Genomic DNA, 115,343 nt, shown 5'->3' with positions numbered 1-115,343 from the left:
CACGGTGACAAGCGAAGGCGATCTCACGACGACCGGCGATGCGGCGGTCGGCATTCTCGCCCAGAGCATGGGCGGCGGCGGCGGTGCTGGCGGCCTGACGGTCAATGGCGCGGCGTCGATGGCCTCGGTCAATGTCGCTGTCGGTTCGGACGGCGGCGATGGCGGCTTCGGCGGCACGGTCAATGTCACCAACAAGGGCGGCGTGTCCACCTCCGGCAATCTGGCTGCGGGTGTTCTCGCCATCAGCCAGGGCGGTAGCGGCGGCAAGGCCGGTGTGTTGGTCAATGGCTCGGCGAGCATGGGCGAGGTTTCCGGCGCGATCAATGTCACGCTCGGTGGTGACGGCGGCAAGGGCGGCAATGCTGAAAAGGTGACCGTGGCCAATTCGGGAACGGTCAGCACCACCGGGTTCGGCTCCGCCGGTCTTTCGGCCCTGAGCATCGGCGGTGATGGCGGCGCGGGCGGTGTCGTCTATGCCGGAACGCTCAACATCTCTGCCGAGGGAGGCGGCACGTTCGATCTGGCGATTGGCGGCGATGGCGGCGACAGCGGCGTCGGCGGCGCCGTGGAGATCAACAACGACGGCGCGATCACGACGAGCGGTCACTATGCCGATGCGATCTATGCCCAGTCGGTTGGCGGCAATGGCGGCAGCGGCGGCAGCAGCTATGCGGTGACCGCCTCGCTCAGCACCGGATCGAACCTGCAGAGCACCATCACCGTGGGCGGGGGCGGCGGCGGCGGTGCCGTTGGCGGCGATGTCAGTGTCACCAACACCAAGACGCTGACCACCACCGGCGGTTCGGCGGATGGCATCTACGCCCAGTCGATTGGCGGCAACGGTGGCGACGGCGGATCGGGCATCGCCTTCCTGGGCGACTTCGCCATCGACAAGGACAAGACCTTCAAGGTCAATGCCAATGTCCATGTGGGCGGCAGCGGCGGCCCGGGCAGCGATGCCGGCAAGGTGACGATCGACAACTCGGGCAATATCTCGACCAAATCCGGCTCATCGAATGGCATCTTCGCCCAGTCGGTCGGCGGTGGCGGCGGCGATGGCGGCAGTGCCGGGTCCTACTCCATCGGCGCCACCAAGAAGCCGGAGGATCTGGAAGGCTCGGGTTTCTCGCTGGCGGTCACCATGGGCGGCAGCGGCGGTGGCGGTGGCCATGGCGATGACGTCACAGTGTCCAACTCAGGCCAGATCCAGACCGCAGGCGATGTGTCCTATGGCATCTTCGCCCAGTCTGTCGGTGGCGGCGGCGGTACCGGCGGCAATGGCAGCCCGGGTCTTGAGGGCTGGGCGGCGGACATCTACGAGCTCTACGAGCAGATCAACCAGGCCTTGGAAGTCAAGGAACAGTATGAGGATTGGAAGAGCCTGTTCGAAGGCTTTTCCGTCGATATCGGCGGCTCGGCCGGCCAGGCGAGCGATGGCGGCGCGGTGCTGGTCACCAACGATGGCGGGATCATCACCACCGGCGCTGATGCAACGGCGATCTACGCCCAGTCGGTCGGTGGCGGCGGCGGTTCCGGCGGCGACGGCTCCCAGGGGCTTCTCAACTCCGCGACGGTGACCGGCTCGGGCAGCGATGGCGGCGACGGCGGCGACGTCACGGTCAAGAACAACAAGGGCATCAAGACCTCCGGCGATCGGGCGATGGGCATCTTTGCCCAGTCGGTCGGTGGTGGCGGCGGTGCCGCTGGCGATCTGGAATCGACCATCATCGCCAGCCTCGACAGCTTCGAGCAGACCCTGGGCGTGATGGCCATTGGCACGGCGGCGACCGGCGGCGGCGGCGATGGCGGGGATGTCTCGATTTCCTCGGACGGCAGCATCGTCACCAGTGGCGATACGGCACACGGCATCTTCGCCCAATCGGTCGGCGGCGGCGGCGGCGGTCGCGGGTCCTATTCCTCAGGCGTTGGCGGGACCGATCTCAAGTTCGAGGGTGAGGTCGGCAGCGAGGGCGCCAAGGGTGACAGTGGCGCGGTGTCGGTCGATGTGTCCGGCACGGTCTCCGTCAGCGGCGACAATGCGGCCGGCATCTTTGCCCAGAGCGCGGCCGGCGGCGACGATTCCATCTCTGGAGGGGTTTCCATCTCCGTCTCGGGCACGGTCACTGCGGGCGGCAAGCACGGCCGCGCGATCCTTGCCCAGACCGGCGAGAGCAGGACCGACGCGGCCGACTCGCAAACCCAGGGACAGGTGCATGTGACGATCGCCAAGGGCGCGACCGTTTCCACCACCAACGCGGATGCCTATGAGACCATCGCCATTCTTGGCGGCCGCAACGACAATGTGACCGGATCCGACAGCAACAACCCGGATATCAAGGGCAACTCGATCACCAACGTAGGTACCCTGACCAGCGCCAACTATTCGGCGGTGGTGATCGCCAATGACGATGCGGCGAGCCTGGCGATCTACAACGACGGTCTCATGTCCGGCTCGATCAAGCTCAACGACACCAAGGCGCATGTCTTGATCAACGACACGGCCGGTGTCCTTGCCATGGGCGACAGCATCGATCTCGGGTCGTCGACTTCGGTGAAGATGTACAATTACGGCACCATGTCAGCCCATGGGGTGGGCGAGATCGGCGCGACCACGCTGCGCACCAAGACCGGTTTCTCCCAGTCGTTCTACGGCACGCTGCTGGTCGACATGACCACCGACGGCGCCACGGTTGCGGCTCCCTCGGCGGATGTGCTGACGGTCGATTTCGCCGGCGGCACCGGCAAGGCCGATTTCGGCAGCGGTTCGATCACGCCCAACTGGATCGGCTCCAACACGCTGGTCAATGGCGACAAGGGCAGTGTGGCGATCCTGCACACCCAGAATGGCGGGTCCATCGATATCAGCAAGGTGGTGCTCGGCGGGAACGCGGCGGTCAAATACACGCTTGATCCGACCCAGGACAGCAACACCACGCTGCAACTGAGTTACGAGGTCGACTACTCCGGTCAGGCGACCGGTGCGACCCTTGGCAGCCGTTCGCTGCGTTTTGCCGAGTTCTTCGATGCGGCAATGACGGCGGTGCGCGATGCCTCGGCCCAGGACGACACCAGCAAGGCGCTGTCACAGGTCGGCAACCGCGTGCTCAATGCCGGTTCGGCGGCGGAACTGGAGAAGATCTACGGCGAGCATGTGCTGGATGAAAGTGCGGTGAGTGCCGCCGGGGCCATCTCCGCTTCGCGTGCCATGCACGGGTTGCTGCAAAGCTGTCCGGAACTGGACCCGAACGGAGCAATTCCGTTCTACCGGCAGCGTGAATGCATCTGGTCGCAGGCGCTCGGGTCGAAGCAGAACCAGGGAGCGACCAATGGCAATCCGGGCTTCGACGAGGTGATCACCGGCATCGCGCTCGGTGGCCAGCATGAGATCTTCGACGGAACCTTCGTCGAGCTCGCCGGACAGTACGAGAATGTGTCGGTCAAGGGCAGCAACTTCTCGCAGAACGGCTACCGGCTCAGCGCCGGCGTCGCCCTGAAACACGAGATCGACAACTACACCCTGTCGGGAACCGTCAGCGGTGGCACCTACAGCTACGATCACAAGCGCAACTATAATCTGGGTGGCAGCATCAACCAGGCGCTTGGCGATCTCGATGGCCGTTTCCTGTCGGCGGAGGCGCGGATCGCGGCGGTGTTCGAGCACAACTCCTTCTATGCCAAGCCAAGCGCGGCCATTTCGGCAACGCAGATCTGGCAGGATGCGATGACCGAAAACGGCGCCGGTGGCCTGAACTGGCAGGTGGATGCGCTGTCGCATACCTTCGTTGCCCTGCGGCCGTCGATCGAGGTCGGCAAGTCGTTCAAGTGGTCGGAGCAGTCTGCGGTGGTGTTCCTGCGGGCGGGGCTGACGGCTGCGCTCACCGATCCGGAGATCACCACCACCTCCCGGCTTGTCGGCAGTGGCAGCATGTTCAACGACCTGACGGTTGCCAGCACCAGCGATCGCCTGCTTGGAGAGTTTGAGGCAGGGCTCAATGCCGATCTCAGCGACCGGCTCTCCCTGTCGTTGCTCGGGCAGACGGCGTTTTCGGAGAATACCTCCCAGTTCGGCGGCTATGCCCGGATGAAGGTGCGGTTCTGAGCCGCGATAAGGCCGGGGCCACGGTGCTCCGGCCTTGTCCTCTCCTCCTTCGGAAACGAAAACAGCCTGCGTCCCGGTCGGAACGCAGGCTGTTTTCGTTCTTGCGTGTCTGCCCTTTGCCGCGTGAGGCGGTCAGTCCGTCTTGCGGGCGAACAGGGCGACGGCGATCAGGGAGACGCGGATCGCCGGCGGCCAGCTGACCGCCCCAGACGGCCACTTCGCCGTACCCTCAGTCAAGAGGCCATACCCGGAAATGAGGCTGGGCTTTAGTCAATTCGTGGCCTGTTGCGCCTCCACTCCTCCGGATTGAGCAGGATCGCCTTGGCGGCGGCGGCGGATTGTTCGTTTGGAAACAACTTGGGGATGAGGCCCGGGTTCGCGAGAACATCGCCGGCAATCAGATTCAACAGGGCCGTGCCTTTGTTCGCGCCTGTCTTGTCAGCGTCCTCCAAAGCGCCTGTCACATCATAGCCTGCTTCCTCCAAACGCTGGCGGAACTCCTCGGAAGATACCTCGGAATAAAAGGCCTTCACCCAATCCACGGCTTCGGTGGCGAGAAAGGCGTGTCCGCGAACGGTCTGAAGGTCGGCGATGATCTCCTCCAATCCGAGCACTCCGGTGTAGCCGCGTTTGCGCACGGCGGTTGGCAGGACATCGGGCAGATGTTCCATGAACTTCTTGGCGTAGAACTTTTTCCGGAAACCGCCTGCCAGGATCGTCTCGACGACGCGTGGAAGAGCTTGGGCATCGATGTTCAACGCCCTGGACACCATTTTAAGTGTCTCTGCCGTGTCCTCGAACGACGCACCGGAGAACCTGGAGGCTTTGATGGTCGGCCGCAGCCTCAGCCAGGCCTCGTCGTAATTTTTCACTCCGGCGTGCTGGATTGCGCGAAGTGCCTCAATGACGTGCTCTATGGTAATGCTTAACGCGTAGGCGATATCTGGGATTTTATCGCCGATTTCTTCTATTTCTCTGTCGGGCGCGTCGAGACGAATGCCTATCTTTCTAATCTACATGTTATAGTCTACATGTTTTTTTAAGCGATCATAGGCTTTTTCGCTGAGGAATATTATACCGCAACCAATGAGAAAGCCCACTAGGACGTTAGACGGCCACCCTGCGAGCTGAACGTCTTCTCTTCTCCGGAAGCGTTCCAGAATTCTGGTTTCGGGCGGCAACGACATCGCCCCCGGCATGTCGCCCTCGCCATCCTTGGCGAGCTGGACCAATTGGGCGGTCCGATGGGAGTCGCCCCAGGATGCCACAGTGACTTCCTGCGCCGTGCCAGCGGCGGTGAAGGCCAGCACCGTGCCGGCGGCGAGTTTGATGGGAAGGTGCATATGTCGGTTCTCCTCTCCCGACTTATGCACGTGGGTTGCAGCGGGCGGCAAGGGTATTTTCCCGCGTGCAATGGGCTCTTGCAAAACGTCGATGGGTTTGGGGGGCGACCTGCTGCGCCCATTGTAGCCGATAGCGGCGAACAACCCTTCCTCGGGTGCCGGCGATGCGTTCCGCTTCGAAGGCCCGTGCCCGCACCGCTTCGCCAACAACGGCACCACCGAGGCGCGTATCCTGTGGATGGTGACCGAGGCGTTCTCCTGAGCTTTGCCCCAGCCGCCGGGCGGGGCCGGTCGGGGATCTTGCTTGCGATCCGCTCCGCCTCGGCAAGGGCCGCCAGATCGACGCCGGTGGTGAAGCCAGGGGCGGTGATGCGCTCAAGTGCGCCGGCCTTGTCCTCTCTTCCTTTGGAGACGAAAACAGCCTGCGTCCCGGTCGGAACGCAGGCTGTTTTCGTTTCTGTGCGTCTGTCGTTTGCCGCGAGAGGCGGTCAGTCCGCCTTGCGGGCGAACAGGGCGACGGCGATCAGGGCAGCCAGGGTGATGACGATCAGCAGCGAGGAAATCGCGGCGATGGTCGGTTCGATCTGGTCGCGCAGCGACAGGAACATCCGCCGGGTCAGCACCGTGTTGTCGCCGCCGGCGACAAACAGGCCAATCACCACCTCGTCAAGTGAGGTGATGAAGGCGAAAAAGCCACCGGAGACCACCGACAGGCGGATCTGCGGCAGGGTCACCGTGAAGAAGGCCACCGGCCAGGAGGCGCCGAGGCTGCGGGCGACCTTTTCCTGCGTCATGTCGAAGCTTTGCAGGCCCGCCAGCACCGTGACGACGACGAAGGGGGTCGCCAGCAGGGTGTGGGCCAGGACAATGCCGAGCATCGAGTTCACCAGGCCGAGCTGGATGTAGACGTAGAACAGGCCGATGCCGATCAGGATCAACGGTACCATCTGCGGCAACAGCATCAACACATGCAGGGAGCGGACCCAGCGGCTTTGCGCCCGGTGGATGGCATAGGCGGCGGCGGTGCCCAGCGGGGTTGCGAACAGCACCGTCAAACTGGCGGCGATCAGGGAGACGCGGGTCGCTGCCATCCATTGCGGATCGTTGAAATAGGCGGCGTACCAGCGGAAGGAAAACCCGCGCGGCGGGAACTCCAGGAACTCCGAATCCGAGAAGGAGATCGGAATGACGATGAAGATCGGTGCGACCAGGAAGAACAGGACACCGGCGACAACCCCGTAGAGCCAGAGGCGGCGATAGGGGGCGATGGGAAGGGGGCCGACACTCATGGCTTACCTCGCGAAGATCCGGTCAAGGCCGGCCAGACGGTGAACAAGGTAGAAGATCGCAAAGACGATCAGCAGCAGGACGACGCCAAGGGCACTGCCGGCACCCCAGTCGAAATAGGTCTGCACGTTCTGCTGGATCTTCATGGAGACCATGATGACGCGGCCGCCGCCGAGGATCTGCGGCGTGACGTAAAAGCCCAGACACAGGATGAACACCAGCAGCGAGCCGGCGATCAGCCCGGGCATCGATAGGGGCAGGAACACATCGCGGAAGGCGCGGGCGGGCGAGGCGCCCATGTTGTTGGCCGCGCGCATCAGGTCGCCATCGATGTTGCGCACCGTGGCATAGAGCGGCAGCACCAGGAACGGCAGCATCACATGGGTCATGCCGATGATCGTGCCGGTCAGGTTGTGGGCAAGGCGCAAGGGCTCGTCGATCAGGCCGATGCCGATCAGCGCGTCGTTGACGATGCCCTGCCGCTGCAGGATCACCAGCCAGGCATAAGTGCGCACCAGGATGGACGTCCAGAACGGGACGATGACGAAGGCCAGGCCAATGGTCGCCAGCCGGGGCGGCAACTGGCCGAGCAGATAGGCGACCGGATAGCCCAGCACGATGCACAGCAGGGTGACGAACAGGCTGACGAGAATGGTGGTGGAGAAGATCGACAGATAGGCGCTGTACTCGACCATGCGGGCGTAGTTCGCCAGGCCGATCTCGCCGTTGGAAACGAAGGAGAGGGCGAACAGCCAGCCGACCGGGATCACCAGCAGGATGAGGATGATCGCCGCGGCGGGCAGGGAGAGGCCGAGAATCTGGCGCTTCTCGCGCCGCTCGTCCGCCGCCAGTTCCTGCCGGTTCAGCGTGTGGCCGCGTTGACAAGCTGTCATGTCATGCATGGGCGGCCTCATCGATCAGCACCGTGTCGTCCCGGTGCAGGCCCAGGCGGATCGGCTCGCCGACCTGCGGCATCTCGCTGAGGGCCTGCTGGCGGGTGCCTCGGCGCAGGGCAATGGTCTCGCCACCGGGGAGGGTGACGTAGATCAGCATGGTCTCGCCCTGGTAGACCAGCTCCTCCACCGTGCCGTCGATCGGATTGTGCTCGGGCGCGGGCGCGGCACTGAGAATGTCGAGCTTTTCCGGGCGCACCAGCAGCGCCTTGTTGCCGGAGCCGGCGGCCTGGCCTTCCGCAAGCTGCAGGGCGGTGCCGCCGAAGATGGCGGCGCCGTCGCGCATCTCCACGGGCAGGAAGTTGGATTCTCCAACGAAATCGGCGACGAACCGGTCACTGGGCCGCTCGTAGATCTGGCGGGGCGGGGCGACCTGCAGGATATGGCCGTGGTTCATCACCGCCACCCGGTCGGACATGGTCAGCGCCTCGCGCTGGTCATGGGTGACATAGACGGTGGTCATGCCGAGCCGGTCGTGCAGATGCTTCAGTTCGATCTGCATCTGTTCACGCAGCTTCTTGTCGAGCGCGGAGAGAGGTTCGTCCATCAACAGGATTTGCGGCTCGAAGACGATGGCCCGGGCAAGGGCGACACGCTGGCGCTGGCCGCCGGAAAGCTGGTTGATACGCCGGTCCATCAGGTGATCGAGCTGCACCAGCTTTAACGCCTCGCGCGCGCGCTCATACCGCTCGGCGGCGCCGACCTTGCGCAGCTTCAGCGGGTAGCCGACATTCTCGCCGACGGACATATGCGGAAACAGGGCGTAGTTCTGGAACACCATGCCGATGTTGCGCAGATGCGGCGGCTTGCGCAGGATCTCGTCGCCATCGACGGTGATGCTGCCGGCTTCGGGGCGAATGAGCCCGGCAAGGATCATCAGCAAGGTGGTCTTGCCCGATCCCGATGGACCGAGCAGGGTCAGGAACTCTCCCGGTGCGATGTCGAGGCTGACACTGTCCAGAGCCACGAACTGACCATAGGTCTTCCTGACATCGCGGATCGTGATGCTGCAGGCCATATATTTCTTTCCTGTGTTGCGGATCGGCGGCGGGGCCGGGCCGGCGGCCCGGTACGGGCGCGGCCGGGGCGCCTTGCGCCCGGACCCGGACGGAAGCCGGGCCGAAAAGGGGCCGACCGGCGGCGGTGAGATTGCCGCCGGTCGGGGAGCTTTCGCGTCAGCGCTGGATCATGCTGTCCCAGCGTTCGCGCATGCGGTTGCCGTTCTCGCCCCACCATTCGGCGTCAACGACGATCTGCTTTTCCAGATTGGCCGGGAAGGTGTTGATCTTGCTCTGGGCCTCTTCCGGGATCAGGCCGGTCTCGAAGGCGCGCACGTTCACCGGACCGTAGGAGATGTGCTGGGTGAGCATGGCCTGCTGCTCGGGCGACACGAACTTGGCGATGGCCTTCATGGCCAGTTCCTTGTTCGGCGCGCCCTTCGGCACCGCGAGGCAGTCGGCGTTCAGCAGACCCTCGTTGTAGGTGAAGTCGATGGCGGCCTTGTCGGCGATGGCGGCGGCAAGCCGTCCGTCCCAGGCGGCGATCATGTCGATCTCGCCATCCTTGGCAAGCTGGACCGACTGGGCGCCGGATTCCCACCAGGTGGCGATATTCGGCTTGAGTTCCTCGATCTTGGCGAAGGCGCGGTCGACGTCGAGCGGGTAAAGATCCTTCGGCGCGACGCCATCGGCGAGCAGCGCCATTTCGAGCATCACCTGCGGGCGGTTGCGCAAGGAGCGGTCGCCGGGGAAGTCCTTGACGTTCCAGAAATCGGCCCAGCTCTGCGGCCCGGCCTTGACCGTCTTGGTGTTCCAGGCCGGCACGGTCGAGTAATAGATGACGCCGATCCAGTGATCGTTGACCATCTTGTCATCGATGCCCTTGGCGTCGATCACCGAGTAATCGAGCTTTTCGAACAGCCCTTCGCGCGCGCCGATGGCGCAATCGGTGGCGCCGAGATCGACCACGTCCCATTCCACCGCACCGGAGCGCACCTGCAGGCGGATGTCGGCAAGGCCGCTCAAGGTCGCTTCCTTGACGGTGATGCCAAGCTCCTTGGCGGTCGGCTTGAACATCGCCTCGCTCTGGGCGGCCTGGTAGGACCCGCCCCAGGATGCCACGGTGACTTCCTGCGCCGTGGCGGCGGTGGTAAGGGCCAGCACCGCGCAGGCCGTGAGTTTGATGGGAAGGTGCATGTCGGTTCTCCTCTCCTGTCATATGCACGTGGGTCGCAAGGGCGGGCGGGAGTGTTTCCCGCACGCCATGGGCTCTTGCGAAAAGTCGATGGGTTCTTGGGGCGCTGCCTCAGGATCGGTCGACCTGGCGGGCCTCCCGGTCGTCGCGCCAGCGGTAGTAGCGGATCAGCGTTTCAAGAACTGGCCGATTGAAGCCATGGAAGCGCATGGGCTTGATGCCGGTGATCGGGAAGGCGGCGGCTTCTGCGGGGGCGCCGGCAGCCAGACGGGCCAGTTGCCGGCCCATCACCGTGCCGAGGGCAACGCCGCGCCCGTTGTAGCCGATGGCTGCGAACAGCCCTTCCTCCGGCACATGCAGATGCGGCAGGTGATCGGCGGTCATGCCCACCCGGCCGCTCCAGACGTAATCGATCTCGATGCCGGCAAGCTGCGGGTAGAGATCGGCGATGGCCGCTTCAAGCGGCGGAGCGTCGCCCATATCCGGCACTTCCTTGAAGGGGGCTCGCCCGCCCATCAACAGCCTGCCGGTGCTGTCGAAGCGGTAGTAGCGCAGCAGCCGGCGGGTGTCGGAGGCGACGTGGCCTTCCGGCAGGATCGAGGCGCGTTCTTCCGGCGTCAGCGGGCGGGTGGCGATCTGGTAGCTGTAGATCGGCACGATGGTCCGCTCCAGCCCCGGCACCAGCGTGCCGGTGGTGTAGGCATTGGTGGCCAGCACCACGGCACGGGCGGTGATGCGCCCGCGCGGGGTGTCGATGGTCCAGCGGCCATTGGCGCGCGACAGCCGGTCGGCGCGGGTGTTGTCGAACAACCGGACACCAAGGCCCGTCGCCGCATGGCCCAGGCCTCGGGCGTAGCTGAGCGGCTGCAGGCCGCCGCCGCGATGGTCGATCAGGCCGCCCATATAGGCGCGGGTTCCGGTCAGCCGCGCCACCTCGGCCGCGTCGATGGTATGGATGTTCGCCCCGCGCGCGGCCCATTGCCGGGCACGCCGGGTCACTGTCTCGACCGCCGAGGGGCAATGCGCCGGCTGGATCCAGCCGGTCCGGGTCGTCGGGCAATCCATCGCGTAGCGGTCGATCAGCGTAAAGGCCAGCTCCGGACCACCGCCGACCTCGCGGACAAGGCGCGGTCCGAGCTCGGGCCCCATCATCTCTTCCAGATCGTCCGGGTCGTATTTCAGGCCGGGAATAGCCTGACCGCCATTGCGGCCCGAGCCGCCATATCCCAGACTGCCCGCTTCGATGAGGACGGCGTCCACGCCGGTTTCACCTAGATGAACGGCGGCGGACAGCCCGGTGAAACCGCCACCGATAATGGCGACATCGGTGCTGATCTCCCCGGGCCATTCCGCCGAAAGCGGGGCAGGGGAGGCGGTTGCAGCCCAAAGCGACGCAGGGGGATACAATGTGGACATGGAAAAATGGGAGCCCATTTGCACTTCCATACTTGTGAAATTATATCTAAGGCAATTTCACGCTAATGAAATATGATGGACTGGTCAACCATGACGGATCAGAATGAAGGCGGCGGCGCCGCGACGGACGATACGGGCGGGAACTCCGACCGGGAGATGGGCGCGCGGCTGAGGGCCATGCGCAAGGCGCGCGGGCTCAGCCTGAAGGAGGTGTCGGAGGGCTCTGGCTCGTCGCTCGGCGCGCTCAGCCAGATCGAGCGCGGCGTCTCCTCCCCCTCGATCAAGGCGCTGCGGTCGATCTGCAATGTGCTGGATGTGCCGGTCAGTTCGCTGTTTTCCGGCGAGGAAGGGCCGGGCGAGGAGCATGGCATCATCGTGCGCAAGTGGGCGCGGCGGCGGCTCGACTTTAACCACAAGGGGATGGCCAAGGAGCTTCTGACCACCGGCGAGGACGGCGGCATCCAGTTGATGGAGGTCATTCTCGACGTGGGCGCCGGATCGGGCGATCAACCCTACAGCCATGCGGGCGAGGAGGCGGGCGTCGTGCTGGCCGGACAGATGAGCCTGTGGATCGATGGCCGGCGCTACGATCTGGGAACCGGCGATGCGTTCCGCTTCGAAAGCCCGCGCCCGCATCGCTTCGCCAACAACGGCACCACCGAGGCGCGCATCCTGTGGATGGTCACCGAGGCGTTCTACTGAGCTTTTGCCCAGGCGTAGGGCGGGCGGGATCCGGTCAGAGGATCTCGCTTGCGATCCGCTCCGCCTCGGCCAGCGCCGCCAGATCGACGCCAGTGTCAAAACCGAGGGCATGGATGCGCTCAAGTGCGGCGCGGGTGTCCACATTGCCGCTGGCACCGGGGGCATAGGGGCAGCCGCCAAGGCCGCCGACGGAGGCGTCGAACACCCGCAAGCCCCGGTGAAGCGCGGTTTCGATCATCGCCAGCGCGGTGCCGTGGGTGTCGTGGAAATGGCCGGCGAGCCGGTCCGCCGGCACATGGTCGAGCAGCACATCGAGCAGCGCCGCGAGGCGCGCCGGGTCGCCGGCGCCGATGGTGTCGCCGAGCGAGATTTCATAGCAGCCCATCTCCAGCATCCGCGCGGCGATGGTTGCGACCGTCGCCGGCGGTGTCGGTCCGTCGAACGGGCAGGCGATCACGGTGGAGAGATAGCCGCGCACCGGCAGGCCATCGGCGGCCGCCGCACGCATCAGCGGGGCGAAGCGGTCGAGGCTTTCCGCCACCGAGCAGTTCAGGTTGGCCCGGCTGAAGCCTTCCGAGGCGGAGGCGAAGACGGCCACCTCGTCGGCGCCCGCCGCCCGGGCCCGCTCCAGTCCGGTCAGGTTTGGCGTCAGCACCGCATAGCGCACGCCGGGCGCGCGGGTGATCCCGGCCATCACCTCGGCGGCATCGGCCAGTTGCGGCACCCATTTCGGGCTGACGAAGCTGGTGACCTCGATCTTGCCAAGGCCGGTGTTCGACAGGGCGTCGACCAGGGCGATCTTGGTCGCCGCCGGCACCTCGGTCTTGAGGCTTTGCAGGCCGTCGCGCGGACCGACCTCGAACAGGCTGACGCTATCGCCGGACATTGTGCGTTTCCTACTTCAGTTGGGCGGTTGCCATTTCCGGCAGCCAGGTGACGATGTCCGGGAAGACGGCGAACAGGACGAGCACGGCAAGCTGGATCAGGAAGAACGGGATCACACCGCGATAGACCTGGCCGATGCCGATCCCCTCGGGCAGAACCCCCTTCAGATAGAACAGGGTGTAGCCGAAGGGCGGGGTGATATAGGCCATCTGCGCGGTGATCATGAACAGGACGCCGAACCACAGCGGATCGAAGCCGAGGGTGTGGACGATCGGCAGGAACACCGGCACGCACAACAGGATGATGCCGATCTCATCGAGGAACAGGCCGAGCAGGATCAGCACCGCCAGCATGGCCAGCAGGACCACCCAGCGCGAGGCCTCCAGCCCCTCGACAAAGCCGAGCACGCTGTCGGCGCCGCCAGTGGCGATGAACACCGAGATGAAGGCACGCGCGCCGATGGTGATCCACAGGATCATGGCGGTGACGCGCAGGGTATCCGTCGCGGCGCTGGACAGGCTTTCAAACCTCAACCGGCCGGAGACGGCGGCCGACAGCAGGGCGCCGAGCACGCCGACGGCGGCCGCCTCGGTCGGGGTGGCCAGGCCGAGGTAGATCGTTCCAAGCACGCTGAAGATGACGAAGGCGGGCAGGATCAGTGTCTTCAGCGCGGCGAGCCGGACCGCCAACGGCACGGCGGCCAGGTTTTCCGGGCGGGGCGCCAGCTCCGGGTTCAGCCGGACGCGGATGAAGATATAGAGGCAATAGCCGGCGGCGAGGATGCCCCCCGGCACGATGCCGGCGATGAACATCTTGCCGATCGAGATCTGCGCGGTGATGGCATAGACGATGGTCACCACCGAGGGCGGGATGAGGATGCCGAGCGTGCCGCCGGCGCAGATCGCGCCAAGGGCGAGCGGCGCATTGTAGCGCCGGGCCAGCATCGACGGCAGGGCGAGAATGCCCATGGCCGCGACGGCGGCGCCGACCACGCCGGTCATCGCCGCCATGATGGTGCAGATGACGATGGTGCCGATCGCCAGCCCGCCATGAAGGCCCTGGAACCACTTTTCCATCGCGTCGTAGAGATCGTCGATGATCGCCGATTTCTGCAGGATCGAAGCCATCAGCACATAGAGCGGAATCGCCATCAGCGATTCGGAGGTCATGGTCTCGAAGGTGTTGAGGACGGCGACGATCAGCGCGCCCGGTCCCCACAGCACAACGGTGGCGAGAAAGGCGATGGCGCCAAGGACGAAGGCGAGGCCGGTGCCGGTGAGCATCAGCAGCACCAGCGCGGAGAACATGCCGACGAGGATGAGGGAGCTTTCCATCAGGCGGCATCCTTGGGGGAGAACACGAAGATCAGTTCGGCGAGTGCCTGCAGCATCAGGAGCAGGGCGGCAAGCGGCAGCACGGCCTTGGTCGGCCAGATCACCGGGTTCCAGGCCGAATAGCTGGTCTCGCCATATTCGAAGGACTGCATCGCCAGCGGCAGGGCGAACCAGAACAGGATGGCGCCGAACAGGAGCGCCATCAGTGCGGCCAGGGCGGCAAGGGCACGGGCGGTGCGGCCGGTGGCACGGGCAGACAGGATGTCGACGGCGACATGGCCGCCGGTGTGCAGCAGATACGGGCCGCCCAGCAGGAAGAACGGGCCGAACAGAAGCGTCGCCAGTTCCGGCCCCCAGGAGGTCGGGTTGGCGAGACTGTAACGGGAAACCACTTCGAACAGCATCAGCGCCGCGATCGCATAGACCAGCCATTTGGTCAGCGAAAACAGCGCCCGGTTCATGGCCGTGACCGCGCGTGCGAGTGCCTGCATCTCAATGCCTCTTGATGGAATGGGCCGCCCGGCGGCAGGCGCCGGGCGGCTGGTCGGAGTGCCCTTGGGTCAGAGCAACCGCAGCTCCTGCATCAACTGACGCTGGCTGTCCATCATTGCCTTGGCGAGCTCGTCGCCCTTGGTCGCCTTCTCCCAGGAGGCGACCGCCTTGGCGCGGGCCTCGGCGACATCCGCCGGATCGAGAGTGATGACCTCGACGCCGGCCTCCTCGAACTTGCCGATGTATTCGCCGTTGGAGACGATGATGTTCTGGCGCAGGGCGCCGGACACTTCGCGGGCGGCCACTTCCAGCGCGGCGCGCTGCTGGTCGTCGAGGCTCTGATAGGCCGCCGTGTTGGCCACATAGGAGGTGGCGGTGGACGGCTGGTGCACGCCCGGCAGGATCAGGTACTTGGAGACTTCCTGGATGCCTTCCTCATAGTTGGCCTTGATGTCGCCCCGGTCGGCGAAATCGATCAGCCCCTTGTCGAGGGCGGAATAGACCTCGGAGGTCGGTAGCGGCGAGACGGTGACGCCGAAGTCGGCCATGACGGCGGAGGCGAGGCCGACGAAGCGTCCCTTCAGCCCGTTCATGTCGGCGATCTTGCGGATTTCCACGTTGGAGTGGATCGGCTCCTCGCCATAGACCGTCGGCGCGATATAGGTCAGGCCGGCGGGGGCGTAGGACTTGCGGGAAAGCTCAAGGCCGCCGCGCTCGTAGAACCATGCCTCGTACTGGTCCGCCTCGGGAAAGCCGAAGGGAACGGTGGAGGAAAAGCCATGCGCCGGGATCTTGCCGGCGGTGTAGCCGTCGAAGGTCTTCATCAGCTGGAACGCGCCGCCGCGCACCGCGTCGAAGGACTGGGCGGAGGGGACGATCTGGCCGCCGGAGAACGGGGTGATCTCGAGGCTGCCGCCGGTCAGCTCCGCGACGCGCTTGCAGAAGCGCTCCTCGTAGAGCATCGGCGTGGTGCCGCCGCCCCAAAGCGCCTGCATGCGCCACTTGGTGGCCCCTTGGGCGCGCACCGACGTGGCGGCGACGATGGCCGGGGCGGCGAGCGTCACGGCACCGGCGGTGCGCAGGAAATCGCGTCTGCTTGATTTCGTCACTGGTGTTTCCTTCCCTTTTTTATGACGTTTTTTGTCCTGCCGGCTATTGGCTGCCAAGCAGTTCCTTCGCTTTGCCGACGCTGACATCGCCAGCCGCCGCAAGGGCCTTGGCGATCCGGTCGACCTCTTCGCCCTTCGCACCGGCCATGATGGCGATGTTGCGGGCATGAAGCGTCATGTGGCCCTTCTGGATGCCTTCGGTGGCCAGCGCCCTGAGCGCGGCCATGTTCTGGGCCAGACCGACGGCCACGGTGACCTCGGCCAGTTCCTGGGCGCTGGCGACGCCCAGCACCTTCAGCGCCGCCTGCGCCGCCGGATGGGTCCTGGTGGCGCCGCCGACGAGGCCGAGCGCCATCGGCATCTCGATGGTGCCGACCAGGTTGCCGTTGGCGGCGATCTCCCAGTTGGTCAGCGAGGTGTAGCGGCCATCGCGCGCCGCCCAGGCATGGGCACCGGCCTCGATCGCCCGCCAGTCGTTGCCGGTGGCGACCACCACCGGATCGATGCCGTTCATGATGCCCTTGTTGTGGGTCGCCGCCCGGTAGGGGTCGATCTTGGCAAGGGTGCAGGCCTCGACCATGCCGCGCGCCACGTCGGCGCCGGAAAGGCTCCTGGTGGTCAGCGCCTCGGGGGGGAGGGTGACGCTCGCCCGGGCCAGACGGCGGTCGGCGAGATTGGACAGGATCCGCAGGCGCACGTTGCCGCCGGTGATCTCGGCGACGCGCGGGGCGATCATCTCGGCCATGGTGTTGACCGTGTTGGCGCCCATGGCATCGCGCACGTCGACCAGAAGGTGCAGCACCACCATCGGCCCGACCGGCGAGGTCTCGAACACCTCGATCTCGATCTGCTTGCAGCCGCCACCAAGGCCGATCAGCACCGTGTCGCGGGAATTGGCCATGGCGATCAGGTCATCGGTCGCCGCCAACAGGCGCTGGCGCGCGCCGTGGGGATCGGTCAGACCAAGGGCCTGGATCTGTGCCCGCATGATCGGCTGATCGCTGGAGGTGGTGAACCCGCCGCAGCCACGGGCGATCTTGGCCATGTAGGAGGCGGCGGCGACGACGGAAGGCTCCTCGACCGCCATCGGCACCAGATAGTCGCGGCCATTGACGGTGAAATTGGCGGCAAGGCCGAGCGGCAGCTCGAAGGTGCCGATGACGTTCTCGATCATGCCGTTGGCGCGGTCGAGCGGCAGCGCGCCCTTGCCGGCGAGGGCGGCCCTGGCATCGGCGTCGAGCCCGGTGGTCTCCGCCAGAAGGTCGAGGCGGCCGGCCGGCTCCAGCGCGCGCAGGCCTTCCAGGCGCGAATTGATCTGGCGGGCGGGCGAAAGAGTGTCCGTCATGGAGGGGCTCCGGGTCGCGGCAGGGAGAACAGGATCCGGACGGATCCGATTTTGGGTTCCTCACCTAGGCGGAGGGACGGCTGGAGAAAAGGTACAGTTCATGGCATTCTGAGAAAATCATACTCGTACGAATATTGGTACAGTTTGTCGGGAGGGGGCGGCAATGACCAAAACCGAGCGGATCGTCGCGGATCTGCGGCGGCAGATCGAGGAGGGCGCCTTGCCGGTCGGGGCGCGGTTGCCGTCGATCCGCCGCGCGGCGGAGGAGTTCGGCGTGTCCAAGAACACTGCCGTGGAAGCTTATGACCGGCTGGTGTCGCTCGGTCTGGTGACCGCCCGCCAGGGGGCCGGGTTCACGGTGGCGGCGGCGGGGCGGGAGGCGCGCGGCGAGGCGGCGCCCCGGCATCTGGTGGACGCGGTGGATAGCGTGTCGCTGCTGCGTGCCCAGCTCGATCAGAACTACGAAATGCGGGTTGGCGACGGGCGTCCGCCGGCTTCGTGGATGCAAGGGGTGGTGCCCAAGCGCACTTTCGGCGCCTCCACCGAGGCGATCGCCGACAGTTCCGGCTATGGCTCGCCCAAGGGGTACAGTGGCCTGCGCGATATGATCGCCGCGCGCCACAGGGCGCAAGATATCGCGCTCGATCCGGAACAGATCGTCACCACCTTCGGGGCGAATCACGCGCTCGACCTGATCGTCCGGCGCTATCTGGCGCCCGGCGACACGGTGCTGGTGGATGACCCGGGCTACTATCCGCTGTTCGCCAAGCTGAAGGTCGCGCAGGTGCGCTATGTGGGGGTGCGGCGGCTGGCCAATGGGCCGGATCTGGAGGATCTGCGCGCCAAGGCCGCCAGCGAGCGGCCGGCGCTGTTCTTCACCCAGTCGCTGGCGCAGAATCCGACCGGCAGCTCGATGGATCTGGCCTGCGCCCATAGTGTGCTGCAGGCCGCCGAGACCTTCGGGTTTCGCGTGGTCGATGATGACCCGTTCGTCGACCTGCCGGGCGCGCGCGGGGTGCGGCTGGCCGCGCTCGACCAGTTTCGCAACGTGATCTTCGTTGGCACCTTCTCCAAGACACTGTCGGCGAGTTTTCGCTCCGGTTACATTGCGGCGGCGCCGGAGATCGTCGACAAGCTGGCCGAGCTGAAGATGATCACCGTGGTCAACAGTTCGCGTTTTTCCGAGCTGCTGATCGCCGACATGATCCACAACCGGCGCTACCAGAAGCACCTCAAGCGGGTGGCGGGGCGGATCGAGGACGCGGCGCGGCAGCTTGCCGCGGGCCTTGCCGGGCTGGGCCTCACCACCCTCGCTCCGCCGGGCCATGGCTATTACACCTATCTGCAATTGCCCGAGGGCTGGAGCGACCTGGAGTTCGCGCAAGCCGCCGCTCGTGACAGCATTTTCCTGGCGCCGGGCACGGTCTTTGCCGTCGATGAGGTGGGGCACCGGCCGGGCCTGCGGATCAACATCGCCCGGGCGGGCGATCCCCGGTTTCTGCGCTTTCTGCGCAAGACCTTGTCGGGTGTGGGGCGGTCAGGGTAGATGGGCGCGAATGGACGTCAGATCCGGTCCATGGCCGGGGTCCGCTCGCCGGCCCAGGTGAAACACCAGGTCGCGCCCTGGCGAATGTTCTGAACGAGATTGGGGCGGAAGGCGGCAAGGCACAGGCCCTGGTTGCCCCGTGCGGAGGGGTAGAGCACCCCGGCCGAACCGGTCTGGCGCAGGCCCTGGGCCAGCGTCTGGCCGGCGGGATAGGCGGTTTCCGGGTCGGGGTCGAGGAAGGGCGCGCCGGCAAACCCCCTGAGATCATGCATCCGGGTGGTGAAGCCGGCATGGAGCTCCCGGTAACAGGTGACATTGTCGTAGATCCCGGTCGCGTCGAGCTCCCGGGTCAGGTGCCAGGCCACCTCGGCCCGGGCGGTGGGCCCCGCGTTCGGGCCAAAGGTGGCGTACCAGGCGCCGCGCTCCGGGCCGTTGAAACGGTTGCCGGTGGTGCGGGTGTAGCAGAAGGCGGCGTTGATGTAGCTCCAGCCATAGCCATGCGCCTCGGTCAGAAGCTCCTCAGGCAGCAGGCCGGCGGGCAGCGGCATGGCCAGGGCACGGCGGCGCGAGGTCAGTCCTTCCAGTGCCTCCAGCACGGCCAGGTCCTCGGCCGTGTCGGCGAGCGGGGCCATGGCCGGTTCATCGATATGGGCGGTGGCGATCAGGCGGATGGTGTCGGGATCGGTGAAGTCGGTTTGAGGAATGTCCTGCCGGTCGGTCAATTGCCACCTCGCAGGGCATCGATATGCTGGCGAACCTGCATCATCGCCGGAATGCCGCCGCGCATCATGATCTCGGCCGGGCTGCGGCCGCCGAACAGCGGGCCGGCATTGTCGGTGCGCACCCAGCCGAAGGTCAGCGGCCCGTTGAAGAGCAGGCGCAGCCCCTTGTAGATGCCGATCAGCAGGCTCGCCCGGGTTACCTTGTCCTGATCGAGGCTGCCGTTGAAGCTCTCCGCCTTCATCCGGTTCCAGGTGGCGACGGGCACATCGAACAGTGCCGCGCCCTCCGCGTTGGTCAGACCCCATGCCTCGGTCGCGCGCACCACCGCCCTGACGATGGCGGCGACCTGGTCTCGGTCCCGGATCGGCGCCATGCGCTCCGGCTGTGGCAAAGGGGCGGATGCGGGCATCACAAGCCTCGTTCATGGATCATATGAGATATATTATATGATCATATGATTGAAATTCAAGGAGTGTGACTGCAGCGGCCGGCGCCGTGCGGAGCCGGTGGCTGGCGCCGCGTGAGGATGGTGAATGTAACCCAAGGATGTTTTGGTGAAAAAATACCTCTTGCGGTTTCAATTCTGGCTTGTAAGCTGAATAGGATAATTCCTCAAAATCATCACTCAATGAAATCATGTTTTCATTCGGGGGGCGATATGGAAATTCTGAGAGGCCAGCCTGTTCATGATCTTGTTGGCATCGGATTCGGCCCTTCAAATCTCGCAATTGCCGTAGCGGCGCGGGAAATGAATTCAGGGGAAGGGTACGAGAAAAGCGAGCCGTTCTTCCTCGAAAAACGCGAAGAGGTCGTCTGGCACCCAGAGATGCTTCTGCCGGATTCGAAGCTTCAGGTCAATTTCCTGAAGGATCTGGCGTTGATGCGAAATCCTCAGAGTAAATATACCTTCCTGAATTACCTGTATTGCCAGAACAGACTTCATGAATTCATAAATTTGCGGACGTTCTTCCCGTCGAGGCAGGAGTACAGTGACTATTATCTTTGGGTCGCGAAATTCTTCGAAGACCGGGTGGCCTATCGCTCCGAGGTGACCTCAATTCTGCCGGTTGAGAGCGAAGATGGCACCGTGCGCTGTTTGCGGATCGACGGGGTGGACCGGGGGGCCGGCCGGCCGTTCGTGCACTACGCCCGCAACCTGTCGCTGGCGGTTGGCGGTCAGCCGAAGTTCCCGGCCAATGTCCGGGCCAGTACCGGCGGGCACATCTGCCATTCGAACGACACCCGCAAGACCGTGGAGCGTATCTGTGCCGACCCCTTGGGCCGCCATGACATCCTGATCATCGGCGCGGGGCAGACGGCGGGGGATGTGTTCCAATACGCGATCAACGGCTTTCCGAATGCCAACATCACCGTCCTGCATCGCGGTTTTGCCTTCAAGCCGCAGGACGATACCCATTTCGTCAACGAGATCTTCTTTCCCGAGGCGGTGGAGATGTTCTACCAGGCGCCGGAGGAAATGCGGCGGGAGCTGTTGGCCCGCCATGGCGACGTGACCCATTCGGCGGTGGATTTCGACCTCCTGCCGGTGCTCTACGACGCGCTTTACCAGGACCGGGCGACCGGGCGGAACCGGTTGAAGATCCGCCGGTTTTCCGAAGTCACCGAGGCGCGCGAGGTTGGCGGGCGGGCCGAGGTGCGGGTGCGCGACCTGATGAGCGGCGAGGCCGATTGCCTGAGCGCCGATGTCGCGATCTTCGCCACCGGTTATGAATACCCCATGCCCGAGCCGCTGCTGCGGAACCTGGAAGCGTATCTCGTGAAGGATGAGGCGGGGCGCTACGTGTTCGAGCGGGCCTATCACATCCGCCGGGCGGAAAACTTCGCCCCGAAGATCTACGCGCAAGGTTATTGCGAGCACACCCATGGGCTCAGCGAAATTCTCCTGTCGCTGATGCCGATCCGCGCGGAGGAGATTCTCAAGGATATCGGTCCGCGCCAGGGCAATGGCCGTGCGGAGCCGGTGCTGCCGGGCGAGGCGGCGGGCGCAGAAACAGCGCGGATCCAGTCGGTTTCCTGATGCATTCCAGTGTCTTCTCAAAAAAACGGGGAGTTGGATATGGCTGAAGCACAGAAGAAGAAAGCGGCGGAGCCGGGCGGGCAGGAGGGTGCGGCGGTCGCCGCATCCGCACCCTTTGATTGCGCGCAGGTTCAGGTGGAGTTGCACCGAGCCAGTTCGGAGATGATGCGCGGGGCGCATGAGCTTTGCGCCAAGGCCAATGATGCGCTGGCGGCGGCTCATGCGCAGATGAACGCCGCCATTGCCGAGCGCTCCAACGCTTTGCAGCGCGAGATGCTCGAGGCGTTTCAGCGGGCGCAGGCCAGCCGGATGGCGGCGAGCCACAGCGGCGAGGCGATGCCGTCGCCGGAACTGGTGGCGGCGGAGGCGGCCTATTGGAAGCTGCAGACCACCTTGTGCAATCTGACCGTGCTCGATCCGGCCGCCAGCGAGGCCTATGCGGCGTATCTCGCCAGCGAAGCGGAGATCCGCGCCGGCTACAGCCGGGACATGGCCAGCCTGCAGGAGGGCCACGACGGGCGGATGCAGGAGATCTTCGATGCGGTGGAAGCGGCGGATCTGACTGCGCAGGACCGGGCGCAGGTGGCCGGCTTGCGAGCCTGGTACGCCAGCGGATCCATGGCGGGTCCCATGGGGGGCGGCATGGCTGGCGGGATGGCCGGCATGACTGGCGGCATGTGCTGAGCGCCGCCGATATCACCACCTGCGGGCAATCAGGATTGGAACGCCGATGAGCGAGGGCGCCGTCACCCAAGGGGAGGGGCCGGAGAGGCCAGAGCCGTCAGGGCAGGCAGCGGGAGCGCATCCCTCCGGAGGGAAAGGCCGCGCCGAAGGGAGCGGGCTGACGGACGGGGCGGCGGCGCGGGGGCTGCAGCCCCTGTCCTTCGCCCAGGAGCGGCTGTGGTTTCTCGACCGCTACAATCCGAACTCGCCGCTCTACAATCTTCCCGCCTATCTGCCGATCCCCGATGCGGCGCCGGAGGATCTGGTGCGCGCGGCCATCGAGATCATCGCCGGGCGGCACGAGACGATCCGCACCCGCTTCGTGGCGGTGAACGGCAAGCCCTATCAGGAGGTGGTCGCCGATGCGCCGATCGAGCTCGACACCCGAACCTTTGCCGAGACCCTGTCCGACGAGGCCTTCAACGGCGAATTGTTCCAGGCGCTGAAGGCCATCGGCGACCGGCCGTTCGATCTTTCCGAGGCGCCCCTGATGCGGGCGGCGCTGCTGCGGCGCGGGGGGCGAGACGCCTATCTCGTCTATTGCATTCACCACATCGTCTCCGACGGCTGGTCGATCGGCGTGTTCCAGCGCGAGTTCACGGCGGCCTATCAGGCGCTGAAGAGCGGGGCGAGGCCGGCCCTGCCGGATCTGCCGATCAGCTACGCGGCCTATGCGGCGCGGCAGCGGGCGGAATTGTCCGGCGAGCGGGTCCAGCAGCGGCTGGCGGTCTGGAAAGAGCGGCTGGCCGGGCTCGATCTGGTGTTGCCGCTGCCGGCGGATCGGCCGCGCCCGGCCCATCTCACCTTCGCCGGGGCGACCCAGAGCTTCGCGCTCGACCCGGAGGCCAGCGGGCGGCTGGCCGACCATGCCAGGCGGTGGGGCGTCACCCCCTTCATGCTGTTTCTCGCCGCCTTCAAGGTGCTGCTGTTCCGCTACACCCACAAGCGGGAGGTGATCGTCGGCTGTCCGACGGCGGCGCGCACCACCACCGACATCGAGCCGCTGATCGGTTTCTTCGTCAACAGCATGATTCTGAAGACGGATCTCGGCTCCGAAATGACATTCCGCGAGGCGGTGCAGGCGGTGCGCGAGACCACGTTGACCGCGCTCACCGACGAGGATCTGCCGTTCGAGAAGATCGTCGAGGTGGTGCAGCCGGTGCGCAGCGCCAACATCAACCCGATCTTCCAGGCGATGTTCGATTTCCAGGGCACGACCATCGCCAGGGATGCCCCGCGCTACGAGGCGCCGGCGCGGGCGGTCAACACCAGTATGTCGAAATTCGACCTGACCCTGCAGATGCAGACGCTTGGCGATCGGTTCGCCGGCACCTTCGAATACAGCACCGAGCTGTTCGAGCATGACACGATCACCCGGCTGTTCGAAGGGTTCTGCGCGATGCTTGAGGCCGCCGCCGAGGATCCTGATCGGCCCATCGGCCATCTGCCGGTGATGAGCGCGGCGGCGCTGGAGGAGGTGATCTGCGGCTTCAACCAGACACAGGCGCCGGCGCCGGTCAGCACGCTGCAGGCCCTGTTCGAGGAGGTGGCGGCGCGCTGGCCGGAGGCGGAGGCGGTGCGCTGCGGCGAGCGGCACCTGAGCTATCGCGAGCTGAACGCCCACGCCAACCGGTTCGCACGGGCCTTGCGGGCGCGCAATCTTCCTGAAGGCGCGATCATCGCCATCTGCATGGACGGATCGCTGGAGCTGCCGGTGGTGGTGTTCGGTATTCTCAAGGCCGGCTATGCCTATCTGGCGCTGGACCCGCGCTATCCGGACGGGCGGATCGCCTTCATGCTGGAGGATTGTTCGGCGGCGCTGGTGGTGACCCAGTCGGAGCTGGCCGCTCGGTTCACCGAGGGACCGCCGGTCCTGTGCGTCGATCCGGGGGAGGCGTTTGGCGGAGATCCAGAGGCGGCGGAGCAGCATGCGGAAAATCTCGCCCTTTCCCGGCATCCGCGCAGCCTGGCCTATGTGATCTACACCTCCGGCTCGACCGGCCGGCCCAAGGGGGTGATGATCGAGCATCAAAGCGTTGCCAATCTGATCACCCAGACCATTGGCATCTTCGGCCTCGGCCCCGGCGACCGGGTGCTGCAATTCTCCTCCTTCGGCTTCGATGTCTCGGTGCGGGAGATCTTCGAGGCGCTGTTGTCCGGCGCCGCGCTGGTGCTGGCGCCGCGCGCGCAGCTTCCGGCGGGCGAAGAGCTTCTCGATCTGTTCGAGAGGGAGCGGATCACCGCCGTCACCCTGCCGCCCTCGCTGTGGAGCAGCCTGCGCCACCGGCCCTTGCCGCATTTGCGCTGTGCCGTCTCCGGCGGGGCGGCGCTGCCGGAAAGCGTGGTGGAGAAGTGGGGTGCGGACCGGGTGTTCTACAATGCCTATGGCCCGACCGAGACCACCGTCGGCACCACCATGCATGTGTGCACGCCCGGCGCCGGGCGGCCGACCATTGGCCGGCCGCTGCCCAATTACCGGCACTATGTGGTGGATGCGAACGGGGAGCCCTGCCCGATCGGGGTGCTGGGCGAATTGCTGATCGGCGGCGCCGGCGTTGGGCGCGGCTACATGGGCCGGCCGGATCTGACGGCGGAGCGGTTCCTGCCCGATTTCCTCAGCGGCCACAGCGGGGCGCGGCTTTATCGCACCGGCGATCTGGCCCGGGTGCTGGCCAATGGCGAGGTGGATTATCTCGGCCGGGTGGACGATCAGATCGAGTTGCGCGGCTTCCGCATCGAGCCCTCGGAAGTGGAGGAGGTGATCAAGGAGGACAGCCGAATTCGCGATGCGGCGGTGCTGTGCATCACCGGACGCAATGGCGAGAAGCGCATCGTCTGCTACGCGGTTGCCGCCGAGCCGGTGGCGGAAGACAGCATCCTCACCCGTGCACGCCAGTTGCTGCCCGACTACATGATCCCGGCGCAACTGATCCTGATCCCGGACATGCCGCTGACGCCCGCCGGCAAGGTCGACCGCAAGCGCCTGCCCGATGCGGAGGAGATGCTGGAGGCGGCCATTGCCCGCTCGCGCAGCGTTCCGGCAGAAACCCGGCTGGAGGCGCTGACGCACTGGATCTGGAGCATGGTTCTGGGCACGGATACCTTCGGTGTCACCGATAATTTCTTCGAACTGGGCGGCCATTCGCTGCTTGTCACCCAGGTGACGTCCCGTATCAGCGAGCAGCTTGAGGCGGATGTGCCGATCCGGCTGATGTTCGATGCACCGACGATCCGCGCCTTCTGCCAGGCGCTGGAGGAGACGGTGGAGGGCGTGGACGAAAAGCTGGCAGCGCTGGGCGTCGAGCCCGGCGGCGGTCCGGCGTCCGAGATGAGACCGGATGCGCCGGCGGAGGGGATCGCAGCGCCGGACGCTTCGCCCGTCGCCGCGCCTGCGGCCGAGCGCCAGGCCAGCGCGTTCGAGCGGATCGGCAAGCGGCCCGCCGGCGTGCCGGTTCCCCTGTCATTTGCTCAGGAGCGGCTGTGGTTCCTCGACCGGTTTTCGCCCAGCAGCGATGCCTATAACGGGCTCGTGGGGCTGCCGGTGGCGGCGCCGGTCGATGTGCGCCTGCTGGAGCGTGCCGTCAACGGGGTGATTGCCCGGCATGAGATCCTGCGCACTGTATTTCGCCTTGAAGCCGGCGCGCCGGTGCAGAAGATCCGCGATCGGCTGCGCCTCACCCTCGATGTGTTTGAGCTGCCGGAGGCTCAGGCGGGGGCGTCTCCGCAGCAAGGGCCGGTGGCCGAGCTGATCGCGCGGGTGGCGAAACAGCCGTTCGATCTGGAGACGGGGCCGTTGATCCGCGCCGCGCTGGCGGTGTTCGCGGATGGTTCCGGCTTTCTCATCCTGCCGATCCATCATGCGATCTGCGATGCCTGGTCGACCGGCGTGCTGCAGCGGGAGGTTCATCATTCCTATCTGGCGCTGCTTGAACGGCGCAAACCGGACCTGCCGGCGCTCGATATCCAGTATGGCGATTTCGCCGTCTGGCAGCGTGAGCGCCTCAGCGGCGACCGGTTGTCGGCGCTGGTCGCCTTCTGGCGCGGCACGCTGGAGAGCGCCCCCAGCCTGATCGACCTGCCGCTCGACCGGCCGCGCTCGGCCCGGCGGGATGCGGAAGGCAAGGTGGTCGGGTTCCGGATCGATCCGGAGCTGCATGCGGGGCTGGCGGAGATCGGCACGGAGCTGGGAGCCACCACCTTCATGGTGTATCTCGCCGCCTTTGCCGCGCTCCTCAGCCGATTGGCCCATCAGGACAAGGTGGTGATCGGCACGCCGGTGTCCCATCGGGACCGGTCGGAGGTGGAGCCGTTGATCGGCCTTTTCACCAACACCTTGCCGTTGACCATCGATTGCGCCGGCGCACCGACCTTCCTGGAGCTGATCGAGCGGGTGAAGGGCACGGCGCTCGATGGCTTCCAGCACAAGGATCTGCCGTTCGAGAAGCTGGTGGAGGTGATCAACCCGCCGCGCCAGCTCAGTGCGCCGCCGATCTTTCAGGTGATGTTCTCGCATCAGAAGGGGTTGCAGGAGGTCACCGTCGATGAGGCAGGCGGGCCGAATGTGGCGGTGACCACGGCGAAATTCGACCTGACCCTGTTCATCAACGAAATGCCCGACGGGGCGACGGCGGTGTTCGAATACGCCTCGGACCTGTTCGACCGGGAGACGGTGTCGGGCTTTGCCGATCAGTTCCACACGCTGCTGGAGGAACTGGCCTTCGATCCGGAGGAGATTGCCGGCCGGGCGCGCCTGTCGAGCGATGCGGAGCTGGCTCGGCTGGCTTCGGCCGGGCGCGGGGAGGCGGCGGGCAAGGCCACCGTGCTGGCGTTGCTGGCACAGGCCGCGGCGCGCTTCCCCGACCAGTTGGCGCTGGTCGAGGGCGAGCGGGGCCTCAGCCAGTCCGCGTTTCAGGCGCTGACCGATGGCATGGCGCGGGCGCTGGTCGCGGCGGGCGTCATGCTTGGCGATGTGGTGGCGGTGCATCTGCCGCGCGGCTGGTCGCAGGCCCTGGCCTTCGCCGCCATCCTCAAGGCGGGCGGCACCTATCTGCACATCCTGCCGGACCTGCCGCAGGCCCGGCGCGCGTTTCTCATGGCCGACGCCCGGCCGAAGGTGATCATCGCGGAGACAGAGGAACTGGATCTAACGCCGGAGGGCGCGCGGGTGGTGTCCGCCGGCGTGTTGGAGGAAGCCGGGGAAAGCGGCGCCTCAGATGCTGCGCCGTTGCAGACGCCGCCAGCCGGGGCGCATGGCTATCTGGTCTACACCTCCGGCTCGACCGGCACGCCCAAGGGGGTATTGGTGCCGCGCCGGGTGCTTGATGGGTTGATCAGTTGGCAGATCGGCCAGGAGGGTTTTGCCCCGGGATTGCGCAGTCTTCAGTTTTCCGCGCCCGGCTTCGATGTCGCCTTGCAGGAGATGCTGAGCGTCTGGTGTTCCGGCGGAACGCTGGTCGTCGCGGCGCCGGGACAGCTTGAGAATATCGGCCTGTGGCACGATGTGCTTGCCGGCGAAGGCATCGAGCGTCTGTTCCTGCCCTACGTGGCGCTACAGCAGCTCGCCCGGGTCTCGGCGGAGCGGGGCCATGCGGGGCTGGCCCTGCGGGAGGTGGTGACCGCCGGCGAGCGGCTGGTGATAACGCCGGAGATCCGGGCGTTGTTCCAGACGCTGGGGCACGCGCGGCTGGTCAATCAATATGGGCCGTCGGAAACCCATGTGGTCACCGCCTTCGAGCTCACGGGCGATCCGCAGCTCTGGCCCGAGGTGCCGCCGATCGGCCGTCCGGTGGCGGGCGCGGAACTGCACGTTCTGGATGATCGTCTGGAGCGGGTGCCGGCGGGGTGTGACGGCGAATTGTTCGTGGGCGGCGACACGCTGGCGCTTGGCTATCTCAATGATCCGGAGCGCACGGCGGAGGTGTTCCTGCCCGATCCGTTCGGCGAGCGGCCGGGCGGACGGCTTTACGCCACCGGCGATACGGTGCGCCTGCGCCATGACGGGATGTTCCATTTCGTCGGGCGCCGCGACGGGCAATTGAAGATCCGGGGCTACCGGATCGAGCCCGGCGAGGTCGAGCAGGCATTGACGCAGCATCCGGCGGTGCTGCAGGCGGTCGTGGTGCCTCATGCCTTCAACGAGGGGATGCCCGAGCTTGCCGCCTATGTGCAGCCGGTGGCGGGAGCGGAGCCGCAGGCGCAGGACCTGGCCGCGCATCTGCGCGGGCTCCTGCCCGATTTCATGATCCCGCGTGCGTTCATTCCGATAGACGAAATCCCCCGCACGGCAACGGGCAAGATCGACCGGATGGGGCTGCCCGAACCGAGGCGGCAGGCGCTTGCGCCCCGGGATGTCACCTTGCCGCGCAGCGAGGCGGAACGGGAGGTCGCGGCGATCTGGCAGGAGGTATTGGACCTGGAAGGGCTTGGCGTTCACGACAACTTCTTCGAGCTTGGCGGGCAGTCGCTGCTCGCCGCCCAGGTCATCACCCGGCTGAACGACCGGCTTGGCGGCGGCATTGCGCTGCGACAGATCTTCGAGACGCCGACCATCGCCGGGCTCGCAGCCGCCCTGTCGGTGGATGCGCGTGAGGCCGAGCCGGCATCGACCTCGCCCGGGAGCGCGGCGGCGCGATGAACAAAGGGGCTGTGCATACGCTCGTCTGCCTGCCGCCGGCGGGGGCGAGCAGCGCCTATTTTCGAGGGTGGCAGGCGGCGGCGGGCGAGCGGCTGCGCATCATGACCCCGGAACTTCCCGGCCGGCAGGGGCGCTTTTCCGAGCCGCCGCTCCACTCAATCTCCGCGATGGCGGAGGAAGTGAGAGCGGCGCTGGCTGTCCTGCCTTCGGAGGCCGCGTTTTCGCTGTTCGGCCACAGCATGGGGGCGCTGGTTGCCTATGAGGTGACCCGGCTCCTGGAAGGAGCGGGCGGGCGCAGGCCGCGCGCCCTGCTTGTTTCCGCCCATCGTCCGCCGGGATGGCCGCGCCGGCCGCAGCCACGGTTCCGGCGGCCGGCGGATGTGGCGCGGTATTTCGCTTCCGTGAATGGCCGGCCGGCGCCGCCGGAGCTGATCGAGCTGATGCTGCCGACCATAAGGGCGGATCTGGAGGCCTGCGCCAATTACACCCATCGGCACCAGCGGCCGCTGAAGACGCCAATCACCGTTTATGGCGCCATGGGAGACATGGGCGTGCCGGCGATCATGCTGGGCGGTTGGCGGTCTGTCACGGCCGGCGGGTTTCGGCAGCGGCTGTTTCCCGGTGACCATGGCTATCTCGCCAGACACGCCGGGGCGGTGATCGACGATATCGTCGCTTGCGGGGAAGACAACAGGGGGGAGCAGACATGTTCGACGACGTGACCCAGTTCAAGGTGGTGCGCAATGACAGCGGTCAGTATTCGCTCTGGCCGGCAAACCGGGTCTGCCCACAAGGGTGGAGCGAAGAAGGGACGCGAGGACCGCGCGAGACCTGCCTTGCGGCCATCGGCAAGATCTGGACCGACATGCGGCCGGCCGAGGTGCGGGGGGAGACGGTCATCGCTGAGGCTTGATCAGGAGCAATCCGCGTCAAACCATTTCGATCTCATTTATGGGCCTGCCCCTACTGCGACTGATTGTGCTCGTGCCGGTCGATGGCGTCTTCCACATTCTCGAAGTAGCTCAACTCGCCCTTGTCCAAAAGGCAAGCGCTCTCGCAGAATTTGCGGATGGTCGGGATGCTGTGCGAGATCATGATGATGTTCGCTTTTTCCAGCTTGGTCTCGAACACCGCATCGCATTTTTTCTTGAAGCGGGTATCGCCGACGGCGGTGATCTCGTCGATCAGGTAGTAATCGAAGTCGATGGCCATGCTGACACCGAAGGCCAGACGCGCGCGCATACCGCTGGAGTAGGTGCGAATTGGCAGGCGCATGGACGGGCCAAGCTCGGAAAACTCCTCGACGAAGGCGACCACCGCTTCGGAATCCTCGCCGTACATGCGGGCGACGAAGCGGGCGTTTTCCAGTCCGGTCATGTCGCCGCCGAAGCCGCCGGTGAACCCCAGAGGCCATGACACCCGCGCCTTGCGATGGATCCGGCCCCGATCGGGCAGTTCCGCACCGGCGATCAGCCGCATGATGGTGGACTTGCCGGCGCCGTTGTGGCCGAGAATGGCGACATTCGTCTTTGCCGGGAACGCGAAGGACAAGTCGTTGAGAATGACCTTCTCAACGCCGCTGAGGCGGTAGGTCTTGCGTACGTTCTCGAATTCGATCATGGGCGACAGACAGTGTTTGGGCTGCACCAGCCGGGCGGTCTACTTCTGGTACTTGCGATAAACGCGCTCGCTGCCGAAGGCGATGAGCAGCAGCACCAGGGTGTACATCAACAGGTAGCCGATATCGAGGGTCGGGCTGTCATAGCTGTGATAGTAGCCGCTGCGGAACCAGTCGATGCAGTGCATCAGCGGGTTCCAGGACAGGATGTAGCGGATATTCGGCGGAAAGGCCGAGGGGATGAAAAACACCCCGGAGATGAAGAACAGCGGCCGGCTGATGATGCCGTGAAGATGTTTCCAGGTCGGCCAGAGCAGCATGATCACCGCATTGATCAGGCCGGCGCCAAGGCCGATGAGCGCGGTGGCCAGCAGCGCCAGCAAAACCTGGTCGAGACGGGCGGGATAGTCGGCAAGATCGAACATGATCAGCCCGCCGAAGAACACCACGAAAACGAACAGATAGGTGGCGACGATCAAAAGGAAGCGGGCGAAGACGACATCGAGTTCCTTGACCAGGGGATAGGCCATCAGCCCGCGGTTCGCCTCGAACACGGCCATCAGCGAGGTGCTCAGTCTCTGGTAGATCTGGAAGGTCAGGACGCCGGTGGCGAAGAACAGGGCGAAACTGGTGCCGAGCGGCGGGTGCCGCGTGACGATGGAAAAGATCGCCGTCAGCGCGGCGGTGCCGAGTACCGGTTCGAACACCGCCCACAGATAGCCCATCTGCGCCTTGCCGAAGGTGACGCGGGTTTCGCGAAGAATCAGCGCACCGATCACCCGAGCCTGCATCCGCAGCAGGTTGTCGGATTTTCGCGTGGAGGTTATCGACCACATGGGACCGTTCCTAACGCATGTGGTCGCGAACCGAATAGACGATCAGCGTGCCGATGCTCCACAGGAGCAGCGCGACGACGAAGATCAGCACCGTGTTGAGGATCCGCTCGGGGTAAAGCGAGTCTTGCGGCAGGCTGGGGGCGCGGAACACGGCGAGGAAGCGCTGCTGGCGGTCGGCCTCGGCCCGGGCGCGTTCAAGCGAGGCAAGGGTTGCGGCATAGGCTTGCTGCGCGAATTCCTGATCGACCTTGAGTTTCTCGTAATCGGCCAGCAGGGCGGACAGGTTCGGATTGGAGGTGTTGGCATCGGCGGGGGCGCCGCCGACTTCCTGCTGCTTGCGCTGCAGCTGGTTTTCCAGGGCCGCGATCTGCCGGCTGAGTTGCTGCACCGAGGGGGAGGTCTCATCGAGTGAGGTGCGCAAGCTGATCATCCGTGCCCTGAGCTCGATCAACTGGCGCTCGATGCCGGTAACCAACTCCACCTGGGCCGCGGCGGTGGCGGTCGGGTCGACCGCATGGGAGGAGGATCGGAAGCGCTGCATCTCGTCGCGCAGGATCTTCAACCGCAATTCGGCGGAGGCCACCTCACGCTTGGCGAACTGGACCGCGTCCTTGCGGGCCTGTTCCGACAGCTTGTTGATCAGGTTCTGGCTGTGCTTGACGATCAACGCGGCGATCTTCTGCGCGTCCTCCGGCGTGAAGGCCTGCACCTCGAAGGTCATGATCGAGGAGGCGTTGTCGTAGGAGGTGGTAATCATCCAGTCCCAGTAATCGACCAGGTCCTCGATCGGCAGGGTGGGATCCAGCCGGTACAGGAAATCGATCCTGTCGCTGCCATAGGCCGCCTGAAAATCGACATCCTTGCGCAGTGCTTCCAACAGCTCCCGGCTCTTCAGGTACTCCAGCAGGATGTAGGAATCGGTGGTTGTGGAACCGACACTGGACAGGCCGGTCAGCGCGCCGAGGACATCGCCGCCGACGGCGGAACTGTCCATGCTGCGAACGGAAAAGCCGGCGCTGGCCGCATAGCGATCGGAGGCGATGAAGGCGAAATAGATGCCGCCGAACAGGGTGGGCAGGATCACGCAAAGGACGAAAGACAGCTTCAGCAGCAGGCGCCGCACTTCACGCGGGCGAAGGCCCGTTTCCGTCGTCTTGACGAGAGCCGCAGCCGCACGCTCGATCCGCAGCGGAATGACAGGAGCCTTCTTGGGCTTCTGGGGCAGGCTCTCGGCGGTCGCATTGGCAACCGGGAGCGATGCGTCGGCTTTGTCAGACATGGTGGCCCGTTCTTGCGCGAGGAACCAATATACTCATCGTGGCAGCTTACCTGGTCACGGATAGCCATTGGTTAACAAACCGGCAAACCCGACGGTCAGCGTTCCCTGGCCTGTTTCCGCTGCAACCTCAAGCATAGCACGATCCTATACGTATCAGATGACATCGTGCATACAACCGCGTCTTTGCGGCGAAATAGGGCCCGAGGTCGCTGGCGGCGAGGGGCAAGGTTACAGCCCGCCGGGCATTCTGACAGAGAGTGTAACCCTGTCGGCGGAAAAGCGGCTGCGGCTGTACTGGACCGGCCCTCCGCCAACCTCGCCGTTGACCGAAAGGGTCAGCAGAACGACCGCGCCGGGTTGCAGGTCGAGGTCCTGCCGGTCGGCGGCGCTGGCCGGAGCCGCGGTGATGTCGGTGAACAGCCGCACGTAATCCTCGACCCCGCAGGCCGCCAGTGCCCGGGTGATCGAGCCAAACGCCCGGTAGTGGTCGGGCAGGTGCGCGAAGCGGGACGCCTCGAACCAGTGGGTTGCCCGGGAGAGCGGGGTGTCATCGGCCTCGCCGAGCATGTCCAGCCGCAGGACCGGGGCTTCCGGCGCAAGGTGGAGAGCCTCGGCAACCGGCGCGGATGCCGGTTCGATCCGGCTTTCCAGCGCCCGAGAGCGGGTGCGCGCGACCTGTCCCTCCAGCCCGGCGGAAAACCGGGTGCGCGGCCCGATGGGATAGCTCAGGCGCTTGCGGGCGACGACGAAGCTGCCGCGCCCTTGCGTCGTGTCGATCATGCCGTCACGGGCAAGGGCGGCAAGGGCGGCACGCACCGTGTGCCGGTTGACGCCGAACTGGGTGGCCAGGGCCGCTTCCGTCGGCAATTTCCCGGTGTCCTCATAGGCACCGTTGCCAATCGCCGCGCGAATGTCGTCGGCGATCTGGCGCCAGAGCGCGATGCCGGTGCGTCGTTCAAGGCTGCTCATGAAGGCTGCTCATGGATGGGTCTTCTCTCCACTGGCGATCAGATCGCCGATCGGCGACCGTCATGTCACGAAAGGTCATGACAGTGTCACATGGAGAGACTACATTATCGCAATGTTGGTTGTCTATAGAACTAGACAAATAAGAGGTGAGCGCAGCGCTGAAGGGGTTGGCTTCAAGGAGCGAAGCGCCATCGGTGCTGATCCGGATGATGGGGTGCGCGCGATGCGGGGATTTTCAAGATGACGGAGCGGATGGACGCGGCCGCGCCGGCGGATGCGCCGGGTGGTGACTTGAAACTGTTGATGGATGTGCTTGCCGCGGCGCCGCGCGCCGATATCGAGGCCTGTGTCGAGGTGCTCGGGGACTTGCCCGAGGCGGTGCCGGTGCGCGGGCCCGAGACAGGGCTTGTCATGGTGCGCGGGCGCATCGGCGGTGACGGTGCCCCCTTCAATCTTGGCGAGGCGGCGGTGACCCGCGCCAGCGTTCGGCTGGCGGACGGATCGGTCGGTCATGCCTATGCGCTCGGTCAGGACCGGGCGAAGGCCAGCCTGTCGGCGCGGCTGGCGGCGGCCTGGGTGCAAGGAGACTTGCGGTCCGAGATCGAGACGCTGGTGCGCGATCCGCTGATGGCGGCGCGGGCCGCCGAGGTGTCGCAGGTCAAGCGCGAGGCGGCCGCGACCAAGGTCGAGTTCTTCACGATGGTGCGGGGAGATGACTGATGACCCACGCTGCTCAATCCGCTGCAAGCATGTCCGCTGTCTGTGTCGAGGGCGGGTTCGCCGATCCGGTGATCGAGGCGCAGGTTGCGTTTCGTGCGCTGATGGATGCCATGGCGCGTCCCGGCAGCCTGTGCGATCTGCCCGGCTCGCTGGCTCCGCCTGCACCCTTGCCGGAGGGGCTTGCGGCGATCGCCCTGACCCTGTGCGATCCGGATACGCCGGTGTGGCTCGCGTCGGTCTATGACACGCCGGAGGTGCGCGGCTGGCTGGCGTTCCATTGCGCCTGTCCGCTGGTGGTGGAACCCGCGCAAAGCGCTTTTGCCTTTGCCCCGGCCGGCGCCGAGTGTCCGCCGCTGACGGCCTTCAATTCCGGCACCCAGGAATATCCAGACCGCTCCACCACGCTGCTGCTGGCGGTCGAGGCGCTGACGGGCGGCGCGCCGCTTCATCTTGAGGGGCCGGGCATCCGCTCCCGCGAAACGCTGGCGGCCGTCGGCCTGCCGGAGGGCTTTGTCGCCGAGCGGGCGGAAAACCGCGCGCTGTTCCCGCGCGGCGGCGATCTTCTGCTGGTGGCAGGCTTGAAGGTCTGCGCCCTGCCGCGCACCACCCGTGTCACCGCCGCATCGGCCGGCATGTCAACCGATGAGGGGGCTGAATAATGTATGTGGCAGTCAAGGGCGGCGAGGCCGCCATCGCCAATGCGCACAGGCTTCTGGGCGATCGCCGGCGCGGCAATCGCGACCTGCCGTCGATCACGCTGGATCAGTTGGTCGGGCAGTTGTCGCTGGCCGTCGACCGGGTGATGGCCGAAGCCTCGCTCTACGCGCCGCATCTGGCCGCGTTGGCGGTCAAGCAGGCGCGCGGCGACATGATCGAGGCGATCTTCCTGCTTCGCGCCTACCGCACCACGCTGCCGCGTTTCGGTGCCTCCCTGCCGGTGGAAACCGGTGAGATGGTGGCCGAGCGGCGGGTGTCGGCGACTTTCAAGGACCTGCCCGGCGGCCAGGTGCTCGGCCCGACCTTCGACTACACCCATCGGCTGCTCGATCCGGAGCTTGCCGGCGACGGTGAGGTTGATGCGGCGCTGGTCAGTGAGACCGACGGCGATCCCCTGATGCGGGTCACCGATATTCTCGCCCATGAGGACATCATCGAAAGCTCCCGGGGTGCGGCCGGGGACACGCCCCTGCCGGAAGAGCCGAGTGGCGATCTGACGCGCGAGCCGCTGGAGTTTCCGATGCAGCGGGATCAACGCCTGCAGGCGCTGGCGCGCGGCGACGAGGGCTTCCTGCTGTCGCTTGGCTATTCCACCCAGCGCGGCTATGGCCGCACTCATCCCTTCGTCGGCGAGATCCGCATGGGCGAGGTCGAGGTGGAGCTGGATGTGCCGGAGCTGGGCTTTGCCGTCTCGCTTGGCACCATCAAGGTGACCGAATGCCAGATGGTCACCCAGTTCGCCGGATCGGCCAAGGCGCCGCCGCAGTTCACCCGGGGCTACGGGCTTGTCTTCGGTCAGTCCGAGCGCAAGGCCATGTCGATGGCGCTGGTGGACCGCGCCCTGCGGGCGGATGAGTTCGGCGAGGACCGGTTGGCGCCGGCGCAGGACGAGGAGTTCGTCATCTCCCATTCGGACAATGTGCAGGCCACCGGCTTCGTGGAGCATCTGAAACTGCCGCATTACGTCGATTTCCAGGCGGAACTGGATCTGGTCCGGCGGATGCGCGGTGAGTTCGAGGCGCGCGAGGCGGCAGACCTTGAGACAGACAACGCAAGCCGGGAGGCGGCGGAATGACCGGACAGGCACAGGACATCGCCGGCGGCATGGCCGCCTACAACTTCGCCTATCTCGATGAGCAGACCAAGCGGATGATCCGCCGGGCGATCCTCAAGGGCATCGCCATTCCCGGCTATCAGGTGCCTTTCGCCAGCCGCGAGATGCCGATGCCCTATGGCTGGGGCACGGGCGGGGTGCAGGTGACCGCTTCGATCATCGGTCGTGACGACACGCTGAAGGTGATCGACCAGGGCGCCGACGACACCACCAACGCGGTGTCGATCCGCGCCTTCTTCCAGAAGGTCGCCGACGTGGCAGTGACGACGCGCACCCGTGAGGCGAGCGTGATCCAGACCCGCCATCGTATTCCCGAGGAGCCGCTGACCGCTTCCCAGGTGCTGGTCTATCAGGTGCCGATCCCCGAGCCCCTGCGCTTTCTGGAGCCGCGCGAGACCGAGACCCGCAAGATGCATGCGCTGGAGGAATACGGCCTCATGCATGTGAAGCTTTACGAGGATATCGCCCGGCACGGCCATATCGCCACCACCTATGCCTATCCGGTGCTGGTCGATGATCGCTATGTGATGGATCCCTCGCCGACGCCGAAATTCGACAATCCGAAGATGGATATGTGCGAGGCGTTGCAGCTCTTCGGTGCCGGTCGGGAAAAGCGGATCTACGCGATCCCGCCCTACACGCGGGTCGTCAGCCTCGATTTCGAGGATCATCCCTTCGAGGTGCAGCGGTTCGAGGAGCCTTGCGCGCTCTGTGCGGCGCGGGATGTCTATCTCGATGAGGTGATCCTCGATGACAAGGGCGGGCGCATGTTCGTCTGTTCCGACACCGATCACTGCGAAGAGCGGCGGGCCGCCGGTCACCGTGGCCACCTGGCCGCCGAGGAAGCCTATGCAACGACGGAGGCGGCGCAATGAGCGGACCGCGTGAGGATGATCAGCCGCTTCTGTCCGTGCGCGGGCTGGGCAAGCGCTATGGCGACCGGGTTGGTTGCCGCGATGTGAGTTTCGATGTGTGGCCGGGCGAGGTTCTGGCAATCGTCGGCGAATCCGGATCGGGCAAGACCACCTTGCTCAACTGCATCTCCACCCGGTTGGAGCCGACAACGGGCGCGGTGCGCTATCGTCTGCGCGACGGGCAGGAGCGCGATCTCTACGAGATGAGCGAGGCAGAACGGCGTCTGCTGATGCGCACCGACTGGGGCTTCGTGCATCAGAACCCGGCCGATGGCCTGCGCATGAGCGTTTCGGCCGGCGCCAATGTGGGCGAACGGTTGATGGCGGTCGGCCAGCGCCACTACGGCAACATTCGCGGTACGGCGGCGAATTGGCTGGAGCGGGTGGAAATCGCCGAGGACCGGATCGACGACCGGCCGCGCGATTTCTCCGGCGGCATGCGCCAGCGGCTGCAGATCGCCCGGAACCTCGTCACCGGTCCGCGCCTTGTCTTCATGGACGAGCCGACCGGCGGCCTCGATGTGTCGGTACAGGCGCGGCTGCTCGATCTCGTGCGCGGTCTCGTTGCCGATCTGGGGCTGGCGGCGATTGTCGTGACCCATGATCTGGCGGTGGCCCGGCTGTTGTCGCACCGGATGATCGTGATGAAGGACGGGGCCGTCATCGAGGCCGGGTTGACCGACCGGGTGCTCGACGATCCGCAGGCGCCCTACACCCAGCTTCTCGTTTCCTCGATCCTTCAGGTGTGATCATGACCGCACAGGCACAACAGGCGGCGCCCGTCGCCGTTTCCGTCGAGGCGCTGGCAAAGCGCTTCACCATGCATCTTCAGGGCGGGATCGAACTGCCGGTGGTGGAGAACGTCACCTTCAGCGTTGCCAAGGGCGAATGCGTCGTTCTCGGCGGACCGTCCGGCGCGGGCAAAAGCTCCGTGATGAAAATGCTTTACGGCAATTATGCCGCCGGCGGCGGGGCGATTTGGGTCCGCCATCATGGCGAGATGGTCGATCTCGTCAGCGCCGATCCGCGCCAGGTGATCGCCATGCGGCGGGACACCATCGGCTATGTCAGCCAGTTCCTGAGAACGGTGCCCCGGGTCAGTGCGCTCGATCTGGTGGCTGAGCCGTTGATCGCGCGCGGGACGGATTCGGAGGAAGCGCGGGAGCGGGCACGTGTGCTGATGGCGCGGCTCAATGTGCCGGAGCGGCTGTGGTCGTTGCCGCCGGCAACCTTTTCCGGTGGCGAGCAGCAGCGGATCAACATCGCGCGCGGGTTTATCACCGATCATCCGGTGTTGTTGCTCGATGAGCCGACCGCTTCGCTCGATGCCCTCAACCGGGAAATCGTCATGGCGATGATCGCGGAGAAGAAGGCCGCCGGCGTTGCCCAGATCGGCATTTTCCACGATGAGGATGTGCGCGATGCGGTCGCCGACCGGATCATCGACATGCGCCAGTTCGCCGCCGCTGCGGCCTAGGGACAGGGGGATATCGTGACGGGCATGACCACAGCCGCTCCGGCGACGACGCGCCTTTCCGCCGAGCCGCTGGTACATGAAACGGCCGAGGTCCGGGACAGCCGCCTTGGCCGCTACACCGAGATCGCCGAGCGCGCGCGCATCAGCGAGACCGAGTTCGGCGATTACTCCTACGCGATGTGGGACACCACCATCTGGTGCGCGACGATCGGCAAATTCGTCAATATCGCTGCAAGCGTGCGCATTAATGCACCAAATCACCCGCTGGAACGTGCAACCTTGCATCATTTCACCTATCGGGCGAATGACTACTGGCCGGGTGCGGATCAGGACGCGACGGTCTTCGCTTGGCGGCGGGAAAACCGGGTGGTGATCGGCAATGATGTGTGGATCGGTCACGGTGCCACCGTTCTGCCGGGCGTCACCATTGGCGATGGCGCGGCAATCGGCGCCGGCGCGGTCGTCAGCCGCGATGTCGCCCCCTACACCATCGTCGGCGGGGTGCCGGCCAAGGTGATCCGCGAGCGCTTTCCCGCCGAGATCGCCCGGCGGATGGCCCGGCTCGCCTGGTGGGACTGGGACCATGACCGGTTGGGCGCGGCGCTGGAGGATTTCCGCACATGCGACGCGGAAACCTTCCTTGCTCGCCATGAAGGCGCTGTGCCGGCCTGACGTCCGGCACAGCGGACGGGCTGTCGGAAAACGGTCATGAAACCGAATTCCGGCTGTCATGAAAGGGCTCTACGGTAGCGGGATCTTGCCCCGCCTCCGGTTTGCCTAGCGCCTTGAGCGAAACGGCCTGTTCCCCGCCGCCCTCGTGGTGGGTGGGGGCGGGAACGAGAAACGAACCGATACGGATAATCATGCGCTACGCCCTCTATTTCACCCCGCCCGCCGAGCATCCGCTGGTCCTGCGCGCCGAGGAGTGGCTCGGCCGCAGTGCCTTTGGCCGGAACGTGACGCCGCTGGAGATCGGTGGTCTGACGCCGGCGGCACGGACCGAGCGGGTGACTGAACCGGCGCGCTACGGATTTCACGGCACGCTGAAGGCGCCGTTCCGCCTGGCGGAGGGCACTAGCGAAGCGGACCTGATTGCCGCGCTCGACGATTTCGCGGCCAAGACGCCCCGGTTGCCGCTCTCCTTGCGGCTTTCCGCGCTCGATGGGTTTCTGGCGCTGACGCCGGCGGGCGATGCCGCCGCGCTCAATGGCTTCGCCGGCGCGGTGGTGCGCGGTTTCGACCGGTTCCGCGCAAGGATGACCCCGGCGGAGCGGGCGCGACGCCGGCCGGAGCGGCTGGATGCGGTGCAACTGCGCCACCTCGACGACTGGGGCTACCCTTATGTCTTCGAGGCCTTCCGCTTCCACATGACCTTGACCGGGCGGCTCGATGCGCCGGCGACCGAAGAAACCCTGGCTGCGCTCCGCATGCATTTTGCCCAGGCGCTCGCGGCCGATCTTGTCATCGATCATCTGGCGCTGTTTCGGGAGTCTGAGCCCGGTGCGCCCTTCACCTGTCTTCACCTTGCTCCCCTGACGGGCGCTGTTCGTCCGATACCTGCCTGAAAGACCGATTATGGAAACGATCTTCACCAATGCCCGCATTGTCCTTGGCGATCAGGTGATCGATGGATCGCTGCATCTCAAGGATGGCCGGATCGCCGGGATCGACACGGGAGCCTCGTCCTGCGCCTCGGCGCGGGACATGGAGGGCGACTACCTGATCCCCGGTCTGGTGGAGCTGCACACCGACCATCTGGAAACCCACTACACGCCGCGGCCGAAGGTGTTCTGGAACCCGATCGCCGCTGTCTGTGCCCATGATGCGCAGATCGCCACCAGCGGCATCACCACCGTGTTCGACGCGCTGAGGGTCGGGCTCGACGACGAGGCGGGGGTGACCAGCACCGACATGCGCCGTCTGGCCGATGCCATCGAAAACGGGGTGGAGCGTGGCCGGTTGCGGGCGGATCATTTCATTCACCTGCGCTGCGAGGTGTCCGCGCCCAATTGCATCGAGGGGTTCGAGGCCTTTGCCGGAGACCGCCGGGTGAAGCTGGCCTCGCTGATGGATCATTCCCCGGGACAGCGCCAGTTCGTCAGCCTGGAGGCCTATGCCATCTACTACAAGGGCAAGAACAAGATGTCCGACGCGGAGTTCAACGACTTCTGCGAGCGGCGCATGGCGCAGGCGGCGCGCTACTCCGAGGCCAACCGGATGGCGGTGGCCGAAAGCGCGCGGGCGCAAGGCATCATGCTGGCCAGCCACGACGATGCCACCATCGCGCATGTGGAGGAGGCGGCGGAGTTGGGAACCCGGGTGGCGGAGTTCCCGACCACGATGGAGGCGGCCCGCGCCTCGCACGAGAAGGGCATGGCGGTGCTGATGGGCGCGCCGAACGTGGTTCGCGGCGGGTCGCATTCGGGCAATATCTCGGCACGGGATCTGGCGAGCGCCGGCGTGCTCGACATTCTCTCCTCCGACTATATTCCCTTCAGCCTGATCCAGGCGGCGTTCTTTCTCGGCGATGTGGTGGAGGAAGTCAGCCTGCCGCAGGCGGTCGCCATGGTGACGCGCAACCCGGCCGCCGCTGCCGGTCTCGATGACCGGGGCGAGATCGCCATCGGCAAGAACGCCGATCTGGTGCGGGTGCGGGTGGAAGAGCACATTCCGATCGTGCGCCGGGTCTGGCGCCAGGGCGAGCGGGTGGCGTGAGCGGAGCGGGGCAGATGGTAACCCTTGACGCCCGCGCGCCGGGACCGCTGATCGTCGTCGTCGGTCCGAGCGGCGTCGGCAAGGACAGCCTGCTGGCAGCGGCCCGGGCGGCCTATGCCGGCCGGCCGGAGATGCTGTTCGTCCGCCGGGCGATCACCCGCCCGGCCTCGGGAGATGCGGAAGATCATCTGCCGATGAGCGCCGCCGAGTTCGAGGCAACACTGGCGGGCGGCGGCTTTTGTCTGGCCTGGCGGGCTCATGGGCTGGCCTATGGCCTGCCGGCCGCCTTGCGGGCGCATCTCGATGCCGGGCGGCCTGCGGTGGTCAATGGCTCGCGCCGGGCCCTGCCGGAGATGGCGGAGTGCTTTGAAAACCTGGCCATCCTGTCGGTGACGGCGACGCCGGAGGTGCTGGGCGCCCGGTTGGCCGGGCGAGGTCGGGAAAGCGCTGAGGAGATCGCCGCGCGGGTGGCCCGGGCAGCTCCGGTGCCGCCCGTCGCACCGATCCGCGAGATCGACAACAGCGGCAGCCTTGACGCTGCGGTGCCTCGTTTCTTGGGCGCAATTGCCGCGTTCTCCGGTCTGGAGCCTCTGCCGCGAACGGCGTAATTCGCCGGGGCACCGACGCAGGCCAAGGCGTCTTCCCGGAGGGAGCGAAGCGGAGATTCGGGGCCGGCGTGGCCCGAGGTCTCGAGTCCAATAGATTGGAAACGCTTGTCTTTCGGCTCTCCGATCCCGGCTCGGGGGCCGGGATGACGCCGAGAAATGGCGCAAGGGCTGCGCTGCTCCGGCCATCGCCCCACTCTCCGCGTCTTCCCGGGTGAGCGTGAGCGCGACCCGGGATCGGGAAGGCACGGCCTGTCGGTTTCGCTCCCATCGAAACGCGCGTTTCTTTTCGCGCCCCGACTGCACGCCAGGCGATAGGGGGCCGTTCGGAAAATGTTGTGATTGCATCTTGCGTGGCATGTTGGCTATCACCCATGGGCAGGGTGCGGCGTTCCCCGACCGGCCGGCGGGAGGCATCCTATGCATTCACGGGAGGTTCGGTCATGTCGCATGAGATGATCAAGCATGGCACTTGCGATCTCTACCTGAGCGTCGATCAGGTTGTCGCCAATGACCGGATCGTCTCGGAAATCGAGAAAGGTCGTTACGAGACCAGCGAGCTGAATGTGGCGACCCGGTTCGTCAAACCGACCGACAGGGTGCTGGAACTTGGCGCCGGTGTCGGCTTCATCTCCGCCGGCGTGATGCGGGCGGTGCGTCCGGCATTCTACGCGGCGGTGGAGGCCGATGCCCGGCTGATCCCGCATATTCGCCGGACCCATCAGCACAATGGGGTCGAGGGGGTCGAGGTCATCAACGGCGTCTGTGTCGCCAATCCGGCGGCCCTGAGCGAGGGCCGGGTGGAATTCGTGGTGCACCGGGAGTTCTGGCAGTCCGGGATCGACCGCCGCCGCCGCGCTGAGGATACCGTCGTGTCGGTGGAGACCCTCGACGCCTCACACTTCATTGAGGACAACGGGATCAATGTGCTGATTGCCGATATCGAGGGAGCGGAGCTCGATCTGCTGCGCCATCTGCGGTTTGGCGGGTTGCGCAAGATCGTGGTGGAGCTGCATCCGCAGACCATCGGCCAGGAGGGGGTACTGGAGATCTTCTCGATCCTCTGTGCCGAAGGATTTGCCTATAGCACGGCCTTGTCCGCCGCAACGGTGGTGTGTTTCGAGAAGGTGCGAAGCCGGTCCGATACCGGCGCCTGAAACCATCGCCAACCTTGCCATTGTGTTGCGGATGTGCCGATAGGGAAGTTTCCGCCGCGCGCGCCCGATTTTTTCGGCGGGCTGCGCAGAATCTTCAAGGTTTCTCGACATTCTTCGGTAAAACAGGGCCCATTGCACACTGGTATCGGAAGGGGGAGCTGTCGATGAGGCCAGGGGACCGGGCGAAAGCCGTGGCCGGAAATTGCTCGCGTGCACTTGCGGCGGTGGCGGTGTTGCTGTGTCTGGCAAGTGCGTCCGGTGTTGCCGCTGGACAAAGAGCCGACGGCGTGGTTCTGACCATCGACGGGAAGATCGCCGGAGAGGACCCCCGGCAGCTTACGCTGGATGATCTGGAAGCCATGGAGCGGGAGAGCTTCACCACCTGGACCCCGTGGCACGATGCGCCGGTCACCTTCGAGGGTGTACCGCTGGCGGTGCTGATGGAACACGTCGGCGCGCGCGGCCATTTGGTGAGCGCCAAGGCTCTCAACAATTACTATGTGGAATATCGAGACTTTGACTTTGCGCGTTATAAACCAATCGTCGCTTACAAGGCCGATGGCGCGTATATGGAGATCAGCGACAAGGGGCCGTTGTTTGTGATTTTCCCGTTCGATTCCGATCCGGAGCTGAGGAGCGCGACCTATTTCGCTCTCTCGATCTGGCAACTCAGATGGATGACCGTGCAATGAGCGCGTCGGTCCGCGCAGGTCTCCCATGTCGCGCACGGGCATGATCGACTGGTTCCGCCATATCGCGATCGGTGTCATCTGCCTGCTCGGCATCGCCATTGTCGTGCATTCGGACACGGTCTCGACGTCGAGCGAGACCGTTGATCGGTCCATGCGCTACGATATCGCCGTGACCGCCTTCACGGGCCGGATCGACGTGCTGCAGGCCCGGGAGCGGCTGGCGCGCTTCATCGTCACCCGTTCGCCCGCCGATGCGCAAGGGGCGACGCTCAGCTACCAGATCCTGCTCGGCCGGCTGGAGACCTGGACCTCCGGCGGGTTCGGCGAATTCGTCAATGAAGCCAAAGACCGGCGCGCCGTGCTGATCCGGCTGAAGGACGAAATCTACGAACTCGACGACGAATACGAGACCCTGTCCGATCCCGAGGCCGTGGCGGAAATCCAGGAAACGCTGGATGAGGCCGTGGCCATCATGGACCGGATCGGCGGTCAGGCGCATATGGCCAATCTCGCCGAGGCGGAAGAGATCCGCGAGACCCTGCGCGAAAAGCAGCACCTGCAGAACACGCTGGTCGAGGCGCTGATCGGCGTCGGCGCGGCGCTGCTGGTGTTCACGACGTTCCAGTCACGCTCGCTCCGCCGCGCCCATGAGGAGGCGCAGAACAACGCCCGCAAGTTCGAGTTCCTGGCTCAACACGATTCGCTGACCGGCTTGCCGAACCGGCTGGCCTTCACCCAGGCGCTTACCCGGACCGACTGCCAGCCGCAGGACGGGCGGCAGATCGCCGTGCTCGCCATCGATCTCGATGGCTTCAAGGCCGTCAACGACATGCTCGGCCATGCGGCCGGCGACGACCTTTTGGTGTCGGTGGCGCGGCGGCTGCAGCGGATCGTCGATGACTGGGGCGAGGGCAATCTGGTCTCGCGGGTGGGCGGCGACGAGTTCATCGCGCTGCTGACCGTCGAGGGCGGACAGGCCGAAGCAATGGAGAAGGCGCAGCATATGGTTACGGTGCTGCGCAGGCCGCATGAGGTCGTTGGCGGCAACGTCGTCGTGAATGCGACCATCGGTCTTGCGCTTGGCGAGGAATGTGGGCCGGATGCGCGCGAAGCGCTGCTGCGGGATGCGGATCTCGCTCTTGGACATGCCAAGGCCCGAGGCAAGGGCCGAGTGCACACCTACGATCCGTCCATGCGCGCGGCCATCATGCGCCGCAGGCAGATCGAGGCGGATTTTCCCGCCGCGCTCGCGCGTGGGGAGATCCGGCCCTACTACCAGCCGCAAATCGAGATGCAGACCGGCCGGACCACCGGCATCGAGGCGCTGGCGCGCTGGCATCATGCGGATCTGGGCTGGATCTCGCCGGCCGAGTTCATTCCCATCGCCGAGGCGTCTGGCCGGATCATCGAAGTGGGGCGGACCGTGCTGGAATCGGCCTGCCGCGACGCGGTGCGGCTCGGCGATGGCCTGGCGGTGTCCGTCAATCTGTCGGTCGCCCAGCTCGTGCGCGAGGATATGGTGGAGACCGTGCGCGCGGTTCTGTCCGAGACCGGCCTCGCCGCCACGCGGCTCAAGCTGGAAGTGACCGAAAGCGTCGTCATGAGCGACACGGAGCGGGCGGTTTCGGCGCTGCGCCGGCTGCGCGAGATCGGCGTCTCGATTGCCCTTGACGATTTCGGCACCGGCTATTCGGCCCTTTCCTACCTGCGCAAGTTCGAGTGGGACGAGCTGAAGATCGACCGCAGTTTCGTCAAGTCGCTCGACACCGACCTGCACAGCCTGTCGATCATCGAGGCGATCGTGTCGCTGGCGCGTCAGCTTCGGATTGCTGTGCTGGTGGAAGGGGTGGAAACCCAGGAACAGTTCACCCTGCTCAGCAAGGCCGGATGCCGCACCGCGCAAGGGTTCCTGTTCAGCCGGGCGGTGTCCGTGGAGGAGTTGCCCGAGCTGATGAAACGGTGCCTGGAGGACGCGCCCACCTGGCGGCGCGGCGAGGCGTTGCCGGCGGAAACGGTCTGATCCGGAGGCGCGCAAGCTGGACCGTGTGCGGTCGGGTTTGAGTTTTTCTGACGTTACGTTATTTGCGATTTCCTTCAGGTAACTGTCTGATATTGTGATGAATACCCCATTGCATGCAGACGTCGGAATTGCCGTGGCCAAGTGAAGCTGATAGAGATTTGGCGTGCATCGTGGGGAGGGGCCGTTGCCGATCAGGCGGCCGCTTCGCGCCTGCTGTCGTTTCGGGGCGTCTCGCCCTTGAGGGATCTTTGAAGAAAAGAGGCCGGCGGACATGTCCGAACCCTGTATCATCTGCGTTGCCATCACCGGATCCGTTCCGCAGAAATCCGACAATCCGGCGGTGCCGATCACCGTTTCCGAGCAGATCGAGAGCACCCAGGCGGCCTTCGAGGCCGGCGCCAGCATCGCCCATTGCCACGTGCGGGAGGAGGATGGCACGCCGACCTCCGATCCGGAGCGCTTCGCGCGGCTGGTGGAGGGGCTGAAGACCCATTGCCCCGGCATGATCATCCAGCTGTCCACCGGCGGGCGTTCGGGCGCGGGCAAGACGCGCGGCGGCATGCTGTCGCTGGCGCCGGACATGGCGTCCCTGTCGGTCGGGTCCAACAACTTCCCCACCCGCGTCTATGAGAATCCGCCTGATCTGGTCGACTGGCTGGCCGGCGAGATGCGGAGCTACGACGTCAAGCCCGAGATCGAGGCTTTCGATCTGTCGCATATCTTCCAGGCGGTGGCGCTGAACCGGGACGGACGCATTCCCGGCAAGCTCTACGTGCAGTTCGTGATGGGCGTGAAGAACGCGATGCCGGCGGACCGGGAGGTGTTCGATTTCTACATTCGCACCCTCAAGCGGCTGGCGCCGGAGGCGAGCTGGTGCGCGGCCGGTGTCGGGCGGCATCAGCTTGAGGTCAATGAATGGTGCATTGCCGCTGGCGGTCACACCCGCACCGGCCTTGAGGACAACGTGCGTCTCGACAAGAACACGCTGGCCCCGTCGAACGCGGCGCTGGTGCAGCGCGCGGTGGCGCTTTGCGAGAAGTACGAGCGGCCCGTCGCCACGCCGGCACAGGCACGTGAAATCCTCAACCTGCGACCGGCGGCGGCTTAAAGCCCCCGCCCTCGCGGCCCGTTCGTATCGGAAGTGCTGTCGGGGAGGTGCACCATCCGCACTGAGCATGCGGGCGCGCGCGCCGTGCCGCGCCCCAGTTTCATCACCCAGGCGTCGCGGCCCAGCCCCGGCCTCAGCCGCTATGAGGCATCCTGCGCGCTGTTTGGCGCGGGGCTTCTGGTGCTGGGGCGCAGCGAGCCGGTCCAAGGGCAGATCCAGCGGCTGATGCGCCTGCGGGACCATCTGGTCACGCGCGGCGCCGACGAGATCGTGCTGTTCACCGATGCCGCCAATGTGGTGTTGCTGCGCGATCCCGACGGGCTGACCGACTGTTTCGAACGGTTCGGCGCGCCGATCGTCTTTGCCTGCGAGCCGGGGTTCACCTATCGGTTGCCGGGCGGCTGGGGCGTTTCCCGGCGCTATCCGCCGGCCGGCGGCAAGAGCGGCATGTATCGGTTTCTCAATGCCGGGGCGATGATCGGCCGGGTTGGCGCGCTGCGCCGGATGCTGGGCGAACTCGACACGGACATTCCCGTCGATTGCGCCCATACCGTGCTGCACGCCTGGTTCCTGGCGCATCCGGGCCGGGCGGCGCTCGATTACGATCAGGAGATTTTCGCGACCTCCGCCTGTCAGGCGGGGCTGGAAACCCGGCTCTTTGCGGTCCGCGAGGGATTGCTTTGCCACCGCCGGACGGGCGCGGCGCCCTATTTCATGCATTTTCCCGCCGAGAACCGGATCTGCTCGAACCGGCTGCTCGACATGATGCCGTGGATGCGCAACCTGCCGCGCCTGCCGGTGCGCGGCCGCGACCGCAGCGGTTATCTGGTCAACTGCATCGAGAACGGCCTGTCCTGGCTGCTCGACCGGCCGGCCTATCCGCTGAACGACTGGGTCCGGGTGGTGCTGTTTTACCTGTTGCCGGGATTGGTCGCGGCGGGGCTTGCGTGGCTGTGTCTGCTGTAACCCGCCGGGCCACCGGGGGGCGGGGGCTTAAGCCGTCGCCCTGACGCTGCGGTCAGGCCTCACCCGGCGCAAGGCGGACGGGGTTTCTCCGAATTCGGCGGTGAAGGCACGGGTCATGGCGCTTGGGTCGGCATAGCCGCTGCGCAAGGCGATTTCAGCGATCGACAGCCGGGTGTCGGTGGCAAGGTTGCGGGCGGTGAGAAGGCGGATGCGCCGGTAGACCCGGGCTGGCGAGGTGCCCAGTTCCTCGTTGAACAGATCCTGAAGCCGGCGCCGGGTCAGGCCGACCCTTTCGGCGATCTCCTCCACCGATACCGGCGCTTCCAGTGCGCCGCGCATGATCTCCACCGCCTGGCGGACGGCCTCGCTGCGGCCGACGCTGCCGATGGTTTCATCGCGCAAGGGCACGGTTTCGTGCATCAACAGCCAGGCGACCTCCAGCCGCAAGGCCTCCCCGTGCTGGTCGCCGATCAGCCGGGCCATCAGGTCGAAGGCGGTCATCGCCCCGCCGCAGCTCAGCCGGTCGCCGTCCATCACATAGCGCCGACGGCGCACCCGCACCTCGGTGAAGCGCTCGGCAAAGCTCTGCAGCTCCTGCCAGTGGACCGTCGCACTGCGCCCTTCCAGGAGACCGGCCTCGGCCAGCAGCCAGCTTCCGGTGTCGAAGCCGGCAAGCTTGTCGAAGCGATGGGCGGCGGCGCGCAAGGCATCGCAGCAGGCGGGTGTGGCGTGGGTCTGATGATCGTAGCCGCAGATCACCATCAGAAGGTCGCCGCCGATGTCGTCGGAGAGCAGGCCAGAGGGCGAAACCGGCAACCCGCTGGAGGAGGTGGCGGGGGCGCCGTTAAGGGTCAGGAACCGCCATTCGTAAAGCGGCGTGCCGGCCAATCCGTTGGCCGCGCGCAAGGGTTCGACGGCGTTGGCAAGGCAATGGTTCGAGAAGCCGTCGAACAGCAGAACGCCGACGGAGCGAGGGCGCGAGCGGGGCTTCAGCCAATTCGGCATGAATGGGTTCCGAAACTGCAGGATCACGATTGCCCGCATGGGTATCATCCGGGCACCGTCACGAGCAACCTGGAGTACGCGATGCCGCTGAACATGAATCGGGAGGTCTTCATCACCTGTGCCGTGACCGGCTCGGGAAGCACGCAAGACCGCAGCCCGCATGTTCCGCGCAGCCCCCGGGAAATCGCCGACAGCGCCATTGTCGCGGCGCGGGCGGGCGCCGCCGTGGTGCATTGCCATGTGCGCGATCCTGAGACCGGCGCACCGTCGCGGAAACCTGAGCTTTACCGGGAGGTGACCGAGCGCATTCGCGCGTCGGAGACGGATGTTGTGCTCAATCTCACCGCCGGCATGGGCGGTGATCTGGTCTTCGGCACGCCCGAGGAGCCGCTGCCCCTGCGCGCGGGCACGGACATGATCGGTGCCAGCGCGCGCCTCGCCCATGTGGCGGACTGCCTGCCGGAGATCTGCACGCTCGATTGCGGCACGATGAATTTCGCCGAAGCCGATTACGTCATGACCAACACGCCCGGCATGTTGCGGGCGATGGGGCGGATGATCACCGAACTGGGGGTGCGCCCGGAAATCGAGGCCTTCGACACCGGCCATCTGTGGCTGGCACGCAAGCTGGTCGAGGAGGGCGTGCTGGAAAGCCCGGCGCTGGTGCAGCTGTGCATGGGCATTCCCTGGGGCGCGCCGGATGACCTCAACACCTTCATGGCGATGGTCAACAATGTTCCGCCCGACTGGCACTGGTCGGCGTTTTCCATCGGCCGTAATGAGATGCCCTTTGTGGCCGCCTCGGTACTCGCCGGCGGCAATGTGCGGGTCGGGCTGGAGGACAATCTCTGGCTTTCGCGCGGCGAGCTCGCCAGCAACGAGGCGCTGGTGGCGCGGGCGGTGACCATCGTCGAGGCGCTGGGCGCGCGGGTGATCGGGCCGCAGGAAGTGCGTGAGCGCCTGTCGCTGACCAAGCGGGCGCCGCGATGACCGGCACGGCGGCAATCATTGGCGGCGGCGTCATCGGCGGCGGCTGGGCTGCGCGCTTCCTGCTCCATGGCTGGGATGTCAATCTGGTCGATCCGGACCCGGAGGCCATGCGCAAGGTCGCCGATGTGCTGGCCAATGCCCGCCGCGCCTATCCGCGCCTGCATGAGGAGGCACTGCCTGACGAAGGGCGGCTGACCCATTGCGCGACCATCGCCGAAGCCGTGGCGGCGGCCGACTGGGTGCAGGAATCGGTGCCGGAGCGGATCGAGCTTAAACACCGGGTGATCGCCGAGATCCAGGCACATGCGCCGGCCTCAGCGATCCTCGGCTCCTCCACTTCCGGCTTCACGCCGACGGCGCTGCAGCAGGGCGCGCCGCGTCCGGAGGCGGTGCTGGTCGCCCATCCGTTCAACCCGGTGTACCTGCTGCCGCTGGTCGAAGTCGTCGCCTCGGAAAAGACCGGCGCGGATCTGCTCGACCGGGCCCATCGGATCTTGACCGGGCTCGGCATGTACCCGTTGCAGCTGCGCAAGGAAATCGACGCGCATATCGCGGACCGGCTGCTGGAGGCGGTCTGGCGCGAGGCGCTCTGGCTGGTGCGCGACGGGGTCGCCACCACCGGCGAGATCGATGACGCGATCCGCTACGGCTTCGGCCTGCGCTGGGCGCAGATGGGCCTGTTCGAAACCTACCGGATCGCCGGCGGCGAAGCGGGCATGCGTCATTTCCTCGCCCAGTTCGGGCCATGCCTCTCCTGGCCGTGGAGCCGGCTGACCGATGTGCCGGAGCTGACGGAGGAGCTGGTGGAAACGATCGCCAGCCAGTCGGATGCGCAGGCGGCGGGCGTTTCGATCCGTGAGCTGGAACGCAGCCGGGACGACAATCTGGTTGCCATGCTGCGGGCGCTGAAGGGGCGGGACGCGGCTGCCGGTGCCCTGCTCAACCGGCATGACCGGTTGCTCGCCCGGCGCCGGACCGGTGCGGAACCCTAGATTTGGCGCCACAGCCGGATGGCGCTAGGTTTGCAGGTACCCAACCAGGGCGTGAACCGGCTCGTGATCTGTGGGGGATCTCCCCCCACGTGATGCGGCCGAACGGCCGGTCGGCGCTTTTCCGCGCCGGCGAACAAACAGAACAACAAAAGGGGAAAGACATGACACAGACACCGACGACGAAGGATGGTTTCCTGCAGCTCTCGCGGCGCGGGATGCTGCAGGGGGCAGGGGCCCTTGGCGGCGCCGCCCTGATGGGATCGCTCGGCCTTGGCAGCGCCCGCGCGGCGCCGAAAAAGGGCGGAACCATGCGGCTCGCCATGGGCCATGGCAGCACCTCCGACAGCTATGATCCTGCCACCTGGGATCAGGCGTTCGTTCAGGTCTTCGCCACGGCGCGAAACGGATATCTCACGGAAATCGCCGCTGACGGCTCGCTGATCGGCGAGGTCGCGGAAAGCTGGGATGTGTCGCCCGACGCCAAGGTCTGGACGTTCAAGCTGCGCAAGGGGGTGACGTTCCACAGCGGCAAGTCGGTGATGGCGGAAGACGTGATCGCCTCGCTGAACCATCACCGCGGCGAGGACACCAAGTCGGCGGCCAAGCCGATTGTCGCGGCGATCAAGGAGATGCGTTCGGACGGCGACGACACGGTGGTGATCACCCTCGACGCCGGCAACTCGGACTTTCCCTTCATCCTGTCCGACTATCACCTGGCGATCCTGCCCTCGTCCGGCGGCAAGATCGACACCACGTCCGGCGACGGCTGCGGCGCCTATGCGGTGCAGTCCTACGAGCCGGGCGTGCGCGCCAGCATGACCCGCAATCCGAACTACTGGAAAAGCGACCGGGCGCATTTCGACGGGGTGGAGATGCTGACGGTGATCGACCCGGCGGCGCGGCAGAACGCGCTGGTCACCGGGGAGGTCGATGTGATCGACCGGGTCGACACCAACACCGCGCATCTGTTGAAGCGGGCACCGGGCATCAAGATCCTGGCGACCACCGGCACCCAGCATTACACCTTCGCGATGGACACCCGCGTTGCTCCGTTCAAGGACAACAACGTGCGCATGGCGCTGAAATACGCCATCGACCGGCAGGAACTGGTCGACAAGGTGCTGAACGGCTACGGCGAGATCGGCAACGATCACCCGATCAGCCGGTCCAACCGCTACCATGCGGCCGATCTGGAGCAGCATGTCTATGATCCGGACAAAGCGAAGCACTACCTGAACCAGGCCGGGCTCGACAGCCTGGAGGTCTCGCTTTCGGCGGCGGATGCGGCCTATTCCGGCGCGGTCGATGCAGCGGTGCTCTACGCGGAGCGGGCGGCGAAGGCCGGCATTACCATCAACGTGGTGCGCGAGCCGAACGACGGCTACTGGTCGAATGTCTGGATGAAGAAGCCCTGGAGCGCGGTCTACTGGGGTGGCCGGCCGACCGAGGACTGGATGTTCACCACCGCCTATGCCTCGGGCGTCGCCTGGAACGACACCTTCTGGGAGAACGAGCGCTTCAACAAGCTGCTGGTCGAGGCCCGTTCGGAGCTCGACGACACCAAGCGCCGGGCCATCTACGAGGAAATGCAGGGGCTGGTCTCCAACGATGGCGGCGCGGTGATCCCGATGTTCGCCAGCTACGTCATGGCGCACACCGACAAGATCATGACGCCGGAGACGGTGGGGCCCCAGTGGACGCTGGACGGCTTCCGCGCCATCGAACGCTGGTGGTTCGCCTGAGTTTCACCGGCCCCGGCATCCTGCCGGGGCCGGGCTTTCGCGATCCGTCATCCAGCGCCGGGAACAGCTCCGGTTTCCGGCGAAAACACAGAAGAACGGGGCTGGGGGACATATCTTGTCCGACATATGGAAAATGGTCGCCAGGCGTCTTGGCCTTGGCGTCCTGACCCTTTTTGTCATTTCGTTGCTGATCTTCGGGGCCGTGGAACTCTTGCCCGGCGATCTGGCCCAGGAAATCCTCGGTCAGTCGGCGACGGAAGAGACGGTCGCCGCGTTCCGCCGGGAACTCGGGCTCGATCTGCCGGCCTATCAGCGCTACCTCGCCTGGTTGGGCGGGGTGGTGCAGGGCGATTTCGGCACCTCGCTGGCCAATGGCCGGCCCATCGCCGATCTGATCGGTGTCCGGCTCGGCAACACCTTGTTCCTGGCGCTTTATGCTGCGGTGATCGCCGTGCCGCTGGCATTGATGCTCGGGATTCTGGCCGCGCTCTACCGCAATTCGCTGTTCGACCGGGCCATCAACGTGGTCACCCTGACGTCGATCTCCTTTCCGGAATTCTTCGTCGCCTATATCCTGATCGTCTATCTGTCCCAGACCGGTTTCTTTCCGTCGATTGCCCGCATCGACCCGGACGCCGGTCTCGGAGAGAAGCTCTATCGCACCTTCCTTCCGGCATTGACGCTGACCCTCGTGGTCACCGCGCACATGATGCGCATGACCCGCGCGGCGATCATCAACCTTCTGGCCTCGCCCTATATCGAAATGGCGCGGCTGAAGGGGCTCTCGCCCGCCCGGGTGATCCTGAAACACGCACTGCCCAACGCGCTGGCCCCGATCATCAACGTGGTGGCGCTCAATCTGGCCTATCTGATCACCGGCGTGGTCGTGGTGGAGGTGGTGTTCGTCTATCCGGGCCTCGGCCAGCTGATGGTCGATTCCGTGTCCAAGCGCGATATCACCGTGGTGCAGGCGGCGGCGCTGATCTTCGCCTGCGCCTATGTGCTGCTCAACCTTCTGGCGGACGTGCTTTCGACCCTGTCGAACCCGCGTCTCGTGCACAAGCGCTAGGGAGGGGCGATCATGAACGGACCGACCCCCTTCTGGCTTTCCGCAGTTTATGTCGCGCTGGTGTTCGCCTGTGCGGTGGGGCTTGCCGCCGGGTTCCGGGCGCTGCTGGCGCTGGCCGCGCCGGCGGGGCTTGCCCGGACCTTGCGCACCGCGCCGCTGACGGCAAGCTTCGGCCTGCTCGTCATCCTCGTCTATGTGATCGCCGCGCTGTTCGCGCCGCTGATCGCGCCGTTCGGCGAACGGGAGGTGGTGGGCGGCCAGTTCCTGCCCTGGGACAGCGTGCATCTGCTCGGCACCGACAATCTCGGCCGAGACATGTTCACCCGGCTTCTTTACGGCGCGCGCAACACGGTCGGCGTTGCCTTCATCACCACCGGCCTCGCCTTTTCCGCCGGGGCCGTTCTCGGTCTTCTGGCGGCGGTGGTCGGCGGCTGGCTCGACCAGCTGCTGAGCCGGACGGTCGATGTCTTGATGGCGATCCCGGCGCTGATCTTCGCCCTTCTGCTGCTGACCATTCTCGGCACCTCGGTGGTCAACATGATCCTGGTGATCGCGCTGATCGACTCCACCCGGGTGTTCCGGCTGGCCCGGGCGGTGGCGATGAACATCGTGGTGATGGACTACATCGAGGCGGCGCGGCTGCGCGGCGAGGGGCTCTATCACCTGATCCTGCGCGAGATCCTGCCCAATGCGGCCGCCCCGCTGGTGGCGGAATTCGGCCTGCGGTTCTGCTTCGTCTTCCTGTCGATCTCGGCGCTGTCCTTTCTCGGCCTTGGCATGCAGCCGCCGACGGCGGACTGGGGCTCGATGGTGCGGGAGAACGCAACGCTGATCACCTTCGGCGACGTGACCCCGTTGCTGCCGGCCGGGGCGATCGCGCTGTTGACGGTGGCGGTGAATTTCGTCGTCGACTGGATGCTGCACCGCGCCAGCGGACTGAAGGAGTAGGCCGATGACAACGGCAGAACAGACACCGCTCCTGGAAATCCGCGGGTTGCGGATCGAAGGCCGGTCGGAAGGCAGGTGGAGCGAGATCGTCAAGGGCATCGACCTGACACTGCACCGGGGCGAGGTGCTGGGGCTGATCGGCGAATCCGGCGCCGGCAAGTCCACCGTCGGTCTGGCGGCGATGGGCTTTACCCGGGATGGCTGCCGCATCAGCGGCGGCTCGATCCGCTTCGATGGCACGGATCTGCGTAGCGCTCCCATCCGCGAACGCCGGCGGCTGCGCGGCAACCGCATCGCTTATGTGGCGCAATCGGCGGCGGCCAGCTTCAACCCGGCGCACCGCTTGATCGATCAGTACTGCGAAGCGCCGGTACAGCATGGGGTGATGGGCCGGGCCGCGGCCATGGCCGATGCGGTCGATCTTTATCGGCGGATGCGCCTGCCGGACCCCGAAGACATCGGCTTTCGCTATCCGCATCAGGTCTCGGGCGGCCAGTTGCAGCGGGCGATGACGGCGATGGCCATGTCGAGCCGGCCGGATCTGATCATCTTCGACGAGCCGACCACCGCGCTCGACGTGACGACCCAGATCGAGGTGCTGGCCGCCATTCGCGACATTGTCGAACAGTTCGACACCGCCGCCATCTACATCACCCATGACCTCGCGGTCGTCGCGCAGATGGCGGACCGGATCAAGGTGCTGTTGCAGGGCGAGGAGGTGGAGGAGGCCGACACCGAGACCATGCTGGCGAGCCCGCGCCAGGCCTATACCAAATCGTTGTGGGCGGTGCGCAGTCATGCCCGCCCCGAACGCCCGCCGGCGGGGCCGGAGGAAACGCCGGTGGTGTCGGTGCGCGGTGTCACCGCCGGCTATGGCGAGATCCCGGTGCTGCATGACGTCAGCTTCGACATTCACGCCCGTCGGACCGTGGCGGTGGTCGGGGAATCGGGCAGCGGCAAGTCCACCACCGCCCGGGTCATCACCGGTCTTCTGCCGCCGAGCGCGGGGGAGGTGCTGTTCAACGGCACCGCCCTGCCGCCGAGCTACCGGTCCCGCGACAAGGATCAACTGCGCCAGGCGCAGATGATCTACCAGATGGCCGATACGGCGCTCAATCCGAAGCACCGGATCCGCGAGATCATCGGCCGGCCGGTGGCGTTCTATCTCGGCCTGTCGGGCAAGCGGCTGACGGAACGGGTGCGCGAACTGCTGAGCCTGATCGAGCTGGAGCCGGACGAGTTCATCGACCGGCTGCCGTCGGAGCTTTCCGGCGGGCAGAAGCAGCGCATCGGTATCGCCCGTGCCCTGGCCGCCGAACCGCAGTTCATCATCTGCGACGAGGTGACCTCGGCGCTCGACCAGCTCGTCGCCGAAGGGATACTGACCCTGCTCGACCGGCTGCAGGGCGAATTGGATCTGGCCTATATGTTCATCACCCATGATCTGGCCACCGTCCGGGCGATCGCCGACGAGGTGGTGGTGATGAAGGAAGGAAAGGTGGTTGAGCAGGGCGGCAAGACGGAGATGTTCCGGCCGCCGCACGATCCTTACACCGAATTGCTGCTATCCTCGGTGCCGGAGATGGATGCCCACTGGCTGGACCGCTTGCTGGCGGAGCGCGGTGAGGTGCCGGCAGGGGAATGACTGACAACAGCGGGGTGGCGACATCGGTCTGGTGACGGGGTAAGACGGAACGCGGGGCATTGACGTGCCGCGCGCCGTCGAGCGTCGCCGGGTGGGCGATCCCGTGAGCCGTGGGGGCTGGAATGAGCACCGGATTGTTGCTGTTGGCGCTGTTCGCCATGGTCTACACCGTGTTTGCCAAATGGCTGTCATCGACTGTACTGACGGCGCCGATGCTGTTCCTCGGTTTCGGCTATGCGCTGTCCGGCACCGGCCTGATGCCGGTCGGCGAAACCGAGGTTCTGCTGCATGTGGTGGCGGAACTGGCGCTGATCCTGCTTCTGTTCCTCGACGCGGCGCAAACGGATGTGACCGCCCTGCGCCGGCATCACGTCTGGCCCTCGCGGATGCTGGTGATCGGTCTGCCGCTGGCGGTGATCTTCGGCACGCTCGCCGCCTGGCCGGTTCTTCCCGGCCTGCCGCTGGCCGCCGTGGCGCTGGTGGCTGCTATCCTGGCGCCGACCGATGCGGCTCTCGGCCTCGCGGTGATCAGCAATCCGGTGGTGCCAAAGCGAGAACGGCGGGCCCTGACCGTGGAAAGCGGCCTGAACGACGGGCTCGCCCTGCCGCTGGTGCTGTTGTTCGCCAGCCTGTCGGCCGAGGCAATGGACGGGGCGGCGACCGACTGGGTCGCCTTCGGCTTGAAGCAGATCCTGCTCGGTCCGCTGGTCGGCGCGTCCGCCGGCTGGATCGGCGCCTGGGCTTTCCTCGCGGCGAAGGAGCGGGGCATGACCACCGAGACCATGGAGGGCATCGGTGCGATTTCGCTCGCCGGCGCGTCGTATCTGGCCGCCGGCGAGATCGGCGGCAACGGGTTCATCGCCGCCTTTGTCGCCGGGCTCGCCTTCGGCAATGTGGTGCGCACCCGCTGCCGCTTCATCTACGAGTTCACCGAGAACGAAGGCCAGATGCTGGCCTGGGGCGCATTCTTTCTGATCGGGCTGGCCCTGGTGCCGCAGGCACTGGCGCATCTGGAGCTCTGGATGCTGGCAATCATCCTGCCGAGCCTGTTCGTCGTGCGCCCGCTCGCCATCTGGCTGTCGCTGATCGGCACGGACGCCGCGCCACGCACACGACTGTTCTTCGGCTGGTTCGGGCCGCGCGGCCTCGCCACTGCCCTGTTCGCGCTTCTGGTGGTGCCGCAGATCGATCCGAAGTTGGGCGAGCCGCTGTTGATGCTGGCGGTCAATGCAGTGTGGATCTCGGCGCTGCTGCACGGGGTCAGCGCGGTGCCGGGCGCCCGCTGGTACGGGGCATGGAGGCACCACGGCAAGGCGAACAAGAGCGGCGGTGCGCCGGCGCGCGGCATCCGGGATTGATGCGCCCCGTCAGGGTGTGGTTCTTGTCGAGATCTCCACCTGTGCGTGCTTGATATGCAATAGAAAATTGCGAATGGTCCAAAGACTGCCGGGCGAAATGGGGCGAATCGGATCTGGGGGGATCGGATGAACACAGGCGGACAGACGGCGCGGGTGCCGCACAGTTGTTTCTCGCTGGAGGGGGTTCCACCGCAGCAGCGGTTTGCCCTCTGGCGCGAGAGCATCAGCTGCATCTTCTCGGTCGAGGCGCCCCGCGAGATCCGTGCCCATGATTTCCGGGCATCGATCGACGCGCATGTGGTGGGCGATACGGGAGTGGTGCGCACGCAGACGCAGGCGCAGGACTGGGCGCGCGGCGCTGGCCTGATTGCCCGGGATGGCATGGACCACATGATGATCCAGCTCTACGAAGCTGGACAAATGGAGGTGAGCCATCGCGGTGGAACCGAGTGTTTTGCCCAGGGTGGGTTGATCGTCTTCGATCTGGCTCAGGAAATGGCCTCCCGGACCACGGATCTGGTCAATCTGTCGCTGCTCCTGCCGCGGAATGTGCTGGAGCCGCATCTGAAGGAGGTGGGCGACCATCATATGCAGGTGTTGCCGGGCAACAATCCGATGACCCGCCTGCTGCAACAGCACATGCGTTCGCTCAAGGCGCTGGCCGGGGAGATGACCGTGAACCAGGCGACGGAGGCAAGCGCGGCGACGATTGCGTTGGTCGCCGCCTGTCTCAATGCGGTCGGCCCGTCCGGCCCCGGGGCGGAGCCTGGCATCGATTATGCTTTCCTGACCCGGGCGCGGCAGGTGATCGAGGATCGACTGGCGGAGCCGGGGCTGACACCGGCCCAGGTGGCCCGCTTGGCCGGCGTCTCGCGCACCCGGCTTTATGAGATGTTCGAACCCTTTGGCGGGGTGCGCAGCTACATCCGCGAACGGCGCCTGGGCCGGGCGTTGCGGATGCTGCTGGACCAGCGGTGCCGGCACCAGCCGATCAGCGCGATTGCCCTTGCTTGCGGCTTTCTCAACGACAGTGCCTTCAGCCGCGCCTTCAAGCAGCGTTACGGCATGGCGCCGCGGGAGACGCGCTCCGAAGGTTCGCGAGAGGGCGGCGGCGGTCTGCCGGTCCCTGCCGATACGGGGCACGGCCTGGTGGTCGACCGCCGCTACGAAACCTGGATCCGCATGCTGACGGCCTGACGATCGGCTCTCCGGGCGCAGTCAGCGCCAGGCGGTGATTCTCGTCCCTCCGGCGGTCGTGCCGTCCAGGCGGTTGTGAGCTGTGCGATGCAGCGTTGCCTGGCGCTTGTCGAAGGTGCCGGTCAGCACCACTTCATAGCCGCGCAGCGACCAGCCGGTGACCTGCCCCAGGTCCGAGCCGAAGCACCCGAAGGAGGAGGCGTAGCCTGTGGGGCGCCCCACGGGGCGGTTAAGCGTCAGTTTGCACTGCTTCCCGTCGATATCGAGCTGCCAGGAGCCGGCGAGATCGGATGAGCTCGGTGTTGGCCTGTATCCACCATCGCCGCTGCCGGCGGCGGCCGCGCCGATCATCGCGGCCATGGTGGCGCCAAGGGCGTCCGGGTTGACCGAGACGGAGGCGCTGGTGCTGAAACTCTTGGTGTGGCGGGTCCCATCCGCGCCGACCCAGGACTTTGTCTTGGAGCTGAGGGTAGCCTTGCGCGTCATGTTGTGGGTGCGCCAGGTGGTGGAATTGTAGGGCATCGAACTGGGCCGGTAATAGGTGCCGGTCGCATAAGGGCTCGGTCCCGGCCCGGTCGATTGGCAAGCGGTGACAAGAAGGCCGGAGACGAGGACGGCGAGCTTCTTCACGTTTCGGATGTCCCTGTTGCTGTGGCGAAGCCGCCTTGACGCGGGTCCCACCATTGCGGAGATGAGTATTCTTTTCTGGCTGTTCTGGGGGTGTTTCTACAAGGAGTTTTTATGTGATCTGGACATTTGGAAAAGAATTCCGGATGCCTTGCAAGGAATTCCTCCGCCTGGGAGATGGTTTCCCGGACTGAGATTTGTTATTAATATTATGTTAACCTTGAAGCGGGAGGAGCCTTTCCAGGAAGGTTTGGGCGATGTCGGTCGAGGCATCCTGACGTGGGTGCAATTCGTCGGTCCAGCGTCCGGCGACGATGCCTCTCAGGTCCATGACTTCCGCATTCGGGTGGTTCTTCGTGACCTTGTCGAGCAGGGCGTAGAAATGGTCGACCAGAAAGGCGATGATTTCGGCGATCAGGCGGGCGTCGGCCTCAAGGTCGTAGCCCTTGGCGGCAAAGGGCTGACCGAGCCAGGGTTCGCCGGCCAGCGGCACCGGGCGGTCGTAGCCATGGAGCAACAGCACCGTGCCGGGGGCGAGCGCGGCCACGTCGGCGGCCAGGGTGTTGTAGCCTTCGGCAAGTCGGCTGAGGGCAGCGTCGAGCCGTCCCCCGATCAGATATGCGCGCGGATCGCCGCTGCCGCCTCCGGCCTCCTTCGGTTTCAGCAAGGTGGCAAGGGCGCTGCCGCCGAGAATGTCGTTGCCGCCGCCGGAGAAGATGAAGAAGTCGTAGATGCCGGAGGCGAGTGGCTGGCGGTAGTCCCGCGCGGCGAGGATTTCGGCGAAGGTGTCGCCCGGCCAGGCGATGCCGCGGGTGTAGAGATCCGGCCGTTGCTCGATCACATCGAAGAAGGTCATGTCATAGCCGAGGGCGGCGGAGAACGGCCAGAGGATGTTGATCCAGGAATCCCCTTCGGCGCAGATCTTGAGCGTGCCGGGTGCTGCCGGGATGGTCTGGCGGACCGCATCCCGGCGGTAGGCGGAGCGCAATTCGCCAGACAGGTCGCGCCCGGTGGCATCGAGAAGCCGGTAGACCAGGGCGGTCTCGGCGTTTTTCTCGATCCGGTCAATGCGGTCGGCCCAATGCCCGGTCAGCTCATCCGTCATCGATTGCCCCTGCCTGCGGTCGCGGTGCCGGCATGAAATCGCGTTTGCCGGGTTTGCGCAAGATCGCCGCGCCGTCAACGGTTAGGGGCCCGGGACTATTTGATCCCGGCGCGCATGAAGCTCTGCACGAACTGGCGCTGGAACAGCAGGAAGGCGATCAGGAGCGGGGCGGTGGTCATCAGCGTCGCGGCGTTGATCACCGACCATTCGATGCCGGAATCGATGGCGGAAAAGATGCTGAGACCAACAGTGACCGGCCGGGTTTCTTCCGAGTTGGTGACAATCAACGGCCAGAGGAAGTTGTTCCAGTGATGGCTGACCGAAACCAGCCCGTAGGCAAGGTAGGTCGGCTTGGCGAGCGGAATGTAGACGCGCCAGAGGATGCCGAGCACGGAGGCGCCCTCGATGCGGGCGGCCTCGTCCAGCTCGCGCGGGATGGTCAGGAAGGTCTGGCGCAGAAGGAAGATGCCGAAGCCGGAGGCGATATAGGGCAGGGCGATCGCCGGGATCGTATCCACCAGATCGAGCAGCCGCATGGTCTTGTAGTTCTCGACGATCAGGATATCCGGCATCACCAGCAACTGCAGCAGCACCAGGGTGAAGAGGATCGAGCGTCCGGGAAAGGTGAACCGTGCGAAAGCATAGGCGGCCAGGGTGCACAAGAGGAACTGGCCGGCGAGGATCAGCGTCACCAAAAGGAAGGTGTTGAGGAAATAGCGGGCGAAGGGCGCCGCGTTCCAGGCGGCGATGAAGTTGTCGGCGGTGAGCGGCGCGGTCAGCACGAAGCGCGCCTCGTAGGCACCCGGGTGGATCGCCGTCCAGACCGCATAGACCAAGGGCAGGATCCACATCAGCGCGAGCAGCCAGGCGGCGAGGGTGTTCAGCGTCTGGTCGAGGGAGAAGGGGCGTCCGGTCATTTGTAATGCACCCGCCGGTCGAAGAGGAAGAACTGGCCGATGGCCATGAGCGAGAGCAGGAGCAGCAGCACCACCGTCAGCGTGGCGCCATAGCCGGTCTCCCAGAAGCGGAACGCGGTCTCGTAGATGTAGAACAGCAGCAGCGAGGAGGCGTTGTCCGGCCCGCCGTCGGTCAGGATGAAGATGTGATCGACCAGGCGGAAGGAGTTGATCACCGCGTTGATCGACACAAACAGGGTGGTCGGCATCATCAGCGGGAAGGTGATGCGCCAGAAGATGGTCCAGCGGCTCGCGCCCTCGATCCGCGCCGCCTCGGTCAGGGTCACCGGAATGGCCTGAAGCGCGGCAAGATAGAAGATCATGAAGAAGCCGGCTTCCTTCCACACGGTGACGACGATCACGGCGTTGAGGGCGGTGGCCGGATCGCCGAGCCAGTTGACGCTGCTCCAGCCGAACAGGGAGCTGGTGAGCTGGTCGATCAGGCCGAAACCGGGGGTGTAGAAGAACAGCCAGATATTGGCGACCGCGATCAGCGGCAGGACGGTGGGGGTGAAGAACGCCATGCGCAGGAAGCCGCGCCCCGCCATCTTGTCGTTGACCCAGAGCGCCATGACGATCGCCAGTGCCACCGACATGGGGATGGTGCCGAGCGCGAACCACAGATTGTTGCCCAGCACCTTCCAGAACACCGCGTCATCCAGCAGGCGCTCGTAATTCGTCAGCCCCAGGAACTTCGCCTCGCGCCGGCCGCGCGGGGTCGAATAGAAGCTGTTGATGATGGTGGTGATCGCCGGGATGTGGGTGAAGGCGAACAGAAACACCATGGCCGGCAGCAACAGCAGCCAGCCATGGATCCAGTCCCTGCGAAAACGGACGGAGCGATGTGACGTCATGGCGATGGGCGGGCCCTGCGCGCGGGAGAGGAAGGGAAAAGGGACCGGCGGGCGCGATGGCCCGCCGGTCCGGCGTGTCGGGTCTTGGCTTAGCGGTACTCGGCGAGGATCGCGTCGGCCTTGCTCTGGGCGTCCTTCAGCGCCGCTTCCGGATCCTTCTGACCGGTGATGGCGGCGGCCAGTGCGTCGTTGAAGATGCTGGTGACGCGCTGGTTCTGGTAGGTGGAGAGCTCGGCAACCGCGTGCTCAAGCTGGTCGCGGGCGACGAGGACCGGCGGGAAATCGGCGGCATAGGCCTTCATCGTGTCTGTCTCCCAGGTCTCGGCGCGCGGAGCGACGTAACCGGTGGCCATGGTCCACTTGGCCGACTGCTGCGGCGCGGTGATCCACTTGACGAAATCGACGGCCGCCTGGGCCTGCTCGTCCGTGGCGCCCTTCAGCAGGTAGAAGTTGCCGCCGCCGGTCGGCGCGCCGCGCCGCTTGTTGGCCGGCAGCATGGCCACGCCGAACTCGAACGGCGCGTTGGTGCGCACGTTGGTGAGGTTGCCGGTGGAGGTCCACATCATCGCGGTCTGGCCCTCGAAGAAGGCCTTGGGGGTTGCGCCCCATTCGATGATGCCCGGGGCCATCACGCCGTATTTGCCGCTGAGGTCGACCATGTACTGCAGCGCCTCGACCACCTTCGGATCGTCGAAGTTGGTCTTGTTGCCGTCGGCATTGGCCAGGATCACGTCATTTTCCGTGGTCAGGCCCTGGAACAGCCAGTAGGGGAAGCCGGAGGAGGGAATGCGCACGCCCCAGCGGGTGACGTTGCCGCTGGCGTCCTTCTTCACCAGCTTCTGGCCGTATTCGACCATCTCGTCCCAGGTGGCCGGCGGCGTTTCCGGATCGAGGCCGGCGTCCTTGAAGGCTTCCTTGTTCCAGTAAAGCACCGGCGTGGAGCGCTGGAACGGAATGCCGTAGGTCTTGCCGCCGGTCTGGCTGTTTTCCATGAAGGCCGGGTAGAAGCCGTCGAGCCAGGCCTTGCCTTCCTCACCGGGGAGGTAGTCGTCGAACGGCATGATCAGGTCTTCGTCGATCAGCGTGAACATGTCGACCGAAAGGATCACCGAGAGCTGCGGCGGGTTGCCGCCACGGGCGGCGGTGATCACCTTGGCGACCGTATCCTGATAGGAGCCGGTGTAGACCGCGTCGATGGTCACGTCCGGGTTGGCGGCGACATATTCGTCGGTGAGGCTCTGGATGGTCTCGGCCGCCGCGCCGCCGACGGCGACGGGGAAGTAGAATTGCAGGTCGACCGCATGGGCGGAGGCCCAGGTGCCGAAGGTCAGGGCCGTCGTGGCGACGGCTTTCAGCAAGGTGTGTTTCATCTCGTTCAACTTTCCCTTGTCAATGCCGTCCGCGGTGATCGGCGGCTGGTCGCCCCCGGGGAGCCGGGGGCAAGGCGTCAGGACCGCATCAGCGGCCCGAGTGTCTCTTTCAGATCGTCCCGGCGGGGCCCGGTCTCGCCTGCGAACACGTGCAGATCATCAATGGCGAAGGCGAGCCGGAGCTCCTGGCCAACCTCGATCTCGCGCTGGCCGTGAACGCGCACCACCAGCGGTGCGCCGTTCAGGCTGCAGTCGATCAGAAGGTCCGCGCCGAGGTACTCCACGCCGGTGACGGTGGTCGTCAGCGGCCCGTCCGCATCGGGCACGAGCGCTTCCGGGCGCAGGCCGAGCAGGCAACCGGGGCAGGCGGCCTCGACGGCTGGCAGGGCCGCGCCGGCGAAGACGTTCATGGGCGGGCCGCCGATGAAGCGGGCGACGAAGGGGGTGGCCGGGCGGGTGTAGAGCTCGCGCGGCGGGGCGGCCTGCTCTACCTTGCCGCCGTTCAGGAGCACCACCTGATCGGCCATGGTGATCGCCTCGACCTGATCGTGGGTCACGTAGATCATGGTGAAGCCGAGCTGGCGCTGCAGGGCGCGGATTTCCAGCCGCATTTCGTGGCGCAGCTTGGCGTCGAGATTGGACAGCGGCTCGTCCATCAGGCACACGGGCCGTTCGGCGATGATCGCGCGGCCGAGGGCGACGCGCTGCTGCTGGCCGCCGGAGAGCTGCGCGGGCTTGCGATGGAGCAGGGCGCTGAGGCCAAGCAGCTCGGCGACCTTCTCCAGCCGGTCCTGGCGCTCGGCCTGGGGGGTGCGCCGCACCTTGAGGCCGAAGATGATGTTTTCCGCGACGGTGAGATGGGGAAACAGCGCATAGGACTGGAACACCATCGCCAGATCGCGCTCGGCGCTGGGCAGGCGGGTGACGTCGCGGCCGCCGATCTCGATGCGCCCGCCATCGGCCTCTTCCAGCCCGGCGATCATGCGCAAGGTGGTCGACTTGCCGCAGCCGGACGGGCCGAGCAGCACGGTGAAGGAACCGGCCGGAACGCTGATCGACAGTTCATCGACGGCGGGTTTGCCATCCCAGACGCGCGAGATGCCGCGCAGCTCGATGGCCTTGCCGCTGATGTGCAGGGGGGCGGAGGTACTCATGACGGATTTTCCTCGCCGGAACAGAGTATGAAACGGCCACCGGCGGCGGCAACGCGCTCGGAAAGCGGGCCGGGAAGGGGCTGATCGCAGAAGATGTGGTCCACGTCGGCGATATGGCCGCCGCGTACATGGGCGCGCCGGCCGAACTTGCTGGCATCGAGCACGAGAAAGGCATTGCGGCAATTGGCGAGGATCGCCTGCCGCGCGGCGACCTCCTCCTCGTGGAAGTCGAGCAGGGTGCCATCCTCATCGACCCCGGCGACGCCAAAGACGCCGATATCCACCTTGTAGGCGGAAAAGAACGCCTGGGTGTCGGGGCCGAGAATGTCCCGGTCGCCATGGCGCAGCCGGCCCCCGGCGATGGACACCTCGAAATCATCGTTCTGGGAGGCGGTGAAGGCCACGTGCAGATTGTTGGTCAGGACGCGCAGGCCGTGGTGATGGGCGAGCGCCTGCATGACGATTTCCGGGGTGGTGCCGATGGAAAACGCCAGCGAGGCGCCATTGGGTACATGCCGGGCCACCTCGGCGGCAATGGCGTCCTTGGCCGGAAGGTTGAGGATGCGGCGACGGCTGTAGTGAAGGTTGCCGGTTTCCGCCGGCGGCTCGACGCCGCCATGGGTGCGGCGCAGAACGCCGAGGGAGCAGAGCCGGCCAAGGTCGCGGCGGATGGTCTGGGTGGTGACATCGAAGCGGGCGGACAGCGCCTCGACCGAGGCAAATCCGTGCGACTGCACCAGATCGGCAATTTCCCGCTGCCGGGCGGTGATGGCGAAATGTGCGTTCATGTGACCTGCTTCCGGCGCCATCGGCGCGTTTCGGATGCTCGATTAAATCGTTCATATGAACGGCATGCAACGTTCATATGAACATAAAATGACAGGAGGCGATGTGCGGAGGCGGTGAGCAAGAGGTGGGATGGACGCAGCGGCCATCGGGCCGCGCGGCAGGACGTCCCCACCAACGAAGCGCGCGGACGCGTGATGGGAAGTGTAATTGCGGAACGTTGCACCCTTAAATGCGAATAATTCGCAATTGCATTGACAGATGCAACTCGTTCTCATAATCATTCTGAACAGGTTGAATGCGAACCGGGGATACGGATAGGTCATGCAGATAACGAAACGTGGGGTTCTGTCGCTGATTGCCGGCGCGGCAATGATGATTGTCGGCGCTGGCGGGGCGCAGGTTCAGGCCCAGTCCCCAGCCCCTTTGACCGTGGTTGCGACCACCGGGATGATTGCCGACGCGGCGCGTCAGGTCGGCGGCGACCAGGTCACGGTGCAGGCGCTGATGGGACCGGGGGTGGACCCGCATGCCTATCGCCAGACCCGGACCGACATCGTGGCGATGATCGATGCCGATCTGGTTCTGTGGCATGGCCTGTTCCTGGAGGCGCAGATGCAGTCCTTCATGCATGAACTCGGCGAGCAGAAGCCGGTGGTGGCGGTCGCCGAGGCGATGCCGAAGGACCTGCTGATCGCCCATGACGACTATGCCGACAAGTACGATCCGCATGTGTGGATGGACCCGGAGCGCTGGACCCATGTGGTCGCGGCGGTGCGCGATGCGCTGATTGCGGCGCGCCCGGAGGCGCAGGCGGTGTTCACCGCCAATGCCGAAAAACACCTGGCGGATGTCAAGGCGCTGGCGGAATATGCCCGCAAGGCGACCGCCTCGGTTCCGCTGGAGGCGCGGGTGCTTCTGACCGCCCATGATGCGTTCAACTATTTCGGCCTGGCCCATGGGTTCGAGGTGCTGGGCATTCAGGGTATCTCCACGGAAAGCGAGGCTGGGCTCAACCGCGTGGCCGAACTGGTCGATTTGCTGGTGGAGCGCAAGATCGGCGCGGTGTTCGTGGAATCCTCCGTTTCCGACCGCAACATCCGTGCCCTGATCGAAGGGGCGGCAGCCAGGGGGCACAAGGTGGTGATCGGCGGCGAGCTGTTTTCCGACGCGATGGGCGCGGATGGCACCTATGAGGGCACCTATCTGGGCATGATCGACCACAATGTCACGGTGATTTCCGGCGCGTTGGGTGGCAAGGTTCCGCAGGGTGGAATGCGCGGCAAGCTGGCGGGAAGCTGACACTCATGAAGGACCAACAGGTGATCGAGCAGACGGTGGTGGAACTGGCGGCGGGCGGCGAAAGGCCGTCCGCCGCGGAGGCAGGCGGTGTGGCGGCGTTGCAGCTTGCCGAGATGACCGTGTCCTATGGCGAGAAGCCGGCGATCTTTTCGGTCGATGCCCGGATCCCGGCGCGCAGCATGGCGGCGATCATCGGGCCGAACGGGGCGGGCAAGTCGACCCTTTTGAAAGCGGCGCTCGGGATCGTCCCGCGTCTTTCGGGCAAGGTGACGGTGTTCGGCGAGCCGTTTCAACAGGCAAGGCACCGCATTGCGTATGTGCCGCAGCGGGCCTCCGTCGACTGGGACTTCCCGACCCGGGTGATCGATGTGGTTCTGATGGGGCTCTACCGGGAACTGGGGCTGTTGCGCCTGGTACGCCGGCGCCACCGGGAGATGGCGCTTGCCTGCTTGGACCGGGTCGGCATGGCCGATTTCGCCGAGCGGCAGATCGGTCAACTCTCCGGGGGGCAGCAGCAGCGGGTGTTCCTGGCCCGCGCGCTGGCGCAAGGGGCCGATCTCTACCTGCTGGACGAGCCTTTCGCCGGCGTCGATGCGGCGACGGAAAAGGCGATCATCGCCGTCTTGAAGTCGCTGAAGGAGGCGCAAAAGACGGTGCTCTGCGTTCATCACGATCTGGCGACGGTGATCGACTATTTTGATCACGTGCTGCTCGTCAATGTGCGCAAGATCGCCGAGGGACCGGCGGCGACCACCTTCACAGCCGACAATCTGCAGGCCACCTATGGCGGCCGGCTCGCCTCCGCGCATATCGACCAGCTCAAGCTGCCGGCATGACCATGTTGGACACGCTTCTCACAGCCTTGATGCTGCAGGCTGGTTACAACGCGGCGCTGGTCGCGCTCGGGGCCGGGCTGCTTGGCATCGCCGCCGGTGCCGGCGGCACCTTCCTGTTTCTGCGTAAGCGGGCGCTGGTCAGCGACGCGGTGGCCCATGCAACGCTTCCCGGTGTCGGGATCGCCTTCATCGTCATGGTTCTTCTGGGCGGTGACGGGCGCAGCCTGCCGGGCCTGTTGCTCGGCTCGGCGATTTCCGCAGCCATCGGCCTGTTGCTGGTGGAATGGATCGCCCGGCGCACAAGGCTGGCCGAAGATGCGGCGATTGGCGCCGTGCTGTCGGTGTTCTTCGGCATCGGCATCGTTCTGCTGACGGTGATTCAGACCATGTCCCGGGGCAAGCAGGCGGGGCTGGAAAGCTTCCTGCTCGGCTCGACGGCGGGCATGCTCTATCAGGACGCGGTGGTGATCGCCATCGGCGGCGGGCTCGCGCTCCTGGCGGTGCTGCTTTTGCGCCGGCCGATGACGCTGGTCGCCTTCGATCCCGAATATGCGGCGGCGCGCGGGCTGGAGGTTCGGCTCGTCGATCTGGCGATGATGGGGCTTGTGCTGGGCGTCACTGTGATCGGGTTGAAGATCGTCGGCCTGATCCTGATTGTCGCCATGCTGATCATCCCCGCCGTGACCGCGCGGTTCTGGACTGACCGGACCGAGCATGTGGTGCTGGTTGCCGGGGCGCTGGGCGGGGTATCCGGCTATCTCGGTGCGGCACTGTCCGCATCGGCGCCGGGCATTCCCACCGGGCCGATCATCGTGCTGGTCGCCTTCGGTCTGTTCTTCCTGTCGCTGCTTCTGGCCCCGAAGCGGGGCGTGCTTGCGGCGCTGCTGCGGCACCGCCGGTTCCAGTTGCGGGTGCATCGGCGGCAAGGGCTCCTGGCGCTGGCCCATGGCGAGCCGGTGCTCGACCCGCTGACGATCCGGGTGCTCAGGCGCGACGGAATGATCCGCGGTGACATGGTGCCGACCGACGCGGGGCGCGCGCGAGCGGCCAAGGCGCTGCGCGATGAGCGGCGCTGGGAGATCGCCCGGCAGATTCACCAGGATGAGGCGATCCACGGCCGCTATGACGGGCTGACGCCAATCGAGAACGTTTTGACGCGCGATGAGATCGCTGACATCGACCGCCGGATCGGCGGGCCGGTGGTCGCCGGTGGCGCGGCCTGAAGGGACACATGATGGGAAGCGCTTTCGTTCAACTGTCACTGACGCCGATCCTGATCGGCGTGTTGTCGGCCATTGCCTGTGCCTTGCCGGGCAACTTCCTGATCCTGCGCCGGCAGGCGCTGATCGGCGATGCGATCAGCCATGTGGTGCTGCCGGGCATCGTCGTTGCCTTTCTGATCACCGGTGCCACCGCCAGCATGGCGATGTTGCTCGGTGCCGCCGGGGCGGCGGTCGTGGCGGTGCTCCTGATCGAGGCGATCAAGCGGCTCGGGCGGATCGAGCCGGGGGCGGCGATGGGGGTCACCTTTACCTCCATGTTCGCTGGCGGCGTGCTGCTTCTGGAACAGAGCGACACCAGCACGGTGCATCTGGATGTCGAGCACGCGCTGATGGGCAATCTGGAGAGCCTGATCTGGTTCAGGGCGCGCGGCTGGGAGTCTCTTTTCGACCCGGTGGCGCTTGCCCACCTGCCGCCGGAGCTGCCGCGCATCGCCGTGGTCGCCCTGCTGATGGTGCTGTTGATGGTGGTGTTCTGGCGGCCGCTCAAACTGTCGACCTTCGATGAGGGGTTTGCCGGAACGGTCGGCGTGCCGACCGGGCTCATGGGCTTTGCCCTGGTCGTTGCCGCTGCGGTGGCGGCGGTGGCCGCCTTCGATGCGGTCGGCTCGATCATCGTCATCGCCATGTTCATCTGTCCGCCGGCGGCGGCCCGGCTGATGACCAACCGGCTGGAAATCCAGATCCTGTGGAGCGTGGTGTTCGCAACCCTGTCCGCAGTGCTTGGCTATGTGCTGGCCGGATACGGGCCGTTGTGGTTTGGCGCCGATCACGCGGTCAGCGCGGCCGGCATGATCGCCGCCGTGTCCGGGGCAATCCTGGCACTGGCCAGCGTGGCGGCGCCGCATCGCACCCGCCTCGGTGCGCCGAAAGACGCTGGATAGAATGCGTCCTCGTGCGCGCGCAGGGGAAGGTTCATCAAAATAAAAATACTTTATATTTTCTATTTAGAGATTCTGTTTCTGAATTGTAATTCCCTTAAGGCAGAGCCACTAAAAGAGGTGGGATATCTGTGCAATTCTGACAATTGTTGACGGGCTGACGTAGTGTCAGAATTCTCGCATTGGTTGCGTTTCGCGACCATTCTAGCATTACGCGATGCGAGGATCAGATGTTCGATATCACCACTGTGCGAGAGATCGACTACGGCTCCGACAAGGTCGTCTATGTCTATCAGGATCATGACGACCCGAAGCTCTGGTACATGGTGCCAGTCCCGACCTTGCGCAGGGTCAATGGGGCGCCGGCCTTTTCGCTGACCTCCTACACGAAGAACGGCGGCGGTATCGCCGGGTTGTGCACCTTCGAGATGGAGTTGATCCAGCCGGCGGAAGCGCGCCGCGCGGCGGAGGAGGTGCTCGGCGACGACATCAGCTGGGGCGGCTTCACCTGGGTCGGCGGCACGGCTTTTTTCCACTATGACATCGAGGGCGAGGCGGAGGTGCTGGCGGTCGAGCCGACGCTCTACGGCACCAATGTCGCCGCCTTCCAGATCCCGCTGAAAACGGCCGAAGCGGTGAACACCTTCAAGAATGCCTATTCGCAGGGCGGCGGTGCCTCGCCGTTCCGGGTCGAATACGACATGCAGGTGCTGACCATGCTGCTCGGTGCCAAGGCGACGGTCAAATACGTGGCCGAAGCGGCGATCGAGTATCAGAAAACCTACAAGACCGTGCGCGACACCTGGGGCAGGCAGAAACAGGTGCTGCAGGAGGTCAAGCAGGTGATGCAACAGTCCGGCGCCGGCGAGGTGAAGGTGACGCTGGGCGCGGGCAGCACTCCGGAGCTGGAGCAGCGGGTGCGCGACTGGGGCTGGACCACCCTGGAGAACCAGGTGGCAAGCACGATCACGGCGGCGGCGACCATGGCCACCGGGCCGGATCCGGTCTCCGCCACCACCTCGTTCGAGCAGACCTATGAGGAAGACACGGTGGTCGACTGGTCGACGCCGGTCAGCACCTTCATGCGCAAGTTCAGCGCCGAGGAATGGAACAATCTGTTCGTTGAGGTGGACAATCGCAAGCTGTCGGTGGTCTTCAACCTGATCGGCCAGTTGTCGCGCACCTCGGACGGGGTTGCGGTTGCCCAGTCGGTCACGGTTACCGTCGACTACCCGACGCGGACCACGGAGAATACCTTCACGCTGATCGTCACCGATGGCGATCAGTCTTCGCTGATCTACGAGGCGCCGGGGGATTTTTCGGGCGGTGCGTACAATCCTCAGTTCACCTATTCCTTCGTGATCCTGTTCGAGGACGGCACGACCTATAACAGCGAGCCGGTGACCACCAGCGATACGCTGGTCAACATCACGCCGAACAATTTCGGTGTACGTCAGGTGGCGTTCATCGGTCAGGGGGTTCCGTTCACCGCGGTGACCGGGGTCAAGAGCGTCGACATCGATTTCTTCTTCGCGCCGCCCGTCGGCAATCCGGCGCTGGTGCAAACCAAGACCATGACCGCCAATGGCGAGGCCAATGCGATCACCTTCGACAGCTTTTACAATCTGCCGATCGGCCAGGCCTATACCTATCGCTTGCGCTATGTGATGGCGGACGGGACGGTGATTGTCTCGCAGCCGCCCGCGGCCCTGAGCAGCGCGCCGGACAACACCAATTCCGGCAACGCGGACATCGTTTTCGTCCGCGACCCCAAGGGGTTGTTCACCCAGTTCACCGTGCGGGCGTTCAACTTCGCGGACCAGCCGGCCGATCTGCTGCTGGTCGATGTGACGGCACAGTACTTCGATCCGGCCAACAATGGCGACAGCGCGCTGTTCCAGAACACCTGGTCGAACTGGCAGCCCACCGGGCTCCTGAGCTTTGCCGAGCCGCGCTGGAACTTCCAGGCTGTCGACAACACGAATACCGCCTTTTTCAATATCAGTGGGACGATTTTCTATTCCGATGGAAAGAGTTTCATACTCGACAATTACAGGCAGTCGAGCGAATACAGGACGCTGACGATTTCAAACACCATCGAGAATTACAGCGTCAAGGTCGATACCGGCCAGATCGACTGGGACAAGGTGGCGAATGTCAACCTGACCATGTTCCAACTGTCGGGTGAGGCCCGCAAGCGATTCGGCAACACCCTGCCGCGCTTCCTGACCAAGCCGCGCGAGGAGATGACCCGCGAGGAGCGGATGGTGGCCGAAGGTGCCCAGGAGAATCTGATCCTGTTCAGTGTCATGGGGCCTGGTCAGGCCACGCCGGCCGAACAGCTGGAACGCTTCTACGGGATCCAGCGTGAGCGCAGCGAACCGACCGTCGAGTTCTTCTACACCGCGATCTATGTGATGAGGGATGGGAGCGCCCCGCGCGAACTGGTCGACCAGAAGGTCGAGGGGCGCCTGTCGGTGGAGCTCCCGGCGCTGCCACCGGAAGGTGTCGCCGGCGGGATCGTGCGACATGTGGTCGATCCGCAGGTCCTGACCGGTCGCCTGCGCGCCGCGGAGTGAGGGCATGTCCGTCCTGTCCGGGGGCGCCGGGCAGCCGATCCCGCAGATGGCCTGGAATCACATCCCGGCCGCCTCGCTGGATCGGCTCCGCTGTCCCGGCTCACGGGAGCTGCAGCTGTTGCGGCAGGTCGTGGGCGAATGCCTGGGGCGGGATGGGGGCGATGCTCCCAGCGATCTGACGCCGGCCGGCGCGCCGCTGGAAGTCGCTTTCGTCTGGCCGTCCGGAGAGCTGCGGGTCAGCGCCGACCCCTGTCCTGGCGCGGGGGCCCGGGCACGGCTTCTGTCGTGCCTGTCCGGGCTGACCGCAGCGCTGTCGCCGCACCAGGCACGCCATGTGGAACGGGTCGCCGCCTGGCAGAGGGAGCATGGTAGTCGGTTCGGTGGCTGGCTCGGCTATCGTGTCATCGGCGGGATCCTGCGCAGCAAGCTCTATCTCGATGTGCCGCGCGGCGCGCCCTGGCAAGCCTGGGAGGCGGAGGTCTGCGACGCGGCGCCGGTGCTGCCCTCGCGCAGCCTGCGGCTCGCCATGATCGGGCTGGATACCCGCAGCGGCGGGCTGGAACTCTACTACCGCTGCGACCGGTTGTTCCCGAAGGAGCTGGACACGCTGCTGAAACGGCTCCGTCTGCCGGAGCGCGGCGGCGAAGTGGTGGCGCTGGTGGCGGCGCTGACCCGGCGCAGCATCCGCTTCGAGCTGCCCTCCTACGACATGGGCTTCAGCTATGCCTTCGACGGGCAGGGGCGGCCGCAGGTCTTCACCTGGTACTCGGTTGCCGAGGCGCTGCTCGGACCGCCGGGCAAGGTGCGCGAGGCGATCCTGCGGGTTGGCCGGGCGGCCGGCTGGGATCTGGATGCCTATGCAAGGCTCACCGACGCGCGCGCGGTTCCCGGACATGGGCTGGTCGGCGCGGTGCTGGCCCCCGAACTGCCGATGCAGGTCACCGCAACGGTTGCCGCCAGCCGGCCACAAGGGGAGGCGGGCGATGCCGGACCGGTTGGGTGAGATGGCGCCGCATGGCGGCGCCTGGAAAGACCGGAGGCCGCATGGGGCGGGGGCGGATGGCGCGCTTTCCGCCCCCGTGGCCGCCTTGCTGGCGGAGCAGGCCGAGAGCGGGGCGTTCCCGTCCCATGTGGCGGCCGGGGATCGGATCATCTCCGATGAAACCTGTTTCGTGACCGCGCAGGTGGCGCTGCTTCTGACCGATCTGATCGACAACGGCGAGGGGCGAGGGCTGCTGACCGGGCCCGATTGCATGGCACTCAGGCAGGCACGGGCGCGGGCGCTCGATTTCATCGAGGCCTGTGCCGCGCCCGATCTTGCCGGGGCGTTCCATTTCTACCCGCCGGAGGACCTGAGCGGGGACGAAGGCAGGCGGGCGAGCGCGCGGTTGCCAATTCGGTTGGCCGCCGATGGCGATGACACGGCGCTGGCCTGGCTGGCGCTGATGGCCGGTGGCCGGCGCACGCGGCAAGCGGCGCGGGAGCGACTGCCGGCGCTTTTCGAGCGGTTGCGGGCGGGACCGCGCCGGCGCGGCGACCCGCCGTTCCTGCGGCCCGCGCTCTATCGCACCTGGTTCGTCGCCCCCGGCGAGGACAACCCGGTGGACCTGATCGTCAACGTCAATATCCTCGCCTGCCTCGTCGCCGCCGGCTGCAGCCCGGCAAAGAGCGATCCTGCGGCAAGGGCGGTGGTCGCCGCCTGCCGGGAGTGCGATCTGTCGCGCTCCGCACTGCGCGCCTTCGCGCCCTATTACGCCGACCCCTGCGAATTGGAAATCGCGCTGGCCCGGGCGCTGGACCTTGGCGCCGAGGCGCTCCGTCCGGCCCATGCGCGGGTGGCCGCGCATGGGGACGACGCACGCGACCGGAATGCCGGCCGGCCGCGGCAGCGCGCGCTCTACTGCAATGCGCATGGCCGGCCGATCTGGCGTGCCCCGGCCCTGCAGGCGGCCCGGCATTGCCGCGACCGGTTGCTGGCGCTGACCGAGATACCCGTTTTCCCATCCTCAAGTCCGGGAGGCTCCCATGACGATGATGCCAAGGTCTGTTCTCGCTGAAACCCCCACCGGCGAACGCCCGGCGGCGCGGGCCAGCACCAAGTACATGGAGACCTTCCAGCTGTTCCGTCCGGCCTTGGGCGGAACGGATATCAGCACCTTCGCCAACAAGGCGGGCAATCTCGACCTTTACACCATCGGCACCAACGATGAGGTGTTCCGCTTGCGCCGGGGGGAGGGGGCTGAGGCACCCTATCATGAGCTGGACCTGAACATCACCGGCCGGCAGCTTTATCTCTACACCTCGTCGAACGAGGGCAGCGACACGCCGAACATCCTGACCCTTGGTGGCAATGGCCGGTTGCGGCTGGCGGAGTACAAGCCGGGCACCGGCAGCTACTTCCAGCAGGAGACCTCGCCGGAGAAAGCGACGGAGGCGATCCGCCAGTTCAAGGGCGCGCGCGGGGCCACCGGCAATATCTACGTCAATGTGATGCTGGACGTGCCGGGAACGGACTATGGCCTCCTGGCCAACAACTTCTTCAAGCCCGGCAGCAATGATTGGGCCGGCCCGGTCTGGGCGCCGGTGATGGGGCCGGGCGGGACCCAGGCGGAGGTGAAGGCCATCGCCGTGGTGGAGAACAGCACGGTGCAATCGGCCATCTTCGCCATCGGCCGGGACAACGAGGTTCTGTTTTCCGAAACCAGCGACCGGACGTCGAGCCTCAGGGTGCTGGGGCCGAAGAAGGCGACCGCGCTTTCGGTGGTGGTCGATCAGGACGATCGGCTGGCGATCTTTGCCGTGGAGAAGGACAGCGGCAAGCTGCTCCTGAAGCGGGAGAAGAAATACCAGGCCGGGACGATCAAGCAGTTCGACGACTGGATCTATGTGGACCCGGGGCAGACGGTGGCGTTGACCAGCGTCTACGCCTCGCAGTGCTTCAACGACCTCTTGCAGGTGTTCGGCATCGGCACCGATGGGCGGCTTTGGCGGGCCGCCGAGGTGCCCGGCAGCGGCCGCCGCGCCGACCCGGTCTGGAACACGCTGTTTCCGCTCGGCAACGAGATCCCGACCGATCCGGGCTCCGAGGCGACGATCTTCACGCTCGGCCGCGATCTGGCCGGCTATGCCGAGGCCTATACGGTATCCGCCGGTGGCGACCTGACCCGCTTCTGGCAGTCGTCGACCACGCAGCAATGGTTCGAGGAAAGCATCGAGCTGTTTCGCGGCGACAACGAGATGGTCCCGGTGCAGACCCATGCGCTGGAACTGGTGGTGCTCGACGACGGGGGCATGCCGGCGAGCTTCGTGCCCGTGTCGATCCAGGCATCCAGCCTCGTCACTCTGTTCGTCGACGGACGGTCCTATCGGTGCAGCCAGCTCAACCGGGTGATGGTGGAGACCGGCCCGAACGGCAAGGTGGTGATCTATCAGAAGGCCAATGCGCTGGCCGCGGCAACGCTTTATGTGGAGACCCCCTCGACCCTGGCCGGGTCGCCGCTGGTGGTGGAGCCCAATCGGCAGCTGCAGGCCAAGCTGGGCGCGCTGACGGTGGACGAGATCAAGAATGCCAAGGACGCTTCCGGCGCCTATCTGCTGCCGGCGGAATACCGGTCAAGCGATGAATATGCGCAAAGCCTGCAGAAGATCACCGAGGCGTCGATGCAGATCGCCGCGCAGGATGAAGCCGGCGGCGGCGACAAGATCAGCTTCCTCTTCGTCTCGCGGCGCAATGCGGCGCGCGGCTTCAACCCCCGGCTCAATCTGGCGGCGCTGGAAGGCACCTCCTGGGCCATCGATTTTACCTCCGGCTTTCCCCAATACGTGCCGATGACCAGTGCAGAGGTCGCGGAGTGGAAATCCTCGCGGCTGAAGGCGATGGGGGCGGATGTCGGCGGTTTCCTTGGCATCGGCTGGGGCGATGTGTGGAACGGCATCAAGAATTTCGTCGGCGATGTGGTCGACAAGCTGACCCGCATCGTCGTGGAGGTGGTGGAAGGCATCGGCCGGGTGCTGTTCGAGATCGGTGGGAAGGTGTTCGAGGCGATCATCGAATTTGCCCAGCAGGCCTTCGACTTCGTGCAAGGGGTGTGGAACTGGCTGAAGGTGAAGCTGGAGCAGTTGTTCGAGTGGCTCGCCTTCCTGTTCAACATCGGCGATTTCGTCCGCACGGCGGAGGCGGTGCGCCACAGTGTGGATGTGCTGCTGGACTTTACCGTCGACGGGGTGGAAACGGTGAAACAGACCATCCTGTCGGGCATCGACACCATGAAGGACAATCTGCAGGCGACGGTGGATGACTTCCTGAAGGAGCTGAACAAGCAGGACAACCCGACCTTCGACCAGTTCTCCTCGCAGCAGCCGATGACCGAGGAGCAATCCTACCAGATGGAACACAACCTGTTCGCCAATGCCTATGAGCAAAACGGCGGGCAGGCGGGGGAGCGCGGGGCCACCACGGTCAGCCTGATGACCAGCTCCGCCCTGTCGAGTTCGCTCGAAGGGCTCCTGAAGATGCTTGAGGACCTGGCCAACGACTTTCAGTATGGCGAGGGCAAGGAGGCGTTCAACGAGGCGATCGAGTATTTCACCGCCATCGGCGACGATCCGAACAACGCGCTCAATCTCCTGATGAGCGGCATCGTCAAGGTGATGGAGAGCGTTGCGCTCTATGCGCTCGATGCGGCGAAAACGGTGATCGCCACCTTGATGGATCTGATCAAGGAGGTGGTGGAATCCTTCCGCGACCTGTTGTTCGCCGAATGGGAAATTCCGGTTCTCTCCCAGCTCTACAAGTTCTTCACCGGCAAGAGCCTGTCGATCCGGGTGATCGACATTGCCGCCTATCTGGTCGCCATTCCCGGCACCCTGATCTACAAGCTGGCGACCGGCAAGGCGCCGTTCCCCGATCAGGCGGCGCTCGATGCCTACAAGGACTATGTCACCGTCGACTGGATCAAGTCGAAATTCGGCATCCCGACCAGTCGCAAGGTGGTCTACAACAGCACGCTGGAGACGGTCGTCGCCTGCGTCTCGCTCGGGGTCTATTCGGGCGCGATGTTTGTGCGGATCTTCACCGACACGCTGACCGGCGTCTTCAGCGCCACGGCTCTGGTGAAGCCGGACACTCCGACGAAAATCCCTGACGGGATGAAGAATTACGTGGGCAAATGGACACCGGGTGGCAAGCTGCTCGCCGGTGGCGTCTCCGTTCTGATGCGCTACGTCACCACCATCTTCACCATGCCCTGGCTGATCCGTCCTGGTGCGCCGGCGCCGAGCTGTCCGGCGGGGGATCCGGGCTTTGCCGGAACCATCTGGATCTGCCAGGTGATCGCCGGACCGACCCGGGGGCTTCTGGTGTTGAAACTGCCGGCCGGGCGCGCGCGGGTCTACACCGGCGAATTGACCATCACCCTGTGGGGCTGGGCCAATTTCGGCATGGTGGTCTGGAACTACTGCGCCTCGCCGAAAAAGGACACGGTGGCGACACTCGGTCTGGCCCGGGCGCTGTGCAATATCATTCCCGGGCAGGGGACGCGGGCGCTGTTCGTGCCCGACATCCAGGAGGAGACGTATTTCGTGCCGGCGATCATCGGCGAGGTGCTGCTTGTCGTCGGCTATCTCGGGTCGATCGGCGTGGCCGTGGCCGAACTCGTCGAGATCGCCGAGGGCGGCTTACAGACCGCTGACGGCGGGAGTGGCCGGATCAGCATCGAGAAGGCGGCGCATCCGCTCTAGCATGTGCCGGGTATCCGGTTCCATCTCGTCCGGATCGCCGACGACATACTCGACCATGCCGAGCGCCTTTTGCCGGTCGGCACGGTCGGTCAGCAGCAGCGGCAGGGTGTTGAGGGCGCGTTCGGGCTCGAAATGGGCGATCAGCGTCTGCTCGTGGATCATCCGCGCCCGGGCGGCGGCCTCCATGGTGTCGAAGGGCGGGCGGGTCGACAGCACTTCGGCCGAGCGCTGCAGCCGGTCGCGCCGCACGTCGCCGCGGGTGTCGGCCATCAGCACCAGCATCCGCACCACCGCCTCGGACAGCTCGCCCGTACCGGCGCGGTCGAGGGCGGAGAGCACCTCCGGCAGCGCGCGCAGGTCCTGCATCGGGGTCTGCGCCCGAGAGGCGGCGCGGGGGGCGCCATACCAGAAGCCCAGCGGGCTGGCATAGGTGGCAAGGAAGGCGGTTTCGAACAGCATCGCCCGCGTATCGCGGAACACGTTCCAGCCGGTTTCCACCATATCCGCCCACAACCGTTCAGCGGCCAGGAACGGATTGTCCGGCGAGGCCTTCTTGCGCTCGGTCCGTGCCCGCTCGACGGCCGGGGCCAGGACCCCGGTGACCGGATTGTCGGAGGCGAAGATGCGCCGCTGCAGCCGCAAGGGGTGCAAGGACCGGCGGACGTCGGCGACCTCCTTGGTCACCGATGCCTGAACCAGCGGGCGCAGGGTGGTCTCATAGCCTTCCACCAGGGCTTCCGACATGCGGGCAACGGCGGCGAAGGCCGGCTCCTCGGCCCGGCCACTGTCGCTGTAGGCCTCGATGTCGGTGAGCTTGCGCTTGTGGAAGCTGACGGTGAAGCGTTTTTCATCGCCGACGCCGGCCACATCCTCGATCATCATTTCGTAAAGACCGGGGGGCAGCGCCTCGATGGTCTTCAGGGTCGAGGTCATCTGCGTGTGTTCGCGCCGGGCGATGGAGGAGGACACGAAGATGCCGAGATGGCCGACCTGCTCATGCACCATGTAGAGGATGCGCTGGCCGCGGATCTCGATCTCCCGTTCGTCGGCGTAGCTGTCGGGGATCCAGTTCAGCGCCTGTTGCGGCGGGGTGATGTTGTCGCCGCGCGAGGCGAAGACGATGATCGGCGCGCGAATGGCCTTGAGGTCGATCGGGCAGCCGGTTTCCAGTCGGGCCTCGTTGCGCGCCAGCCGGTTGCCGACGAACAGGTTCTCGACGATCCAGCGGATCTCCGGGCCGTTCATCAGGAAGAAGCCGCCCCACCACTTCTCGAAGTCGAGGAAGCGCTGGTCGCCATCGTCGATGCCGGAGAACAGGTCGTAATACTTGCGGAACCAGGTGCGGCCGGGATTGAGCAGTTCGAAGTTCATCACCAGATTGGCGCCGTCGAAGATGCCGCCGCCAAGGTCGGAGACGAGAATGGCCGGCAGCGCCCCGCCGACGATCCCGCCGGTGTAGCGCATCGGGTCCTGACCGAGCTGGCCGGACCAGTAGGACATGGGTGCGCCGTTCAGCACGATCGGGCCGGCCAGATCCGGGTTGGTGGCGGCGAGAATGGCGGCGGCCCAGCCGCCCTGGCAATTGCCGATGACGATGGGGCGCGGCGCATCCGGGTGCAGCCGGTGCACCTCGCGCAGGAACGCCGCTTCCGCCTGGGTGACGTCGGCGAGGGTCTGCCCCTCCTCCGGGGTGGGGCGGAAGGCGACGAAATAGACCGGGTGGCCATCCTTCAGGGCGACGCCCACCTGGCTGTCGGGCTTGAAGCCGCCAATGCCCGGGCCGTGGCCGGCGCGCGGATCGATGATCACGTAAGGCCGCTTCCAGTCGAACACCTCGATGCCGTCCGGCGGCAGGATCCGCAACAGCATGTAGTTGCAGGGGCGTGGCAGGTCGGCGCCGTCCAGCACGATGTCATAATCGTAGATCAGCACCGGTGGGGTGCCCGCCGCCTCATGGGTGGTGAAGATGTCGCCGCGCTTGCGCAAGCTGTCGAGCGTCAGCACCGTGCGCTGGCCGGCATCGACGAGATAGGCGGTCCAGGCGTCGATGAGGCTGGCCGGCGTGGGCTGCGCGGTGACCCGGTTGAAGATGTTCTGGGACTGGATGGTGACGGAGCCGCTGCGTTCGGTCAGCGTTTCCTGAAGACGGCGCATGTGCCGGTCGAAGGCGGTCTGAAACAGGCGATGTTGCAGGGCGGAGGCCTCGTCGAACCGTTCGGCGGTCCGGATCCTGTCTTCAAGCAGTTGGGTGTGCATCTGCGTGGATCCTTGCAAGGGAGGGGCGATCAGCCGATCACGTGATAGCCGCCGTCGATCGGGTGAATGACGCCGGTGACATTGGCGGCCTCGCTGGAGGCGAGGAAGGCGGCATAGGCGCCGATATCGTCAAGGCTGGCCAACCGGTGGGTCGGAGTACGGGCGGCATTGTCGGCCAGCAGCGCATCGAAATGGGCGATGCCGCTGGCCGCGCGGGTTGCCAGCGGACCGGGCGACAGGGCGTGCACGGAAATGCCCTTCGGCCCCAGCTCGGCGGCGGCATAGCGGGTGACGCCTTCCAGCGCCGCCTTGACCGGCCCCATGATGTTGTAGTGGTCGACCACCTTTTCCGAGCCATGGAAGGTGACGGTCATGCAGGTTCCGCCGCGCGGCATCAGCGGTTCCGCCCGCTGGATCAGCCGCAGGAAGGAATGGACGGAAATGTCCATCGCTTCAAGGAAGCCGGCGCGGGAGCAGTCGATCGCCCGGCCATGCAGATCGTCCTTCGGGCAAAAGGCGATGGAATGAAGCAGGACGTCGAGCCCGCCCCATTCAGCAGAGATCTGTGCGAACAGCGCGTCCATCTGGGTCTCGTCGCGCACGTCGAGCGGCGCGAAGATCGGCGCCTCCAGCCGCTCGGCGAGCGGGCGTACATGCGGTTCTGCCTTGGCGTTCAGATAGGTGACCGCCAGTTCCGCACCCTGCCGGCGCAGGGCATCGGCGCAGCCCCAGGCAATTGACTGTTCGTTGGCGATCCCGACCACAAGGGCCCGTTTTCCTGCAAGTGAGAACATGTCACCATCCTTGTTGCGACGCAGCATAAATGCAAGTGGTGTCTGAAACGTGACGGATATGCGCCAGTGCGGTCTCGCCGCCGCCTTATAGCGCAGGTCCCTGTCACGCTTGTGAAAATTTACATGTCCTGGGCGAAGAAATTGGCGTTATGCGCCTGTGGGCAGTGATCTGCTTGCAGAGTTGCGTATGTTGCGCTGCCAGAAAGTCACTGTTTTTCAGGGTGTCAGCGGCGCTTTACCGATTGTTCACCCTGGCTCTCGGAAGTGGCCGGCCGCCGGGGAGCGGTTTGGAGTGGGATGGCGGCGTTTACCACTCTCTTAACGGGAATCCGGCAGGTATGACTTAAGCGGGCTGACCCCGCCGTTTGTCGTCCGGTCCAGGGATGCCGTTTCCGGCCCGGAACTGCATGTGGGTGGAACCTTGAAGAAATCCAAGGGCGCGTACGCCGTTCTCCTTGGCAACTATCGCCCCACGGCGATCATTGCCCGGGACCTGAAAGCGCGCGGGTATCGTGTCGCGGTCGGCCTTGACGGGTTCGAGCGCGGGGCGGAGCTGTCGCGTCATGTGGACCGGCTCTGGTGTCATCCGCCGCTGGATGAGGATCGGCCGGCCTTCGCGCGTGCGCTTTCCGAGCTGTTGGCGCGGCGGGGCGACATTCGCCTGATCGTGCCGGTCGCGGAGAATTATGTCCGGTTTTTTGCCGAAGAAGACGTCGCCCTGCCGGCATCGGTGACCGCGCTGATGGTGGCGCCGGAGCTGGTGACCACCTGCCTCGACAAGCAGCGGATGATGAGCCTGGCCGAGGCCTCCGGCGTTCCGGTCGCCCCCTTCGCCGAGGTTCGCGACCAGCCGGAGTTGATTGGTGCGGCCGAACGGATCGGCTTTCCGCTCGTCATCCGCTCGGTCAGTTCGACCCACCGGCTGTTTGGCGAGAAGGCCATCACGGTGGCGGACCGCGCGGGGCTGGATCGGATCTTGCCTCACTGGCCGGAGGGGCATCCGGCCTTGCTGTTGCAGCGCCGGGCAGCGGGCCTGCGGCACAATCTTTATTTCGCGGCCCGCGCGGGACGGGTTGAGCGGGTGTTGCATGTGGAGATCGCCCGCACCGACCGGCTTGATGGGGCGGGCCTCGCGGTCGAAGGCGCCACGGTGGCGACCGACCCGGATCTTGACCGCTACACGGCGGCGCTGGTTGCCGCCCTTGGCTATTCGGGGATCGGCTGCGCGCAGTTTCTGGTCGATGCGGCCAGCGGCGAGACCTCCTTTCTGGAGATCAATCCCCGCTTTGCCGGCAATCATGCGATCCCCGCCGCCTGCGGGCTGGGTTTGACAGAGCGGTTGCTGGACCTGTGTCTCGACCCGGCCTCCGCTGCCGATGGCCCGCCGGCTCCTCTCAGGAGCTTGCGCTATTGCTGGCTCGCCGGCGATCTGCTCGGGGTCAAGGTCGCCTGGCGGCAAGGGCGGATTTCGGCCCTTGAGGCCGGTCGCTGGCTGGGGCGGATGGTACGTGCCCGCTGGCGCGCCAGACTGGATGTCGGCTTCGACTGGCGCGATCCGCTGCCGGGCCTTGCCAATATTCTCGATGTGCTTCCCGGCATCGGCAAACTCACCCGGATGCGGCTGTCCCGTCCGGGCCTCCTTCCCAAGAAACGTCTTTAGCAAGGGGCCGTTATGCAGGAGTTCCCAGATCGCTCTTCAGATGACCCGGAACAGGCTGTTGACTGGCGCGAGGTCGAGCAGGAGGCGGCTGCTCCGGCCGTGCCGGCCGGCGAGGGCGCCGCGAGCCATGTCCCCGTGACCGAGGTCCGGGTGGCGGATGTGGCGCCGGAGGAGTGGGACCGGATGGTCCTTGGCTTCGACGACGTGCTTCAGGAGCAGGTCCAGAGTTTCAACGAAGTGCGCCGGGCGCCCGACAAGCTGCGCCGTCTTGCGGTCTACGCCGATGGCGAGCTGACAGGCGCGGCGCTGGTGCGACTGGTCAAGGTGCCGATGCTCGGCTGTACCATCAGTTCTCTGCGCTGGGGACCGCTCTGGCGGCGCACCGGCCGGCCTGCCACTCCGGCAACGATGGACCTGGTGCTGCGCGCCCTGACCGACCAGTTGTGCCGCCGCGAGAAGGGGTTCTTGATGATCATGCCCCGTCCGGATCCGGATATGGAGGCGGTGCCGGGGGCGGTGCTGCAGCGTCTCGGCTTCCAGAGCATGCCGCCGCTGTCCAACCCCTTGCGCTATTTCGCGCGGGTGGACCATGGGCCCGAGGCGCTCAGGGCCAACTTCTCGCAAAAGTGGCGCTACAATCTGAAAAAGGCCGAGGCCGCCGGACTGGAAACCGAGCTGGTCGAGGGCGAAGCGGGGATGAACGAGATCCTCGGCCTTTATCACGAGATGCTCGCCCGCAAGAAATTCGTCGACTATTCGCCGATCGACACCTTGGCGCATCGGCTGGCCAATCCGCTTGAGATTCTGCGCCCGCGCATGTTCGTGACCCGCAAGGATGGGGTGCCCGTTGCCATGGCGGTGGTCGACTGCTGCGGCGATACCGCGTCGTTCCTCTATGGGGCGACGGCGGACGAGGCCTTGCCGCTCAGGGCCGGCTATGCGCTGCAATGGGCGGTGCTGTGCCATCTGTCGCGCCAACCGGCGATCCGCTGGTATGCGCTGGGCGGCGGCGGGTCGGCGACCTGCCCCTTGCACCAGTTCAAGCGTGGGCTTGTCGGCAAGGTCGGGGTCATCCTGCACGAGTTGCCGCCGCATTTCCTTGCCGAGGGCTCTTGCGCGAAAATCGTCGGTCGGCTGGCGATGTCCGGTCGGGCCTTGCGTGACCGGGTGCGCGAACCGCTCAGCCAGATGATCCCGGTGCGGCTGGGCCGCTAGGGGCAGATCCTAAACGTTCCGGAGCGCTGCCCGTCATGTTGGCCATTCTCACCAGGCTCTCGGTCCTGACCCTTGCCCGCATCGGCGGCGCGGGTGCGGTGCTCTTGGCGACGCTGGTGATCGCCCGTGGCTTCGGTGCCGATGCCACCGCCGCCTATGCGCTGGCGGTCTCCGCCTCCGGTGTGCTGGCAGTGCTGATGCTTGCCGGCTTTCAGGCCTTCGCCCAGATCCTGACGGCGGAATATGCGGCGCGCGGGCAAGACGGGCTGCTGCGGGGGCTGGTGCGGGCGGGCTTGCGCAATCTGCTGGTGGCTTGTGTGCCGGTGGGGGCGGGGGCCCTGCTGGTGCTCGGGATGCCGGACGCGGTGCCGGGTCTTTCCGCCGGGGCCTTGCGCACGCAGGTGGTTCTTGCCGTCTGTCTGATTGCCCCGGGTGTCGCCCTGACCCTGTTCAACGGCGCGGTGCTGACCGGTCTGCAACGGCCCGGCGAGGCGCAGATCGCCGACAGTCTCGGTCGGCCGGTTCTGATCCTCTCCTTCGTCGCGTTGCTGGCGCTGGCCGCGCCGGGCGCCTCCACCGGCTGGATCCTTGCCGGGCTGGCCGTTGCCGTGTGGAGCGCGGCGTTGGTGCAGGGGTTTTTCCTGTGCCGGGCGCTGCGGGCGCGGCCCGCACCGGCGGAGAGCGACAGCCGGCGTTGGTGGGCGATGGCGCCGCCCTGGCTGACCATCGCCCTGATCTGGGAATATGTGATCGAGCTGCATCTGTTGCTGGCCTCGCTGATCGCCGCGCCGGCGGAGATTGCCCTGCTGCATGTCTGCTTCCGCTTTCGCGTGCTCGCCGGCTTCGGGGTGCGCTCGATCTATTCGGTGTTCCAGCCGAAGATCCTTGCCGCGCAGGCCCGGGAGGACCGGGCGGTGGCACGCCATCTGATCGGCCTGACCAACGGGCTGTCGGTTGGCTATGCGCTGGCCGCTTTCGCCGGCTTGTGGCTGGTCGGCCCGTTCTTCCTGTCGCTGTTCGGCCCGGAGTTCGCCGGCGGCCTGCCGCTCTTGTTGGTGCTGTGCGGCACCTTCCTGCTGCGCGCGGTGTTCGGCCCGGCGCTGTCGGTCCTGAGCGGGGCCGGGCGGCAACGGGAGATCGTCGCCATCCTGGTTTTGTCGCTGCCGCTCTCCGCCGGATTGATGTTCACGCTTTATCCGGCCTTCGGGATCGTCGCGGCCGGAATCGCCTATACCGCGTCGACCGGTTTCGCCGCTGGCGCGATGTGGTGGACGGCGCGCCGGCGCCTGGGCATCGACTGTGCCGTGTGGGGCGCCTGGGCCGGGTAGGCGCCCCGCGGGGCGCGAGACCTCCTGCTGCGTTATCAACCTGTCATCAACGGTGCCTAACACCGTCATATGTAATTTTTGCGAGGAGAAGATTGTGACCAGGGTATTTCGACGGGGCGCCCTTGCTGGCGCGTTGATGGCATCGACGTTGATGGTGGTGCCGGGGGCGGCCCTGGCGGATCAGGTGTTCAACCGGATCGCCTCCTTTCCGGTGAACACCAACCTGCCGGAGGAGATCGACCAGGCGACCGAGACCTCGGCGGAGATCATCTCCGTGACGGAAGACGGCATGACGCTGGTCTATTCGGACAGCCCGCTGCAGGCGGTCGGCATGATCGACATTTCCGATCCGGCCAATCCGCGCGCCGGCGGCATCGTCCGTCTCAAGGGCGAACCGACGGCGGTCTCGGTGATCGGCGGGCGGGTGCTGGCCGGCGTCAACACCTCGCCGAGCTTCACAGAGCCCTCCGGTGAACTGGTGGTCATCGACCTTGCCGACAAGACGGTCAGCGCCCGCTGCGACCTTGGCGGCCAGCCGGATTCCATCGCCGTTTCACCCGCCGCCGACATCGTTGCCGTGGCCATCGAGAACGAGCGCGACGAAGATCTCAACGACGGCGCGCTGCCGCAGATGCCGGCCGGCACGGTGGCGATCCTGCGGCTGAGCGACGGCATGCCCGATTGCGCCAGCATGATCAATGTCGACCTGACCGGCCTTGCCGAAATCGGCCCGGAGGATCCGGAGCCGGAGTTCGTCGACATCAACGACGACAACGAAATCGCGGTGACGCTGCAGGAAAACAACCACATCGTCATCATCAACGGCAATGACGGCAGCATCCTCAGCCACTTCTCCGCCGGCAGCGTCGATCTGGACAATGTCGATGTGGACGAAGAGCGGGCGTTGACCTTCGACGGCACCCAGCCGGCGCGGCTGCGCGAGCCGGATGCGGTGCAGTGGCTCGACAACGACCGGCTCGTCATCGCCAACGAAGGGGACTATCAGGGCGGCTCGCGCGGCTTCACCATCTTCTCCAAGACCGGCGAGGTTCTGTACGAATCCGGTCTCGATTTCGAGTACCGCGCGGCGCTGGCCGGCCACTATCCGGAAAAGCGGTCGGGCAACAAGGGCATCGAGCCGGAAGGGCTGGAGGTGAAGACCTTCGGCGAGACCAACTACATCTTCGTGCTGTCGGAGCGCGGTTCGGTGGTTGGCGTCTATCGCGATACCGGGGCGGAACCGGAGTTCGTTCAACTGCTGCCGACCGCGCTCGGTCCGGAAGGGGCGATCGCCATTCCGCAGCGGGGGCTTCTGGCCGTGTCCAACGAGGTCGACCTGATCGAGGACAATGGCGTGCGCTCGCACGTGACGCTGTACCGGCTGGCCGAGGGCACGCCGGAGTATCCGATGATCGTGTCGGAGATGGATGAGGCGGGCCGCCCGATCGGCTTCGGCGCCTTGTCGGGCCTGGCGGCGGATCCGGAAAAGCCCGGTATCCTTTATGCGGTGAACGACAGCTTCTACGCCCTTCAGCCGACGATCTTCACCATCGACGCCACTGAGAAGCCGGCGCGGATCATCGAGGCGACGCGGGTGACGCGCGGCGGCGAGCCGGCGCAGTTGCTCGATCTGGAAGGCATCGTCAGCGACGGCAAGGGCGGTTTCTGGCTCGCCTCCGAAGGGCGCACCGACAAGATGGTGCCGCATGGGCTCTATCATGTGAACGGCGATGGCGAGATCACCCGGCAGGTGCCGTTCCCGGCCGAGCTTCTGGCGGTGGAAAAGCGCTTCGGCGCGGAGGGCGTGACGCTGATCGGCGACACCCTCTGGGTCGCGATCCAGCGGTCCTGGAAGGACGATCCGAAGGACACGGTCAAGCTGGTCGCCTACAACACCAGGACCAAGGAATGGGGCGCGGTGCGCTACCCGACCGAGCCGGCGGAAAAGGGTTGGGTCGGCCTGTCGGAAATCACCCTCCACGGCGACCATGTCTATATCGTCGAGCGCGACAACCAGATCGGCGCCAAGGCGAAGATCAAGAAGCTCTACAAGGTGGCGGTCGCCGATCTCGTTCCGGCCAAGCTGGGCGGCGAGTTGCCGCTGGTCACCAAGGAAGAGGTGCGGGACTTCATCCCCGATCTCAAGGCAACCGGCGGCTATGTGGTCGACAAGATCGAGGGCTTTGCCGTCGATGCGGCCGGCGTGGGCTATGCGGTCACCGACAATGACGGGGTGGACGATTCCAACGGCGAGACCCTGTTCTTCTCCATCGGCAAGCTCTGAGCGCCAGCAACGCCTCACGGCTTGAGACAAAAAAGCACCCGGCGCGAGCCCACTCGCGCCGGGTGTCGTTCATTCAGGAGCCTGACGGTTTCCCGGATCAGGGGCGGCGGAACACCATCATGGTGAACAACCCGAGCGGGCCGAGCCGCTCCTCATGCTCCAGCGTCATGGAGGTATGTTCCAGGATGCGCTCGCGGCGGAACAGCGGATCCCAGCCAAGGGTCTGGGAAAAGCGCGCGAGCAGGCGCTCGGCGAAGGCCAGCACGCCGCGCTCGCTGGCGAAGTGGTTGACGATGATCACCGTGCCGCCCGGCCGCACCACCCGTTCCAGCTCCGCCAGCACACTGGCCGGGTCCGGAACGACGGTCATCACATACATCACCGTGGCCAGGTCGAAGCTCGCCTCGCCATAAGTCAAGTCCGAGGCATCCATGGCCTGCAGCTCGGCGACATTGCCAAGATGTTCGCGGGCGACCCGCTGCCGGGCGCGCTCCAGCATCGGTTCGGACAGGTCGATGCCGGTCACCGTCAGCTTGCGGCTGTAGAGCGGCAGGGAAAGCCCGGTGCCGACCCCCACTTCCAACAGCGTGCCGCTGAGCCTGTTGGCCTCGCGCGCCGCCGCGCGTTGGCCATAGACCAGGGGCGCGGTGAACACCCAGTCGTAAATCGGCGCCCAGCGGGCATAGGCGCTCTCCACCGCGCTGCCGGATGCGCTGTCCGGCGTGAAGAGGGTGCGGAACTTGCGCTGGATACGGGCAGCGGTGCGGCGCAGCCACCCGGCGGGGATCAGGTCAACGGTCATCAGATCTGGGTCACCACCTTTTCTTGCTGGTCGCTATCGCTTGCCGGCAGTGGAACGAATGCGCTGGTGCGGTCGATCCAGCCACCGCCAAGCACCCGCGCCGTGTCGCCGTCGCTGTCGAAGAAGACGCAGGCCTGTCCGGGGGCGACACCGCTCTCGCCATCGACCAGATCGACCACGGCGGCGCCATCGCGCATGCGCAGGATCGCCGGCTTGGGCGGACGGGTGGAGCGCACCTTTGCGTGGATCTCAAGGCCGGTCTCGGGCAACTCGTCCAGCGTGCCGGGGCCGATCCAGTTGACATCGCGCAGGATGATCTCGCGGGTGCCGAGCGCCTCGCGCGGGCCGACGATCACGCGCCGGTTCTCCGCGTCGAGGCGGACCACATAGAGCGGCTCGCCGGTGGCGATGCCGATGCCCCGGCGCTGGCCGATGGTGTAGTGGATGATGCCCTGATGCTGCCCCAGAACCCGGCCGTCGAGATGGACGATATCGCCCGGCTCGGCCGCGTTCGGCTTCAGCCGCTCGATCACATCGGCGTATTTGCCCTGGGGCACGAAGCAGATGTCCTGGCTGTCCTGCTTGTCGGCGATGGCGAGACCGAATTCGCGGGCAAGCTCGCGGGTCTCCGCCTTGGTCATGCCGCCGAGCGGGAAACGCAGGAAATCGAGCTGATCGGGGGTGGTGGCGAACAGGAAGTAGCTCTGGTCGCGGTCGAGGTCGACCGGACGGTAGAGTGCGCGGTGATTGCCCTCGGTCTGGCTGCGGACATAATGTCCGGTCGCCAGCACGTCGGCGCCAAGGGTGCGCGCGGTCTCCAGCAGATCGGAGAACTTGACCGTCTGGTTGCAGGCGACGCAAGGGATGGGCGTCTCGCCGGCAATGTAGCTTTCGGCGAAACGCTCGATCACCGCCTCGCGGAAGCGGTCCTCGTAGTCGAGCACGTAATGGGGGATGCCGAGGCGTTCGGCGACGCGGCGCGCGTCCTGAATGTCCTGTCCGGCGCAGCAGGCACCGGCGCGGTGCACCGCCTCGCCGTGATCGTAAAGCTGAAGCGTGACGCCGATGACGTCATAGCCCTCGCGTTGCATCAGTCCGGCGACGACGGAGGAATCGACCCCGCCCGACATGGCCACCACGACCCTGGTGTCCTCCGGGCGCTTGGGGAGATCGAGACTGTTGAGCATACCCTTGACCCTTGCGGTGTCCGGCCCGCCGCTGCGGCGCGGGACACGTGTTTGCTTCGTTCCACTTGGTTGGTTCCACGGGCAAGGTGTGCCGCCTCGCGCGCCGTGGCCGGGACCGGATCCCGGAACGAAATTCTCCCCCGTTGACGATCACCTATAGCAAATGCGGCGGGTGAAGGCCAAGCGCCAGCACTGCACTGCCGTTTCTCACGCGCCCGGCTGCTTCCGGCAAGGCTTTCCCCTGCCCGGCAGTTCTTGCCGGGTATGTGAGGCCTGGACCGGCGCAAGGCAAGGGCGGAACGGCAAGAAAACGGCAAGAACGCAGGCTTTTCATCGGCTGGCCCGTCATTTGCTTCCGGTTTTTCGAGATGGTGTGTGCATGGGCCAGACCCGGATGTCGAGAAAGCGGAGCGCAGCGTGATCATCGCCAATGTCTTGCAGGCCACGGTATCGTCCGCCCCGGCGGCGGCGAGCGGGACATCCGTGCCCGCGTCCGGGGCGGTGGCTGGATCGGCGGGCGGCTTCGCGGCGCATCTTGCTCAAACAGGGCAGTCGGCAGGTGATGGTGCCGTGAGCGGGTTCGTCGGTCTTGTGCCGGCAGGGGGCACGGGTGCGGTGAAGACGATGTCCTCGGCCGCCTCAGCGCAGCTTCTCGGCAGCACGGCGCTCCCGCAGGCCGAGGGCGCCACCGGAGCCACAGAGGTTCCGGGGCTTTTTGCCGGACAGGTGGTGGCGGGCCGACCCGCAGCCAAGCTGCCAGGAGAGGGTTCGGGCGAGGGCATGGCCCTGTCTGCCGATCCGTCGGAGGACGAGAACGAGGCCGAGGCGCAGGCCGCGCCGGGATCGGCTGGACAGGGCGTGGTGCCCGCGCATGCGGATGTCCGGGCCGGTGGGTCCGTCGTCCATGGTCTGGGCGCGGGGAAGATCGCACTGGCGGAACCGGGATCGTCCGCCGAGCCGGCGCCCGGATCCACGCAGGCGCATAAGGGGCAGCCGCTTCAGGGCACGGCGCAGGGTAAGGGCGCCGTCGCCCCGCTGCCGGGCGGAACGGCGGGCATCAAGGGGGCCGCGGGTTTGCCCGAGGCCGTTGTCGCCGGGAGCGGCGGAGCTGCTGCTGGCGGTACGGGCGGCGGAGGCCCGGTGGTCGACAGCGACGGTGTTTCCCGAGCGGGTGCCGCAGAGACGGCAGGCGAACCAGAGGCGGGTGTAAGCCACCGTGTGCCGCCCGCAGCCGCGCCGGTCAAGGGCGGGCCTGAGGTTCAGACGCAGGCCCAAACCCAAACGAAACCAGTAATGTTTCCCGCGTTGAAGGACGGCATTCCCACAGGGGAGACGCGGCCTTCGGTACAGGTGTCGGGTGCGGCGGTCACTGGAGCAGGCTCCTCCAAAGCGGCGGTCCGACAGGTCACGGCAGAGGCCCAAGGGCACGTGCTGCCGGTTGGCAAGGCGTCGTCCTTGACCGCCGGCGGGGCAACCCCTGCCGCATCGGGGGCCAGCTTGAACGAAAACGCCGATGGGGCGCTGCCTGCGGCAGCTTCAGGTGCTGCAGGCGCCGGCGCTGATGCCAACCCGGAAAAGGCGGTAGCAAGACAGGCGCAGGCAGCCGGTGCCGGGGGAGACCCTGACAAGAACAGTCCGGTGGATGCGGGCGCGAAAGGCGGGGCGGGGCAATCCGCAGCACCGCGCTCCGTCGCCGGCCAGGCCTCGGCCGCCGCCCTGCGCGACGTTGAGACGGCTGAGGTGGACGTTCGCGCGACGATCGCCCTGACCGGGAATGAGGGCGCGAAGGCAGCCGCGACGGTGCCCGCCGATGCCACTGCTGCGACGGAAAAAACGCAAGCTTCGGCGCGGGTGGTCACCATGGTTCCGGGGCAAGGGGTGACGGGCCGCAGATCCGCTGAGGGCGCGGCCGGCGCCGCTGCTGCTGCCGCGCCGACCGATGCACAGGAGGGCGCACCGCTATCCGGCCGCGAGGGGCAAATTGCGGTCGAGCCGCTGCCTGGCGACGAAGCGGAGCAGAGTGCCGAGCGCAAGCCGATTGCCAATGGCAATGCCGCCGCCCGGGGCGAGCCTCCGACTGCGGCAGCCTCGCCATCGCAGCGTCCGGGCGTGAGCGCCGCGGCGCTGGCCTTCGCGGCTGCCATGAGTGAGCAGGGTGGTGCCACATCCGAAACGGATGCGGATGGGGTGTTGGAATTCGGCCGTGCCGAGCCGATGCCGGGAAGCTCCGCCTCCCATGCGATGGCGCGGGGAACGGCACCGCAGCCCTTGCCGCAACATGCGGCGGCGGCCAGCGTTCAGGTCGCGTCCGAGGTCGCCCGGCAGGCAAGCAAGGGCGTGAACCGCTTCCAGATCCGGCTTGATCCGGCCGAACTGGGGCGGATCGACGTGGATATGAAGATCGGTGCCGACGGGACGGTGCGGGCGCATCTGGCGGTCGAACGCAGTGAAACGCTCGACATGTTCCTGCGCGATCAGCGCGGCCTCGAACGGGCACTGGATGCGGCCGGGCTGAAACTGGACGGTGGTTCCTTGCAGTTTTCCCTGAAGGATCAGGGCGGCTTTGCCGGATTCGGCCGCGATGGCGCGGGGGAGCAGATGGCAGACACCGGTGCAACGGCGCATGAGGCGGCCGCCGCCGGGGAATTGGCGGATGCGCCGGTGCTTCCGGCAAGGGTTCACGTCGATGGGGCCAGCGGCGCTCTCGACATTCAGATCTGACCGGGCACGGCCGCGCTTGTCCAGACGGGACGCAGGCTTGCCTCGGGCATAGGGAGTAACGGCAATGACGACAGCAGCGGCGGCAACAGGCGGCGTTTCGGCCAGCGGAGCCTCGGCCAACAGTTCCTCGGCAAAGACCGCGCTCGACAACAACTACGAGCTGTTCCTGTCGATCCTGACCACGCAGATCCAGAACCAGGATCCGCTCAACCCGATGGATTCGTCAAAATACACCGAACAGCTTGTCCAGTATTCCTCCGTCGAGCAGCAGATCAAGACCAACGACCAGCTTGGCGGGATGCTGCAGATCATGGCCGCGTCGACCGCCTCCAGCTATGTCAGCTATCTGGGGACCAGCGTCGTTGCCTCGGGCGCGACGACGCAGCTCCAGTCGGGCGAGGCCAACTGGACCTACAACGCGGAGGAGGGCGGCGAGACGCTGGTGGAGATCCGCAACAGCATGGGCGCGGTGGTCTATCAGGGCAAGGAAACGCTCTCCGAAGGCAAGAACAGCTACACTTGGGATGGGCGCACCTCGGCGGGATCCACCGCGCCCGATGGCCAGTACTCGATCTCGTTGGTGCAACTCGATGACAAGGGCAATCCCGCCCGACGGGTGCCGACCGAGGTGAAGGGCGTCGTCGAGGGGGTGGAGTTCACCGGATCGGGGGCGCTGTTGACCGTTGGCGGCGCGAAGATTCCGGCCAGTGCGGTCATTTCTGTGAACAGCAACTGAGTCTTCTTGCAGGACACTGCCGTGTCACGCGATATGGCGCCGCACCTGCCAACGCGGCGTCGTTTTTTGTTTCACTCTGTTTTTTTCTCAAATTGCGATTCTTGAGAGCATACCGCGCAACTCAGGATTCCCGTGCGAAACATGGGAAAATGGGCCGGTTCCACTCGTTCCAATTCTTACCGAATTGTTGATTGTGGTTTAGGCAAATTTTAAAGCCGCTGACGTATTGTCTGCTCAACGTGGTCATGTTGAGTGTGAGTGTACAATGACCGACCGAGCAAGTGCGCGAGTCAAATATGTTATCGGCCCTGATGGGTCGCCGTTAACGATTGCCGATCTACCGCCTGTTACTACCCGGCGGTGGGTTATTCGCCGAAAGGCGGAAGTCGTCGCGGCAGTACGCGGGGGGCTCTTGTCTCTCGACGAAGCCTGCAAGCGATATACGCTGACGGTGGAGGAATTCCTCTCCTGGCAAAGCTCGATCGACCGGCATGGACTTGCCGGTTTGCGGGCGACGCGCGTGCAGCAATACCGGAACTGACGGGGCGGCGGGCGATCCGGTCTTTCGCCTCTTGTCCGCCATTCAATTCCGCCAAATTCCTTGCCTGATGGCCGGCCGCTGCGCCGGCCATTTTGCGTTTTCGCGGCCCGACTTGGGGGCTGAGCGGTCGTGGGCTGTGGTGCGGGTCAGCGCGCCTTGCGAAAATCGCCAGTGCTTCGCGGCTGCGCCGGCTGATCCGGATCGGCGGAAATCGCAGGTCGCGCGCCATCCCGATCTGCCCTCGGTCAATTTTACCGGGTAGAAATTGCAATCCGCGAGGGGAAACCCGCGGAAAATTCGGCGTTTTTACCAATTGCTAACGTTCGTTAACATCTTGTTTACCATCTGGCGGGCAAAAATTGCCTACCAGCCATCCAGGGGGCAAATCATCATCCCCTCATTACCCCGTTCCCCTGGATGGCATGGGTCGCAAGCCCTTTTCCCGCACGCATCGAACGGGTCATCTCGTGAACGGATTTGGTGAACTGGTAAAAACACTTGGGCCCACCCGGCTGGCGGCAATGGGGGCCGTTGCGGCCATCCTCGTCGGTGTTTTCGCATTCATCATGCTGCGCATCAGCACACCGCAGATGACCCCGCTCTACACCGACCTCACCTTTGAAGACTCCTCGGCCATCGTCTCCCAGTTGGAGAGCCTGGCGGTCCTGCATGAATTACGTAATGACGGCTCCACCATCCTGGTGCCGGAGGAAGAGGTTTTCCGCACGCGCATGCGGCTCGCCGAGCAGGGGCTGCCGCTCGGCGGGTCGGTCGGATACGAGATTTTTGACAAGGCCGATACGCTCGGCACCACCAGCTTCGTGCAGAACATCAACCACACCCGCGCGCTGGAGGGCGAGTTGGTCCGGACCATTCGGTCGATCGGCCGCATCAAGGCGGCGCGGGTGCATCTGGTGATTCCGGAGCGCAAGCTGTTCCAGCGAGATTTCCAGCCGCCCACCGCCTCGATCGTTCTCAACGTGCGCGGCTCGCTCGATCCGGGCCAGATCCGCGCGATCCAGCATATCGTTGCCACTGCGGTGGAGGGGCTGCAGCCCAATTTCGTGTCGATCGTCGATGAGACGGGCCGGCTTTTGGCCAGTGGCGCGGGCGAGGAGGGCGAAGGTTTCATCGCGTCCTCCCTGCAGGAGCGGGCCCAGTCGATGGAAGCGCGGCTGCGCTCGCAGGTGGAAGAGATCGTCAACAGCGTGGTGGGTGTCGGTCGCTCCCGGGTGCGGGTGGCGATGGAGCTCGATCACAATCGCATCACCGAAACCCAGGAAACCTTCGACCCGGACGGGCAGGTGGTGCGCTCCACCCAGACGCGGGAGGAGAACAGCTCCACGATTGGTCGCGCCGGCGCCGTGACCGCCGGCACCCAGTTGCCGGAGACCGGTCAGCAGACCGGGGAGGATGCCAACCGCAACATCAGCAACCAGGCCGAGGAAATCGTCAATTTCGAGATTTCCAAGTCGACCAAGACCGAGGTGGTCGAGGCTGGCGGCGTGCGCCGGGTGTCGGTGGCGGTGCTGGTGGACGGGGTCTATGCGCCGGACGCCAACGGGGATCTGGTCTATGAACCGCGCAGTGCGGAAGAGCTGGAACGGATCGCATTGCTGGTGCGCTCGGCGGTTGGCTTCGACAAGGGGCGCGGCGATACGGTCGAAGTGGTGAACCTGCGCTTCGCCCAGGCGCCGAACAGCGTTCTGGCCGAGGTCGAGCCGGGCCTGTTCGAATTCTCCCGGGCGGACATGATGCGCTTTGTCGAGCTTGGTGTCCTGTTCCTGATCGCGGTGCTGCTGACCCTGTTCGCAGTGCGGCCGCTGGTCAAGCGGATCCTGACGGCGGAAGAGGCGCCGACGCCGGCGCTGACGGGACCTGACGGGCAGGCCGTCGAGCAGGCGTTGCTCGCCGACGGGAGCGCCGCCGCCATGGGTGAGACGCCGGCGATCGAGACCGACGAGGCCGGCGATCCGCGCATCGCCTGGCTGGAGGAGGCGCAGGCGCAAGGGGCGGTTCAGGTGGCGACCATCGCCAAGGTCGGCGATCTGATCGAGGAGTATCCGCATGAGGCGGTCAGCATCATTCGCAGCTGGATGAACGAGGCCGCCTGACCATGACGACCGAGGTGAAACCGAACACGGGAAACCAGCTGACGATCAGCGCATCGGAGAAGGAGCGTGAGCTGCGCGGCCCGGAGCGGGTCGCGGTGCTGTTGCTGGCGCTCGGCGAGCGGCATGGTCGGCGTATCTGGGAGCAGCTCGACGAGATGGAAGTGCGGGAGGTCTCCGCCGCCATGTCGCGTCTCGGGCCCGTCACGCCGACGATGCTGGAGAACCTGTTCGTCGATTTCGTCAAGAAGATTTCCAGCAACGGCGCGCTGAACGGCAACGTGGATGTGACCGAGCGACTGTTGTCGAGCTTCCTGCCGCGGGACCGGGTCTCCATCATCATGGAGGAAATCCGCGGTCCGGCCGGGCGCAACATGTGGGAGAAGCTCTCCAATGTGCAGGAGAACGTGCTCGCCAACTACCTGAAGAACGAATACCCGCAGACGGTTGCGGTGGTGCTGTCGAAGATCGACCCGGATCACGCCGCCAAGGTGCTCGGCATCCTGCCGGAGGAGCTGGCGCTGGAGGTGATCTCGCGCATGCTGAAGATGGAGGCGATCCAGAAGGAGGTGCTGGAGAAGGTGGAGCAGACCCTCCGGGTCGAGTTCATGTCCAACCTGACCAACACCAGCCGGCGCGACAGCCATGAGATGATGGCGGAGATCTTCAACAATTTCGACCGGCAGACCGAGGCCCGCTTCCTGGCGGCGCTGGAGGAGGAGAACCGGGATTCGGCCGAGCGCATCAAGACGCTGATGTTCACCTTCGACGATCTGATGAAGCTGGACGCGGGCAGCTGCCAGACGCTGTTGCGCAGCGTGGAGAAGGACCGCCTTGCCATCGCTCTGAAGGGCGCGTCGGAATCGGTGCGGGAGTTCTTCTTCAGCAACATGTCCTCGCGCGCGGCCAAGATGCTGCAGGACGACATGGAGGCGCTCGGGCCGATCCGGCTGCGCGATGTCGACGAGGCCCAGTCGGGCATGGTCGCGGCCGCGAAGGATCTGGCGGCCAAGGGCGAATTGATGCTCTCGAAGAGCAAGGGCGACGACGAGATCATCTACTAGGTGTGCATGTCCATGATGACGCGACTTTCGGGTACCCAGATGAAAGCCAACCGGTTCCTGTTCGACAGAAACTTCGCGGCGATCGAACTCCCTTCGGACGAGCCGGAAGAGGTGGTGGCGGAGCCGGAGATCCCGATGATCCCCCTGGCCGAGCACGACGCCCGGCTCGCGGTGGCCGAACACGCGGCCTATGAGCGGGGGCGGGCGGAGGTGCTGGCGGCGCAGCAGCAGAGCGAGCAAGGCCGGCTCGCCGATGAGGCTCGCCATCTGGCGGACGAAATCGCCGGGCTCGCGGAGCGGCTCGACCGGGATCAGGCGCGTCAGGAAAAGGATGCGGTGGCGCTGGCGTTTCTCGTCGCGCGGCGGATCTGCGGTCACCTGATCGCCCGCGAACCGCTCGGCGAGATCGTCGCGTTGATTTCCGAGTGTCTCGGTCCTCTGCGCCGCGCGCCGCATCTGGTGATCCGGGTGCGTGAGGGTGACCTTGCCCAACTGAAGGCTGAGGTCGAACCGCTGGTGAACGAGAAGGGGTTCGAGGGACGGGTCGTCTTTCTCGGCGAGCCGGAGCTTGCGGCCGGCGATTGCCGCATCGAATGGGCGGATGGCGGGATCGTGCGCGACCGCCGTGCCATCGAGAAACAGGTCGATCAGGCGGCACGCCGCTATTTCGAGGGACGACGCGCCGGCAAGAGCCCGGCGCAGGCCGTCGACCATGGAGCCGCTGAGGAGGCGGAAGGCAAATGAGCGAGAGCGACAAGGCCGAGGGCGGAATTCCGCTCACCGAAATGGAAGCGCAGGATGTGGGCCGGGACGCGGATCGCGACCATTCTCTGGCGCGCAGCGCGGCCGATCTGGAAGCTGTGTTCGATGTGCCGGTGCAGATCTCCGCAGTGCTTGGCCATTCGCGGATGCATGTTTCCGAGCTCTTGAAGCTGGCACCGGGCACGGTCTTGAAACTCGACCGCAAGGTCGGCGAGGCGATCGACATCTATGTCAACGACCGGTTGGTGGCGCGCGGCGAGGTCGTGCTCGTGGAAGACAAGCTCGGCGTCACCATGACGGAAATCATCAAGTCCGACCGCTGATCGGAACAGGAGAAGACCCATGCGACTGTTGATCGTCGGCAGCCTCCAGGGACAGCTGATCACCGCGTCCAAGATGGCGATGGATCGCGGTGCCGCCGTCACCCACGCCGATTCCATCGACGGCATGCTGAAGGTGCTGCGTTCGGGGCGCGGTGCCGATCTGGTGATGGCCGATGTGGGCCTCGACATCGCCGAGCTGATGGAGCGGCTGCAGCGGGAGCGAATCCACCTGCCGGTGGTCGCTTGCGGCGTCAAGACGGACGCCAGCGCCGCCGTGAACGCCATCCGCGCCGGGGCCAAGGAATACATCCCGTTGCCGCCGGATCCGGAGCTGATCGCCGCCGTTCTGGCAGCGGTGGCGCGCGACCAGTCGAACCTGATCTATCGCGATGGGTCGATGGCGGCGGTGGTGAAGCTGGCCGAGCAGGTCGCCGCCTCCGATGCCTCCATTCTGGTGACCGGTGAATCCGGCTCCGGCAAGGAGGTGATTTCCCGTCACGTCCACAACCTCTCGAACCGCGCCGACAAGCCGTTCATCTCCATCAACTGCGCGGCGATCCCCGAGCATCTCTTGGAATCGGAGCTGTTCGGCCACGAGAAGGGCGCCTTTACCGGCGCGGTCGCCCGGCGGATCGGCAAGTTCGAGGAAGCCGACGGCGGCACCTTGCTGCTCGACGAGATCTCGGAAATGGATGTGCGGCTGCAGGCCAAGCTGCTCAGGGCGATCCAGGAACGGGTGATCGACCGGGTGGGCGGCAACAAGCCGGTCGCCGTCAACATCCGCATCATCGCCACCTCGAACCGGGACCTGACTGAGAGCGTGCGCGGCGGCACCTTCCGCGAGGATCTTCTCTACCGGCTCAACGTGGTCAACCTGAAGCTGCCGCCGCTGCGCGCGCGGCCCGGCGACATTCTGGAGCTGGCCGAGCATTTCGTCGACCGCTACGCCCGGGAAAACGGCGTGCCGAAGCGGCCGGTCTCGGAGGAGGCACGGCGGATGCTGGTGGCCAACCCCTGGCCGGGCAACGTGCGCGAGCTGGAAAACACCATGCACCGGGCGGTGCTGCTTGCCAGCGGCGAGGAAATCGGTCTTGACGCGATCCGCATGCCCGATGGCAGTCCGATCACCGGCGGCGGGGCGTCCGCCGATGCCCGGGTGGCCGCCAGTGCTGCGGCGACGGCCGAAGCGGTCAGCCGGGTGCTGGTCGGCCGCACGGTTGCCGATGTGGAACGCGACCTGATCCTCGACACGCTCGATCATTGCCTTGGCAATCGCACCCACGCGGCGAAGATCCTCGGCATTTCGATCCGCACCTTGCGCAATAAACTGAACCTTTACGCTGAGGACGGTGTCGAGGTGCCGGGGCCCGGCGAAGCCCGCATTGCAATGGCGTGAGCGGGCCGGTGGGGACGTTCAAGTGAGAACCGGACATGAGTGACCTGACGCCAGGCGAGGCAGGAGGCGGCGTTCCGGCGACGGCAACGCCGGAACGGTCCGGCGGTGTCCGGCTGCCGGCCGGTCTGCCGAGCATCGCCGGCATGTGGGACACCATCAAGCGCGGCGAGATCGCCCTGGCGCTTGGGGTGATGGTTATTCTGGTCGTCCTCATCCTGCCGATGCCGGCGATGATGCTGGACCTGTTCCTGGCCATCTCGATCATCTTTTCCGTGCTGATCCTGATGACAGGCCTGTTCATCCAGAAGCCGCTGGAATTCTCGTCCTTCCCCACGGTGCTCTTGATCGCCACCATGTTGCGGCTGGCGCTGAATCTGGCCTCCACCCGGCTGATCCTGGCGCATGGCCATGAGGGCACCGGGGCGGCCGGCCAGGTCATCCAGGCCTTTGGCCATTTCGTCATGGGCGGCAACTTCATCATCGGGATCATCGTCTTCTCGATCCTGGTGATCGTCAATTTCGTGGTGATCACCAAGGGTTCGGGCCGTATCGCCGAGGTGGCCGCGCGCTTCACCCTCGATGCCATGCCGGGCAAGCAGATGGCGGTGGATGCCGACCTCAGTGCTGGGCTGATCGATGAGGCGACCGCGCGTCAACGGCGGCGCGACCTTGAGGACGAAAGCAGCTTTTTCGGCGCCATGGACGGTGCCTCGAAATTCGTGCGCGGCGATGCCATTGCCGGACTTCTGATCACCTTCATCAACATCGTCGGCGGGATCATCATCGGCATCGCCCAGATGGACCTGTCGTTTTCGCAAGCGGCGACGACCTACACGCTGCTGACCATCGGCGACGGTCTCGTTTCGCAGATCCCGGCGCTGATCGTCTCCACCGCCGCTGGCCTGCTGGTCTCGAAGGCCGGCGTTTCCGGTTCGGCGGACAAGGCGCTGGCAAAGCAGCTTTCCGGCTATCCCAAGGCGCTTGGCATGTCCTCCTTCGTCATGGTGACGCTGGCGATGCTGCCGGGCATTCCAATGGTGCCGTTCCTGGCTCTTGCCGGTCTTGCCGGCTATCTGGCCTTCCGCTCCAGCCGCTCGCAGCAGGTGGCGGCCGCAGAGGTGGCGCAGGCGGAGGTGGCGGCGAGCGCCCCGCCGCCGCCGGCCGAACCGCCGATCACCGATGCGCTGAAGATGGACGAATTGCGCATCGAGCTGGGCTATGCCCTGTTGCCGCTGATCAACGGACAGGGCGGCGACGGCGACCAGCTCACCCAGCAGATCAAGGCCCTGCGGCGGCAGCTTGCGGCTGATCTCGGTGTGGTGATGCCGCCGGTGCGGATCCTCGACAACATCCAGCTCGGTGCCAATGACTACGTCATCAAGGTCAAGGAGGTGGCCGCCGGGCAGGGGCAATTGTTCCCGAACCATTTCATGGTGATGGACCCGCAGGGCGGCCAGGTGAAACTGCCGGGGCAGCAGACCATGGAACCGACCTTCGGGCTGCCGGCCACCTGGGTGGAGGGGCAGTACCGCGAAGACGCGGCCTTGCGCGGCTACACGGTGGTGGATCCGGCGACGGTGCTCGCCACCCATCTCACCGAGACGATCCGGGGCAATGTCTCCGAGTTGCTCACCTACGCCGATGTGCAGAAGCTCTTGCAGGAAATCACCGGCGAACAGGCCAAGCTGGTGGAGGATATCGTTCCCTCGCAGATCACCGTCTCCGGCATCCAGCGGGTTCTGCAGGCGCTGCTCGCCGAGCGGATTTCGGTGCGCGATCTGGGTACCATTCTGGAGGGCATCGCCGAGGCGACCGGCTTCACCCGCAATCCGGCGACGATCGCCGAGCATGTGCGCTCGCGCCTTGCCCGGCAGATCAGCGCCGCCAATCAGGCGCCCGGCGGCTACCTGCCGCTGATCGCCCTGTCGCCGCAATGGGAGCAAGCGTTCCTGGAGGCCATCGTCGGCGAGGGAGACGAACGCTCGCTCGCCATGGCGCCGTCAAAGCTGCAGGAATTCGTCCGGCTGGTGCGCGAGGCGTTCGAGCAGGCGGCTCAGGCTGGCGAGGTGCCGGTGCTCTTGACCTCGCCGCAGACGCGGCCGTTCGTGCGTTCGATCGTCGAGCGGTTCCGCGCACATACCACGGTGATGAGCCAGAACGAGGTGCATGCGCGGGCAAGGCTGAAGACGGTGGGATCGGTCTGACCGGGAGATGTGCGGGGTATGGGCGGTGCGGCGGCGTCAGACCTTGATGTCGAGGGACTCGATGGCCTTGTCGATGGCGCCGTTCTTCTCGTCGATCTTGGCCTGGGCCTCGTTCTGCACCCGTTGCGCCACCTGCTGGAACAGGAGCTGGGTCGCGCTCTGGGTGGCGTTGAGCCCCACGCCGAAGACATTGGCGGCGACAGCCTGCTGGTTGATGAACTTCTCTGAATGCTCGCGCTGCTTGGCACGCCAGGCCTTGTTCCGCTCATAGAATGAGAACTGCTGGGCTTTGCCGAAGGATTTGCCGATGAGAGGCATGGCGGGCGGTCTGGGTCCTGCGCGAGGGACTACATTCAGGAGCAGTGTGACGGGGATTGGGTTAACAGCCCGTTAACCTGTTGGGCGGGGCGCTGAGACTTGATCGCGGCGGCGGGCCGGCGTACCTGAGGCTGCCCACCCATGATCCACAGTCCAGCCTTTCAGGGTCTTGCCATGTCCACGCTGTCCGTCAGTCTTTCCGGCTACACCGACCTGCCTGCGGGCAAGATCGCCAGCATTGTCACCTATCTGGAGATGCACGAACGGCCGGAAGCGCGCTCTGCGGACCGGCCGGACCTGAGCCTGCAGCGGGTCACCGACCCCGAGCCGCATGCCTATCGGGCTCTGTTTCGCCGGATCGGCGCGGATTGGCTCTGGTTTGGGCGGCTCGAGATCAGCGATGAGGCCTTGACCGAGATCCTGCGCAAGCCCGGGAACGAAATCTATCAGGTGATCCGGGCGGGCGAGCCGGTCGGGCTGCTGGAGCTCGATTTCGCCGACCCGTCGGATGTGGAGCTTTCCTATTTCGGGCTGGTGCCGGAAATGCTCGGCGGCGGTGCCGGTCGCTGGCTGATGAACCAGGCGCTGGATCTGGTGTGGTCCCGTCCGCAAACCCTCCGGTTCTGGGTGCACACCTGCACCGCCGACAGCCAGAAGGCCGTCGGCTTCTATCGTTCCAGCGGGTTCAGCGCCTACAAGCGGGCGATCGAGATCGCCGATGATCCGCGCCTCTCTGGCCTGCTGCCGGAAGACGTTGCCCCGCATGTGCCGCTGATCGGCGGGTAGGTCCTGCCCCTGGCGCTCAGGCCTCGCCGGTCATCTTCAGCACCCGGGCGCCGGTCGCGTCTTTCAGGGCCTGCGGCGACACGGAAAAGACGCTGTTCGGCGTGCCGGCGGCGGCCCAGACCGAGCCAAAGCCCAACAGATCCTCGTCGATGTAGATGGCGACATCGGACGCATGGCCGAGCGGGGGAACGCCGCCGATGGCATAGCCGGTGCGCTCGCGCACGGTGCGCCCGTTCGGACGGGCGAGCGCCTCGCCGATGCGGCTTGCGACGGCGGCCTCATCCACCCGGTTGTCGCCGGACACCAGAAGCAGGATCACCGCGTCGCTGTCGGCGCCGAGGAACACCAGCGACTTGACGATTTCGGCGACGGTGCAGCCGCAGGCGTTCGCCGCATCCTGGGCGGTGCGAGTCGACTCCGGCATCTGAAGAATGGAAATCGGCAGGTTGGCGGTGCTGGCCGCCTGTGCGACCCGGTCGATACTGGAGACGGTTGCCATCGGAATGTCTTAATCCTTGTTAACCATGATTTGACCTTTGGTCGTGGACGACTGCGAGGGGCTTTGGCCGGCTGCTGCCGTGGTCCCGACTTTTGTGGTAATCACTTTCGTTAAGGGTTCATTTACCGGCTGGAATCACCCCGGCCGCCGAGACTGCCGGTTGAGGACAGGAAAACGCATGACCAGAACGCGCGACAATGTTGTGCCCCACGCCAAGGTGCGCAGTCTCCGGGATGCCATCCGCAAGGTCAAGTTCTCTGAAGTCGAACGCACTGATGTCGTTGTCGAATTACAGGAATCGGAACGCGCCCGGCTGGAGATGCTGGCCGACGAACTGCAGGACGTCTTCAAGGAAGTGCCGGAGGATGACGATCAGTTTTCCTTCCAGATCGTGCCGGGCAACCTGCCGCGCCTTTGGATCGACATCACCAGCCATGTCACCATGGGACGGGACAAGCGGGTCTACCGATTCGTGAAGGACACCCGGCTTGGCCGCACGGTCATTCTGGAAACGCCCGAACTCGACGACATGGCCGATTGCATCACCGAGTATATCGCCGAACGGGTGCTGGAGCGCGAGCGCGCGGTGGAAGGCGACTGGCTGTCCAAGCGCCTGCGTGAGCCGGCGCGCAACGAGCCGGCGGTGAACACCGTCACCGGCGCCACGCCGCCGGTCCCGAATGTGCATGGGCTGTGGGGGCCGTTCGCGGCCTTCGCCATCGGCTTGATGGTCGGTGTCATCGGCCTGATCGGCTTTGCCTGGTTCGCCAATCCGATCAACTGATCTGCCTGACCGCACGCTGGTCGTGCCCCTTCAGGACCCTGTCATCAGGGAATGACGAGCCGGTGCCGGCCCAGCAGGCGCACCTCGGCGGCAAGCTCCGCCGCCCTCGCGTCATAGCCGCGCTCTTCCATGTCGCAGCGCCAGGCGCCTACCTTGCCGGAAATCCGAAACAGGTTGTAGCGCGCGGGCGGGCGTTTGTGTCCCGGTGCGTTGGAGGCGGAAGGCACGCAGATCACCGGCACCGGTCCGTCCGGCCCGTCAATGGCGGTGCGGGTCGCCAGATGGGTGTGGCCATGCAGGATCAACTCGCAGCCGGCGCGCTTGACGGCGGCGCGGATGCGCGAGGCATCGGTCAGTCGCTTGTTCCAGGCGGTGGCCCGTTGCTGCGGCGGATGATGCAGCATGACGATGCGGAACAGACCTTCGTCCTTCAACGTTTCCAGAAGGTCACGCAGGTCCCGTGCCTGCCGGGCGCCGACCCGGCCGGTCGCCAGCCAGGGGCCACTGGCACGGGCGCTGGAGACGCCAACCAGCGCCACCGGGCCGCGCCGGCGCACATAGGGAAAGGCAGGGGCGGTTTCGCGGTCGCCGGTCATGTAGGGCGCCCAGGCGTGGACCGCCCGGCGCAGGGCGCCGGGAACATAGGCATCGTGGTTGCCGGGCACCAGCGACATTTCAGTCGGCGGCGCCAGCGTTTCCAGCCAGCGCCGTGCCGCCGAGATCTCCAGATCGAGGGCGATGTTCACCAGATCGCCGGTCAGGGCGACGTGGTCGAGCGGCTGGGCCTGCATGTCTTTGATGAGACCGTCGAGCCAGGTGGCGGTCATACTGCGGGCGCGGTTGCGGTGCCAGTTGACATAGCCCAGCACCCGCTTCGACATGAGTTCGCGAAGGCGGGTTTCGGGCAGGGGACCCAGATGCGGATCGGAGAGATGGGCAAGAACGAACATCGGCCCACATCAGGAAGATCGGGGCGGCCGGTCAAGCAAAAAGCGCCGCGAACGAGCCGTTCGGGCGCTTTCGAGCCAAGCCGTTCCGCGCCCCTCTTCGCGGCAAAGGCGCGGAAACAGGGGGCTGGCGGCCAAAATGTTCCGGACCGGGCCGCACATCTCGCGCGGCCTCATCCACAGGACATTGGATCAGTTGCTGCTGAAGGTCGTCAGAGCCGCCGCAATGCGGGGGTTGGTCAGATCGACAGCCGGCCGCCAGTGAAAGCGACGGCGATTGCGCTTTGCGAAGAACGCGGACAGCATCTCTATCTCCTTTGGGTGCCGCAACACCGAATTGGCGGGCGCGCGCATCGCGCGTCCTCACCTTGTCGGCTGCACCCGCAAGATGCGCGTTGACGTAGCGGCAAACAAGGGCGAAGACCGCAGGCCTCCCATGCACGGCGCGCATGGTGAGGTAAGTTCTTGTGTCTACGTGTCCTTTCGACCCGTCGGGCGAAAGGGGCGGCTGGTGGGCGAGGCGGCAAGGCTCTTTGGGCTGGCCGGGCGGACGGGGAGAGTGGCTTGCAAGGCCACCCCTTGCACCGGCTTCAATCCTCGCCGACCGCCTTGTCGACAGCGCTTGTCAGCATGTCGGTGATTTCCGCGAACGGGAGAAAATGAGCGCTGTTGGCGAGAAACACGATCACCAGATCCCTTCTGTCATCGCGATAGTAGTAGTTCGAGAAGCCCTGCCAGCGACCGTAGACATTGAGAGCGGGAAGACGATTGGTGTTCCAGGCAAGGCCAACCGAGGTGTTCTTGCCAAAAATCTCGTCGGCGACGACGGTGCCATCCTCCAGACGAACCGGTTCGGTCAGAAGGGCGTGAAACTGGCGATCGAGGGCGCGCCCATCGCGCAGGGCCTCATGCCAGGTGACCAGGTCGCGCGGTGAGGCGTAGATGTTGCCGTCGCCGGCGCCGCCGTCAAACCGGTTGAGGTCGTAAAGAACGAAGGCGCCGCGATAGAAGAACCTCTTGCGCATTCCGAGCGCCCGTTCGGCCGGCTCTCGCTCGATGCCCTTGTGGAAGACCTGAGTGTCTTTCATGCCGAGCGGTTCAAAGAATGTGTCCTGCATGTATTGGGCATAGGGCTTTCCGGAAACGCGGGCGACGAGCTGGGCCAGAACCAGGTAGCCGGTGTTGCTGTACTCATATCGGCTGCCAGGTGGGAAGCCGCCGGAGGGGGCGGACAGTGCCAGCCAGTTGAGCAGGAGTTCAGGCGTTACCATCTGGCCCCCCTTTGCCAGCGGTGGATCGGCTGACACGTAGTCGGGCAGGCCGGACGTGCCCGCCAGAAGGTGATAGATGGTGATGCCGGGATAGCGCTTGAGCTCCGGTAGATACCGCGTCACCGCATCGCCACGCTTCAACAGGCCTTCCTGTTCAAGGCGCAGGACCGCAGTGGCGGTGAATTGCTTGGTAACGGAGGCGAGGTTGAAGCTTGTACGCGCGGTGATCGGCCGGGCGCCGTCAGGGCCGATGGGGCCGAGGTGTTTTTCCAGAATGGGAATACCGCGGTGGCTGACGAGCACGCTGCCGGTGAAGTGGCCGTCCGTGTGCAACTGCTCCAGCCAGTCGGCGATTGTTTCAAGGCTGTTTGCGGGAGACCCGGTCTCGGGCAGGGCCGGGGCCGAGAAGGCGAAGGCCCGATACTCCAGGTAAACCACGGCTGCAATTGCCAGCACGACCGGCGCGAGGATCATCAGGATGATTTTGAGCATTGTCTCTTGCAAACCCCGCCGGCATGAAAAAACCTGCCTTTGAGATGGGGGGAGCGCGGGGAGAGTCAATCTTTTGGTTGCATCTGGCTGGGTATCTCGCGCCTCCGCAGGCGCTTCGACCCGTCATCCGAGGCCACTCGTCACGATCGAGACCGGAACGGCGGCCGGATTTCGTCAAGCCGGGCAATGAAGGTCCTCGCCGCCAAGTGTGGCGGCGAGAGCCAAGGGGGCGAGGTGCGTCAGGGGCAGAACAGGGAAACAGACGGAATGAGCAGGTCTCCATCGCTGGTCACGCGGCTGGTGCGTGCGGTTGTTCTCAGCGGGGCCAGATGGCGCCGGGCGATGACGCTTGGCGCGCGGGTCGCCGTGATCGACGCAGGGCGCGGCGGCAATGGCAGCGTCGGCGGTTCGGTGTTGCTGGTGCGGCACAGTTACCTTCCCGGCTGGTACCTGCCGGGTGGCGGGGTCGATCCGGGCGAAACGTTGGCTGCGGCCGCGTGCCGGGAGCTGGCGGAGGAAACCGGTGTTCTGTGCGAGGCCGCGCCGGAGCTGTTCGCGATCTATCACAATGCGCAAGGTCATCCGCGCGACCATGTGGCGCTTTACCGGGTGTCGCGCTTCACCGTGCCGGAGGGGGCGCTGGCCCCCAATGTGGAAATCCGCGAGGCGGGGTTCTTTCCGCTCGCCGATCTGCCCGAGGGCACTACCCCGGCCACCCGCCGCCGGCTGGCGGAGCTCGCCGGCGCGGCGCCGGTGTCCGAGGTGTGGTGAGCGCGCCGGGATGCGTCAGACCGCCGCCAGCAGCCGGTCTCGCCCATGCGGCGCGGCTAGGTCCATCTCCGGTCCGGCCGGCACGATGCCGGTCGGATTGATGGTCGCGTGCGAGCCGTAGTAGTGCAGCTTGGTGGCGGCCAGGTCGAAGGTCTCGGCGATGCCGGGGATCTGGTAGAGTTCGCGCAGATAGCCGGAGAGGTTCGGATAGTCGGCGATGCGGCGGATGTTGCACTTGAAATGGCCGACATAGACCGGATCGAAGCGCAACAGGGTGGTGAACAGGCGCCAGTCGGCCTCGGTGATCCGCGCGCCGGTCAGATAACGGCGGGTGGCGAGCCGCTGGTCCAGATCGTCCAGGGCGGAAAACAGCGCGGTGACCGCCTCGTCATAGGCCGCCTGGCTGGTGGCAAAGCCCGCCTTGTAGACCCCGTTGTTGACCCGATCGTAGATACGGGCGTTGAGCGCGTCGATCTCGCCGCGCAGATCTTCCGGGTAGAGGTCGAGCGCTGCGTCGACGCCGGCAAGCCCGTCGAAGGCGCTGTTGAACATGCGGATGATCTCCGCCGATTCGTTGGACACGATGGTGCGCTGTTTCCGGTCCCACAGGATCGGCACGGTCGCCCGGCCGGTGAACTGCGGGTCGGCCTTGACGTAGACCTGCCAGGCGGTCAGCGCGCCGGTTTCCGGCTCCGGGTCGGCGAAGGTCCAGCCATCGTCCAGCATCAGGGGCTCCACCCGCGACACGGTGACGATGTCCTGTAAGCCCTTGAGCGCGCGAACGATCAGCGTCCGGTGTGCCCAGGGGCAGGCCATTGCCACGATCAGGTGATAGCGCCCGGGCTCGGCGCGAAAGCCGCCGGTTCCCGAGGGCTCGGGCGCACCGTCGGCAGTGATCCAGTTGCGAAAGCTGGCATCCTGGCGAACGAACCGTCCGCCGGTCGACGCCGTGTCATACCATTCCGTGCTCCACACCCCATTCACCAGCCGTCCCATCGCGTCGCATCCTCTTGTTTGCTTGCTCGGACGGCAGATGGTTCCCCCTGGCTCCGGCGTCAACGGTCTGAATGGTGCGTTCACGTCAGGTGAACGATGCGGGGTGCAACAAGTCGCTTTACGCCCTATCGCCTCCATGCTATCGGCAGCGTCTCAAACGGGCCGGATGCATCGACCGATGGTGGATGCCTGAGCGGCCCCCGAGAAGACCAACCGGTATCGGCTGATATCGGTTTTCGGGCGGCAACGGACATGACGACGCGGATCGGACAGCAGCGACGACGAGGACAGCGACGAGGATCACCCTCGCGCCCCGTCTTGCGTGCCTCCTGATCTCCCACTGGTCCGAACCTCATGACCGGTGGCACGGGATCAGCGGGGACGCCTATGTCTTCCCCCGATCCCGAGACCAAATCCATGCTTGCTGTTTCCTGGCTTATCCGGACTGAAACCCCGGCCGACCTGCCCGCTGTCGAACATCTTCAGGAAGAGGCCTTCGGCCCGGGCCGCTTTGCGCGCACCGCGTTTCGCGTGCGCGAGGGCATCGCCCCGGATCCGGAGCTGTGCTTCGTCGGCATGAGCGGTGAGGAGATCGCCGGTTCGGTGTGGCTGACGCCGATCACCATCGGCGGGGCGCCGGCACAGCTTCTCGGGCCGCTGACGGTGGCGCCGGCGTTCAAGAATCGTGGGCTGGGGCGGCTTCTGGTCAAGCATGCGCTGGAGGCGGCCGCAGCAAGGGGCGAGACCCATGTGCTGCTCGTCGGCGATGGTCCCTACTACGGCCCGCTCGGCTTTGATCCGGTTCCCTTCGGCACCGTCACCTTTCCCGGACCGGTCGATCCGGGCCGGGTGCTGGTCGCCTGCCTCGGCGGGGCGGCCATGCCCTCCGGCATGGTGCGCGGCGGGCGCTGAGACCTCAGTCCTTCTCCATGAGCGTGTCGCCTAGCGGCCCTCGCGGTACCAGGTCAGCACCGCCGCGCCGAGCAACAGGGCGAGGCCGAGAAGGCCGCTGAACAGCGGGTAGCGGTCGATCCCCTTCAGCATACTGGCGTCGGTGGAGCGGAAGCCGATCCAGCCATCGCCGGCATAGTCGTTTGCCCGCCGCAGCGGCACCACGCGGGGCATGTCGATAGCGGTGGGCGATGCGCCTTCGCCGCGCAGCCGGACCGCCGCACCGCCGGTCGCCTCGGCCAGTGGGTCGAGCGTTTCCGTCGTCGACAGCACATCGGCGAACTCGCGCGGGTTCGGCGGCCCCACATGCACCAGGGCCTTGCGGGTGCCGTCATCCACCGTGTAGAGGCCGAGGTCGGGTGCCGGCGTGCTTGCCCGCCACAGGCCGGGCGAAACCTCCACCGGGGTGAGCCGCCGGGTCTCGCCGCCGGGCAGCGTCAGGGTGAACTCCTCCGCGCTGGTGCCGATGGTCTGGCGCTCGGCGATCACCTCCGGCCCGCGCGCTTCCAGCCGCAGGGCCTCTTCCTCAAGGTCGGGCTCCTTCATCAGCCAATGCGCCAGCCGCCGAAGCAGCGGTACATGCGGGCCGCCGCCCTCATAGCCGCGCGCCCAGAGCCAGACATGATCGGACAGGAGCACAGCCACCCGGCCCTCTTCCTCGCGGCTGAGCACCAAGAGCGGCTTGTCCTCGTCCCCGCCGGTCATCAGGGTTTCGCCGCCGGTGGTGACCACGGCGTCGATCAGCCGGAACCAGCGGCTCCAGGCCGGCGGGGTGGCATTGGCGCCGGGCAGGCCCCGGGTCACCGGATGGCGGGCGCCGGTCTCGGAAATTGCCGCCCGGAACGGCTCCTCGTGGACGACGCCGGTGGGCACGGCCGGCAGCACCGGCGACAGCGGCGTGCGGTAGATGCTCCGGTCATAGGCGTAGTCGGGACCGACCGCGACCAGCACCGCGCCGCCGCCGCGCACGAAGCGGGTGATGTTGTCGAAATAAAGCAGCGGCAGAACGCTGCGCAGCTCGTAGCGGTCGAAGATGATCAGGTCGAACTCGTCGATCTTCACCGAGAACAGCTCCCGGGTGGGGAAGGAGATCAGCGACAGCTCGTTGGTCGGCGTGCCGTCCTGCTTGGTCGGTGGCCGCAGGATCGTGAAATGCACCAGATCGACGGAGGCATCCGATTTCAGAAGGTTGCGCCAGGTGCGCTCGCCCGCGTGCGGGCTGCCGGACACGAGCAGCACGCGCAGGTTCTCGCGGATGCCCTCGATGGTCACCACCACCTGATTGTTCAGCCGGGTCAACTCGCCAGGCAGGGGATCGGCGGAGAACTCGAAGATGTTGTCGCCGCCATGGGCGATCTCGACCGGAATGTCGATGGTGCCGCCGGGGGTGATCTGCAGTCGGGTGACGATCTCTCCGTCCCGGCGCACGGTGAGGGGCACCCGGCCGGAGGGGGCGGCGGGGCCCTGATCCTTTAGTTGCAGGGTGACCACCTGCTGCGAATTGACCAGACCGAACCTGGGTGCCCGGGCGATGGCCAGCCGGCGGTCGATCTCATCGGCCGTGCCGGTCACCAGCGCATGCAGCGGCGCGGTGAAGCCGAGGTCCGAGGCCTTGCCGGGGATGTCGTGCACCTGACCGTCGGTCAGGAGAACGGCGCCGCCGATCCGCTCCGGCGGCACATCGGCAAGGCTGGAGGCGAGGGTGGAAAACAGCGCCGTTCCTTCGGTGGATGCGGCGGTGCCGCGTCCGGCGCGCACCACGCGCAGTTCATAGCCGGGCAGCGCCTCGAAGCGCTGTTCCAGCGCCGCCAGCGCCGCCGCCGTGGTGTCGGCCCGGCCGGCCAGCCGCTGGCTCTGGCTTTCATCGACGACGATGGCGACGACGCTTTGCAACGGCTCCCGGTCTTCCCGTTCGATGGCGGGACCGGCGAGGGCAAGGACAAGCAGACCCATCGCCAGCCAGCGCAGCGGCCAGGCCGGCAGGCGTAAAACGAAGGCGGCAATGGCCAGAAGAACGGCGATGCCGCCCGCGCCGGCGAGGAGCCAGAGCGGAACCAGCGGATCGAAGGAGAGGGACCAGATCACCGCATGCCTCCTACTGGCCGAGCCGTTCCAGGAGGGCCGGGATGTGCACCTGGTCCGCCTTGTAGTTGCCGGTCATGGCATACATGATGATGTTGACCCCGGCGCGATAGGCAAACTCCCGCTGGCGCGGGTTCTGCGGCACGGTGGGAAAGAGATAGCTGCCGGCCTCGTCAATCGCCCAGGCGGCGGCGAAATCATTGCCGGTGATCAACACCGGCGAGACGCCATCGCCGCCGCGCACCGGCCGGCCGGCCGGACCATCGGCGGATTGTTCCATCGCCTCCACCCAGAGCGGGCCGCCGGCATAGCGTCCGGGAAAGGCGTCGAGCAGGTAGAATGCCTTGGTCAGCACATGGTCGGGCGGCACCGGTTCGAGCGGCGGAATGTCGAGACCGTCGAGCAGGGCGCGCAGTTGCAGCCCCGCCGGCGAGGCTCCGCCGCCGGTCAGGCCGGCGGAAAGCTGGTCGGCGGTGTCGAACAGGATCGTGCCGCCGTTGCGCATATAGGTGTCGATCCGGGCCATCGCCTCGGGGGAGGGAAGGGCCATCTCCCCCGAAACCGGCCAGTAAAGCAGCGGGAAGAACGCCAGTTCGTCGCGGGCGATGTCGATGCCGATGGGCGCTTCGGGCTCCAGCGCGGTGCGGCTCGCCAGGTAGCGGGTCAGGCCGAACAACCCGCGCCGGCTGGCTTCGTCCCGGCTTGCGATGCCGGTGACCACATAGGCGAGGCGGGTTTCCAGGGTGGCGTCGAGGGCAAAGAGATCACTGGAACTTTCCTGCGCCAATGCCGGACGCGGCAGGGCGGGGGAAAGGGCAAGACCCGGGCCCAGCAGCAGGGCAAGGCCGAGACCGCCAGAGAGGCGCCGGCGGGCCTGACCGGTGTCGCCGCGCAAGACCATCATGGCGATGGCATCGGCAAAGAGCAACAGCAGCGCCAGCAGGAACAGCGGCGCGCGCAGGTCCTGCGGCCCTGTGGTGGGGTAGCTCTCGATGCGCAGGTTTGCGCCGAGCGGCGCGAGATCGAGCGGCGGAATCTCGGCGGTGTCGCTGAACAGGTTGATCGCCCGGAACGCGTCGGTGGCGCCGTAGATGCCCGGCGGGTGGCGCCGGCTGGCGGTGACGGTGCCGCGCGGTTCGAGCGGCAGGGCCGCCGCATCGGGCGCGCCGAACCGGCCGAAGCCATCGAGAACGCGCAAGGGTGGCAGCAATCCGCCTTCCCGGGCGCCATCGGCAGAGGTCGTTCCGGTGCCATCGGTGGCGGTGTCGCTGGCGGTGGCCGCCGCCGACAACCGCACCACCCGGCGCAGCATCTCCACGAAGGTGCCGGAGAGGGGCAGGTTCGACCAGGCGGTATCGGCGGTGACATGGAAGAGGACGATGCTGCCGCGTCCGAGCGGGGCAGCGGTCACCAACGGGGTGCCATCGGCGAGAAGTGCCCAAGTGCGCTCGCCAAGGTCCGGTCCCGGCTCGGCCAGCACTTGCCGCGCCACGCTGACATCGGTGGGAACCGGCATGGCGAAGAAGGGGGAACCTTCGGGGAAGGGGGCGAGGGCCTGCGGATCCTGCCAGGACAGGCTGCCGCCGAGCGAGCGGTCGCCCGCGCGCAGTCGCACCGGCACCAGTTGGTCAGTACCACCGGCCAGATGCGGCCCGGCGAAGCGCACCAGCGTGCCGCCTTGTTCGATCCAGCGGGTGACGGCCGGCAGCGCCTGATCGGGGATGCGGCCCACATCGGCGAGCAGCAGCACCGACACGCCCTGTCCGGTCAGCTCCGGCAGGGCCTCGGCGAGGTCCGCCTGACGGGGGCGGCGGATTTCGGAAAACGGTTGCAGCGCGCGGTCGAGATAATAGAGCGGGGAGAGCAGGGGCTGGGCCGCGCCGGCCGCCGTGCCGGACACGAGGCCGACCGTGCGCCGCTGCCAGCGGTCGTCGAGGAGTTGCACCCCGGCGGCGCTGGTCTCGCCGGTGATCTCCAGCCGGGCGACGTCGTTGCGCAGCTCCACCGGCAGGTCGAACCGTACGGTCTGCTCGTCGGCTGTGCTGCCAGCGGCCGCAGGCAATGTGCTCTCGCCCAAGACCAGCCCCTTGCTGTCGAGCGCGCGGACCGTGATGGGCGCGCTGTCACCGGCGGCCCTGGTGATTTGCGCGGTCAGGGCATCGACATCGTTGCGGGCGGCGAAGAGGACTGCGGGTGGGGCAAGACCGGTCAGCACGGTCAGCTCCGCCTCACCGGCAATGGCGCCAAGATCGGCGACGAAGCGGGCGCTGCCATCGCCACCGAGACCGTCCGACAGCCAGACGACGGCGGCGGGCGGAAGCTCGGCCGCCGCCTTGCGAAGGGATAGGGTGAGGGCGCCGCGCGCGGTCGGCCAGGAACGTGGCTCCAGCGCGCGCAAGCGGTCGAGCGCGACCGAGGCGGTGTCGGGCTGCAGGGGCTGGTCGGCACCTTCGGCGGTGGCGGCGAGAAGCACCGGCCGGCCATTGGTCTCGGCCTCCCGCAGCAGGCGTTCAGCGGCGGCGCGGCGCAACTCCCAGCTTCGCGCCGAGGCCCAGCCATTGTCGAACAGCACCCAGAGCGGCCCATCGCCGGCGGGAGGGGCGCTGACCGGTCGCCAGACCGGCCCGGCAAGCGCCAGGATCAGGCTTGCTGCCAGGAGCAGGCGCAACAGGGTCAGCCACCAGGGGCTCTTGTCCGGGGTCTCCTCCTGCCGGTCGATATCGGCCAGCAGCCGGGCCGGCGGGAAGGCGACCTGCTTCGGGCGCGGCGGAATCAGCCGCAGCAGCCACCAGATCACCGGGAGGGCCAGCAGCGCGGCAAGCATGAACGGCGCCGTGAAGCCAAGGGGCAGGAGGCCGCTCACCGGAAGACCCCGCCGGTTTCCTGCTCCATCCGGCCGCTGAGCCGGCTGTGCAGCACCAGAAGCGGCTCGGAGGCCGGCCGGTCGGTGTGATGCAGGATGAAGGTCCAGCCGGCCTTGCGCGCCTGGTCGCGGATCGCCTCGCGGTGCGCATCAAGCCGCAGGGTATAGGCCCGCTTCCACTCCTCCGCCTTGCCGCTGGTCAGCCGGAAGCCGGTCTCCGGGTCAAGGAACTCGGTGCGTCCGGTGAAGGGGAAGGTTTCCTCCGACGGGTCCAGCACCATGACCAGATGGGCGCGGGCGCCGGTGGCGGCGACACTGCGCATCCAGGCAAGGGTGTCCTCAATCGGGTCGAGCAGATCTCCGATCAGCACCACATCGCAGAAGCGGCGGAAGTCGTGACTGTCCGGCAGGGCAAGCGGCACCTTGGCATGGGTCAGGGATGCGGCGATCTTTTCCGCCGCGTGCCGGTCGGCGAGCGGCTTGCGCACGCCGGGAAGCCCGACCCGCTCGCCGGTCTCCGCCAGCAGGTCGGCGAGCGCCAGCAGCAGCACCAGCGCCCGGTCGCGCTTGGGAACCGGCGCGAGCGGCGAGCGATAGAGCATGGAGGGGGAGAGGTCGGCCCAGAGCCAGACCGTGTGCGCGGCTTCCCACTCGCGCTCGCGCACATAAAGATGGTCGTCGCGCGCGGAGCGGCGCCAGTCGATCCGCTTGATCGGTTCACCGGCCAGGAACGGGCGGAACTGCCAGAAGTTTTCGCCCGAGCCGGCACGGCGGCGGCCATGCCAGCCGGCGTTGATGGTGTTGGCGACCTGATTGGCCTCCACCAGAAGGTCGGGCAGCGCATCGGCGAGCGACCGGGCGGAAGCGATGGCGCGCGGCCAGTCCGTCGCCGTCTCTTCGCCTCTCAGGAAGCCGCGTTTTGCTCCGGTTCCAGCAAGCTTTGCCATTGCCGGCCCCTATCCGATCCGCGCCTTGACCTTGCCGATCAGCCCGCGAATGGTGTGCCCGTCGGCGCGGGCGGCGAAGGTCAATGCCATGCGGTGTTGCAGCACCGG

At 66.0% G+C, this 115,343-nt stretch carries 95 protein-coding genes (2 of these 95 cut by a window edge); 56 read left to right on the top strand and 39 right to left on the bottom strand.

Annotation, left to right across the window (positions count from 1 at the left end):
* A protein-coding gene (locus LC062_RS13745) for an autotransporter outer membrane beta-barrel domain-containing protein (RefSeq protein ID WP_224911600.1) crosses the window boundary here: on the top strand, positions 1-4,099 show its 3' portion. It extends 2,666 nt beyond the left edge of the window; 4,099 of the gene's 6,765 nt are visible here — the last part of the coding sequence; its start codon lies beyond the left edge, outside the window; its stop codon occupies positions 4,097-4,099.
* 266 nt (positions 4,100-4,365) lie between these two features.
* Here the strand turns inward: LC062_RS13745 and LC062_RS13740 are convergent, their stop codons facing one another.
* From LC062_RS13740 to LC062_RS13710, 7 genes are all read right to left on the bottom strand, one after another.
* Entirely contained in the window at positions 4,366-4,971 is a 606-nt protein-coding gene (locus LC062_RS13740) for a hypothetical protein (protein ID WP_224911599.1), read from the bottom strand.
* A 141-nt stretch (positions 4,972-5,112) separates the two neighbouring features.
* Positions 5,113-5,442: a hypothetical protein gene (locus LC062_RS13735; RefSeq protein WP_224911598.1), complete on the bottom strand. Its 330-nt coding sequence runs from the start codon at positions 5,440-5,442 to the stop codon at positions 5,113-5,115.
* Between the two features lie 488 nt (positions 5,443-5,930).
* Positions 5,931-6,731 (bottom strand): ABC transporter permease, encoded by an 801-nt coding sequence (locus LC062_RS13730; protein ID WP_224911597.1) that lies wholly within the window; start codon positions 6,729-6,731, stop codon positions 5,931-5,933.
* 3 nt (positions 6,732-6,734) lie between these two features.
* The gene (locus LC062_RS13725; protein ID WP_224911596.1) at positions 6,735-7,631 is read right to left on the bottom strand and encodes an ABC transporter permease; all 897 of its coding nucleotides are present in this window, start codon (positions 7,629-7,631) and stop codon (positions 6,735-6,737) included.
* Entirely contained in the window at positions 7,624-8,700 is a 1,077-nt protein-coding gene (locus LC062_RS13720; RefSeq protein ID WP_224911595.1) for an ABC transporter ATP-binding protein, read from the bottom strand. The genes LC062_RS13725 and LC062_RS13720 overlap by 8 nt, the downstream gene beginning before the upstream one ends.
* A gap of 157 nt (positions 8,701-8,857) precedes the next feature.
* A complete protein-coding gene (locus LC062_RS13715; RefSeq protein WP_224911594.1) occupies positions 8,858-9,877 on the bottom strand; it encodes a polyamine ABC transporter substrate-binding protein in 1,020 nt (339 codons plus the stop codon).
* Positions 9,878-9,986: 109 nt separating this feature from the next.
* Positions 9,987-11,291: an NAD(P)/FAD-dependent oxidoreductase gene (locus tag LC062_RS13710; RefSeq protein ID WP_224911593.1), complete on the bottom strand. Its 1,305-nt coding sequence runs from the start codon at positions 11,289-11,291 to the stop codon at positions 9,987-9,989.
* Positions 11,292-11,381: 90 nt separating this feature from the next.
* Between LC062_RS13710 and LC062_RS13705 the strand changes: the two genes are divergently transcribed.
* Complete coding sequence (locus LC062_RS13705) at positions 11,382-11,993, top strand: cupin domain-containing protein (protein ID WP_224911592.1); 612 nt, start codon at positions 11,382-11,384, stop codon at positions 11,991-11,993.
* A 34-nt stretch (positions 11,994-12,027) separates the two neighbouring features.
* On the opposite strand, the gene LC062_RS13700 is transcribed toward LC062_RS13705, so the two are convergent.
* The 5 genes from LC062_RS13700 to LC062_RS13680 all read right to left on the bottom strand — a co-directional run bounded on the left by LC062_RS13700 (position 12,028) and on the right by LC062_RS13680 (position 17,158).
* Positions 12,028-12,879, bottom strand: coding sequence for a hydroxymethylglutaryl-CoA lyase (locus LC062_RS13700; protein WP_224911591.1), 852 nt, complete (start codon positions 12,877-12,879; stop codon positions 12,028-12,030).
* Positions 12,880-12,889: 10 nt separating this feature from the next.
* Complete coding sequence (locus tag LC062_RS13695) at positions 12,890-14,212, bottom strand: TRAP transporter large permease (protein ID WP_224911590.1); 1,323 nt, start codon at positions 14,210-14,212, stop codon at positions 12,890-12,892.
* Positions 14,212-14,703, bottom strand: coding sequence for a TRAP transporter small permease subunit (locus tag LC062_RS13690; protein WP_224911589.1), 492 nt, complete (start codon positions 14,701-14,703; stop codon positions 14,212-14,214). Before LC062_RS13690 ends, LC062_RS13695 begins: the two co-directional genes overlap by 1 nt.
* A 69-nt stretch (positions 14,704-14,772) precedes the next feature.
* Positions 14,773-15,813: a TRAP transporter substrate-binding protein DctP gene (dctP, locus tag LC062_RS13685; protein WP_224911588.1), complete on the bottom strand. Its 1,041-nt coding sequence runs from the start codon at positions 15,811-15,813 to the stop codon at positions 14,773-14,775.
* A gap of 43 nt (positions 15,814-15,856) precedes the next feature.
* Complete coding sequence (locus LC062_RS13680) at positions 15,857-17,158, bottom strand: hydroxymethylglutaryl-CoA reductase, degradative (RefSeq protein WP_224911587.1); 1,302 nt, start codon at positions 17,156-17,158, stop codon at positions 15,857-15,859.
* A gap of 163 nt (positions 17,159-17,321) precedes the next feature.
* Here LC062_RS13680 and LC062_RS13675 point away from each other — a divergent pair, with 163 nt between their 5' ends.
* Positions 17,322-18,704 (top strand): aminotransferase-like domain-containing protein, encoded by a 1,383-nt coding sequence (locus tag LC062_RS13675; RefSeq protein ID WP_224911586.1) that lies wholly within the window; start codon positions 17,322-17,324, stop codon positions 18,702-18,704.
* Positions 18,705-18,721: 17 nt separating this feature from the next.
* On the opposite strand, the gene LC062_RS13670 is transcribed toward LC062_RS13675, so the two are convergent.
* Together LC062_RS13670 and LC062_RS13665 are read right to left on the bottom strand one after the other, a co-directional pair.
* Complete coding sequence (locus tag LC062_RS13670; RefSeq protein WP_224911585.1) at positions 18,722-19,426, bottom strand: RES family NAD+ phosphorylase; 705 nt, start codon at positions 19,424-19,426, stop codon at positions 18,722-18,724.
* The gene (locus tag LC062_RS13665) at positions 19,423-19,836 is read right to left on the bottom strand and encodes an MbcA/ParS/Xre antitoxin family protein (protein ID WP_224911584.1); all 414 of its coding nucleotides are present in this window, start codon (positions 19,834-19,836) and stop codon (positions 19,423-19,425) included. The genes LC062_RS13670 and LC062_RS13665 overlap by 4 nt, the downstream gene beginning before the upstream one ends.
* A 117-nt stretch (positions 19,837-19,953) precedes the next feature.
* Here LC062_RS13665 and LC062_RS13660 point away from each other — a divergent pair, with 117 nt between their 5' ends.
* Genes LC062_RS13660 through LC062_RS13640 form a run of 5 tightly spaced genes read left to right on the top strand, consistent with a single transcriptional unit; the run spans position 19,954 to position 29,735 of the window.
* Positions 19,954-21,465 carry a lysine N(6)-hydroxylase/L-ornithine N(5)-oxygenase family protein gene (locus LC062_RS13660; protein ID WP_318246108.1) on the top strand — a complete coding sequence of 504 codons (1,512 nt, stop codon included), beginning with the start codon at positions 19,954-19,956 and terminating at the stop codon, positions 21,463-21,465.
* Between the two features lie 39 nt (positions 21,466-21,504).
* Positions 21,505-22,149 (top strand): hypothetical protein, encoded by a 645-nt coding sequence (locus tag LC062_RS13655; protein WP_224911583.1) that lies wholly within the window; start codon positions 21,505-21,507, stop codon positions 22,147-22,149.
* Between the two features lie 46 nt (positions 22,150-22,195).
* Positions 22,196-28,822 carry a non-ribosomal peptide synthetase gene (locus LC062_RS13650; protein WP_224911582.1) on the top strand — a complete coding sequence of 2,209 codons (6,627 nt, stop codon included), beginning with the start codon at positions 22,196-22,198 and terminating at the stop codon, positions 28,820-28,822.
* Positions 28,819-29,544, top strand: a complete 726-nt coding sequence (locus LC062_RS13645; protein ID WP_224911581.1) for a thioesterase II family protein — start codon at positions 28,819-28,821, stop codon at positions 29,542-29,544. The genes LC062_RS13650 and LC062_RS13645 overlap by 4 nt, the downstream gene beginning before the upstream one ends.
* Positions 29,529-29,735 (top strand): MbtH family protein, encoded by a 207-nt coding sequence (locus LC062_RS13640; RefSeq protein WP_224911580.1) that lies wholly within the window; start codon positions 29,529-29,531, stop codon positions 29,733-29,735. The genes LC062_RS13645 and LC062_RS13640 overlap by 16 nt, the downstream gene beginning before the upstream one ends.
* Positions 29,736-29,785: 50 nt before the next feature.
* Here the strand turns inward: LC062_RS13640 and LC062_RS13635 are convergent, their stop codons facing one another.
* From LC062_RS13635 to phnF, 4 genes are all read right to left on the bottom strand, one after another.
* Positions 29,786-30,442: an ABC transporter ATP-binding protein gene (locus LC062_RS13635; protein ID WP_224911658.1), complete on the bottom strand. Its 657-nt coding sequence runs from the start codon at positions 30,440-30,442 to the stop codon at positions 29,786-29,788.
* 39 nt (positions 30,443-30,481) lie between these two features.
* Positions 30,482-31,276: an ABC transporter permease gene (locus tag LC062_RS13630; RefSeq protein WP_224911579.1), complete on the bottom strand. Its 795-nt coding sequence runs from the start codon at positions 31,274-31,276 to the stop codon at positions 30,482-30,484.
* A 10-nt stretch (positions 31,277-31,286) separates the two neighbouring features.
* Positions 31,287-32,555: a lipopolysaccharide biosynthesis protein gene (locus tag LC062_RS13625; protein ID WP_224911578.1), complete on the bottom strand. Its 1,269-nt coding sequence runs from the start codon at positions 32,553-32,555 to the stop codon at positions 31,287-31,289.
* A gap of 228 nt (positions 32,556-32,783) precedes the next feature.
* The gene (gene phnF, locus LC062_RS13620; RefSeq protein ID WP_224911577.1) at positions 32,784-33,524 is read right to left on the bottom strand and encodes a phosphonate metabolism transcriptional regulator PhnF; all 741 of its coding nucleotides are present in this window, start codon (positions 33,522-33,524) and stop codon (positions 32,784-32,786) included.
* Between the two features lie 240 nt (positions 33,525-33,764).
* Between phnF and phnG the strand changes: the two genes are divergently transcribed.
* From phnG to LC062_RS13545, 15 genes are all read left to right on the top strand, one after another.
* Positions 33,765-34,244, top strand: coding sequence for a phosphonate C-P lyase system protein PhnG (gene phnG, locus LC062_RS13615; RefSeq protein WP_224911576.1), 480 nt, complete (start codon positions 33,765-33,767; stop codon positions 34,242-34,244).
* Entirely contained in the window at positions 34,244-34,903 is a 660-nt protein-coding gene (gene phnH, locus LC062_RS13610) for a phosphonate C-P lyase system protein PhnH (RefSeq protein ID WP_224911575.1), read from the top strand. Before phnG ends, phnH begins: the two co-directional genes overlap by 1 nt.
* Positions 34,903-36,036 (top strand): carbon-phosphorus lyase complex subunit PhnI, encoded by a 1,134-nt coding sequence (locus LC062_RS13605; protein ID WP_224911574.1) that lies wholly within the window; start codon positions 34,903-34,905, stop codon positions 36,034-36,036. Before phnH ends, LC062_RS13605 begins: the two co-directional genes overlap by 1 nt.
* On the top strand, positions 36,033-36,950 hold the full coding sequence (locus LC062_RS13600) for an alpha-D-ribose 1-methylphosphonate 5-phosphate C-P-lyase PhnJ (protein WP_224911573.1): 918 nt from the start codon (positions 36,033-36,035) through the stop codon (positions 36,948-36,950). The genes LC062_RS13605 and LC062_RS13600 overlap by 4 nt, the downstream gene beginning before the upstream one ends.
* Positions 36,947-37,738: a phosphonate C-P lyase system protein PhnK gene (gene phnK / locus LC062_RS13595; protein ID WP_224911572.1), complete on the top strand. Its 792-nt coding sequence runs from the start codon at positions 36,947-36,949 to the stop codon at positions 37,736-37,738. Before LC062_RS13600 ends, phnK begins: the two co-directional genes overlap by 4 nt.
* Positions 37,739-37,740: 2 nt before the next feature.
* Entirely contained in the window at positions 37,741-38,466 is a 726-nt protein-coding gene (gene phnL / locus LC062_RS13590; RefSeq protein ID WP_224911571.1) for a phosphonate C-P lyase system protein PhnL, read from the top strand.
* 24 nt (positions 38,467-38,490) lie between these two features.
* Positions 38,491-39,138, top strand: a complete 648-nt coding sequence (locus LC062_RS13585) for a DapH/DapD/GlmU-related protein (protein WP_224911570.1) — start codon at positions 38,491-38,493, stop codon at positions 39,136-39,138.
* 191 nt (positions 39,139-39,329) lie between these two features.
* Positions 39,330-40,031, top strand: coding sequence for a DUF1045 domain-containing protein (locus LC062_RS13580; RefSeq protein ID WP_224911569.1), 702 nt, complete (start codon positions 39,330-39,332; stop codon positions 40,029-40,031).
* A 10-nt stretch (positions 40,032-40,041) separates the two neighbouring features.
* Positions 40,042-41,181, top strand: a complete 1,140-nt coding sequence (locus LC062_RS13575) for an alpha-D-ribose 1-methylphosphonate 5-triphosphate diphosphatase (RefSeq protein ID WP_224911568.1) — start codon at positions 40,042-40,044, stop codon at positions 41,179-41,181.
* A 14-nt stretch (positions 41,182-41,195) separates the two neighbouring features.
* Complete coding sequence (gene phnN, locus LC062_RS13570; protein ID WP_224911567.1) at positions 41,196-41,789, top strand: phosphonate metabolism protein/1,5-bisphosphokinase (PRPP-forming) PhnN; 594 nt, start codon at positions 41,196-41,198, stop codon at positions 41,787-41,789.
* Positions 41,790-42,229: 440 nt separating this feature from the next.
* Positions 42,230-42,943 (top strand): FkbM family methyltransferase, encoded by a 714-nt coding sequence (locus LC062_RS13565; RefSeq protein WP_224911566.1) that lies wholly within the window; start codon positions 42,230-42,232, stop codon positions 42,941-42,943.
* Between the two features lie 164 nt (positions 42,944-43,107).
* Positions 43,108-43,635, top strand: coding sequence for an oxidoreductase (locus tag LC062_RS13560; protein WP_224911565.1), 528 nt, complete (start codon positions 43,108-43,110; stop codon positions 43,633-43,635).
* Between the two features lie 25 nt (positions 43,636-43,660).
* A complete protein-coding gene (locus LC062_RS13555; RefSeq protein WP_224911564.1) occupies positions 43,661-45,655 on the top strand; it encodes a putative bifunctional diguanylate cyclase/phosphodiesterase in 1,995 nt (664 codons plus the stop codon).
* 271 nt (positions 45,656-45,926) lie between these two features.
* Complete coding sequence (locus tag LC062_RS13550; protein ID WP_224911563.1) at positions 45,927-46,763, top strand: BKACE family enzyme; 837 nt, start codon at positions 45,927-45,929, stop codon at positions 46,761-46,763.
* An 84-nt stretch (positions 46,764-46,847) separates the two neighbouring features.
* Complete coding sequence (locus tag LC062_RS13545) at positions 46,848-47,729, top strand: glycosyltransferase domain-containing protein (protein WP_224911562.1); 882 nt, start codon at positions 46,848-46,850, stop codon at positions 47,727-47,729.
* A 27-nt stretch (positions 47,730-47,756) separates the two neighbouring features.
* On the opposite strand, the gene LC062_RS13540 is transcribed toward LC062_RS13545, so the two are convergent.
* Positions 47,757-48,734, bottom strand: a complete 978-nt coding sequence (locus tag LC062_RS13540; RefSeq protein WP_224911561.1) for a GlxA family transcriptional regulator — start codon at positions 48,732-48,734, stop codon at positions 47,757-47,759.
* 81 nt (positions 48,735-48,815) lie between these two features.
* On the opposite strand from LC062_RS13540, the gene LC062_RS13535 reads away from it, so the two are divergent.
* From LC062_RS13535 to LC062_RS13500, 8 genes are all read left to right on the top strand, one after another.
* Positions 48,816-49,724 (top strand): BKACE family enzyme, encoded by a 909-nt coding sequence (locus tag LC062_RS13535; protein WP_224911560.1) that lies wholly within the window; start codon positions 48,816-48,818, stop codon positions 49,722-49,724.
* Positions 49,721-50,716 carry a 3-hydroxyacyl-CoA dehydrogenase NAD-binding domain-containing protein gene (locus tag LC062_RS13530; RefSeq protein ID WP_224911559.1) on the top strand — a complete coding sequence of 332 codons (996 nt, stop codon included), beginning with the start codon at positions 49,721-49,723 and terminating at the stop codon, positions 50,714-50,716. Before LC062_RS13535 ends, LC062_RS13530 begins: the two co-directional genes overlap by 4 nt.
* A 161-nt stretch (positions 50,717-50,877) precedes the next feature.
* Positions 50,878-52,458 carry an ABC transporter substrate-binding protein gene (locus tag LC062_RS13525; protein WP_224911558.1) on the top strand — a complete coding sequence of 527 codons (1,581 nt, stop codon included), beginning with the start codon at positions 50,878-50,880 and terminating at the stop codon, positions 52,456-52,458.
* Between the two features lie 133 nt (positions 52,459-52,591).
* Positions 52,592-53,527 carry an ABC transporter permease gene (locus LC062_RS13520; RefSeq protein WP_263625646.1) on the top strand — a complete coding sequence of 312 codons (936 nt, stop codon included), beginning with the start codon at positions 52,592-52,594 and terminating at the stop codon, positions 53,525-53,527.
* Positions 53,528-53,539: 12 nt separating this feature from the next.
* Positions 53,540-54,475 carry an ABC transporter permease gene (locus LC062_RS13515; RefSeq protein WP_224911556.1) on the top strand — a complete coding sequence of 312 codons (936 nt, stop codon included), beginning with the start codon at positions 53,540-53,542 and terminating at the stop codon, positions 54,473-54,475.
* Between the two features lie 4 nt (positions 54,476-54,479).
* Complete coding sequence (locus LC062_RS13510; protein ID WP_224911555.1) at positions 54,480-56,120, top strand: ABC transporter ATP-binding protein; 1,641 nt, start codon at positions 54,480-54,482, stop codon at positions 56,118-56,120.
* A 122-nt stretch (positions 56,121-56,242) separates the two neighbouring features.
* On the top strand, positions 56,243-57,478 hold the full coding sequence (locus tag LC062_RS13505; protein ID WP_224911554.1) for a cation:proton antiporter: 1,236 nt from the start codon (positions 56,243-56,245) through the stop codon (positions 57,476-57,478).
* A 126-nt stretch (positions 57,479-57,604) separates the two neighbouring features.
* Entirely contained in the window at positions 57,605-58,675 is a 1,071-nt protein-coding gene (locus LC062_RS13500; protein ID WP_224911553.1) for a helix-turn-helix domain-containing protein, read from the top strand.
* A 21-nt stretch (positions 58,676-58,696) separates the two neighbouring features.
* Here LC062_RS13500 and LC062_RS21495 read toward each other — a convergent pair whose 3' ends face one another.
* The 7 genes from LC062_RS21495 to LC062_RS13465 form a co-directional block, all read right to left on the bottom strand.
* Positions 58,697-59,305: an AprI/Inh family metalloprotease inhibitor gene (locus LC062_RS21495; protein ID WP_224911552.1), complete on the bottom strand. Its 609-nt coding sequence runs from the start codon at positions 59,303-59,305 to the stop codon at positions 58,697-58,699.
* A gap of 211 nt (positions 59,306-59,516) precedes the next feature.
* On the bottom strand, positions 59,517-60,407 hold the full coding sequence (locus LC062_RS13490) for a hypothetical protein (RefSeq protein ID WP_224911551.1): 891 nt from the start codon (positions 60,405-60,407) through the stop codon (positions 59,517-59,519).
* 95 nt (positions 60,408-60,502) lie between these two features.
* On the bottom strand, positions 60,503-61,324 hold the full coding sequence (locus tag LC062_RS13485) for a carbohydrate ABC transporter permease (protein ID WP_224911550.1): 822 nt from the start codon (positions 61,322-61,324) through the stop codon (positions 60,503-60,505).
* Positions 61,321-62,217, bottom strand: a complete 897-nt coding sequence (locus tag LC062_RS13480) for a carbohydrate ABC transporter permease (RefSeq protein WP_224911549.1) — start codon at positions 62,215-62,217, stop codon at positions 61,321-61,323. The genes LC062_RS13485 and LC062_RS13480 overlap by 4 nt, the downstream gene beginning before the upstream one ends.
* 89 nt (positions 62,218-62,306) lie before the next feature.
* Entirely contained in the window at positions 62,307-63,587 is a 1,281-nt protein-coding gene (locus tag LC062_RS13475) for an ABC transporter substrate-binding protein (RefSeq protein ID WP_224911548.1), read from the bottom strand.
* A gap of 77 nt (positions 63,588-63,664) precedes the next feature.
* The gene (locus tag LC062_RS13470; RefSeq protein ID WP_224911547.1) at positions 63,665-64,741 is read right to left on the bottom strand and encodes an ABC transporter ATP-binding protein; all 1,077 of its coding nucleotides are present in this window, start codon (positions 64,739-64,741) and stop codon (positions 63,665-63,667) included.
* A complete protein-coding gene (locus tag LC062_RS13465; RefSeq protein WP_224911546.1) occupies positions 64,738-65,529 on the bottom strand; it encodes a DeoR/GlpR family DNA-binding transcription regulator in 792 nt (263 codons plus the stop codon). Before LC062_RS13465 ends, LC062_RS13470 begins: the two co-directional genes overlap by 4 nt.
* Before the next feature lie 322 nt (positions 65,530-65,851).
* Between LC062_RS13465 and LC062_RS13460 the strand changes: the two genes are divergently transcribed.
* The 8 genes from LC062_RS13460 to LC062_RS13425 all read left to right on the top strand — a co-directional run bounded on the left by LC062_RS13460 (position 65,852) and on the right by LC062_RS13425 (position 78,144).
* Positions 65,852-66,829: a metal ABC transporter solute-binding protein, Zn/Mn family gene (locus LC062_RS13460; RefSeq protein ID WP_224911545.1), complete on the top strand. Its 978-nt coding sequence runs from the start codon at positions 65,852-65,854 to the stop codon at positions 66,827-66,829.
* 5 nt (positions 66,830-66,834) lie between these two features.
* On the top strand, positions 66,835-67,665 hold the full coding sequence (locus tag LC062_RS13455) for a metal ABC transporter ATP-binding protein (RefSeq protein ID WP_318246107.1): 831 nt from the start codon (positions 66,835-66,837) through the stop codon (positions 67,663-67,665).
* Positions 67,662-68,888 (top strand): metal ABC transporter permease, encoded by a 1,227-nt coding sequence (locus LC062_RS13450; RefSeq protein WP_224911544.1) that lies wholly within the window; start codon positions 67,662-67,664, stop codon positions 68,886-68,888. The genes LC062_RS13455 and LC062_RS13450 overlap by 4 nt, the downstream gene beginning before the upstream one ends.
* 8 nt (positions 68,889-68,896) lie before the next feature.
* Positions 68,897-69,829 carry a metal ABC transporter permease gene (locus LC062_RS13445; protein ID WP_224911543.1) on the top strand — a complete coding sequence of 311 codons (933 nt, stop codon included), beginning with the start codon at positions 68,897-68,899 and terminating at the stop codon, positions 69,827-69,829.
* Positions 69,830-70,056: 227 nt separating this feature from the next.
* On the top strand, positions 70,057-72,405 hold the full coding sequence (locus LC062_RS13440; RefSeq protein WP_224911542.1) for a hypothetical protein: 2,349 nt from the start codon (positions 70,057-70,059) through the stop codon (positions 72,403-72,405).
* A gap of 4 nt (positions 72,406-72,409) precedes the next feature.
* Positions 72,410-73,408, top strand: a complete 999-nt coding sequence (locus LC062_RS13435) for a hypothetical protein (protein ID WP_224911541.1) — start codon at positions 72,410-72,412, stop codon at positions 73,406-73,408.
* Positions 73,389-74,462 carry a hypothetical protein gene (locus LC062_RS13430; RefSeq protein WP_224911540.1) on the top strand — a complete coding sequence of 358 codons (1,074 nt, stop codon included), beginning with the start codon at positions 73,389-73,391 and terminating at the stop codon, positions 74,460-74,462. Before LC062_RS13435 ends, LC062_RS13430 begins: the two co-directional genes overlap by 20 nt.
* The gene (locus LC062_RS13425; RefSeq protein ID WP_224911539.1) at positions 74,431-78,144 is read left to right on the top strand and encodes a hypothetical protein; all 3,714 of its coding nucleotides are present in this window, start codon (positions 74,431-74,433) and stop codon (positions 78,142-78,144) included. Before LC062_RS13430 ends, LC062_RS13425 begins: the two co-directional genes overlap by 32 nt.
* On the opposite strand, the gene LC062_RS13420 is transcribed toward LC062_RS13425, so the two are convergent.
* Together LC062_RS13420 and fabI are read right to left on the bottom strand one after the other, a co-directional pair.
* Entirely contained in the window at positions 78,082-80,400 is a 2,319-nt protein-coding gene (locus LC062_RS13420; protein ID WP_224911538.1) for a DUF3141 domain-containing protein, read from the bottom strand. The genes LC062_RS13425 and LC062_RS13420 overlap by 63 nt on opposite strands.
* Positions 80,401-80,429: 29 nt before the next feature.
* Positions 80,430-81,194: an enoyl-ACP reductase FabI gene (gene fabI, locus LC062_RS13415; RefSeq protein ID WP_224911537.1), complete on the bottom strand. Its 765-nt coding sequence runs from the start codon at positions 81,192-81,194 to the stop codon at positions 80,430-80,432.
* 409 nt (positions 81,195-81,603) lie between these two features.
* On the opposite strand from fabI, the gene LC062_RS13410 reads away from it, so the two are divergent.
* From LC062_RS13410 to LC062_RS13395, 4 genes are all read left to right on the top strand, one after another.
* A complete protein-coding gene (locus LC062_RS13410; protein ID WP_224911536.1) occupies positions 81,604-82,854 on the top strand; it encodes an ATP-binding protein in 1,251 nt (416 codons plus the stop codon).
* A 12-nt stretch (positions 82,855-82,866) separates the two neighbouring features.
* A complete protein-coding gene (locus LC062_RS13405) occupies positions 82,867-84,069 on the top strand; it encodes a lipid II:glycine glycyltransferase FemX (RefSeq protein ID WP_224911535.1) in 1,203 nt (400 codons plus the stop codon).
* 35 nt (positions 84,070-84,104) lie between these two features.
* The gene (locus tag LC062_RS13400; RefSeq protein WP_224911534.1) at positions 84,105-85,397 is read left to right on the top strand and encodes a lipopolysaccharide biosynthesis protein; all 1,293 of its coding nucleotides are present in this window, start codon (positions 84,105-84,107) and stop codon (positions 85,395-85,397) included.
* A gap of 136 nt (positions 85,398-85,533) precedes the next feature.
* Positions 85,534-87,681, top strand: a complete 2,148-nt coding sequence (locus LC062_RS13395) for an esterase-like activity of phytase family protein (protein WP_224911656.1) — start codon at positions 85,534-85,536, stop codon at positions 87,679-87,681.
* A 97-nt stretch (positions 87,682-87,778) separates the two neighbouring features.
* Here LC062_RS13395 and LC062_RS13390 read toward each other — a convergent pair whose 3' ends face one another.
* Positions 87,779-88,483, bottom strand: coding sequence for a class I SAM-dependent methyltransferase (locus LC062_RS13390; RefSeq protein ID WP_224911533.1), 705 nt, complete (start codon positions 88,481-88,483; stop codon positions 87,779-87,781).
* Positions 88,483-89,670, bottom strand: a complete 1,188-nt coding sequence (gene mnmA, locus LC062_RS13385) for a tRNA 2-thiouridine(34) synthase MnmA (RefSeq protein ID WP_224911532.1) — start codon at positions 89,668-89,670, stop codon at positions 88,483-88,485. The genes LC062_RS13390 and mnmA overlap by 1 nt, the downstream gene beginning before the upstream one ends.
* A 570-nt stretch (positions 89,671-90,240) precedes the next feature.
* Here mnmA and LC062_RS21490 point away from each other — a divergent pair.
* The 9 genes from LC062_RS21490 to flhA all read left to right on the top strand — a co-directional run bounded on the left by LC062_RS21490 (position 90,241) and on the right by flhA (position 101,528).
* Positions 90,241-92,391 (top strand): flagellar hook-length control protein FliK, encoded by a 2,151-nt coding sequence (locus LC062_RS21490; protein ID WP_224911531.1) that lies wholly within the window; start codon positions 90,241-90,243, stop codon positions 92,389-92,391.
* Between the two features lie 64 nt (positions 92,392-92,455).
* The gene (locus tag LC062_RS13375) at positions 92,456-93,127 is read left to right on the top strand and encodes a flagellar hook assembly protein FlgD (RefSeq protein WP_224911530.1); all 672 of its coding nucleotides are present in this window, start codon (positions 92,456-92,458) and stop codon (positions 93,125-93,127) included.
* A 265-nt stretch (positions 93,128-93,392) separates the two neighbouring features.
* The gene (gene sciP, locus LC062_RS13370; protein ID WP_224911529.1) at positions 93,393-93,668 is read left to right on the top strand and encodes a CtrA inhibitor SciP; all 276 of its coding nucleotides are present in this window, start codon (positions 93,393-93,395) and stop codon (positions 93,666-93,668) included.
* 467 nt (positions 93,669-94,135) lie between these two features.
* Positions 94,136-95,782, top strand: a complete 1,647-nt coding sequence (gene fliF / locus LC062_RS13365; protein ID WP_224911528.1) for a flagellar basal-body MS-ring/collar protein FliF — start codon at positions 94,136-94,138, stop codon at positions 95,780-95,782.
* Between the two features lie 2 nt (positions 95,783-95,784).
* The gene (fliG, locus tag LC062_RS13360) at positions 95,785-96,843 is read left to right on the top strand and encodes a flagellar motor switch protein FliG (protein ID WP_224911527.1); all 1,059 of its coding nucleotides are present in this window, start codon (positions 95,785-95,787) and stop codon (positions 96,841-96,843) included.
* Between the two features lie 12 nt (positions 96,844-96,855).
* Complete coding sequence (locus tag LC062_RS13355; RefSeq protein ID WP_224911526.1) at positions 96,856-97,587, top strand: FliH/SctL family protein; 732 nt, start codon at positions 96,856-96,858, stop codon at positions 97,585-97,587.
* Positions 97,584-97,928, top strand: a complete 345-nt coding sequence (fliN, locus tag LC062_RS13350; protein ID WP_224911525.1) for a flagellar motor switch protein FliN — start codon at positions 97,584-97,586, stop codon at positions 97,926-97,928. The genes LC062_RS13355 and fliN overlap by 4 nt, the downstream gene beginning before the upstream one ends.
* 19 nt (positions 97,929-97,947) lie before the next feature.
* Positions 97,948-99,324 carry a sigma-54-dependent transcriptional regulator FlbD gene (gene flbD, locus LC062_RS13345; RefSeq protein ID WP_224911524.1) on the top strand — a complete coding sequence of 459 codons (1,377 nt, stop codon included), beginning with the start codon at positions 97,948-97,950 and terminating at the stop codon, positions 99,322-99,324.
* A gap of 35 nt (positions 99,325-99,359) precedes the next feature.
* Positions 99,360-101,528 carry a flagellar biosynthesis protein FlhA gene (gene flhA / locus LC062_RS13340; RefSeq protein ID WP_224911523.1) on the top strand — a complete coding sequence of 723 codons (2,169 nt, stop codon included), beginning with the start codon at positions 99,360-99,362 and terminating at the stop codon, positions 101,526-101,528.
* Positions 101,529-101,564: 36 nt separating this feature from the next.
* Here flhA and LC062_RS13335 read toward each other — a convergent pair whose 3' ends face one another.
* Positions 101,565-101,846 carry a hypothetical protein gene (locus LC062_RS13335; RefSeq protein WP_224911522.1) on the bottom strand — a complete coding sequence of 94 codons (282 nt, stop codon included), beginning with the start codon at positions 101,844-101,846 and terminating at the stop codon, positions 101,565-101,567.
* A 141-nt stretch (positions 101,847-101,987) separates the two neighbouring features.
* On the opposite strand from LC062_RS13335, the gene LC062_RS13330 reads away from it, so the two are divergent.
* Positions 101,988-102,632 (top strand): GNAT family N-acetyltransferase, encoded by a 645-nt coding sequence (locus LC062_RS13330; RefSeq protein ID WP_224911521.1) that lies wholly within the window; start codon positions 101,988-101,990, stop codon positions 102,630-102,632.
* Between the two features lie 16 nt (positions 102,633-102,648).
* On the opposite strand, the gene LC062_RS13325 is transcribed toward LC062_RS13330, so the two are convergent.
* Positions 102,649-103,131 (bottom strand): YbaK/EbsC family protein, encoded by a 483-nt coding sequence (locus LC062_RS13325; RefSeq protein WP_224911520.1) that lies wholly within the window; start codon positions 103,129-103,131, stop codon positions 102,649-102,651.
* A 178-nt stretch (positions 103,132-103,309) separates the two neighbouring features.
* Here LC062_RS13325 and LC062_RS13320 point away from each other — a divergent pair, with 178 nt between their 5' ends.
* A complete protein-coding gene (locus LC062_RS13320; RefSeq protein ID WP_224911519.1) occupies positions 103,310-103,915 on the top strand; it encodes a hypothetical protein in 606 nt (201 codons plus the stop codon).
* 44 nt (positions 103,916-103,959) lie between these two features.
* Here the strand turns inward: LC062_RS13320 and LC062_RS13315 are convergent, their stop codons facing one another.
* Complete coding sequence (locus tag LC062_RS13315; RefSeq protein ID WP_224911518.1) at positions 103,960-104,865, bottom strand: metallophosphoesterase family protein; 906 nt, start codon at positions 104,863-104,865, stop codon at positions 103,960-103,962.
* A 587-nt stretch (positions 104,866-105,452) separates the two neighbouring features.
* A complete protein-coding gene (locus tag LC062_RS13310; RefSeq protein WP_224911517.1) occupies positions 105,453-106,625 on the bottom strand; it encodes a serine hydrolase domain-containing protein in 1,173 nt (390 codons plus the stop codon).
* A 267-nt stretch (positions 106,626-106,892) separates the two neighbouring features.
* Between LC062_RS13310 and LC062_RS13305 the strand changes: the two genes are divergently transcribed.
* Complete coding sequence (locus tag LC062_RS13305; protein ID WP_224911516.1) at positions 106,893-107,396, top strand: NUDIX domain-containing protein; 504 nt, start codon at positions 106,893-106,895, stop codon at positions 107,394-107,396.
* A gap of 15 nt (positions 107,397-107,411) precedes the next feature.
* On the opposite strand, the gene LC062_RS13300 is transcribed toward LC062_RS13305, so the two are convergent.
* Positions 107,412-108,392, bottom strand: a complete 981-nt coding sequence (locus LC062_RS13300; RefSeq protein ID WP_224911515.1) for a glutathione S-transferase family protein — start codon at positions 108,390-108,392, stop codon at positions 107,412-107,414.
* A 417-nt stretch (positions 108,393-108,809) separates the two neighbouring features.
* On the opposite strand from LC062_RS13300, the gene LC062_RS13295 reads away from it, so the two are divergent.
* Positions 108,810-109,304, top strand: a complete 495-nt coding sequence (locus LC062_RS13295; protein ID WP_224911514.1) for a GNAT family N-acetyltransferase — start codon at positions 108,810-108,812, stop codon at positions 109,302-109,304.
* Between the two features lie 30 nt (positions 109,305-109,334).
* On the opposite strand, the gene LC062_RS13290 is transcribed toward LC062_RS13295, so the two are convergent.
* The 4 genes in view from LC062_RS13290 to LC062_RS13275 are tightly spaced (at most 10 nt apart) and all read right to left on the bottom strand, a layout consistent with a single transcriptional unit that may run on beyond the window.
* Complete coding sequence (locus LC062_RS13290) at positions 109,335-111,428, bottom strand: hypothetical protein (RefSeq protein ID WP_224911513.1); 2,094 nt, start codon at positions 111,426-111,428, stop codon at positions 109,335-109,337.
* Positions 111,429-111,438: 10 nt separating this feature from the next.
* Entirely contained in the window at positions 111,439-114,288 is a 2,850-nt protein-coding gene (locus tag LC062_RS13285; RefSeq protein ID WP_224911512.1) for a DUF4159 domain-containing protein, read from the bottom strand.
* On the bottom strand, positions 114,285-115,235 hold the full coding sequence (locus LC062_RS13280) for a DUF58 domain-containing protein (protein WP_224911511.1): 951 nt from the start codon (positions 115,233-115,235) through the stop codon (positions 114,285-114,287). Before LC062_RS13280 ends, LC062_RS13285 begins: the two co-directional genes overlap by 4 nt.
* A 9-nt stretch (positions 115,236-115,244) precedes the next feature.
* Positions 115,245-115,343, bottom strand: partial view of an AAA family ATPase gene (locus tag LC062_RS13275; RefSeq protein ID WP_224911510.1) — the final stretch only. It continues 912 nt past the right edge of the window; the window shows 99 of its 1,011 coding nt (coding positions 913-1,011); the start codon falls outside the window, past its right edge — the gene reads right to left on this strand; it ends in the stop codon at positions 115,245-115,247.

Origin of the sequence: Stappia indica (assembly GCF_020177335.1) — a bacterium.
Taxonomy (GTDB): domain Bacteria; phylum Pseudomonadota; class Alphaproteobacteria; order Rhizobiales; family Stappiaceae; genus Stappia; species Stappia indica_B.
The sequence above is the reverse complement of the archived record's forward strand: the minus strand, read 5'-3'. Positions and strand labels throughout refer to the sequence as shown.

Excerpts from the sequence above, each read along its gene's own strand:
- LC062_RS13735 (WP_224911598.1), bottom strand. The coding sequence starts at position 5,442 with ATGCACCTTCCCATCAAACTCGCCGCCGGCACGGTGCTGGCCTTCACC.
- LC062_RS13730 (WP_224911597.1), bottom strand. The coding sequence starts at position 6,731 with ATGAGTGTCGGCCCCCTTCCCATCGCCCCCTATCGCCGCCTCTGGCTC.
- LC062_RS13725 (WP_224911596.1), bottom strand. The coding sequence starts at position 7,631 with ATGCATGACATGACAGCTTGTCAACGCGGCCACACGCTGAACCGGCAG.
- LC062_RS13720 (WP_224911595.1), bottom strand. The coding sequence starts at position 8,700 with ATGGCCTGCAGCATCACGATCCGCGATGTCAGGAAGACCTATGGTCAG.
- LC062_RS13715 (WP_224911594.1), bottom strand. The coding sequence starts at position 9,877 with ATGCACCTTCCCATCAAACTCACGGCCTGCGCGGTGCTGGCCCTTACC.
- LC062_RS13710 (WP_224911593.1), bottom strand. The coding sequence starts at position 11,291 with ATGTCCACATTGTATCCCCCTGCGTCGCTTTGGGCTGCAACCGCCTCC.
- LC062_RS13705 (WP_224911592.1), top strand. The coding sequence starts at position 11,382 with ATGACGGATCAGAATGAAGGCGGCGGCGCCGCGACGGACGATACGGGC.
- LC062_RS13700 (WP_224911591.1), bottom strand. The coding sequence starts at position 12,879 with ATGTCCGGCGATAGCGTCAGCCTGTTCGAGGTCGGTCCGCGCGACGGC.
- LC062_RS13695 (WP_224911590.1), bottom strand. The coding sequence starts at position 14,212 with ATGGAAAGCTCCCTCATCCTCGTCGGCATGTTCTCCGCGCTGGTGCTG.
- LC062_RS13690 (WP_224911589.1), bottom strand. The coding sequence starts at position 14,703 with ATGCAGGCACTCGCACGCGCGGTCACGGCCATGAACCGGGCGCTGTTT.
- LC062_RS13680 (WP_224911587.1), bottom strand. The coding sequence starts at position 17,158 with ATGACGGACACTCTTTCGCCCGCCCGCCAGATCAATTCGCGCCTGGAA.
- LC062_RS13675 (WP_224911586.1), top strand. The coding sequence starts at position 17,322 with ATGACCAAAACCGAGCGGATCGTCGCGGATCTGCGGCGGCAGATCGAG.
- LC062_RS13665 (WP_224911584.1), bottom strand. The coding sequence starts at position 19,836 with ATGCCCGCATCCGCCCCTTTGCCACAGCCGGAGCGCATGGCGCCGATC.
- LC062_RS13660 (WP_318246108.1), top strand. The coding sequence starts at position 19,954 with ATGGTGAATGTAACCCAAGGATGTTTTGGTGAAAAAATACCTCTTGCG.
- LC062_RS13655 (WP_224911583.1), top strand. The coding sequence starts at position 21,505 with ATGGCTGAAGCACAGAAGAAGAAAGCGGCGGAGCCGGGCGGGCAGGAG.
- LC062_RS13650 (WP_224911582.1), top strand. The coding sequence starts at position 22,196 with ATGAGCGAGGGCGCCGTCACCCAAGGGGAGGGGCCGGAGAGGCCAGAG.
- LC062_RS13645 (WP_224911581.1), top strand. The coding sequence starts at position 28,819 with ATGAACAAAGGGGCTGTGCATACGCTCGTCTGCCTGCCGCCGGCGGGG.
- LC062_RS13640 (WP_224911580.1), top strand. The coding sequence starts at position 29,529 with ATGTTCGACGACGTGACCCAGTTCAAGGTGGTGCGCAATGACAGCGGT.
- LC062_RS13635 (WP_224911658.1), bottom strand. The coding sequence starts at position 30,442 with ATGATCGAATTCGAGAACGTACGCAAGACCTACCGCCTCAGCGGCGTT.
- LC062_RS13630 (WP_224911579.1), bottom strand. The coding sequence starts at position 31,276 with ATGTGGTCGATAACCTCCACGCGAAAATCCGACAACCTGCTGCGGATG.
- LC062_RS13625 (WP_224911578.1), bottom strand. The coding sequence starts at position 32,555 with ATGTCTGACAAAGCCGACGCATCGCTCCCGGTTGCCAATGCGACCGCC.
- phnF (WP_224911577.1), bottom strand. The coding sequence starts at position 33,524 with ATGAGCAGCCTTGAACGACGCACCGGCATCGCGCTCTGGCGCCAGATC.
- phnG (WP_224911576.1), top strand. The coding sequence starts at position 33,765 with ATGACGGAGCGGATGGACGCGGCCGCGCCGGCGGATGCGCCGGGTGGT.
- phnH (WP_224911575.1), top strand. The coding sequence starts at position 34,244 with ATGACCCACGCTGCTCAATCCGCTGCAAGCATGTCCGCTGTCTGTGTC.
- LC062_RS13605 (WP_224911574.1), top strand. The coding sequence starts at position 34,903 with ATGTATGTGGCAGTCAAGGGCGGCGAGGCCGCCATCGCCAATGCGCAC.
- LC062_RS13600 (WP_224911573.1), top strand. The coding sequence starts at position 36,033 with ATGACCGGACAGGCACAGGACATCGCCGGCGGCATGGCCGCCTACAAC.
- phnK (WP_224911572.1), top strand. The coding sequence starts at position 36,947 with ATGAGCGGACCGCGTGAGGATGATCAGCCGCTTCTGTCCGTGCGCGGG.
- phnL (WP_224911571.1), top strand. The coding sequence starts at position 37,741 with ATGACCGCACAGGCACAACAGGCGGCGCCCGTCGCCGTTTCCGTCGAG.
- LC062_RS13585 (WP_224911570.1), top strand. The coding sequence starts at position 38,491 with ATGACCACAGCCGCTCCGGCGACGACGCGCCTTTCCGCCGAGCCGCTG.
- LC062_RS13580 (WP_224911569.1), top strand. The coding sequence starts at position 39,330 with ATGCGCTACGCCCTCTATTTCACCCCGCCCGCCGAGCATCCGCTGGTC.
- LC062_RS13575 (WP_224911568.1), top strand. The coding sequence starts at position 40,042 with ATGGAAACGATCTTCACCAATGCCCGCATTGTCCTTGGCGATCAGGTG.
- phnN (WP_224911567.1), top strand. The coding sequence starts at position 41,196 with ATGGTAACCCTTGACGCCCGCGCGCCGGGACCGCTGATCGTCGTCGTC.
- LC062_RS13565 (WP_224911566.1), top strand. The coding sequence starts at position 42,230 with ATGTCGCATGAGATGATCAAGCATGGCACTTGCGATCTCTACCTGAGC.
- LC062_RS13560 (WP_224911565.1), top strand. The coding sequence starts at position 43,108 with ATGAGGCCAGGGGACCGGGCGAAAGCCGTGGCCGGAAATTGCTCGCGT.
- LC062_RS13555 (WP_224911564.1), top strand. The coding sequence starts at position 43,661 with ATGTCGCGCACGGGCATGATCGACTGGTTCCGCCATATCGCGATCGGT.
- LC062_RS13550 (WP_224911563.1), top strand. The coding sequence starts at position 45,927 with ATGTCCGAACCCTGTATCATCTGCGTTGCCATCACCGGATCCGTTCCG.
- LC062_RS13540 (WP_224911561.1), bottom strand. The coding sequence starts at position 48,734 with ATGCCGAATTGGCTGAAGCCCCGCTCGCGCCCTCGCTCCGTCGGCGTT.
- LC062_RS13535 (WP_224911560.1), top strand. The coding sequence starts at position 48,816 with ATGCCGCTGAACATGAATCGGGAGGTCTTCATCACCTGTGCCGTGACC.
- LC062_RS13530 (WP_224911559.1), top strand. The coding sequence starts at position 49,721 with ATGACCGGCACGGCGGCAATCATTGGCGGCGGCGTCATCGGCGGCGGC.
- LC062_RS13525 (WP_224911558.1), top strand. The coding sequence starts at position 50,878 with ATGACACAGACACCGACGACGAAGGATGGTTTCCTGCAGCTCTCGCGG.
- LC062_RS13520 (WP_263625646.1), top strand. The coding sequence starts at position 52,592 with ATGGTCGCCAGGCGTCTTGGCCTTGGCGTCCTGACCCTTTTTGTCATT.
- LC062_RS13515 (WP_224911556.1), top strand. The coding sequence starts at position 53,540 with ATGAACGGACCGACCCCCTTCTGGCTTTCCGCAGTTTATGTCGCGCTG.
- LC062_RS13510 (WP_224911555.1), top strand. The coding sequence starts at position 54,480 with ATGACAACGGCAGAACAGACACCGCTCCTGGAAATCCGCGGGTTGCGG.
- LC062_RS13505 (WP_224911554.1), top strand. The coding sequence starts at position 56,243 with ATGAGCACCGGATTGTTGCTGTTGGCGCTGTTCGCCATGGTCTACACC.
- LC062_RS13500 (WP_224911553.1), top strand. The coding sequence starts at position 57,605 with ATGAACACAGGCGGACAGACGGCGCGGGTGCCGCACAGTTGTTTCTCG.
- LC062_RS13490 (WP_224911551.1), bottom strand. The coding sequence starts at position 60,407 with ATGACGGATGAGCTGACCGGGCATTGGGCCGACCGCATTGACCGGATC.
- LC062_RS13485 (WP_224911550.1), bottom strand. The coding sequence starts at position 61,324 with ATGACCGGACGCCCCTTCTCCCTCGACCAGACGCTGAACACCCTCGCC.
- LC062_RS13480 (WP_224911549.1), bottom strand. The coding sequence starts at position 62,217 with ATGACGTCACATCGCTCCGTCCGTTTTCGCAGGGACTGGATCCATGGC.
- LC062_RS13475 (WP_224911548.1), bottom strand. The coding sequence starts at position 63,587 with ATGAAACACACCTTGCTGAAAGCCGTCGCCACGACGGCCCTGACCTTC.
- LC062_RS13470 (WP_224911547.1), bottom strand. The coding sequence starts at position 64,741 with ATGAGTACCTCCGCCCCCCTGCACATCAGCGGCAAGGCCATCGAGCTG.
- LC062_RS13465 (WP_224911546.1), bottom strand. The coding sequence starts at position 65,529 with ATGAACGCACATTTCGCCATCACCGCCCGGCAGCGGGAAATTGCCGAT.
- LC062_RS13460 (WP_224911545.1), top strand. The coding sequence starts at position 65,852 with ATGCAGATAACGAAACGTGGGGTTCTGTCGCTGATTGCCGGCGCGGCA.
- LC062_RS13455 (WP_318246107.1), top strand. The coding sequence starts at position 66,835 with ATGAAGGACCAACAGGTGATCGAGCAGACGGTGGTGGAACTGGCGGCG.
- LC062_RS13450 (WP_224911544.1), top strand. The coding sequence starts at position 67,662 with ATGACCATGTTGGACACGCTTCTCACAGCCTTGATGCTGCAGGCTGGT.
- LC062_RS13445 (WP_224911543.1), top strand. The coding sequence starts at position 68,897 with ATGATGGGAAGCGCTTTCGTTCAACTGTCACTGACGCCGATCCTGATC.
- LC062_RS13440 (WP_224911542.1), top strand. The coding sequence starts at position 70,057 with ATGTTCGATATCACCACTGTGCGAGAGATCGACTACGGCTCCGACAAG.
- LC062_RS13435 (WP_224911541.1), top strand. The coding sequence starts at position 72,410 with ATGTCCGTCCTGTCCGGGGGCGCCGGGCAGCCGATCCCGCAGATGGCC.
- LC062_RS13430 (WP_224911540.1), top strand. The coding sequence starts at position 73,389 with ATGCCGGACCGGTTGGGTGAGATGGCGCCGCATGGCGGCGCCTGGAAA.
- LC062_RS13425 (WP_224911539.1), top strand. The coding sequence starts at position 74,431 with ATGACGATGATGCCAAGGTCTGTTCTCGCTGAAACCCCCACCGGCGAA.
- LC062_RS13420 (WP_224911538.1), bottom strand. The coding sequence starts at position 80,400 with ATGCACACCCAACTGCTTGAAGACAGGATCCGGACCGCCGAACGGTTC.
- fabI (WP_224911537.1), bottom strand. The coding sequence starts at position 81,194 with ATGTTCTCACTTGCAGGAAAACGGGCCCTTGTGGTCGGGATCGCCAAC.
- LC062_RS13405 (WP_224911535.1), top strand. The coding sequence starts at position 82,867 with ATGCAGGAGTTCCCAGATCGCTCTTCAGATGACCCGGAACAGGCTGTT.
- LC062_RS13400 (WP_224911534.1), top strand. The coding sequence starts at position 84,105 with ATGTTGGCCATTCTCACCAGGCTCTCGGTCCTGACCCTTGCCCGCATC.
- LC062_RS13395 (WP_224911656.1), top strand. The coding sequence starts at position 85,534 with ATGGCATCGACGTTGATGGTGGTGCCGGGGGCGGCCCTGGCGGATCAG.
- LC062_RS13390 (WP_224911533.1), bottom strand. The coding sequence starts at position 88,483 with ATGACCGTTGACCTGATCCCCGCCGGGTGGCTGCGCCGCACCGCTGCC.
- mnmA (WP_224911532.1), bottom strand. The coding sequence starts at position 89,670 with ATGCTCAACAGTCTCGATCTCCCCAAGCGCCCGGAGGACACCAGGGTC.
- LC062_RS13375 (WP_224911530.1), top strand. The coding sequence starts at position 92,456 with ATGACGACAGCAGCGGCGGCAACAGGCGGCGTTTCGGCCAGCGGAGCC.
- sciP (WP_224911529.1), top strand. The coding sequence starts at position 93,393 with ATGACCGACCGAGCAAGTGCGCGAGTCAAATATGTTATCGGCCCTGAT.
- fliG (WP_224911527.1), top strand. The coding sequence starts at position 95,785 with ATGACGACCGAGGTGAAACCGAACACGGGAAACCAGCTGACGATCAGC.
- LC062_RS13355 (WP_224911526.1), top strand. The coding sequence starts at position 96,856 with ATGATGACGCGACTTTCGGGTACCCAGATGAAAGCCAACCGGTTCCTG.
- fliN (WP_224911525.1), top strand. The coding sequence starts at position 97,584 with ATGAGCGAGAGCGACAAGGCCGAGGGCGGAATTCCGCTCACCGAAATG.
- flbD (WP_224911524.1), top strand. The coding sequence starts at position 97,948 with ATGCGACTGTTGATCGTCGGCAGCCTCCAGGGACAGCTGATCACCGCG.
- flhA (WP_224911523.1), top strand. The coding sequence starts at position 99,360 with ATGAGTGACCTGACGCCAGGCGAGGCAGGAGGCGGCGTTCCGGCGACG.
- LC062_RS13335 (WP_224911522.1), bottom strand. The coding sequence starts at position 101,846 with ATGCCTCTCATCGGCAAATCCTTCGGCAAAGCCCAGCAGTTCTCATTC.
- LC062_RS13330 (WP_224911521.1), top strand. The coding sequence starts at position 101,988 with ATGATCCACAGTCCAGCCTTTCAGGGTCTTGCCATGTCCACGCTGTCC.
- LC062_RS13325 (WP_224911520.1), bottom strand. The coding sequence starts at position 103,131 with ATGGCAACCGTCTCCAGTATCGACCGGGTCGCACAGGCGGCCAGCACC.
- LC062_RS13320 (WP_224911519.1), top strand. The coding sequence starts at position 103,310 with ATGACCAGAACGCGCGACAATGTTGTGCCCCACGCCAAGGTGCGCAGT.
- LC062_RS13315 (WP_224911518.1), bottom strand. The coding sequence starts at position 104,865 with ATGTTCGTTCTTGCCCATCTCTCCGATCCGCATCTGGGTCCCCTGCCC.
- LC062_RS13310 (WP_224911517.1), bottom strand. The coding sequence starts at position 106,625 with ATGCTCAAAATCATCCTGATGATCCTCGCGCCGGTCGTGCTGGCAATT.
- LC062_RS13305 (WP_224911516.1), top strand. The coding sequence starts at position 106,893 with ATGAGCAGGTCTCCATCGCTGGTCACGCGGCTGGTGCGTGCGGTTGTT.
- LC062_RS13300 (WP_224911515.1), bottom strand. The coding sequence starts at position 108,392 with ATGGGACGGCTGGTGAATGGGGTGTGGAGCACGGAATGGTATGACACG.
- LC062_RS13295 (WP_224911514.1), top strand. The coding sequence starts at position 108,810 with ATGCTTGCTGTTTCCTGGCTTATCCGGACTGAAACCCCGGCCGACCTG.
- LC062_RS13280 (WP_224911511.1), bottom strand. The coding sequence starts at position 115,235 with ATGGCAAAGCTTGCTGGAACCGGAGCAAAACGCGGCTTCCTGAGAGGC.